This is a genomic window from Burkholderia sp. SR8, from assembly GCF_052851275.1.
The window spans coordinates 1-97,392 of the sequence record NZ_JAULUC010000026.1 but is presented as its reverse complement, the minus strand read 5'-3'; the positions used below and the strand labels follow the sequence as shown (position 1 = coordinate 97,392).

82 protein-coding genes are annotated in these 97,392 nt (G+C 67.1%); 47 read left to right on the top strand and 35 right to left on the bottom strand.

What is annotated here, in order from left to right; all coding sequences use genetic code 11:
• Positions 1–286: 286 nt before the first annotated feature.
• Complete coding sequence (locus tag Q3A80_RS26565) at positions 287–1,246, bottom strand: LysR family transcriptional regulator (protein ID WP_446331790.1); 960 nt, start codon at positions 1,244–1,246, stop codon at positions 287–289.
• Between the two features lie 156 nt (positions 1,247–1,402).
• Here Q3A80_RS26565 and Q3A80_RS26560 point away from each other — a divergent pair, with 156 nt between their 5' ends.
• The 3 genes from Q3A80_RS26560 to mmsB all read left to right on the top strand — a co-directional run bounded on the left by Q3A80_RS26560 (position 1,403) and on the right by mmsB (position 5,300).
• Positions 1,403–2,722, top strand: coding sequence for an MFS transporter (locus Q3A80_RS26560; RefSeq protein ID WP_446331789.1), 1,320 nt, complete (start codon positions 1,403–1,405; stop codon positions 2,720–2,722).
• Positions 2,723–2,862: 140 nt separating this feature from the next.
• On the top strand, positions 2,863–4,389 hold the full coding sequence (locus Q3A80_RS26555) for a CoA-acylating methylmalonate-semialdehyde dehydrogenase (RefSeq protein ID WP_446331788.1): 1,527 nt from the start codon (positions 2,863–2,865) through the stop codon (positions 4,387–4,389).
• A gap of 17 nt (positions 4,390–4,406) precedes the next feature.
• The gene (gene mmsB / locus Q3A80_RS26550; protein ID WP_446331787.1) at positions 4,407–5,300 is read left to right on the top strand and encodes a 3-hydroxyisobutyrate dehydrogenase; all 894 of its coding nucleotides are present in this window, start codon (positions 4,407–4,409) and stop codon (positions 5,298–5,300) included.
• A gap of 120 nt (positions 5,301–5,420) precedes the next feature.
• Here mmsB and Q3A80_RS26545 read toward each other — a convergent pair whose 3' ends face one another.
• The 4 genes from Q3A80_RS26545 to Q3A80_RS26530 all read right to left on the bottom strand — a co-directional run bounded on the left by Q3A80_RS26545 (position 5,421) and on the right by Q3A80_RS26530 (position 10,306).
• The gene (locus Q3A80_RS26545; protein ID WP_446331786.1) at positions 5,421–5,753 is read right to left on the bottom strand and encodes a hypothetical protein; all 333 of its coding nucleotides are present in this window, start codon (positions 5,751–5,753) and stop codon (positions 5,421–5,423) included.
• 239 nt (positions 5,754–5,992) lie between these two features.
• Complete coding sequence (locus tag Q3A80_RS26540; RefSeq protein ID WP_446331785.1) at positions 5,993–8,449, bottom strand: c-type cytochrome; 2,457 nt, start codon at positions 8,447–8,449, stop codon at positions 5,993–5,995.
• Complete coding sequence (locus Q3A80_RS26535; protein ID WP_446331784.1) at positions 8,439–8,945, bottom strand: (2Fe-2S)-binding protein; 507 nt, start codon at positions 8,943–8,945, stop codon at positions 8,439–8,441. Before Q3A80_RS26535 ends, Q3A80_RS26540 begins: the two co-directional genes overlap by 11 nt.
• 194 nt (positions 8,946–9,139) lie before the next feature.
• On the bottom strand, positions 9,140–10,306 hold the full coding sequence (locus Q3A80_RS26530; protein WP_446331783.1) for an FAD-dependent monooxygenase: 1,167 nt from the start codon (positions 10,304–10,306) through the stop codon (positions 9,140–9,142).
• Between the two features lie 298 nt (positions 10,307–10,604).
• Here Q3A80_RS26530 and Q3A80_RS26525 point away from each other — a divergent pair, with 298 nt between their 5' ends.
• The 5 genes from Q3A80_RS26525 to Q3A80_RS26505 all read left to right on the top strand — a co-directional run bounded on the left by Q3A80_RS26525 (position 10,605) and on the right by Q3A80_RS26505 (position 16,550).
• The gene (locus Q3A80_RS26525) at positions 10,605–11,357 is read left to right on the top strand and encodes a maleate cis-trans isomerase family protein (protein WP_446331782.1); all 753 of its coding nucleotides are present in this window, start codon (positions 10,605–10,607) and stop codon (positions 11,355–11,357) included.
• A 27-nt stretch (positions 11,358–11,384) separates the two neighbouring features.
• Complete coding sequence (locus Q3A80_RS26520) at positions 11,385–12,215, top strand: alpha/beta fold hydrolase (RefSeq protein ID WP_446331781.1); 831 nt, start codon at positions 11,385–11,387, stop codon at positions 12,213–12,215.
• A 44-nt stretch (positions 12,216–12,259) separates the two neighbouring features.
• Positions 12,260–13,309, top strand: coding sequence for a 2,5-dihydroxypyridine 5,6-dioxygenase (locus tag Q3A80_RS26515; protein ID WP_446331780.1), 1,050 nt, complete (start codon positions 12,260–12,262; stop codon positions 13,307–13,309).
• A 19-nt stretch (positions 13,310–13,328) separates the two neighbouring features.
• Positions 13,329–13,976 (top strand): isochorismatase family protein, encoded by a 648-nt coding sequence (locus Q3A80_RS26510; RefSeq protein ID WP_446331779.1) that lies wholly within the window; start codon positions 13,329–13,331, stop codon positions 13,974–13,976.
• Positions 13,977–14,270: 294 nt separating this feature from the next.
• The gene (locus tag Q3A80_RS26505) at positions 14,271–16,550 is read left to right on the top strand and encodes a molybdopterin cofactor-binding domain-containing protein (protein ID WP_446331778.1); all 2,280 of its coding nucleotides are present in this window, start codon (positions 14,271–14,273) and stop codon (positions 16,548–16,550) included.
• Positions 16,551–16,587: 37 nt separating this feature from the next.
• Here the strand turns inward: Q3A80_RS26505 and Q3A80_RS26500 are convergent, their stop codons facing one another.
• Positions 16,588–17,034, bottom strand: a complete 447-nt coding sequence (locus tag Q3A80_RS26500; RefSeq protein ID WP_124488416.1) for a MarR family winged helix-turn-helix transcriptional regulator — start codon at positions 17,032–17,034, stop codon at positions 16,588–16,590.
• 532 nt (positions 17,035–17,566) lie between these two features.
• On the opposite strand from Q3A80_RS26500, the gene Q3A80_RS26495 reads away from it, so the two are divergent.
• Positions 17,567–18,874 (top strand): MFS transporter, encoded by a 1,308-nt coding sequence (locus Q3A80_RS26495; protein WP_446331777.1) that lies wholly within the window; start codon positions 17,567–17,569, stop codon positions 18,872–18,874.
• 456 nt (positions 18,875–19,330) lie between these two features.
• Positions 19,331–20,095 (top strand): DUF4397 domain-containing protein, encoded by a 765-nt coding sequence (locus tag Q3A80_RS26490; RefSeq protein WP_446331776.1) that lies wholly within the window; start codon positions 19,331–19,333, stop codon positions 20,093–20,095.
• A 65-nt stretch (positions 20,096–20,160) separates the two neighbouring features.
• On the opposite strand, the gene Q3A80_RS26485 is transcribed toward Q3A80_RS26490, so the two are convergent.
• Together Q3A80_RS26485 and Q3A80_RS26480 are read right to left on the bottom strand one after the other, a co-directional pair.
• Positions 20,161–20,709, bottom strand: a complete 549-nt coding sequence (locus tag Q3A80_RS26485) for a DUF3005 domain-containing protein (protein WP_446331775.1) — start codon at positions 20,707–20,709, stop codon at positions 20,161–20,163.
• A gap of 197 nt (positions 20,710–20,906) precedes the next feature.
• The gene (locus Q3A80_RS26480; RefSeq protein WP_446331774.1) at positions 20,907–21,389 is read right to left on the bottom strand and encodes a hypothetical protein; all 483 of its coding nucleotides are present in this window, start codon (positions 21,387–21,389) and stop codon (positions 20,907–20,909) included.
• A 41-nt stretch (positions 21,390–21,430) separates the two neighbouring features.
• On the opposite strand from Q3A80_RS26480, the gene Q3A80_RS26475 reads away from it, so the two are divergent.
• The 3 genes from Q3A80_RS26475 to Q3A80_RS26465 are packed head-to-tail and all read left to right on the top strand — an operon-like array spanning position 21,431 to position 24,926.
• Positions 21,431–22,963, top strand: a complete 1,533-nt coding sequence (locus Q3A80_RS26475) for an NCS1 family nucleobase:cation symporter-1 (protein WP_446331773.1) — start codon at positions 21,431–21,433, stop codon at positions 22,961–22,963.
• 22 nt (positions 22,964–22,985) lie between these two features.
• A complete protein-coding gene (locus tag Q3A80_RS26470; RefSeq protein ID WP_446331772.1) occupies positions 22,986–23,714 on the top strand; it encodes an aspartate/glutamate racemase family protein in 729 nt (242 codons plus the stop codon).
• A 24-nt stretch (positions 23,715–23,738) separates the two neighbouring features.
• On the top strand, positions 23,739–24,926 hold the full coding sequence (locus Q3A80_RS26465; RefSeq protein WP_446331771.1) for a LysR family transcriptional regulator: 1,188 nt from the start codon (positions 23,739–23,741) through the stop codon (positions 24,924–24,926).
• 69 nt (positions 24,927–24,995) lie between these two features.
• On the opposite strand, the gene Q3A80_RS26460 is transcribed toward Q3A80_RS26465, so the two are convergent.
• A complete protein-coding gene (locus Q3A80_RS26460; RefSeq protein ID WP_446331770.1) occupies positions 24,996–25,937 on the bottom strand; it encodes an AEC family transporter in 942 nt (313 codons plus the stop codon).
• Between the two features lie 330 nt (positions 25,938–26,267).
• Here Q3A80_RS26460 and Q3A80_RS26455 point away from each other — a divergent pair, with 330 nt between their 5' ends.
• Positions 26,268–27,263, top strand: a complete 996-nt coding sequence (locus Q3A80_RS26455) for an ABC transporter substrate-binding protein (protein WP_446331769.1) — start codon at positions 26,268–26,270, stop codon at positions 27,261–27,263.
• A gap of 17 nt (positions 27,264–27,280) precedes the next feature.
• Here the strand turns inward: Q3A80_RS26455 and Q3A80_RS26450 are convergent, their stop codons facing one another.
• Positions 27,281–27,655 (bottom strand): phage protein NinX family protein, encoded by a 375-nt coding sequence (locus Q3A80_RS26450; RefSeq protein ID WP_446331768.1) that lies wholly within the window; start codon positions 27,653–27,655, stop codon positions 27,281–27,283.
• A gap of 218 nt (positions 27,656–27,873) precedes the next feature.
• Here Q3A80_RS26450 and Q3A80_RS26445 point away from each other — a divergent pair, with 218 nt between their 5' ends.
• From Q3A80_RS26445 to Q3A80_RS26420, 6 genes are all read left to right on the top strand, one after another.
• Positions 27,874–28,941: an ABC transporter substrate-binding protein gene (locus Q3A80_RS26445; RefSeq protein ID WP_446331767.1), complete on the top strand. Its 1,068-nt coding sequence runs from the start codon at positions 27,874–27,876 to the stop codon at positions 28,939–28,941.
• Between the two features lie 14 nt (positions 28,942–28,955).
• Entirely contained in the window at positions 28,956–29,801 is an 846-nt protein-coding gene (locus Q3A80_RS26440; protein ID WP_446331766.1) for an ABC transporter permease, read from the top strand.
• Between the two features lie 22 nt (positions 29,802–29,823).
• A complete protein-coding gene (locus Q3A80_RS26435; protein ID WP_446331765.1) occupies positions 29,824–30,648 on the top strand; it encodes an ABC transporter permease in 825 nt (274 codons plus the stop codon).
• Positions 30,649–30,683: 35 nt separating this feature from the next.
• The gene (locus tag Q3A80_RS26430) at positions 30,684–31,520 is read left to right on the top strand and encodes an ABC transporter ATP-binding protein (protein WP_446331764.1); all 837 of its coding nucleotides are present in this window, start codon (positions 30,684–30,686) and stop codon (positions 31,518–31,520) included.
• 162 nt (positions 31,521–31,682) lie between these two features.
• A complete protein-coding gene (locus Q3A80_RS26425; protein ID WP_446331763.1) occupies positions 31,683–32,639 on the top strand; it encodes a TauD/TfdA dioxygenase family protein in 957 nt (318 codons plus the stop codon).
• A gap of 159 nt (positions 32,640–32,798) precedes the next feature.
• Positions 32,799–33,746, top strand: a complete 948-nt coding sequence (locus tag Q3A80_RS26420) for a TauD/TfdA dioxygenase family protein (RefSeq protein ID WP_446331762.1) — start codon at positions 32,799–32,801, stop codon at positions 33,744–33,746.
• A gap of 64 nt (positions 33,747–33,810) precedes the next feature.
• On the opposite strand, the gene Q3A80_RS26415 is transcribed toward Q3A80_RS26420, so the two are convergent.
• Positions 33,811–35,472, bottom strand: a complete 1,662-nt coding sequence (locus tag Q3A80_RS26415; protein WP_446331761.1) for an ABC transporter substrate-binding protein — start codon at positions 35,470–35,472, stop codon at positions 33,811–33,813.
• Between the two features lie 370 nt (positions 35,473–35,842).
• Between Q3A80_RS26415 and Q3A80_RS26410 the strand changes: the two genes are divergently transcribed.
• Together Q3A80_RS26410 and Q3A80_RS26405 are read left to right on the top strand one after the other, a co-directional pair.
• Positions 35,843–36,250: a DUF427 domain-containing protein gene (locus Q3A80_RS26410; protein WP_446331760.1), complete on the top strand. Its 408-nt coding sequence runs from the start codon at positions 35,843–35,845 to the stop codon at positions 36,248–36,250.
• Positions 36,251–36,464: 214 nt separating this feature from the next.
• Positions 36,465–37,457, top strand: a complete 993-nt coding sequence (locus Q3A80_RS26405; protein WP_446331759.1) for a sulfonate ABC transporter substrate-binding protein — start codon at positions 36,465–36,467, stop codon at positions 37,455–37,457.
• 30 nt (positions 37,458–37,487) lie between these two features.
• Here the strand turns inward: Q3A80_RS26405 and Q3A80_RS26400 are convergent, their stop codons facing one another.
• The 4 genes from Q3A80_RS26400 to Q3A80_RS26385 form a co-directional block, all read right to left on the bottom strand.
• Positions 37,488–38,072, bottom strand: a complete 585-nt coding sequence (locus tag Q3A80_RS26400; RefSeq protein ID WP_446331758.1) for a putative glycolipid-binding domain-containing protein — start codon at positions 38,070–38,072, stop codon at positions 37,488–37,490.
• Between the two features lie 10 nt (positions 38,073–38,082).
• A complete protein-coding gene (locus Q3A80_RS26395) occupies positions 38,083–39,240 on the bottom strand; it encodes an iron-containing alcohol dehydrogenase (RefSeq protein WP_446331757.1) in 1,158 nt (385 codons plus the stop codon).
• On the bottom strand, positions 39,237–39,572 hold the full coding sequence (locus Q3A80_RS26390; RefSeq protein ID WP_446331756.1) for a putative quinol monooxygenase: 336 nt from the start codon (positions 39,570–39,572) through the stop codon (positions 39,237–39,239). The genes Q3A80_RS26395 and Q3A80_RS26390 overlap by 4 nt, the downstream gene beginning before the upstream one ends.
• 285 nt (positions 39,573–39,857) lie before the next feature.
• A complete protein-coding gene (locus Q3A80_RS26385; protein WP_446331755.1) occupies positions 39,858–40,574 on the bottom strand; it encodes an SDR family oxidoreductase in 717 nt (238 codons plus the stop codon).
• Positions 40,575–40,707: 133 nt separating this feature from the next.
• On the opposite strand from Q3A80_RS26385, the gene Q3A80_RS26380 reads away from it, so the two are divergent.
• From Q3A80_RS26380 to Q3A80_RS26365, 4 genes are all read left to right on the top strand, one after another.
• Positions 40,708–41,670 carry a LysR family transcriptional regulator gene (locus Q3A80_RS26380; RefSeq protein WP_446331754.1) on the top strand — a complete coding sequence of 321 codons (963 nt, stop codon included), beginning with the start codon at positions 40,708–40,710 and terminating at the stop codon, positions 41,668–41,670.
• Positions 41,671–41,810: 140 nt separating this feature from the next.
• Positions 41,811–43,196, top strand: coding sequence for a nucleobase:cation symporter-2 family protein (locus Q3A80_RS26375; protein ID WP_446331753.1), 1,386 nt, complete (start codon positions 41,811–41,813; stop codon positions 43,194–43,196).
• A gap of 109 nt (positions 43,197–43,305) precedes the next feature.
• Positions 43,306–43,725, top strand: a complete 420-nt coding sequence (locus tag Q3A80_RS26370; protein ID WP_446331752.1) for an NUDIX hydrolase — start codon at positions 43,306–43,308, stop codon at positions 43,723–43,725.
• Positions 43,726–43,811: 86 nt separating this feature from the next.
• Entirely contained in the window at positions 43,812–44,114 is a 303-nt protein-coding gene (locus tag Q3A80_RS26365; RefSeq protein WP_446331751.1) for a hydrogenase maturation factor, read from the top strand.
• A 49-nt stretch (positions 44,115–44,163) separates the two neighbouring features.
• On the opposite strand, the gene Q3A80_RS26360 is transcribed toward Q3A80_RS26365, so the two are convergent.
• Positions 44,164–44,376, bottom strand: coding sequence for a hypothetical protein (locus Q3A80_RS26360; protein WP_446331750.1), 213 nt, complete (start codon positions 44,374–44,376; stop codon positions 44,164–44,166).
• A 351-nt stretch (positions 44,377–44,727) separates the two neighbouring features.
• On the opposite strand from Q3A80_RS26360, the gene Q3A80_RS26355 reads away from it, so the two are divergent.
• Together Q3A80_RS26355 and Q3A80_RS26350 are read left to right on the top strand one after the other, a co-directional pair.
• Positions 44,728–45,888, top strand: coding sequence for a DUF4382 domain-containing protein (locus tag Q3A80_RS26355; protein ID WP_446331749.1), 1,161 nt, complete (start codon positions 44,728–44,730; stop codon positions 45,886–45,888).
• A 688-nt stretch (positions 45,889–46,576) separates the two neighbouring features.
• Positions 46,577–48,385 carry a RecQ family ATP-dependent DNA helicase gene (locus Q3A80_RS26350; RefSeq protein ID WP_446331748.1) on the top strand — a complete coding sequence of 603 codons (1,809 nt, stop codon included), beginning with the start codon at positions 46,577–46,579 and terminating at the stop codon, positions 48,383–48,385.
• Positions 48,386–48,648: 263 nt separating this feature from the next.
• Here the strand turns inward: Q3A80_RS26350 and Q3A80_RS26345 are convergent, their stop codons facing one another.
• On the bottom strand, positions 48,649–53,202 hold the full coding sequence (locus tag Q3A80_RS26345; protein WP_446331747.1) for an autotransporter outer membrane beta-barrel domain-containing protein: 4,554 nt from the start codon (positions 53,200–53,202) through the stop codon (positions 48,649–48,651).
• A gap of 75 nt (positions 53,203–53,277) precedes the next feature.
• Here Q3A80_RS26345 and Q3A80_RS26340 point away from each other — a divergent pair, with 75 nt between their 5' ends.
• Positions 53,278–53,937: a hypothetical protein gene (locus Q3A80_RS26340; RefSeq protein WP_446331746.1), complete on the top strand. Its 660-nt coding sequence runs from the start codon at positions 53,278–53,280 to the stop codon at positions 53,935–53,937.
• Positions 53,938–54,405: 468 nt separating this feature from the next.
• Here the strand turns inward: Q3A80_RS26340 and Q3A80_RS26335 are convergent, their stop codons facing one another.
• Genes Q3A80_RS26335 through Q3A80_RS26300 form a run of 8 tightly spaced genes read right to left on the bottom strand, consistent with a single transcriptional unit; the run spans position 54,406 to position 63,641 of the window.
• Positions 54,406–55,929 carry a UxaA family hydrolase gene (locus tag Q3A80_RS26335; protein ID WP_446331745.1) on the bottom strand — a complete coding sequence of 508 codons (1,524 nt, stop codon included), beginning with the start codon at positions 55,927–55,929 and terminating at the stop codon, positions 54,406–54,408.
• Entirely contained in the window at positions 55,926–57,092 is a 1,167-nt protein-coding gene (locus Q3A80_RS26330) for a mannitol dehydrogenase family protein (RefSeq protein WP_446331744.1), read from the bottom strand. The genes Q3A80_RS26335 and Q3A80_RS26330 overlap by 4 nt, the downstream gene beginning before the upstream one ends.
• Positions 57,093–57,123: 31 nt before the next feature.
• The gene (locus Q3A80_RS26325; protein ID WP_446331743.1) at positions 57,124–58,134 is read right to left on the bottom strand and encodes a zinc-binding alcohol dehydrogenase family protein; all 1,011 of its coding nucleotides are present in this window, start codon (positions 58,132–58,134) and stop codon (positions 57,124–57,126) included.
• 23 nt (positions 58,135–58,157) lie between these two features.
• Positions 58,158–59,033 (bottom strand): amidohydrolase family protein, encoded by an 876-nt coding sequence (locus tag Q3A80_RS26320; RefSeq protein WP_446331742.1) that lies wholly within the window; start codon positions 59,031–59,033, stop codon positions 58,158–58,160.
• Positions 59,030–60,046: an aldo/keto reductase gene (locus tag Q3A80_RS26315; protein ID WP_446331741.1), complete on the bottom strand. Its 1,017-nt coding sequence runs from the start codon at positions 60,044–60,046 to the stop codon at positions 59,030–59,032. The genes Q3A80_RS26320 and Q3A80_RS26315 overlap by 4 nt, the downstream gene beginning before the upstream one ends.
• Positions 60,047–60,082: 36 nt before the next feature.
• Complete coding sequence (locus Q3A80_RS26310) at positions 60,083–61,030, bottom strand: substrate-binding domain-containing protein (protein WP_446331740.1); 948 nt, start codon at positions 61,028–61,030, stop codon at positions 60,083–60,085.
• 42 nt (positions 61,031–61,072) lie between these two features.
• The gene (locus tag Q3A80_RS26305) at positions 61,073–62,104 is read right to left on the bottom strand and encodes an ABC transporter permease (protein WP_446331739.1); all 1,032 of its coding nucleotides are present in this window, start codon (positions 62,102–62,104) and stop codon (positions 61,073–61,075) included.
• Entirely contained in the window at positions 62,097–63,641 is a 1,545-nt protein-coding gene (locus Q3A80_RS26300) for a sugar ABC transporter ATP-binding protein (RefSeq protein WP_446331738.1), read from the bottom strand. The genes Q3A80_RS26305 and Q3A80_RS26300 overlap by 8 nt, the downstream gene beginning before the upstream one ends.
• Before the next feature lie 233 nt (positions 63,642–63,874).
• Here Q3A80_RS26300 and Q3A80_RS26295 point away from each other — a divergent pair, with 233 nt between their 5' ends.
• A complete protein-coding gene (locus Q3A80_RS26295; protein WP_446331737.1) occupies positions 63,875–64,576 on the top strand; it encodes a FadR/GntR family transcriptional regulator in 702 nt (233 codons plus the stop codon).
• 460 nt (positions 64,577–65,036) lie between these two features.
• Here Q3A80_RS26295 and Q3A80_RS26290 read toward each other — a convergent pair whose 3' ends face one another.
• Positions 65,037–65,963 (bottom strand): LysR family transcriptional regulator, encoded by a 927-nt coding sequence (locus Q3A80_RS26290; RefSeq protein WP_446331736.1) that lies wholly within the window; start codon positions 65,961–65,963, stop codon positions 65,037–65,039.
• A gap of 121 nt (positions 65,964–66,084) precedes the next feature.
• On the opposite strand from Q3A80_RS26290, the gene Q3A80_RS26285 reads away from it, so the two are divergent.
• The 9 genes from Q3A80_RS26285 to Q3A80_RS26245 all read left to right on the top strand — a co-directional run bounded on the left by Q3A80_RS26285 (position 66,085) and on the right by Q3A80_RS26245 (position 77,944).
• Entirely contained in the window at positions 66,085–67,473 is a 1,389-nt protein-coding gene (locus tag Q3A80_RS26285) for a M20 family metallopeptidase (RefSeq protein WP_446331735.1), read from the top strand.
• 29 nt (positions 67,474–67,502) lie between these two features.
• Positions 67,503–68,795, top strand: a complete 1,293-nt coding sequence (locus Q3A80_RS26280) for an MFS transporter (RefSeq protein WP_446331734.1) — start codon at positions 67,503–67,505, stop codon at positions 68,793–68,795.
• A gap of 9 nt (positions 68,796–68,804) precedes the next feature.
• Entirely contained in the window at positions 68,805–69,950 is a 1,146-nt protein-coding gene (locus tag Q3A80_RS26275; protein ID WP_446331733.1) for an aminotransferase class V-fold PLP-dependent enzyme, read from the top strand.
• A 195-nt stretch (positions 69,951–70,145) separates the two neighbouring features.
• A complete protein-coding gene (locus Q3A80_RS26270; RefSeq protein WP_446331792.1) occupies positions 70,146–71,198 on the top strand; it encodes a cupin domain-containing protein in 1,053 nt (350 codons plus the stop codon).
• 16 nt (positions 71,199–71,214) lie between these two features.
• On the top strand, positions 71,215–71,934 hold the full coding sequence (locus Q3A80_RS26265; RefSeq protein WP_446331732.1) for an SDR family NAD(P)-dependent oxidoreductase: 720 nt from the start codon (positions 71,215–71,217) through the stop codon (positions 71,932–71,934).
• Positions 71,935–71,958: 24 nt separating this feature from the next.
• Positions 71,959–73,194 (top strand): dienelactone hydrolase family protein, encoded by a 1,236-nt coding sequence (locus Q3A80_RS26260; protein ID WP_446331731.1) that lies wholly within the window; start codon positions 71,959–71,961, stop codon positions 73,192–73,194.
• Between the two features lie 216 nt (positions 73,195–73,410).
• Positions 73,411–74,592 carry a porin gene (locus Q3A80_RS26255; protein WP_446331730.1) on the top strand — a complete coding sequence of 394 codons (1,182 nt, stop codon included), beginning with the start codon at positions 73,411–73,413 and terminating at the stop codon, positions 74,590–74,592.
• Between the two features lie 435 nt (positions 74,593–75,027).
• A complete protein-coding gene (locus Q3A80_RS26250; protein ID WP_446331729.1) occupies positions 75,028–76,236 on the top strand; it encodes an AAA family ATPase in 1,209 nt (402 codons plus the stop codon).
• 4 nt (positions 76,237–76,240) lie between these two features.
• Positions 76,241–77,944, top strand: coding sequence for a cobaltochelatase CobT-related protein (locus Q3A80_RS26245; protein ID WP_446331728.1), 1,704 nt, complete (start codon positions 76,241–76,243; stop codon positions 77,942–77,944).
• A gap of 459 nt (positions 77,945–78,403) precedes the next feature.
• On the opposite strand, the gene otnK is transcribed toward Q3A80_RS26245, so the two are convergent.
• From otnK to Q3A80_RS26215, 6 genes are all read right to left on the bottom strand, one after another.
• Positions 78,404–79,687 carry a 3-oxo-tetronate kinase gene (otnK, locus tag Q3A80_RS26240; protein ID WP_446331727.1) on the bottom strand — a complete coding sequence of 428 codons (1,284 nt, stop codon included), beginning with the start codon at positions 79,685–79,687 and terminating at the stop codon, positions 78,404–78,406.
• Positions 79,687–80,676 (bottom strand): amidohydrolase family protein, encoded by a 990-nt coding sequence (locus Q3A80_RS26235; protein WP_446331726.1) that lies wholly within the window; start codon positions 80,674–80,676, stop codon positions 79,687–79,689. Before Q3A80_RS26235 ends, otnK begins: the two co-directional genes overlap by 1 nt.
• Before the next feature lie 86 nt (positions 80,677–80,762).
• Positions 80,763–81,833, bottom strand: a complete 1,071-nt coding sequence (locus Q3A80_RS26230; protein WP_446331725.1) for an isocitrate/isopropylmalate dehydrogenase family protein — start codon at positions 81,831–81,833, stop codon at positions 80,763–80,765.
• Positions 81,834–81,950: 117 nt separating this feature from the next.
• Positions 81,951–83,282 carry an MFS transporter gene (locus Q3A80_RS26225; protein ID WP_446331724.1) on the bottom strand — a complete coding sequence of 444 codons (1,332 nt, stop codon included), beginning with the start codon at positions 83,280–83,282 and terminating at the stop codon, positions 81,951–81,953.
• A gap of 68 nt (positions 83,283–83,350) precedes the next feature.
• Complete coding sequence (locus tag Q3A80_RS26220) at positions 83,351–84,451, bottom strand: porin (protein WP_446331723.1); 1,101 nt, start codon at positions 84,449–84,451, stop codon at positions 83,351–83,353.
• A gap of 393 nt (positions 84,452–84,844) precedes the next feature.
• A complete protein-coding gene (locus Q3A80_RS26215; RefSeq protein ID WP_446331722.1) occupies positions 84,845–85,888 on the bottom strand; it encodes a GntR family transcriptional regulator in 1,044 nt (347 codons plus the stop codon).
• Positions 85,889–85,982: 94 nt separating this feature from the next.
• Between Q3A80_RS26215 and Q3A80_RS26210 the strand changes: the two genes are divergently transcribed.
• Together Q3A80_RS26210 and dctA are read left to right on the top strand one after the other, a co-directional pair.
• The gene (locus tag Q3A80_RS26210) at positions 85,983–86,645 is read left to right on the top strand and encodes an aspartate/glutamate racemase family protein (protein WP_446331721.1); all 663 of its coding nucleotides are present in this window, start codon (positions 85,983–85,985) and stop codon (positions 86,643–86,645) included.
• A 91-nt stretch (positions 86,646–86,736) separates the two neighbouring features.
• Positions 86,737–88,080 carry a C4-dicarboxylate transporter DctA gene (dctA, locus tag Q3A80_RS26205; protein ID WP_446331791.1) on the top strand — a complete coding sequence of 448 codons (1,344 nt, stop codon included), beginning with the start codon at positions 86,737–86,739 and terminating at the stop codon, positions 88,078–88,080.
• A gap of 41 nt (positions 88,081–88,121) precedes the next feature.
• On the opposite strand, the gene Q3A80_RS26200 is transcribed toward dctA, so the two are convergent.
• Entirely contained in the window at positions 88,122–89,000 is an 879-nt protein-coding gene (locus tag Q3A80_RS26200; RefSeq protein WP_446331720.1) for a GntR family transcriptional regulator, read from the bottom strand.
• A gap of 111 nt (positions 89,001–89,111) precedes the next feature.
• Between Q3A80_RS26200 and Q3A80_RS26195 the strand changes: the two genes are divergently transcribed.
• The 6 genes from Q3A80_RS26195 (at position 89,112) to Q3A80_RS26170 (ending at position 95,179) form a co-directional block, all read left to right on the top strand.
• Positions 89,112–90,317 (top strand): amidohydrolase family protein, encoded by a 1,206-nt coding sequence (locus Q3A80_RS26195; RefSeq protein ID WP_446331719.1) that lies wholly within the window; start codon positions 89,112–89,114, stop codon positions 90,315–90,317.
• A gap of 40 nt (positions 90,318–90,357) precedes the next feature.
• Positions 90,358–91,728, top strand: a complete 1,371-nt coding sequence (locus Q3A80_RS26190; protein WP_446331718.1) for an NAD-dependent succinate-semialdehyde dehydrogenase — start codon at positions 90,358–90,360, stop codon at positions 91,726–91,728.
• Positions 91,729–91,758: 30 nt separating this feature from the next.
• Complete coding sequence (locus tag Q3A80_RS26185; RefSeq protein WP_446331717.1) at positions 91,759–92,184, top strand: cupin domain-containing protein; 426 nt, start codon at positions 91,759–91,761, stop codon at positions 92,182–92,184.
• Positions 92,185–92,199: 15 nt separating this feature from the next.
• Positions 92,200–93,273, top strand: coding sequence for an isocitrate/isopropylmalate dehydrogenase family protein (locus Q3A80_RS26180; protein ID WP_446331716.1), 1,074 nt, complete (start codon positions 92,200–92,202; stop codon positions 93,271–93,273).
• 165 nt (positions 93,274–93,438) lie between these two features.
• Entirely contained in the window at positions 93,439–94,752 is a 1,314-nt protein-coding gene (locus Q3A80_RS26175) for an MFS transporter (RefSeq protein WP_446331715.1), read from the top strand.
• A gap of 133 nt (positions 94,753–94,885) precedes the next feature.
• Positions 94,886–95,179, top strand: a complete 294-nt coding sequence (locus Q3A80_RS26170; protein WP_446331714.1) for an antibiotic biosynthesis monooxygenase family protein — start codon at positions 94,886–94,888, stop codon at positions 95,177–95,179.
• A gap of 175 nt (positions 95,180–95,354) precedes the next feature.
• Here the strand turns inward: Q3A80_RS26170 and Q3A80_RS26165 are convergent, their stop codons facing one another.
• Positions 95,355–96,692 carry an MFS transporter gene (locus Q3A80_RS26165; protein WP_446331713.1) on the bottom strand — a complete coding sequence of 446 codons (1,338 nt, stop codon included), beginning with the start codon at positions 96,690–96,692 and terminating at the stop codon, positions 95,355–95,357.
• Positions 96,693–96,740: 48 nt separating this feature from the next.
• On the bottom strand, positions 96,741–97,392 hold a 652-nt coding region (locus tag Q3A80_RS26160), incomplete at its 5' end, for a lactonase family protein (RefSeq protein WP_446331712.1).

Here is a 97,392-nt window from a genome sequence, read left to right as displayed (position 1 = left end):
CGGCATCCAGTTCTCGTACGACAAGAGCTGAGCCGCGCCCGCCCGCTTGCGGCGGTTCCGGCGCGCATCCGGCGCACGTCGAAGCCGCTCGAGCGTACGGTCTGCCCGACATGAAGCGCCCCGTCCGAGCCGCCCGGCCCGGGCGGGGCGCTTGCGTTGCGGCGCTGCCCGTTGCGGGTCGCCGCGACGGTGAACTCAGCGGCGTTGACGCATCCGCGATTCAACGACGTTCGAACCGGCGTCATGCGTTCCCGCAACGCCACCATCCGCGTCACCCGCCGATCCGCTATTCCGGCTCCCCGACGAACCGCAGCCGCTCCGACTCCCCCATCAGCAACGCGCGATTCGCGTCCGCCGCGGCGCGCAGGTAATCCCACAGCGCCGTCACGCGCCGCAGCTTGCGCAGATCCTCGCGGCAGGTCAGCCAGAAGCAGCGCGTGACCACCACGTGATCCGGCAGCACCGGCACCAGCGCCGGCTGCGTGGCCGCCATGAAGCACGGCAGGATCGCGAGCGCGCCGCCCTGCAGCGCCGCGAACACCTGCGCGATCGCGCTGGTCGTGCGCAAGCCGGCCGTCGCGCCGGGCACGGCGCGCTCCAGGTACAGCAACTCGCTGCTGAACGCGAGATCGTCGACGTAGCTGATGAACGCATGGCGGGCGAGATCGCCGGTGCACGCGATCGGCGGATGATTCGCGAGATAGTCGCGCGTCGCGTAGAGCCGCAGCTGATAGTCGCACAGCTTCGTGACCACGTAAGGCCCGCGCTCCGGCCGCTCGAGCGTGATCGCGAGATCGGCCTCGCGCTTCGGCAGGTTGACGAAATGCGGAACCGGCAGCAGGTCGACCGTCACATGCGGATGCGCGACGCGAAAGCGCGCGAGCTGCGGCGCGAGGAAGAAGCAGCCGAACCCTTCGGTCGAGCCGATCCGCACGTGGCCCGACAACGCCTCGCCGGTGTTCGCGACCTGGTCGCACGCGGACTGCACGGTCGTCTCCATCGCGTCCGCATACGCGACGAGCCGCTGCCCTTCGGCCGTCAGCGTGAAGCCGCCGGAGCGCGACTTGTCGAACAGCAGCGTGCCCATCGCGGCCTCGAGCGCGCGAATGCGCCGCGCGACGGTCGTGTAGTCGACGCCGAGCCGCTTCGCCGCGCCGCTCGCGCGCTGCGTGCGGGCGACTTCGAGGAAAAAGCGCAGGTCGTCCCAGTTCAGGTTGCCGGAAACCGGCTCGGTGGCGTGTCGCATCGGCGGGAAAAAAGGCGGGTGTCTCCGGGCCGGCCGTCGATATGCATAAATGCACATCCAACCGGTTTTCTTGTCGGTACATCATGGATCTGCGCATAACTATACTCGACCGTGACCTGCGGACCATGAGCCGCGGGCAATAAAACCGGAGACACCATGCAGACCCGATCCACCCTCGACGAGCATGCGACCATCGCGACACCCGCGCCCGCGCGCACCGCGAAGCACTACCTGCTGGCCGGCTGGGCCAGCATGGCCGGCACCACGATCGAGTGGTACGACTTCTTCCTCTACGGCACCGCCGCCGCGCTGGTGTTCAACCGCATCTTCTTCCCGTCGCTGGACCCGGTCGTCGGCACGCTGGCCGCGTTCGGCACGTTCGCGGTCGGCTTCATCGGCCGGCCGATGGGCGGCATCGTGTTCGGCCACTTCGGCGACCGCATCGGCCGCAAGTCGATGCTGATGATCACGCTGCTGCTGATGGGCGTGCCGAGCATGATCATCGGGCTGATCCCGTCGTACGACCGGATCGGCTACTGGGCCGCCGCGCTATTGATCGCGATGCGCTTCCTGCAGGGGATGGCGGTCGGCGGCGAATGGGGCGGCGCGGTGCTGATGGCCGTCGAGCACGCGCCGACGGGCCGCAAGGGGCTGTTCGGCAGCCTGCCGCAGACGGGCGTCGGGCTCGGACTGATCCTGTCGTCGGTCGCGATGGCCGCGGTCGCCGCGCTGCCGGACGCCGACATGCTGTCGTGGGGCTGGCGCATGCCGTTCCTCGCGAGCATCGCACTGGTCGGCCTCGGCTGGTTCATCCGCGCGAAGGTGCCCGAGTCGCCGGACTTCGAAAAGATGCAGCGCCAGGGCAAGGCCGAGAAGTCGCCGGTGACGGCCGCGCTGCGCCGCCATCCGCGCGAGGTGCTGACGATCGTCGGCGCGCGCGCCGCCGAGAACACGTGGTTCTACATGGTCGTCACGTTCGCGCTCGCGTATGCGACGCAGCAGCTGCATCTGCCGAAGGCCGAGATGCTGCATGCGATCACGGCCGGCGCGGCGCTGTCGCTCGTCACGATGCCGCTGTGCGGGCATCTGAGCGACCGCATCGGCCAGCGGCGGATGTTCGCGATCGGCCTCGTGCTGATGTGCGCGTTCGCCGCGCCGTTCTTCATGATGCTCGGCACGCAGCAGACGTCGTTCGCATGGTGGGCGATCGTGCTCGGCCTCGGCGTCGTGTTCCCGATCCTGTATGCGCCGGAGTCGCTGCTGTTCGCGCAGCAGTTTCCCGCGGAAATCCGCTACAGCGGCATCTCGCTGTCGGTACAGCTCGCCGGCGTGATCGGCGGCGGCTTCGCGCCGATGATCGCGACGTCGCTGCTGAAGGCCGGCGGCGGGCAGCCGCACTACGTGATCGCGTACCTCGTCGGCTTCGGCGTGTTCGCGCTGGCGTGTACCGCGCTGATGCGGCCGGCCCGGACTTGATTGGGCGCACCGGCTCGCACCCGCCCGCCTTCATCCGATTTCACTTTTCACCTCGACCTGCCGTTCGCCGTGCCCACGCGCGCGGCGCATGCAGGCCACCCTTTTTCCTTTGCATCACCACCGTTGACCCGGAGAGTTCCATGAACGCCGCAGTTCCCCAGACCACCCTCGCCCTGCCCACCGCCAAGCTGCTGATCGACGGCGCGTTCGTCGAATCGCAAAGCGCCGAATGGGGCGACATCGTCAACCCCGCGACGCAGGAAGTGATCGGCCGCGTGCCGTATGCGACGCTCGACGAGGTCGATGCCGCGATCGCATCCGCGCAGCGCGCGTTCCAGACCTGGAAGACGACGCCGATCGGCGCGCGGCTGCGCATCATGCTGAAGTTCCAGGATCTCGTGCGCCGCAATCTCGAACGGATCGCGCACACGCTGACGGCCGAGCAAGGCAAGACGCTGCCCGACGCGCAGGGCGACATCTTCCGCGGCCTCGAAGTGGTCGAGCATGCGTGCTCGATCGGCACGCTGCAGCAAGGCGAGTTCGCGGAGAACGTCGCGGGCGGCGTCGACACCTACACGCTGCGCCAGCCGATCGGCGTGTGCGCGGGCATTACACCGTTCAACTTCCCCGGCATGATCCCGCTGTGGATGTTCCCGATGGCGATCGTGTGCGGCAACACGTTCGTGCTGAAGCCGTCGGAGCAGGACCCGCTGTCGACGATGCAGCTCGTCGAGCTCGCGATCGAGGCCGGCGTGCCGAAGGGCGTGCTGAACGTCGTGCACGGCGGCAAGACGGCGGTCGACCGGCTGTGCACGCATCCGGACATCAAGGCGATCTCGTTCGTCGGCTCGACGCGCGTCGGCACGCACGTGTACAACCTCGGCAGCCAGCACGGCAAGCGCGTGCAGTCGATGATGGGCGCGAAGAACCACGCGGTGGTGCTGCCCGACGCGCATCGCGAGCAGTCGATCAACGCGCTCGTCGGCGCGGGCTTCGGCGCGGCCGGCCAGCGCTGCATGGCGACGTCGGTCGTCGTGCTGGTCGGCAGCGCGCGCGACTGGCTGCCCGATCTGGTCGAGAAGGCGAAGGCGCTGAAGGTCAATGCGGGCGCCGAAGCCGGCACCGACGTCGGGCCGGTCGTGTCGAAGGCGGCGAAGGCGCGCATCCTGTCGCTGATCGACGCCGGCGTGAAGGAAGGCGCGACGCTGCTGCTCGACGGCCGCGACGTACAGGTGCCCGGCTACGAGCACGGCAACTTCGTCGGCCCGACGATCTTCTCCGGCGTGACGACCGACATGTCGATCTACCGGGAGGAAATCTTCGGGCCGGTGGTAGTCGTGATGGAAGCCGACACGCTCGACGATGCGATCGCGCTCGTCAACCGCAACCCGATGGGCAACGGCGTCGGCCTCTTCACGCAGAGCGGCGCGGCCGCGCGCAAGTTCCAGAGCGAGATCGACGTCGGCCAGGTCGGCATCAACATTCCGATCCCGGTGCCGGTCCCGTACTTCAGCTTCACCGGCTCGCGCGGCTCGAAGCTCGGCGACCTCGGCCCGTACGGCAAGCAGGTCGTGCAGTTCTACACGCAGACGAAGACGGTCACCGCGCGCTGGTTCGACGACGACGCGACGGCCGGCGGCGTGAACACGACGATCGCGTTGCGCTGAGCCGACGGAGCCCGACCATGGAAATCGCATTCATCGGACTCGGCAACATGGGCGGCCCGATGGCCGCCAACCTGCTCAAGGCCGGCCACGCGCTGACGGTGTTCGATCTCGACGCGAACGCGGTCGACGCCGCGGTGCGCGCGGGCGCGACGGCGGCTGCGTCGCCGCGTGACGCGGCCGCCCGTGCGTCGCTCGCGATCACGATGCTGCCGGCCGCGCAGCACGTGCGCGCCGTCTATCTCGGCGACGACGGCGTGCTGGCCGGCGCGCGCGCCGGCGCGACCTTCGTCGACTGCAGCACGATCGATCCGGGCACCGTGCGCGCGGTGGCCGACGCCGCCGCGCAGCGCGACTGCCCGCTCGCCGACGCGCCGGTGTCGGGCGGCACCGGCGGCGCGCAAGCCGGCACGCTGACCTTCATGGTCGGTGCGCCGGACGCGCTGTTCGAGCGCATCCGCCCGGTGCTGCTCGACATGGGCAAGAACGTCGTCCACTGCGGCGGCACGGGCACCGGACAGATCGCGAAGATCTGCAACAACCTGCTGCTCGGGATCTCGATGATGGGCGTGTCGGAGGCGATGGCGCTCGGCGCCGCGCTCGGCATCGATCCGGCCGTGCTGGCCGGGATCATCAACACGTCGACCGGCCGCTGCTGGAGCTCGGACACGTACAACCCGTACCCGGGCGTCAACGAGGCGGCGCCGGCCGCACGCGGCTACTCGGGCGGCTTCGCCGCGAACCTGATGCTGAAGGATCTCGGGCTCGCGACCGAAGCCGCGCGCAGCGCACGGCAGCCGGTGTGGATGGGCGCGCTCGCGCAGCAGCTCTATCAGTCGATGAGCCAGCAAGGGCTCGGCACGCTCGACTTCTCCGCGTGCGTGAAGCTGTACGAAGCGCAGCCGCGCGCGTAACGCAACGCACGGACGCGCACCGGCCCGCGATGCCTGTCTCGGCATCGCGGGCCGTTCTGCATTTCAGAGCCATACGGGCACGGGCGTCGCGACCGCTCGCGGCGCAGCGCCGCACGACGCTTACCCGCGCGGGTTCGACGCGGTCTCGAAGGTCGGGTGGCACTCGAACGCAAGCTCGGAGCGCGCGTCGACGCGGCGGCCGCCGGTCACCGACTCCTGCTTCAGGCTCGCGCGCATTCCGCGCTGCGTGCAGTAGTTGGTGGCTTCGCTGACAGCTTTTTCATGGGCGTCGGCCCACGTCGTCGACACGCCGAGCGTGCGCGTCGTCACGGTGAAGACGTTCGGGTTCGACGTCGTGGTGACGTCGGAAGCGGTCGAACACGCGGCGAGAAAACATACGGCAGCCGCGACGGTCAACCATCGCAGGGATCGGAAAGGCACGGAAATGGACATGGGAGGCAAGCGCGCGTCGCTTCGACGGCATTGGGCAACATAGGCGACAGTATGCCCGCCCGATCGCCGGAGATCATGCCCTTTTCCGTGAACACATTGTTTCGAATGGTTAAACGATGGGCCGCCGCCGGCAAGAATTACGGTCCGCGACGCGTTCGGGGTGTGGCCCGTGTGTCGCTTTTCCCGGCTGTCGCGCGATTGCGGCCGGTCCTCCGCGATCGCGCTCGCGCTCGCGCCGATCAGTGCGCGCGCGCCTGCCGGATTCGCGCCGATGCTTGCTGCAGGCCTCGCCACGCCGGCTGGCCCGGTGCATAGCGCGCCCGGATGTACGCGGCGAGTTCGGCCATCTGCCGGTCGTCGAACGCGTCGCGAAAGCCCGGCATGTAGCCGAGCCCGTCGGTGGCCGGATGGTCGATCCCGTCGTGCAGTACGCGCAGCAGGTTGTCGGGCGCGGCCTGGCTGACGCTCGTGTTGAGCCCCATCAGCGGACGCACGCCGAAATGCCCGACGCCGCCCGATTCCGCATGACAGACCGCGCACGCCGCGTCGAACGCGCGCCGGCCGCTGTCGAGGCCGAGCGTCGCGACCGCTTCCGCGCCGTGCGCGCGGCGGGCCGCCGCATCGGCGGCGACGGACGCATCGACCGGCGGCGACAGCGCGGCCAGATAGTGGGCAATCGCGCGGACGTCCGACTCGGGCAGCGCCGCCAAGCCCGCGACGACCGGCGCCATCGGCCCGGCGGCGACGCCGTGCTGCGCGGAAAAGCCGGTGCGCAGATAGTCGAACAGCGCGCCTTCGGTCCACGGCACCGGCGACGCCGGCGACGCGACGAGCGGCGGCGCGATCCATCCCTCGGCCTCGCCGCCGGCCAGGTACGCGCGCGCGCCCTTCTCCGCGCCGAGCGCGTTGCGCGGCGTGTGACATGCGCCGCAGTGACCGGCGCCGTCGACCAGGTACTTGCCGCGATTCCACATCGCCGAGCGCGCCGGATCGGGCGCGAACGGCCGCGCGTCGTGAAACAGCCAGTTCCATCCGGCGACGAGGCGCCGCCGGTCGAGCGGGAACGGCAGCTTCGTCTGCGGCGGCGCATGCTTCACCGGCGGCTGCGACATCAGATAGGCATACAGCGCGAGCAGGTCGGGCTCGCTCAGCTTCGCGAATGCCGTGTACGGGAACGCCGGATACAGATGCGTGCCGTCGCGGCCGATGCCTTCGCGCATCGCACGCGCGAACGCCGGATACGACCACGTGCCGATGCCGGTGTCCGGATCCGGCGTGATGTTGGTCGTGTAGATCGTGCCGAACGGCGTGTCGAGCGCAAGGCCGCCCGCGTTGGTCGCGCCGCCGGGCGCGGTGTGGCAGACCGCGCAATCGCCGGCGAGCGCGATCAGCCGGCCGCGCTCGAGCGTCGCCGCGCTCCACATCGCGCTGTCCGCGCCACCCGGCGCGATCGGCGCGATCGGCGCCGGGCCCGGCAGGATCGCGCACGCGAGCCCGATCAGCCCGCCGATCGCCCCGCCCGCGCCGCCGCCGGCCAGCCAGCGGCGCCAGCGCGACGACGTGCGGCGCGGCGCGCCGGACCGGCTTGCGCGGACATCGGCCGGCCCGGACCGGGCCAGCGCGTCGCGAATACGCGCCGCGTCGAACGGCGGCGCGCGGAACCGCACGCCCGTCGCGTCGTACAGCGCGTTCGCGATCGCGGCCGCGGCCGGAGCGGCCGCCTGTTCGACCCGTTGCGCGTCAGATGCCGAGAGCGGCTGCACGCGATGCGCGCCGGGCGCCGCGTCGTCGAACGCGACGAGTTCGTGCGCGATCGCGTCCGGCCGCGCGTCGCCGCCGGTTTCGTCATGCGCGGGCCGCGCGGACAGCCGCGCACCCATTACGCGCGAAATCGCCGCCTCGATCTGCCATGCGGGCAGGCCCGTCATCGGAACCTGCCCCGGCTCGCCCGCGCCCTGCCCGGCGACGACGCGCCGCACCGCGACGTGGCCCGTCGCGCGATCGACGTCGAGGTCGACGACCCACGCGGACCAGTGCGGCTCGCCGGCACGGTCGGCGCCGGATGGCGGGTGTTCGTCCGCAGACGACTCGGCGCGTGCGCGCGCACCGTCGAACGCGAAGCCGCGCCCCGCGACGCGCTCATGTGCCGATGCCGGCCCGCGCGCGGCGGCCGGCTCGCCCCACGCGGCACGCTCGCTGACCATCCGGATGATCTCGCGCGGCCCCGCGTCGCGCGCCGCATCGAGATGCTGCAGACGCAATGCGACCGGATCGCGCTTCAACGCACCGGCCAGTTCGTCGACGAATGATTCGCGCGCGAACGCATGCGCGTGGCCGGGAATCGTATGGCCGGCGTCGGCCATCTCGATCGACGTCCGTGCGTGTCGATACACGAACGGCGACGACGGAGCGGATGCGTCGCCGTCCGACGCCGGCCCGGGCGCGCGCCGCACATCCGGCCTCGCGCCGGCCTGGGCGCGATAACGCCACGTCGTCATCCGCCCGTCGGCAGCAGTCCGGGTTTCGACATCGAACGATGCGTGCGCACGCGCGCCGCCGATCGGCCATTCGTAACGCGCGCGATGCATGCGCGTCGCGTCGTCGGCACGCTGCATCCGATCGACGGTGAATTCGCCGCGCTGCACGTCGCCCGCATCGGCGTCGGGCGGCACGGGTAGGCCCGGGTCATGCTTCATCGCCGTCGCCCCGCAGATAGCGCGCGGCCCGATGCACCGCGCGAATGATCTCCAGATGCGTGCCGCAGCGGCACAGATTGAAGCGCAGCGCGTCGCGGATCGCCGCATCGTCGGGTGCCGGATTGCGGTCGAGCAGCGCCTTCGTGCTCATGATCATCCCGTTCAGGCAATAACCGCACTGCGCGGCCTGCTCGTCGATGAACGCGCGCTGGACCGGATGCGGTGCGTCGCGCGAGCCGAGCCCTTCGAGCGTCGTCACGTCGCGCCCGTTCGCGGCAGCGGCCGGCACGACGCACGAACGCGTCGGCTGCCCGTCGACGAGCACCGTGCACGCGCCGCACTGTCCGAACCCGCAGCCGTACTTCGGGCCGTTGAGCGCGCAGTCGTTGCGCAGGACCAGCAGCAGCGGCGCGTCGGGCGCCGCAGCGTCGAACGTGTGCGGCGTGCCGTTCACGCGAAACGCGAGCGGCCGCGACGAGGAAGCGGGATGTGACATGAATGGATCCGGAATACAGGGCGCGGGCCGGAAGGCGGCAGCCGGAAGTCCGGCAGACCGCGGCCCGCGGCGGGCACGGCCCCCGGCTCGCGCCGACCGGCGCCGCACACCGCTCACGTATAACACGCCGAAATGCACGCGTAGCGCCGCGGCGGCGACGCGGCATCCGACGCGGACACCGCGCGGCCGCCGCGTCAGGCCACCGCCGCCACGTTGCCGCGCGACGACGAGGACGGCGACACCAGCGGCACGTCGAACACGTCGTAGCCGAACACCCACGACGGATCCTCGTTGGTGCGCAGCCACGTGTTGTTGTGCGACACGAGCTGCACTTTCGATGCGCGCGCCGCACGGTTCGCTTCGTACAGCGCGAACGCGCCCGCGTAATCGCCGATGCCGACTTCGTCGAGACAGCGTGCGAGCATCGCCGCGTCCTCGATCGCCATCGCCGCGCCCTGCGCCATGTGCGGCTTCATCGGATGGCACGCATCGCCGAGCAGCACGAGCCGCCCGCGGCTCCACAGCGGCAGCGGATCGCGTTCGAGCAGCGGCCACTTGGTGATCGACGGCGACACGTCGATCAGATGCTGGATGTCCGGATGGAAGCCGGCGAACGCATCGCGCATTTCATCGCGGCTGCTGTCGACCATCGACACGCCTTCCGGCCACTCGGCCTGCGGCACGCCCGTCACGTAGTAGTACTCGTCGCGCTTTTCGGTCACGTAATAGACCATCATGTGGCGATCTTCCGACCACCACTTCACGCACATGTCGTACGGCTTGTTGTCGAGCAGCGACGCCGGAAACACCGCGCGATGCGCGACGTAGCCCGTATAGCGCGGCGGTTCCGCGCCGAGCAGGTGCTCGCGGATCCGCGAATTCACGCCATCCGCGCCGATCGCGATGTCGGCCGTCTCGACGCTGCCGTCGGTGAACGCGAGGCGCACCGCGTCGCCGGTGTCCTCCACCGACGCGAGGCGCTTGCCGAAGCGGATCGTGCCGGGTGTCACCGCCTGCGTCATCAATGCATGGAAATCGCCGCGATGCACGGTCAGGTAGCTCGCGCCGTAGGTGTTGCGCGCGTAGTCGCCGAGCGGGATCCGCGACAGCACGTCGGCCGTCTGCCAGTCGCGGCTGTACCAGCAATCGGGATGCGAACCCATCGTCTCCAGCGCGTCCTCGCAGCCGATGCGCCGCATGATCTTCATCACGTTCGGGCCGAGATGGATGCCCGCGCCGAGGCGCGAGAACGCCGGCGCCTGCTCGTACAGCGCGACGTCGTGGCCGCCGCGCTGCAGCAGCGCAGCCGCCGCCGTGCCGCCGAGACCGGCGCCGATGATTGCGATACGGGGTTTGCTCATGCGGATCTCCTGATCGTGGGCCCGTCGCCGGATGCGGCACGAGAACGGGCGGATTGAATGGCGTTTATGTAGCGTACACACTCAATTTATTCCGGACAAGCGGATTATGGCCGCGAGTCTCGACACTCGGGAAAACACCGATTATTTCCGGCAAAGCCGCACACTCAAAAGGATATCGCCTTGCAAAAGAGTTTTTGACCCATTGTCATTTTCAAATGTACACACTAGACTTTGCTCGAAACCGGGCGATCCCGCGCCAGCGCGCCGCCCCACCCTTACCGACACGGAGCCTCCCGTCATGAGCAAGACCTACCGCATCGGCCAGATCGTGCCGAGTTCCAACACGACGATGGAAACCGAGATCCCGGCCATGCTGCGGCTGCGCGAAGCAATCCGGCCCGAGCGCTTCACGTACCACTCCAGCCGGATGCGGATGAAGAAGGTCGTCAAGGAAGAACTGGCGGCGATGGACGCCGAATCCGACCGCTGCGCGGTGGAACTGAGCGACGCGCGCGTCGACGTGCTCGGCTATGCGTGCCTCGTCGCGATCATGGCGATGGGCCACGGCTATCACCGCGTGTCGCAGGCGCGCCTGACGAAGCACACCGCCGACAACGGCGCGCAGGCGCCGGTGCTGACGAGCGCGGGCGCGCTCGTCGACGCGCTGAAGGTGATCGGCGCGAAGCGCATCGTGGTGGTCGCGCCGTACATGCTGCCGCTGACCGAGCTGGTGGTCGACTACATCCGCAACGAAGGCTACGACGTGATCGCATACCGTGCGCTCGAGATTCCCGACAACCTCGACGTCGGCCGCCACGATCCGGCGCGCCTGCCCGACATCGTGAAGACGCTGCCGTACCAGGATGCCGACGCGATCGTGCTGTCCGCGTGCGTGCAGATGCCGTCGCTGCCGGCGGTCGCGAAGGTCGAGGCGATGACGGGCAAGCCCGTGATCACGGCCGCGATCGCGACGACCTACGCGATGCTGCGCGAACTCGATCTCGAGCCGGTCGTGCCCGGCGCCGGCGCGCTGCTGTCCGGCGCGTACTGAGCACCGCCGCCACTTCGGAGCCTGCCCATGTCCTCGACTTTCCTGTACGGCGCGAACGTTCGCGCCAACGGCATCCGCCAGCACTATCTGCGCTACGGCGGCGCAACGCACGCGCGCGCGGCGCGCCCCGCGATCGTGCTGATCCCCGGCATCACGAGCCCTGCGATCACGTGGGGCTTCGTCGGCGAAGTGTTCGGCGCGGCGTTCGACACCTATGTGCTCGACGTGCGCGGCCGCGGGCTGTCCGACGCGTCGCCGTCGCTCGACTACGGCCTCGACGCGCAGGCCGACGACATCGCGGCGTTCGTCGCCGTGCTCGGCCTGCCGCGCACGAGCGTCGTCGGCCATTCGATGGGCGCGCGGATCGCCGCACGCGCGGCGCGGCGCGGCATCCGCGGGCTCGAGTCCGTCGTGCTCGTCGATCCGCCCGTGTCGGGCCCGAACCGCCGCGACTATCCGGGCAAGCTGCCGTGGTACATCGATTCGATGGCGCTCGCGCGCGCCGGCACCGATGCCGCAGGGATGCGCGCGTTCTGCCCGACCTGGACCGAGGTCGAACTGCAGCTGCGCGCCGAATGGCTGCACACCTGCGACGAGCGTGCGGTCCGCACGTCGTACGAAGGCTTCCACACCGACGATTTCCATGCGGATGCCGCGCAACTGACCGTGCCGTCGCTGCTGATCACGGCCGAACGCGGCGACGTGGTGCGCGACGACGACGTCGCCGAACTGCAGCGCGCGACACCGTCGATGCGCCACGTGCGCGTGCCCGATGCCGGCCACATGATCCCGTGGGACAACGCCGCCGGCTTCTACGCGGCGTTCGGCGACTTCCTCGGCGCGCCGCTCGCAGCCTGATTCCGCGCCGCCTTGTTTCCTTCACGCCTTTACCGGAGCCGACGATGCCAGTCAGCGACTATCAACTGATCGACGCGTGGAAGCAGGTACTCACGCTGTCGCGCCTCGAACCGGGCCAGACCGTCACGATCCTGACGAGCGCGGCCACCCACCCGCAGACGCTGTCGTGCGCGCTGATCGCGACGCAATCGATGGGCGCGGTCGTCAACCGGCTCGACCTGCCGCCGGTGAACGGCGACAAGGCATTCAGCCGCGACCCGCTCGCGTATCTCGGCACGACGCCGCTGACCGGCAACCGCGCCGCGATCGCCGCGCTGCGCGAGAGCGATCTGGTGCTCGATCTGATGACGCTGCTGTTCTCGCCCGAGCAGCACGACATCCTGACGTCCGGCACGAAAATCCTGCTCGCGGTCGAGCCGCCCGAAGTGCTGGTGCGGATGGTACCGACGCTGGCCGATCGCACGCGCGTGCTCGGCGCCGCGAAGCAGATCGCCGCGGCCCGCGAGATGCGCGTGACTTCGGCGGCCGGCACCGCGCTCGTGTGCCCGCTCGGCGAGTTCCCGCCGACGGCCGAATACGGCTTCGTCGACGCGCCCGGCCGCTGGGACCACTGGCCGAGCGGGTTCGCGCTGACCTACCCGAACGACCGCACCGCGCGCGGCACGATCGTGATCGATCGCGGCGACATCCTGCTGCCGCAGAAGCACTACGTGAGCGAGCCGATCGCGCTGAGCGTCGAAGGCGGCTACGCGACGCGCATCGAAGGCGGCGTCGATGCCGACCTGCTGCGCGACTACATGGAAACCTTCGCCGACCCGGAAGGCTATGCGATCTCGCACATCGGCTGGGGGCTGCAGCCGCGCGCACGCTGGTCGACGCTCGGCCTGTACGACCGCGAGGCGACGATCGGGATGGATGCGCGCGCGTTCGAAGGCAACTTCCTGTTCTCGCTCGGCCCGAACAACGAAGGCGGCGGCAAGCGCACGACCACCTGCCATATCGACATCCCGCTGCGCCGCTGCACGGTCGAACTCGACGGCGAGACCGTCGTGCGCGACGGCCGCGTGACCGGCCAATCCGACCAACCCGCGTGACCGACGAGCGCCCGACACCATGAACGACCTTTCCCGCCACGCCGAAGCGCACGTCTACCGTCAGCAGGGCTTCGGCACGCCGCTACCGCCGCACGGCAACCTCGCGCTGCTGATCGTCGACTTCGTGGTCGGCTTCGCCGATCCCGCGACGTTCGGCGGCGGCAACATCGCGCCGGCGATCGCGCGCACGACACGGGCGCTCGCGCTCGCGCGCGAACGCGGCTGGCCGGTCGCGCACAGCCGCATCGTGTACGCGGACGACGGCAGCGACGACAACGTGTTCTCGCTGAAGGTGCCCGGCATGGCGACGCTGACCGAGCACCATCCGAACAGCGCGATCGTGCCCGAACTCGCGCCGGCCGCCGGCGAGCTCGTCGTGCGCAAGACCGTGCCGTCCGCGTTCTTCGGCACGCAGCTCGCGCCCTGGCTCGCACAGCGCGCGGTACAGACGCTGCTCGTTGCGGGCGCGGTGACGAGCGGTTGCGTGCGTGCGAGCGTCGTCGATGCGATGTCGCACGGGTTCCGTCCGCTCGTGCTCGCCGATTGCGTCGGCGATCGCGCGATCGCGCCGCACGAAGCGAACCTGTTCGACATGCAGCAGAAGTACGCGGCCGTGATGCCGCTCGACGATGCGGTCGCGGCGATCGATGCGGTGCACGCGCGCTGAACCGCATCGCCGTGCGGGCGGCTCGGGCGGCTTCGGCGGCTTGAGCGGTTCGGGCAGTTTGGGCAGTTTGGGCAGTTTGGGCGGTTCGGGCGGTTCGGGCTGCTCCGGCGGCTTGAGCGGCTCGCGCGGTAGCGACGCCGGCGCCCACGCGCGATTGACGCTGCGGTTTTGGCGACCTAGATTGACCGGACGCGCCGTCGCACCACCGCGACCCGCCGCCTCGGGTGCGCCACGCACCGCACGCACGTCGCAACCGGTCGCCGGCCGCACCTTCCCCGACAGGACATCTCGATCGTGAACCGCTCCGAACTGCTTGCGCGCGACGGCTGCCTGAGCGTGATCCGGCAGCCGGCGCCACCCGTCAAGCCGGCGCCCGGCCAGCCGGGCAGCCTGTCGTCGTACGTGCCGGCACTCCCCGACGTGTTCGTCGCGATTCTCGACGACGGACGCATTCTCGCGTTCAACGGCCACGTCGACCTCGGCACCGGCATTCGCACGTCGCTCGCGCAGATCGTCGCGGAGGAACTCGACGTGCCGGCCGCCCGCGTGACGATGGTGCTCGGCGACACGGCCGCGACACCGAACCAGGGTCCGACCATCGCGAGCGCCACGATCCAGATTTCCGCGACCCCGCTGCGCTGCGCGGCCGCGCAGGCGCGCCACGCGCTGCTCGCACTGGCGGCCGAACGGTTCGGCGTCGACGTTGCGGAGCTGACCGCCGACGACGGAACGATCGCCGCGCCATCGCACGGCCGCAGCGCGACGTTCGCGTCGCTCGTCGCGACGCGCCGCATCGCGCTGACGCTCGACCCGAATACCCGCACGAAGGATCCCGCGCACTACCGGATCGTCGGCCGATCGTCGCCGCGCGTCGATCTGCCCGCGAAAGCCACCGGGCAACTCACGTTCGTGCACGACATGCGCGTGCCGGGCATGCTGCACGGCCGCGTCGTGCGGCCGCCGTATGCGGGCCACGACAGCGGCGCGTTCGTCGGCACGTCGCTCATCGACGTCGATCGCGCGTCGGTGGCCGACGTGCCGGGGCTGGTGGCGGTCGTCGCGATCGGCGATTTCGTCGGCGTCGTCGCCGAGCGCGAGGAGCACGCGATCCGCGCGGCGCGCCAGTTGCGCGTGACGTGGCGGCCGCATCCCGCGCTGCCGCCGCTCGACGCACCTGCCGCCGCGATCGCGTCCGCGCCCGCGCGGCGTCGGCTGCTGCTCGACGAAGGCGACGTCGACGCGGCGCGCGCGCAACCCGACACGATCACGCTGTCGCGCACCTATGCGTGGCCGTTCCAGATGCACGGCTCGATCGGTCCGTCGTGCGCGCTCGCCGACTATCGCGCGGCGGGCGACGGCCGGATCACCGTGTGGTCGGGCACGCAGAACCCCGTGTCGTTGCGCTACGACCTCGCGACGCTCGTCGCGCGCGACGAAGCCGACTTCGACATCGTGCGGATGGAGGCGGCCGGCTGCTACGGGCGCAACGGCGCGGACGACGTGTGCGGCGACGCGCTGCTGCTGTCGCGCGCGGTCGGCCGGCCGGTGCGCGTGCAACTGTCGCGCGCGGACGAACATCTGTGGGAACCGAAAGGCGCCGCGCAGCTGATGCAGGTGACGGGCACCGTCACGCGCGACGGCCGCCTGCTCGGCTACGACTTCACGACGCGCTATCCGTCGAACGACGCGCCGCTGCTCGCCGCGCTGCTGACCGGCGCGATCGCGCCCGAGCCGCGCGTGTTCGAGATGGGCGACCGGACGGCCGTCTCGCCGTACGAAAGCCCGCATCGCCGCTTCGTCTGCGAGGATCTCGCGCCCCTCGTGCGCGCGTCGTGGCTGCGCGGCGTGTCGGCACTGCCGAACTCGTTCGCGCACGACGCGTTCGCCGACGAATGTGCTGCGCTTGCCGGCATCGATCCGCTCGCGTTCCGGCTTCGGCATCTCGCCGACACGCGCGCGACCGAGCTGCTGCAGGCCGTCGCCGATCGCGCGGGCTGGACGCCGCGCGCCGGTCGCCGGAACAACGATGACGCATCGCGCATCGTACGCGGACGCGGCATCGCCTATGCACGTTACGTGCACAGCCGTTTCCCCGGCTTCGGCGCGGCCTGGTCCGCGTGGATCGTCGACCTGAGCGTCGATCGCGTGTCGGGGGAGATCCGCATCGAGCGCGTGACGGTCGGCCAGGATACCGGCACGATGATCAACCCGGACGGCGTGCGCCATCAGATTCACGGCAACGTGATCCAGGTATTGAGCCGCACGCTGAAGGAGCGCGTACGGTTTGCGGACGGCAAGGTCGCCTCGCGCGAATGGGCGAGCTATCCGATCCTGACGTTCGACGAGGTGCCGGACGTCGACGTGGTGCTGATGCCGCGGCAAGGCGAGCCGCCGCTGGGGGCGGGCGAATCGGCGTCGGTGCCGGGGCCGGCCGCGATCGCGAATGCGCTGTTCGATGCGACCGGCGTGCGTTTCTACGCGCCGCCGTTCACGCCCGAAACCGTGCGGGCCGTGCTACACGAAGCCGGCCGGCGGCCGGGCGCGGCGGCGCCGGCCGCCGCCGGCGTCGCGTAACACGCGGCGACGCAGACAAGCGGGACGGCGACGCGCGTCACGCGTCGCCGTCGGCCTCCATCATCTTGCGCAGCAGGTACTGCAACGCGACGCGCTCGCCCGGATTGAGCGGCCCGTACGTGCGCTCGGTCACCTGGCGCGCGAACGGCACCGTGCGGTCGATCAGCGCGAGCCCGGCCGCAGTCGCGCGCACGATCAGCTTGCGGCCGTCGTTCGGATCCGGCAGGACCTCGATCAGCGCGCGCGTCTTCAACCGCTCGACGACGCCGCGGATCGTCGCCTGATCGATGGCGGTCGCCTTTACGATGTCGTTCAGCGAACATGCCTGTTTTTCCTTGACCGCGCACAGCGCGACGAACTGCGCCGCCGTCAGGTCCGAATCGGGAATCGCTTCCTGGAAGATCGCGACGTGCCGCTGATAGGCCCGGCGCAGCAGGTGCCCCACCTGGTCGTGAAAGTCGTAGGAATCCTTGGAAGACGCCATGAAAATGAAGGCCCGCGTGGCATGTATGGGAAAGGCAAGCAGTGTACACCCTCGAATCGGCACGAATCGATCGCGACGCGCCGCTTCGTTGCGGTGCATCAGCGTGCGGCGCGCCGACGTCGCGTCACCTCGGACGATTGGCGGACGGCGCCGGCCGGTGCGCGAAACGCGGCGCGCGGGCGGCCGCGAATCCACCGTCCGGCGCGGTGCCGCCCCGCGCGTTCGGGTACGCGTGGCGCACACGCATGCGTACACTCCACTTTTGAGTGCATACGCACGAATTTCGTGCATTCTCGCCGGCTCGATCAGGCCGCTGGAAGGTTGGCATCTTGCGATAGAAATTGTCGAAAAAGCCGCGCTTTATCGCGCTTTTCCGTCGCACCCGGCGCGGCCGCTTCCATGCCTGTGCGACTCCGTATTTTCTAGTGTGTACGCTATGTAATTGACGTGCTATACAGACTCCAGCGCGCGGATCTTCGCTCGCGTCGAACGGCCACCCACTCATCCGTCACATTCGAACAGGGGCAATCCCATGTCTACCGCACACCCGAGCGCCGCCGTCTCCGCCGACGACACGCTCCACGGCGCGCTCTACCGCAAGGTCACGCTGCGCCTGATCACGCTGTTCTGCCTGTGCTATTTCGCGGCCTATCTCGACCGCATCAACATCGGGCTCGCGAAACTGCAGATGCTCGATGCGCTGAAATTCAGCGACACCGTGTACGGGCTCGGCGCCGGCCTGTTCTTCGGCGGCTACATCCTGTTCGAAGTCCCGAGCAATCTGGTGCTGCAACGCGTCGGCGCGAAGCTGTGGATCGCGCGGATCATGATCACGTGGGGGCTGCTGTCGGGCGCGACGATGTTCGTGCAGACGCCGATGCAGTTCTACATCGTGCGCTTCCTGCTCGGCGCCGCCGAGGCCGGCTTCCTGCCCGGCGTGCTGCTGTACCTGACGCAGTGGTATCCCGATGCGCGCCGCGCGCGGATCGTCGCGCTGTTCATGGTCGGCCTGCCGCTGTCGAGCATGATCGGCAGCCCGATCTCCGGCTGGATCATGCGCGCGTTCGACGGCACGCACGGGCTCGGCGGCTGGCAGTGGCTGTTCCTGCTCGAGGCGTTGCCGTCGGTGTTGCTCGGCTTCGCGGTGCTGCGCTGGCTGCCGAACAGCATCGAGACTGCGCGCTGGCTGAACGATGACGAGAAGCGCACGCTGCGTGCGAACCTCGACGCCGATCCGTCCGGCAACAAGAGCCATGCGCTCGGCCGCGCGTTCTCCGACCCGAAGGTGTGGGCGCTCGGGCTGATCGACCTGTGCGTGCTGCTGGGGCTATATGCGGTGAGCTTCTGGCTGCCGACGATCCTGCGCGACACCGGCGTGAAGGACGCGTATCACATCGGCTGGCTGATGGTGATCCCGAATGCCGCGGCCGTGCTCGCGACGCTGTATTGCGGCGCGAGTTCCGACCGCGCCCGCGAACGCCGCTGGCATATCGTCGTACCGTTCGTGGTGGCGGCCGTCGCGCTCGCGCTCGCGGCCGGCGGGTCGCACGGCACGCTCACGACCGTGCTGCTGTTCTCGCTGATCAATGCGGGCGCAGCCGCCGCGATGCCGGTCGTCTGGGCGTTGCCGTCCACGTTCCTGAAGGGCTCGGCCGCGGCCGGCGGGATCGCGTTCGCGTGCTCGATCGCGAACCTCGGCGGGTTCGGCAGCACCTACTTCATCGGCTGGCTGCGCGACACGTTCCATTCGCAGAGCGCGGGCCTGTATGGCTTCGCCGCATGCATGCTGGTCGGTTGCGCACTCGCGCTCGCGTACCCGGCGAAACTCGTGAACCGCTGAGACGGACGCTGCGCGCGGCGACGGCACGTCGTCGCGCGCGTTCGCATCGATCGCGCATATCGATGCGTGCGCAACGATATCGGTGAAAGACCCTCGCTCGCCCGCTCGCATCGGTCGCTTCGCACGGTGGCCTGCGTTTGAAACGCTCTTCCGGCGTACGTGGCCGCGCCGCGTGACTCGTTCACGCCCCGCGCCACGCCCCACTGCGCTGCTTTTTTACAAATGCCTGACCGGCTGCGCGCCGTTGCGCCGTGCCCGCAACCGCCGCGGTGCGCCGCATCCCCACAGCACGGGCGCCCGCGCCGCTATCGCCACGCAGGCACATCGCTTGCGACATCCAGGCGCCCGCCGCCCCGGCGGACGGCAATCCTTCCCTCAACCGGCGTTGCGCTCCGCGCGAGCCCTCGCGCGGCGATACCGCATCGCAAGCAGGTTCCCCTGAACGAGAGGACGACAATGAAATCCATTCGAACGATAGTGGCCCTGTGCTCGGTCATTTCCGTGCTCACGGCATGCGGCGGAGACGGCAACGACGTCGGAACCGAGCTCGGCATCTCGAAGCCGCAGGCGCGCTTCATCAACGCGGTGCCGGCCGGCCCGAATCTCGACTACTACCTGAATGCGAAGGTCGACGCATCGGGTATCGCGTACAAGGGCGTGACCCGCTATCACGACGTCGACTCGGGCACGCAGACCGCCAGCTACGACGTATCGGGAACGACGACGACGGTGGCATCGCAGTCGTTCAGCGCGGCGAACGGTCACCACTACACGACCATCGCATTGCCGAGCACGTCGTCGGCGATTTCGGTGATCGACGATCCGTTCGACAAGAAACTGCTGTCCGACAAGGCGCGCGTGCGCAGCTTCAACGCGTCGCCGAACGCGCAGAACGTCGACGTCTACGTGGTCCCTCCGGGCACCGACATCACCGCGCAAAGCCCGACGCTGGCCGGGGCGGCCTACCAGAATGCGGTGCCGGCGTCCGGCCAGGATTCCGTCTATCTGAACGGCGGGACTTATCAGGTGATCGTCACGACGGCCGGCAGCAAGACGCCGATCCTGAAGACCGCGCCCGTCGCCCTCAACAACAACGCCGACTGGCTGCTGCTGACGATTCCGTCCGGCGGTATCGGTGACGTGACACCCAACGACGTGCACGTACTCGTTGCGCAAGGCAACGATGCGGACACGTCCGCGCAGGAACTCGGCCCGCAGTAACGGCCGCGGGCGGACCGCCGGCCGGCGGTCCGCCCATCGAGCCACGTTTGCCAGCCGCCGTGGCGTCACTCGCTCCGCTCGAAGCGGATCACATGCTCGGCCCGCTTGCCGTCGCCGTGCTCGACATCGACGTCGCCGACATGCTGCACGCGCCAGCCCGGCCGCGTCGCGATCTGCGGAACATTGCCGCCCGGCCGGCTCTCGATGCCGCCGAGTCCTTCATCGGGTGTGCCTACCGCATCGTCGAGCGACGCGTTCGAATAAATGACGTTGTCGTGCCACTCGGTGGCGCCGGTGCGCGCTTCCATGCCCTTGCCGTCGACGTCGACCGTGTTGTCGGTCATCGCCATGTTGGCGTTGTCCAGCGTGACGATACGGCCGGCGGCACGACGCACCGGGTCGCCGCTGTCGACCGCATGCGCGTCGACGTCGATCGGCGGCAGGCCGGTCGCCATTTTGCCCGCGACGGCCTCGGGCGTCAGCGGCCGCTTCGCGACCTCCGCGGCCTGGGTCGCCGCATCGGGCATGTCGCCCGCGGCCGGCGTCTTCACCGGGCTCTTCTCGATCTGTTTGCGCTGCTGTTCCGGGGTTGGATTCGATTCCGCGTTCTGCATCGCACCTCCTGTTTCCGGACGGCGCGCCGGCGTGATGCAGCGGGCGCCGGTCCGGGAATCGCTACAACGGTCCTTGCAAATCTTTCACGCGCACGGCACCGCACGCGCGCCTCGCGACGCACGTGCCGCACCGGCACGCCGCGACGACGCTGCGGGCCGACACGTGCACGTGCGCACGCGCCGCCCGCCGCCGTCGGTCAGCCTCCGCCGCTCGCGCCGGCCGGCGTGGATGCCGTGCCCGGCATGCTCGCGGCGCCCGTGTCGGCGCCCGTGCCGGCCGCGCTGCTGCCTGGCATGCCCGACGGCGCGGTGGACGGCGCCGGCGACATGCCGCCCGTGGCGCTCGGGCTCGAACTCGCACCGGTGCCGGTATCGTTATCGCTCTTCTTGCAGCCCGCACCCGCCGCCAGACCGGCAATGAGGATGCCGGCGAAGACGGCTCGCGATACGTGACGAATGGAATATCGCTGCATGACACCTCCGCTGATGTCGATGTGGATGGAACCCGTCGTCGCGCAATTCACGTGCCGCGCAGCCGCGTCGCAGCCGGTCGTACCCCATTCACTTTTCGAATGACGCCCAGCCGAATATTTAATTTCCCATCGCTGCGGCCGCCGCCCATACTCGCGAACAAATCCGACACATAACGTCAACGGCGGCAGGACCTGCGCTGCGTGCACACGCGGCCGGTCCGCACGCCGTACATGGAAGGAGACAACGCGTGCAACTGGAAGCCACCCACCGCGCGGGCATCGTGCTCGGCGCGGACGACGCATCGCATCGCACCGACACGGCCGCGCGCGATCCCGCGCTGAGCCCGCGGCTGCACAACCCCGACCTCGCGCCGACCAAGGCCGAGGGCCGCACCTGGGGCCGCTACAGCATCTTTGCGTTGTGGACCAACGACGTGCACAACATCGCGAACTACTCGTTCGCAATCGGCCTGTTCGCGCTCGGCCTGTCGGGCTGGCAGATGCTCGCGTCGCTCGCGATCGGCGCGGTGCTCGTCTACTGCTTCATGAACCTCACCGGCTACATGGGCCAGAAGACCGGCGTGCCGTTCCCGGTGATCAGCCGGATGAGCTTCGGCATCTACGGCGCGCTGTTGCCCGCGCTGATCCGGGCGGTGATCGCGATCGCATGGTTCGGCATCCAGACCTATCTCGCGTCGGTCGTGCTGCGCGTGCTGCTCACCGCGATCTGGCCGGCCCTCGCCGCGTTCGACCGGAACGCGATCTTCGGGCTGTCGACGCTCGGCTGGATCACGTTCGTCGCGATCTGGCTCGTGCAGATCGGCATCCTGACGTACGGGATGGAGATGGTCCGCAAATACGAAGGGCTCGCCGGCCCGATCATCCTCGTCACGACGCTGTCGCTCGCCGCATGGATGTTCAGCCGCACCGGCGGCCAGCTCGCGATGTCGATCGGCAAGCCGATGACCGGCGTGAAGATGTGGACCGAGGTATTCGCGGGCGGCTCGCTGTGGCTCGCGATCTACGGCACGCTGGTGCTCAACTTCTGCGACTTCGCACGTTCGTCGCCGAGCGCGAAGACGGTGCGGGTCGGCAACTTCTGGGGCCTGCCGGTCAACATCCTGGTGTTCGCGACGATCAGCTTCGTGCTCGCCGGCGCGCAGTTCAAGCTGAACGGCCACATCATCCACAGCCCGACGGAAATCATCGCGACGGTGCCGAACAAGCTGTTCCTCGTGCTCGGCTGCCTCGCGTTCCTGATCGTGACGGTCGCGGTGAACATCATGGCGAACTTCGTCGCGCCGGCGTTCGTGCTGACGAGCCTCGCGCCGCACAAGCTGACGTTCCGCCGCGCGGGCCTGATCAGCGCGACGGTCGCGGTGCTGATCCTGCCGTGGAACCTGTACAACAGCCCGATCGTGATCGTCTACTTCCTGTCCGGCCTCGGCGCGCTGCTCGGCCCGCTGTACGGGATCATCACGGTCGACTACTGGCTCGTGCGCAAGCAGCGCGTGAACGTGCCGGACCTCTACACCGAAGCGCCGGGCGGCGCCTACTTCTATACGCGCGGCGTGAACCGCAAGGCGCTCGCGGCCCTCGTGCCGTCCGCGCTGATCTCGATCACGCTCGCCGTCGTGCCGGCCTTCGGCGCGCTGACGCCGTTCTCGTGGCTGCTCGGCGCGGCCATCGCGGGCAGCGTGTACTGGCTGACGGCCGATCGCAAGCGGCAATACGACGAGCGCTCGGGCGAACACATCGCGGTCGCCTGCGCCGAACACTGAACGCAGCATACGGAGTGCACCGATGAGAATCCTGGTAGTCAACGTCAACACGACCGAGTCGATCACCGACGCGATCGCCGCGCAGGCGCAGGCCGCCGCGTCGCCCGGCACGGAAATCGTCGGGCTCACGCCGCGCTTCGGCGCGGAATCGGTCGAAGGCAACTTCGAGAGCTATCTCGCGGCGATCGCGGTGATGGACCGCGTGCTGAGCTACGACGAGCCGTACGATGCGGTGATCCAGGCCGGTTACGGCGAACACGGCCGCGAAGGGCTGCAGGAACTGCTGACGGTGCCGGTCATCGACATCACCGAAGCGGCCGCGAGCGTCGCGATGCTGCTCGGCCACCGCTACTCGGTCGTCACCACCCTCGACCGCACGGTGCCGCTGATCGAGGACCGGCTGAAGCTCGCGGGGCTCGACGCGCGCTGCGCGTCGGTACGCGCGAGCGGTCTCGCGGTGCTCGAGCTCGACGAAGATCCGGCGCGCGCGATCGAGTCGATCGTCGGGCAGGCCCGGCGCGCGGTGCAGGACGATCATGCGGAAGTGATCTGCCTCGGCTGCGGCGGGATGGCCGGCCTCGACCGGCAGATCGAGGAATGCACGGGCGTGCCCGTCGTCGACGGCGTGTCGGCCGCCGTTGCGCTCGCGGAATCGCTGGTGCGCCTGAAGCTGAAGACGTCGAAGGTGCGCACCTATGCGCCGCCGCGGCCGAAGCGGATCGTCGGCTGGCCGGGCACCTTCGTCAAATGACGGGCCGCGGGAACGCGTAGCGACATGCGCGACGCACGGGAGCCGCACGGCCGTTGCCGCGACGCGTCCGACGCGACGGGCGCGCTCGACGTGCTGGACGCGCGGCTGATGCGCATCCTGCTCGTGCTGCTGACCGAGCGCACCGTGTCGCGCGCGGCCGTGCGGCTGAACATGTCGCAGCCGGCGACGAGCGCCGCGCTCAAGCGCCTGCGCACGCTGCTCGGCGATCCGCTGCTGGTGCGCAGCCGCTACGGGATGGTGCCGACCGAGTTCGGCGCGCGGCTGATCGAGCCGCTGCGCAATGCGCTGCGCGTGATCGATTTCATCCGGATCCAGCAGCCGACGTTCGACGCGCGCACGTCGGTGCGCACATACCGGATCGGCTGCCCCGACTATCTGAACGTGCTGTTCGTGCCGAAGCTCGTCGCGCTGTTCCGCGAGTGCGCGCCGAACGCGCAGCTCGTGTTTCACCCGCTCGGCGACGGCTTCGACGACGAACGCGCACTCGCCGACGGCGAGCTCGACGTCGTGATCGACAACCGCCCCGCCCGCACGTCGCGCTTCCGGCAGGACGACCTGTTCGACGATCGCATCGTGTGCCTGATGCGCGCGTCGCATCCGCTCGCGCGGTGCGGCGCGATGACGGCCGACGCGTTCGCGCACGCCGCGCAGCTCTGCCCGACGCCGTCGTGGCTCGAAGCGTCCGGCGCGATCGACCGGCAGCTCGAACGCGTCGGCCTGCAGCGCCGGATCGTCGTCACGCTGCCGCATTTCGAACTTGCCGCGCATGCGCTCGTGCGCTCCGACCTGATCCTGACCACCACGTACCGGCTCGCGCGTCATTACGCGAAGCTGCTGCCGCTCGGCGCGGTCGCGCTGCCGGCCGTGCCGCCCGACATCGTGTACCGGATGACGTGGAACGAAGCGGGAGCGTGCGTCGACGGCGTGCGCTGGCTGCGCGGGCTGATCGCCGAAGCGACGCGCGGCTGGCTCGATGCGGAAGCCGCACAACCGGCGATCGCGGCGGTCGCGGCGGCGGCCGCGCTCGCGGATGCGGAGACCGATGCACGTGCGACTCGGCCGGCTGCGGCCGACGCCCCCGAACCGACGCATCGCACCCGCCGGCGGCCGGCGACGCAGTGCGGCACCTCGCGGCGGCCGCGTGCCGCGCATGCGGCGCGCATTCACCGGATCGCGACGAAGCCGCACTGAACGGCATCGCGGCGGCACCGCACGCCGCACGCCCGGCCCGGCGCGATACGCGCCGCACCATCGGTCCGCCTACACGTGCCGCGCGATCGCGAGCAACACCGACAGCGACACGATCGACCCGAGCGTCGACAGCAGGATCGTGCGCGACGTCACCTGCGCTTCGCGCCCGTAGAACTCGGCCAGCATGTACGGCCCCGTGCCGGTCGGCAGCGCCGCGAGCACGACCGCGATCTGCGCGAGCACCGGCGGCATCGCGAACACGCGCACGCCGAGCCACCACGCGAGCGCCGGCTGCACGAACAGCTTGACCGCCGTCAGCGCGATGCTGCCGCGCGGCGCCGCAGCGGATGCGTCGCGCTTCTCCGCGAGAAAGAGCCCGAGGCTCACCAGTGCGCACGGGCTCGCGGCCGCGCCGAGCAGCTTCAGGAACGTGTCGACCGGCGCGCCGAGCGGCACCTGCACGGCCGACACGCATACGCCGGCCAGCGGTGCGACGATCAACGGATTGCGCAGCAGCGCGCCGACCACCTTCCAGGCCAGCCTGAGCGGCGCGCGGTCGCGCTGCAACCCGGTCTCGATCAGCACGATCGCGCCGGCGAACAGCACGCAGGCGACGAGGATCGTCGCAATCGTGGTCGGCGTGAGGCTGTCGGTGCCGAACGCGAGCAGGCACAGCGGAAAGCCGAGATACCCGGTGTTCGGATACGACGCGGCGATCGCGTCGATGCTCGCATCGGCGAGCCCGCGGCCCGCGGCGAGCCGCCACGCGAGCACGCCGGCGAACACGAGCGCGCAGGCGAGCGCGAAGGTCGCGACGAACGCAGGCTGATAAAGCTGGTGCCACGACGCGTGCGCCATGATCTGGAACAACAGCGCGGGCAGCGCGAGCCATACGACGAAGCGGTTCAGTTCGGACGCGGCCGCGGGCCCGAGCACGCGGCGCCGGCGGCACAGGAACCCTGCCGCGATCAGCCCGAACACGGGCAACAGAATCTCGATCGTCGATGACATCTTCAACACGCTGCGTGAAACCGGAACGCGCAAGCTTAACGGCTCCGCGTCGTCGCAGGCAATGGCAACGCACGCGCCGCGGCACGCCTCGCGCATCGGTTGTGTAAGCAACTTGTATGAAACGGCGGCGGGCGCGAGCGCAAGCGCGCCGCTTGCCGTCAGCACGGCGACGAAGCCGCTCCAAAAGGCCGCGGGTGCTTTCCGCGCTACGGCTCGCTCGCGCAGATCGGCGCATAAGCATTTCGCGATTCGATGTTTGCCGCCGCCAGACCGATTCCGTAATCTGCCCGACAGCCGCGCGGCCCGCGCGGATCACCGAGGACCCCGTCGATGACTTCGCCCGCCGCCCCGGCCCGCCGCCGTGCACTGCTGCGTGTGGCCGCGCTGGCCGCCGCACCGCTCGCCGGCACCGCCGCCGTCCCCACCGCTGCCCGCGCTGCCGGTGCCGACCTGTCGAACGTCACGCTGGTGCTCGGCGACCAGGCCGGCGGCCTGCGCGCGCTGGCCGAAGCGGCGCACGTGCTCGACCGCGTGCCGTACCGCTTTCGCTGGGCCAACTTCCAGGGCGCCGCGCCGCTGTTCGAAGCGCAGCGTGCGGGCGCGATCGATCTCGCGCCGGCCGGCGACCTGCCCGTGCTGACGGCCGCGCTCGGCGACCCGGCGCTGCGGATCGTCGCGACGCGTGTCGGTTCGAGCGCGTCGCTTGGCATCGTCGTGCAGCCCGATTCGCCCGTGCGCACCGTCGCCGACCTGAAGGGGCGCACCGTCGTCGTGTCGTCGGCGCGCGGCAGCATCTCGCAGTACCAGCTGTACGGCGCGCTGCGCGAGCACGGCCTCGCGCCCGGCGACGTCGACGTGCGCTTCGTGCTGCCGGTCGACGCATTCGCCGCGTTCGAAGCGAAGCAGATCGGCATCTGGGCGACCTTCGATCCGTATTACGGCAACGTGGTGCGGCGCGGCGCCCGCATCGTGCGCGACGGCAGCGGCATCAATTCGGGGCTCGCATTCCTCACGTCGCCGGTCGATACGCTCGACGACCGCTCGAAGCGCGCCGCGCTGGCGGACGTGCTCGCGCGGCTCGCCCGCGCCGGTCAATGGGCGCTCGCGAATCCGGCCGAATACGCGACGGTCTATGCGTCGCTCACGCGCCTGCCGCGCGATGCGGCCGCCGATATCGCGCGCCGCGCGGCGCTCGCGCAGCGCGCGGTCAGCGCAGCGGACATCGCCGTGCTGCAGCGCGTCGCCGATCGCGCGGCCGCGGACGCGATCCTGCCGAAACGCGTCGACGTCGCGTCGATCGCGGTGCGCGACCTGTCGGCCGCTTGACCGGCGCCACCGGCGTTTCAGCGCGGCTTCGACATGTCGAGATCCGGCACGTCGTCGCCGAACGTCGACGCAACGAGCGTGCGCATCGCGGCGATCAGCAACGTCGGCCCCGACTGATTGAACGTGCAGCGCTCGCCGGCCGCCGGCACCGCCCGATGCAGCAGCGCGCGCCATGCGCCGTGGCCGCCGTCGCGCTCGAACGCGCCGAACGGCAAACGCTCGACGAGCGGCCCGCCGTCCGCCCACGCCGACGACGGCGCGTACGGCACCGGCGCATCGCCTGGTTCGCGAATCACCGTGCATCCCGCCGCGCCGACCCGCGGCGCGCCGAGGTCTACCGCCATCGCCACCCAGAAATCGAGTGGCGCGCCGGTCAGGTCCTGAACTTGCATGGCCGTCTCCATGTCCGTCGCCGCAGACGCCGGACTCGCTGTTCGTTATGCGCGCAGCCGCGTCGGCTGCATTCGATCGCAGCGGGTATCGTCACCCGCCGCCACGCGATAAGCATAGTTCAAATCGTTGCTTGTCCACGGCCGAGCGCGTCATCGAGAATGATTTCACGCAGCGGGCTTCGGCCCGCCTTTCCAACGTTCTCCTGACCGATCGATTCATGCTCCCACTGCGCCTGCTGCGATCGCTGCTGATCGCGTCCGTCGTCGCGTTGCCCGCTGCCGCCGCGCACGCCGACAAGCCCGCCACCATCCGCATCGGCGTCGCCCAGCAGGGCGCGGGCGACCCGCCGACCTTCGGCGGCTCGAGCGCGGCCACCGTGCGCGTGCAGCAGCTCGTCGAAAAGGAATTCGCGGCCGACGGCATCAAGGTGCAATGGCTGTTCTTCAAGGGCGCGGGCCCGGCCGTCAACGAAGCGATCGCCGACAAGGCGCTCGACTTCGCATACCAGGGCGACCTGCCGTCGGTGCTCGCGCGCGCGAACGGGATCAAGACGCGCCTGCTGCTCGCGGCGAGCGTGCGCTCCGGCGTGAAGATCGCGGTGCCGCCCGACTCCGACATCCGCTCGATCGCGGACCTGAAAGGCCGCCGCGTGTCGATCTTTCGCGGCACCAACCTGCAGCTCGTCGCCGACAACGCGCTCGCGAAGAACAGCCTGACCGAACGCGACCTGCGCGTGATCAACCTCGACTCGGCGAGCGCGCTCGCCGCCCTCGCGTCGAAGGGCATCGACGCATCGGTCGGCGACTATCAGCTGTACAAGCTGCGCGACGCGGGCCTCGCCAAGATCATCTACGAATCGCAGAACGACGGCCCGCAACTCACGCGGCAAACCCACCTGCTCGTGCTCGACGATTTCGAGCGCGCGCATCCGGACATCGTGCAGCGCGTCGTCAACGTGTTCGTGAAGGGCGCGCAATGGTCGTCCGACGAAGCGAACCGCGACGCGCTGTTCAAGCTGTGGGCGAAAAGCGGCGTGCCGTATGCGTCGTGGCAGGCCGACTATGCGAACCAGCGCCTGAAGGATCGCCTGTCGCCGCTGATCGACCCGTTCGTGATCGCGCGCTACAAGGCCGTCGCGCAGGATGCGCTGAAACTGAAACTGATCCGGCAGCCGGTCGACGTCGACGGCTGGTTCGAGCCGAAGTATCTCGACAACGCGCTGCGCGCGCAGCACCTCGAGCACTACTGGCCGCGCTACGACGCGGCCGGCAAGCCGCTCTCCTGACCCGGAGCCGCCCGATGAGCGACACCGCGATCCCGATTCCGTCGTCGTCCGACGCCCGTGCACTGGCCGCACGGCCGTCCCGCTCTGCGGTCGCGCGGCGCGTCGCGTGGCGGCTCGCGCCGTGGGCGCTGCCCGCGCTGCTGTTCGCGTGGTGGAGCATCGGCAGCGCGCGCGGCTGGATCGCGCCGCAGATCCTGCCGCCGCCCGCCCAGGTCGCCGACTCGCTCGCGGAACTCGCGGCAAGCGGCGATCTCGCGCGCCATACGCTGATCAGCCTGCAACGCGTGCTCGTCGGTTTCGCGGCCGGCACGCTGCTGGGCTTCGCGACCGGCGCCGCGCTCGGCCTGTCGCGCACGCTGGAAGCGTACGTGCTGCCGAGCTTCAACGCGCTCGTGCAGATTCCGGTGCTCGGCTGGCTGCCGTTCCTGCTGTTGCTGGTCGGCGTCGGCGAGCCGCTGAAGTACCTGCTGATCGCGCACGCGGCGCTCGTGCCCGTGACGATGAGCACGCTGCAGGGGTTCCGCCAGACGCCGCCCGCGCTCGACGAAGTTGCGCGCGTGTTCGGCTATACGCGTGGCCAGCGCATCGTTCGCGTCGTGCTGCCGGCCGCGATCCCGACGCTCGCGACCGGCGTGCGGCTCGCGTTCACGAAATCGTGGCTCGCGCTCGTCGTCGTCGAACTCGTCGCGTCGTCGGAAGGGCTCGGCTACCTGATCGTGTACGGGCGCCAGCTGTTCCAGCTCGATCTCGTGATGGCCGCGGTGATCGTGGTCGGTGCGGTCGGCCTCGCGATCAACCGGCTGCTCGACGCGCTCGAGGCACGGCTGCGCCGCGGCGTGCCGTCCGCGTTCCGCGGCTGAACCCGATTCAAGGAGCGCTCTCGTGCCCTCTTCCACTCCGTCGACACCGGTGCCCGCCGCGCCGGCCGCCGCGCGTGCCCGGCGCGTGCCCGCGCCCGACTGGCGCGGCTTCGTGCTGCCGCTCGCCGCGTTCGCGCTGTGGTGGGCCGTGTCGTCCGCGCAGCTCGTCAAGAGCGGGCTGCTGGTCGGTCCGGCCGACGTGCTGCACACGGCCTGGGCCCAGGCGACCAGCGGCGCGCTCGCTCGCGCATTGTCGGCATCGCTCGCACGCGAAGCGTGCGGCTTCGCGATCGGCGCAACCGGCGGCCTGCTGCTGGGTGCGGTGCTCGGGCTGTCGCGCATCGCCGCGCGCGTGATCGGGCCGAGCTTCGACACGTTCAAGCAGATCTCGCTGTTCGCGTGGATTCCGCTGATTTCCGTGTGGTTCGGCCTCGGCGACGTCGCGAAGGTCGTGTTCCTGTCGCTCGCCGCGCTGCTGCCGGTTGCCGCGCACACGTGCGACGGCATTCACGCGGTACCGCGCACGTACGTCGACGTCGCCCGCGCGCTGCGCTATTCGCGGCTTCAGCTCGTGCGCTACGTGATCCTGCCCGCCGCGCTGCCGTCGATCTTCACCGGGCTGTATCTCGGCCTCGTCTACTCGTGGCTCGCGACGCTCGGCGCCGAATACCTGCTCGTCGCCGGCAGCGGGATCGGCAACACGCTGATCGACGGCAGCGAACAGTTCCGGATGGACCTCGTGCTGTTCGGAATCGTCGTCGTCGGCGTGACCGGCTGGGCGCTGAACGCGATCGCGCGCGCGCTCGAACGCAAGGCGGTGGCCCGCCGCGGCGACCTCGGCCGCTGATCGCCCTTTTCTTTCGTGTTGCTTCGTTCTCCGTCATGACGACCCTCGCTTCCGATTCGCTCGATATCCTCCATGTGAGCAAGCGCTATGCGCAACGCGGCGCGTCGCTCGCCGTGCTCGACGACGTGTCGCTGCACGTGCGTGCCGGCGAGTTCGTCACGATCGTCGGCGCGAGCGGCTGCGGCAAGTCGACGTTGCTGCGGCTGATCGCCGGGCTCGACACCGACTACGCGGGCGAGATCCGCGCCGGCGACACGCTCGTGCGCGATACGTCGCTGCAGCGCGGGATCGTGTTCCAGGATCACCGGTTGTTTCCGTGGCTGACGGTCGAGCAGAACGTCGCGGCCGCGCTGCGCAACGCGCCGCTCGACGCGGCAGCGAAGCGCCGTGCCGTGGCCGAGCACATCGCGCTCGTCGGCCTGAACGGCTTCGAGCATGCGTACCCGAACCAGTTGTCGGGCGGGATGGCGCAGCGCGTCGCGATCGCACGCGGCCTCGTGAACCGGCCGCGCGTGCTGCTGCTCGACGAGCCGTTCGGCGCACTCGATGCGCAAACGCGCGCGCGGATGCAGAACGAACTGCTGCACATCTGGGCGCAGGAGCGCATCACGATGGTGCTCGTCACGCACGACGTCGACGAGGCCGTGTATCTCGGCGATCGCGTGGTCACGATGGCGCCGCGGCCGGGGCGCATCGAGCGGATCGTCGACGTCACGCTGCCGCGGCCGCGCCGCCGCGATTCGCCCGAGTTCGCGCGGCTGCGCGATACGGTGCTCGCCGATTTCGACGATCGCGAACCGGGCGGCGATGGCGATGGCGGGCGCATCCGCGTCGATGCGCACCGGATCGGCGCATGGCGGCTCGCGTGGTAGCGCGCAGGCGCTGCCGTCCTGACGCAACGCACGCGTCGCTCAGCAGAACGATGCATATCGATCGTCGCGCCGCACGCTAAGGTTGTGACGATTCATCGGTTCCGGTTCCGCGCGGTCCCTGCTTGAATGGAGACTCGACCTTCCCGATCCAGGAGACTCCCGATGTCCGAAGTCCAGCACGCCGCTCATCCGTCATCGCACGCTTCGCACGCCGCCGCACCGCACACGGCCACGGCGCCGCTTCAGCTTCGCCAGGTCGCCGGCCGGATCGGCGCCGAGATCGCCGGCGTCCGGCTGTCGGCCGCGCTCGACGATGCGACGTTCGACGCGATCCAGGCCGCCCTGCTGCGCCACAAGGTGCTGTTCTTCCGCAATCAGGGACATCTCGACGACACCGCGCAGGAAGCGTTCGCACGCCGCTTCGGCGACACCGTCGCGCACCCGACCGTGCCGTCCGTCGACGGCAGCGCGGCGCTGCTCGAACTGGATTCCGCGCACGGCGCGCGCGCGAATTCGTGGCACACCGACGTGACGTTCGTCGATGCGTACCCGAAGGTGTCGATCCTGCGCGCGGTCGTGATTCCGCCGTTCGGCGGCGACACGGTATGGGCGAACACGGCGGCCGCCTATACGCATCTGCCCGACTCGCTGCGCGCGCTCGCCGACACGCTGTGGGCCGTGCACACGAACGCATACGACTACGCATCGACGCACGTGCATGCCGACGACACGCAGCTGAAGCGCTATCGCGAAGTGTTCACGTCGACCGTCTACGAAACCGAGCATCCGGTCGTGCGCGTGCATCCGGAGACCGGCGAGCGCACGCTCGTGCTCGGCCACTTCGTGCAGAAGATCAAGGGGCTGTCGTCGCAGGATTCCGCGCATCTGCTGCAGGTGCTGCACGAACACGTGACGCGTCTCGAGAACACCGTGCGCTGGAGCTGGCAGCAAGGCGACGTCGCGATCTGGGACAACCGCGCGACGCAGCACTACGCGATCAACGACTACGGCGATGCGCGCCGCGTCGTGCGCCGCGCGACCGTTCACGGCGACGTGCCGGTCGGCATCGACGGCCGCCGCAGCGTCGTGCTGAAGGGGCCGGGCGCGACACTGCAGTGATCCGCGCGGGGCGGAGGCGGTGTCGACCGCCGCCGCTCCGCCACGCTTTCAGCCCCCGCCTTCCCACCTGGAGGAACCGACGATGACCTGCTCGCCACCGGCCCGACGCATGCATGCGCCACGATGTCGCCGCCCGTCCACTTCCATCAGGAGCGTCGCATGAGCGCCCTACCCGAACCCGCCGCGCAACCGGTCGACGCGATCCCGCTGTCCGCCCACATCGGCGCGGAAATCCGCGGCGTCGACCTGACCCAGCCGTTGACCGCGTCGCAGATCGCCGCGATTCGCGCCGCGCTGCTGAAATGGCGCGTGATCTTCTTTCGCGAGCAGTTCCTCACGCACGACCAGCATGTCGCGTTTTCCGCGCAATTCGGCGAGCCAACCGTCGGCCACCCGGTGTTCGGCCACGTCGACGGCCATCCGGCCGTCTATTCGATCGCGAAGCACCGCAAGGCGACGCGTTTCGAAGGCGAACCGGTACGCCGGCCGTGGACGGGCTGGCACACCGACGTGACGGCCGCCGTCAATCCGCCGTGGGCATCGATCCTGCGCGGCGTGACGATCCCGCCGTACGGCGGCGACACGCAGTGGACCAACCTCGTGCGTGCGTACGAGACGCTGTCGGCGCCGCTGCGCGGCTTCGTCGACGGCCTGCGCGGTATCCATCGCTTCACGCCGCCGGCCGGCGCGCGCGCGACCGGCGCGTTCGACGAAGCCGTCGAACGCCGCCCGCTCGTAACCGAGCATCCGCTGGTGCGCGTGCATCCGGAGACGGGCGAACGCGCACTGTACGTGAGCCCGAGTTTCCTGAAGTCGATCGTCGGGCTGACGCCGCGCGAGAGCCAGGCGCTGCTCGAACTGCTGTGGGAACACGTGACGCGTCCGGAATTCACGATCCGCTTCAAGTGGGAGCCGCGCAGCATCGCGTTCTGGGACAACCGCGCGACCGCGCATCTCGCGCCGGTCGATATCTTCGATGTCGATTTCGATCGCCAGCTGTACCGTACGACGCTCGCCGGCGACGTGCCGGTCGGCCCCGACGGCCGCGCGTCCGTCGCGCTCGAAGGCTCGCCGGTCGAAGCGGCGGCCGCGGTCGCGCTGAACTGACCGGCGCTACGCCGCCGCTTCATGTCGCCGCGGCAGCCGGCGCCCGCGCGCCGGCTGTCCTGCTTCAATCGAGCCACACGCCGTCGAACCGGTGGCCGCCGAGCGGCGAGAACGTCATCCCGTGCACGCGCTTCGAGATCGGCAGCGACACGATCGACGTCGCGATCGGCGTGAACGGCACCTGATCCTTGAACACAACCTGCGCCTGCTCGTAGAGCGACGTGCGTTTCGCGACGTCCGCGCTGGTGCGCGCCGCGCCGACGAGCCGCTCGAAATCCGCGTTGCACCACTTCGCGAGGTTGCTGCCGTGCACGGCCTCGCAGCCGAGCAGCGTGCCGAGCCAGTTGTCGGGGTCGCCGTTGTCGCCCGACCAGCCGTACAGGATCGCGTCGTGCTGCCCGTCGCGTTTCGCGCGGCGGTTGTATTCGCCCCACTCGTAGCTGACGATCTTCGCGCGCACGCCGATCTTCGCCCAGTCCTGCTGGATCAGCTGGGCCATCAGCTGCGCGTTCGGGTTGTACGGACGCTGCACCGGCATCGCCCACAGCGTCAGGTCGAAGCCGTTCGGGAATCCCGCCCGCGCGAGCAGCGCCTTTGCTGCGGCCGGATCGCGCGGCGCATCCTTCAGCCGCGGGTTGTACGACCATTGCGCGGGCGGCATCGGATTCGTCGCGATCGTCGCGTCGCCGTTGAACACGGTCCTGATGATCGCGGCCTTGTCGATCGCGATGTCGAGCGCGCGCCGCACGTCGACGCGATCGAGCGGCGGATGCTGCGTGTTGTAAGCGACGAAGCCGACGTTGAAGCCCGTCCCCGTAAACAGCGTCAGCTTCGGATCGCGCCGCACCGTCTCGAGATCGGCCGGCCGCGGGAACACCGACACCTGGCACTCGCCGGCCGTGAGCTTCTGCAGGCGCGCGGCCGGGTCGGGCGTGATCGCGAACACGAGATGCGCGAGCTTCACGTCGTCCGGGTTCCAGTAGTCGGGGTTCGCGTCGTAGCGGATCAGCGCGTCCTTCTGGTATGCGCGCAGCTGGAACGGGCCCGTGCCGACCGGGAACTGGTTGATGTCGGCCTCGCGATGGCGCGCCGCCAGTTGCGACGCGTATTCCGCCGACAGGATCGACGCGAACGCCATCGCGAGATTGCGCACGAACACGACGTCGGGCGACTTCAGCACGAAGCGCACGGTGTCGTCGTCGACCTTCTCGATGCGCTCGATGTTGCGGTCGAAACCGAGATCGCTGAAGTACGGGAAGCTGACCGGATACGCGCTGCGGAACGGATCGGCGGGATCGAGCATCCGGCGGAACGTGAACACGACGTCGTCGGCCCGGAACGGCCGCGTCGGCTTGAACCACGCGGTCGTCTGGAACTTCACGCCGCGCCGCAGGTGGAACGTGTAGACGCGCTGGTCAGGCGACACGTCCCAGCTCGTCGCGAGCGACGGAACGAGATCCAGCGTGCCGCGCTTGAACTGCACGAGCCCGTTGTAGACCGTGTACGTGCTCGCGTCGAAATCGGTGCTGGTCGTGTGCTGTCCCGGATCGAAACCGGCCGGGCTGCCTTCGCTGCAGTACACGAGCGTCTTGCCCGCCGGCGCGGCGAACGCATGCGTGAGCATACCGGCGAACAGGAGCGACGCAGCCACGCCGCGCAGCGCCGCGACGGCAACGGAGGTGCGCCGCGCACGGCGCGCGGCGGTCGATGTGAACGGAAGTTTCATGGCGGAAGTGGACGAAGGGTTGTCACGCGAATGACGACCGTCGATCTTCGCGCGCCGTGCGCCGATCGCTTACCAATAAATTCCGCGTTGCTTATCGCGCCGGATGCATCCCGCTGCCGCTGCATGAAAATGTCCATGCGAGCGCCGGGGACATGCGCGGTGGCACCGCTGCGCCGCCCCGCCCCTGCGTCATGCAGCGGCACCATTCGCTGACGGCTGCGTGCACCTTTCCGGCCCCCTGCAGCTTCCGCGGAATTGGCGCATCGTATCGGTTGGCCAACGCCGGCACCGGCGCGCGGGAATCCGCCCGGCGCACGCGTGCCGGTATGGCGCGCCCGCGGGTGCGCCGCCCGTTCCTGGAGAACCCACGATGTCGCTCAACCCCGATACGCCCTCTCGTCCGGTGAAGTCGCCGGGCCCCGATCATCCGATCCTGATCGAGCCGCACTCGTCGCGCGTGGTCGTGACGGTGGCCGGCAAGGTCGTCGCCGATACGCGCCATGCACTGGTGCTGCGCGAGGCCAGCTATCCGGCCGTGCTGTACCTGCCGCGCGAGGACGTCGACATGTCGCTGCTCGAACGCACCGACCATGTCACATACTGCCCGTACAAGGGCGACTGCGCGTACTACTCGATTCCGGCCGGCGGCGAACGCGCGACCAATGCGGTGTGGACGTACGAGCATCCGCATCCGGCCGTCGAATCGATTCGCGGGCACCTCGCGTTCTATCCGGACCGCGTCGATTCGATCGAGGAAAGCCTGCTCGTCACCGAGTGAGCGCCGCGGCGCGAGGTCGCCGCACCGTTCGCGGATCGTCCGCCCGCTGATTTGCATATGCGGATTCATTGGTTGGCGGCCGTCCCGCGCGGCCGTATCGTCCTGAATCCGGCGCGGGGCGGCCGGCCGCATGCGTCGTCCGCATCCGGCTGCGTCCCGCGCCGGCCGCGCGGCATGCCCGCGCGGCCCGTGAACCCGCCAGCAGGACGCCTCGATGAACGACACACCGCACGCAGACCTTGAAACGACCGCGGCGAACCCGCGCCGCCGCCGCTGGCTGCATCGCGCGGCCGCCGGCCTGGCCGGGCTCGCGCTCGGCCCGCTCGCGGGCGTGCCCGCACTGGCGCAGGGCAGCGACAAGCGGCTGCGCATCGGCTTCCAGAAATACGGCAACTTCGTCGTGCTCAAGGCGCGCGGCACGCTCGAGAAGCGGCTCGCGAGCCAGGGCGTGACGGTTCAATGGCTCGAGTTCCCGGCCGGCCCGCAGTTGCTCGAGGGGCTGAACGCCGGCGCGATCGACGTCGGCACAGTCGGCGAGACGCCGCCGATCTTCGCGCAGGCGGCCGGCGTCGATTTCGTCTATATCGGCAACGAGCCGCCCGCGCCGCACGGCGAGGCGATCGTCGTGCTGCCCGATTCGCCGATCCGCACCGTCGCGCAGCTGCGCGGCAAGAAGGTCGCGTTCAACAAGGGTTCGAACGTCCACTACCTGCTCGTGAAGGCGCTCGAACATGCGGGCCTCACGTATGCCGACATCCAGCCGATCTACCTGACGCCCGCCGACGCGCGCGCCGCGTTCGTGCAGCGCAGCGTCGACGCGTGGGTGATCTGGGATCCGTATCTGGCAGCGGCCGAACGGCAGCTCGGCGCACGCACGGTCGCGAACGGCGAAGGGCTCGTGCGCAACACGCAGTACTATCTCGCCGCGCGCAAATATGCGGCCGCGCAGCCGCAGGTGCTGCGCGCGCTACTCGATGAAGTCGACGCGGTCGACCGCTGGGGCCGCGACCATATTCCTGAAGTCGCCGCGCAGCTGTCGCCGCTCGTCGGCCTCGACACGCCGACGCTCGAAATCGCGCTCAAGCGCACCGGTTACGGCGTGCAGCCGATCACCGAGGCGACGCTCGCGTATCAGCAGAACATCGCCGATGCGTTCAGTACGCTGAAGCTGATTCCCGGCAAGGTGACGGTCGCCAACGCGCGCTGACGCAGCGTCGCCGCTGCGCACTGCCGCAGGTCACGACGTGCGCGTCGCGCCGATCCGCCGCCATTCGTCGTAATCGGTGACGAGGCCCGCATCGTCGACCGCGATATCGGCTGCGTACGTGCCGCTTGCGTAGCGATACACGTGCTCCGCCGTGCGCGCATAGCGCTGCTCGCCGCGCGCGAGCTCGAATGCCGGAAAGCGCAGCCACGCGGTATGGATGACGGCCGACGCACCGACCGCGAGCCCGAGACGCCGGATCGGCAGCGTGTTCGTCGACGGGCTGAAGCCGAGATCGATGTCGGTCGCGCCCGCGAGTGCCGGCGCGTGGACGCCGTCGACCATCCAGCGCCCCGCTGCGCATTCGAGTTCGAGCTGCCGCGGCGGCGACGCGCCGCGCCAGTGCGCGACGCGCACCGAGCGCGTGAGCCAGTCGGCATCGCACGCGATCGCATAGTCGATGCGAAACGGCGTGCCGTCGATCGCGCCCGCGACCGAGCCCGACAGGTCGACGCCGGCCCGGCGCTCGACGAGCCGGCACCACTCGGCGGCCTGCCACGTCTGCACGATCTGCCATGCGACGCATCGCGTGCGCGCGGCTTCGTTCGGTTGCGTCATGTCGTTTGCGTCACCACGCTTCGCGATAGATCGCCAGCGCGTCGGCTTCCGTGACCTCGCGCGGATTGTTCACGAGCAGGCGCGTCTGCAGCATCGCATCAGACGCCATCCTCGGCAGGTCGCCTTCGCCGATGCCGACTTCGCGCAGCGTGCGCGGAATGCCCGTCGCGACGATCAGCCGATCGATCTCGTCGATCAGCGCCTGCGTCCGCGCTTCGTCGCTGCCCGTCGCCGCCGGCGCGACGATCGCCGCGAGCTGCGCATACAGCGGTGCGGCAGCCGGTGCGTTGAAGCGCAGCACATGCGGCAGCACGAGCGCGTTCGACAACCCGTGCGGCACGTGGAAGATGCCGCCGACCGGATAGGCCAGCGCGTGCACGGCCGCGACCGGCGCGTTCGCGAACGCCTGCCCCGCGAACATCGCGCCGACCAGCATCGCCTCGCGTGCGTGGCGATCGCTGCCGTCGTCGCAGGCCTTCAGCAGGTTGCGCGACAGCAGCGTCAATGCCTGCACGGCCAGCATGTCGGATACCGGGTTCTTCAGCCGCGACGACGTGTAGGCCTCGATCGCGTGCACCATCGCGTCGATGCCCGTCGCGGCCGTTGCCGCGCGCGGCAGCCCGAGCGTCAGCCCGGCGTCGAGGATCGCGACGTCGGCGAACAGGTGCGGCGACACGACGCCCATCTTGCGCGCCTCGCCGACCGTGACGATCGACACGGCCGTCACTTCGGAGCCGGTGCCGGCCGTGGTCGGCATCTGCACGAGCGGCAGCCGCGCCGTCGTCACCTTGTCGACGCCGTACATGTCCGCGAGCGGCTGCCGGCCCGGCGCGAGCACCGCGATCAGCTTCGCGACGTCCATCGACGAACCGCCGCCGAGGCCGAGCACGATCTCCGCATCGGCCGCCACCGCTCGCGCGGTCGCGTCGAGCACGACGTGCTCCGGCGGATCGGCGATCACGTCGTCGATCACCGTCACCTGCCAGCCGTGTTCGGCGAGGCTTGCCAGCGCGGGCGCGAGCACGCCGCTGCGATGCAGAAACGCATCGGTGACGACGCACAGCCGCGCGAGCGCCGGAAAGCGTTCGCGCAACAGCGCGCCGAGCCGGCGCGCGGCGCCGAACTCGACGATCTGCGTCGGAACGGTACGGAATTGAAACGGGTTCATCGGGTGCCTCCCGGTGGCATCGTCGTGCCGGTGTCCGGCTGCACCATGTAGCGGGTCACGTCGCGGCGATCGAGCAACGGAATGATCGCGCCGACACCGATGCGCTGGAAATGCGGCGTTTCCCGATGCACGTCGAGGCCGTCGGCGTCGCGGTAGCGCTCGAGGATCACGATGTGATCCGGGTCGACCGGCGACCGGAAGTAGGCGTAATCGAGGTTTTTCGGCTCGGCGCGCGTGGCCGGCGCGAGCTCCGCGAGCAGTTCGATCACGCGATCGCCGTTGCCGGGCTTCGCGAAGAAATGCGCGATGACCTGCAGATAAGGTTCGTTCATGCTGCGCTCCGTATTCGCCGGCGGCCCGCCGCGGCGGACCGTCCATTCACGATGCGCGGCAGCTCGTCGATTCCGCGCATCGAACCTGGCGGCCGGCGCACGACCCGGCGCCGACGCCTCGACGTCGCATTGTATTGAATCGGCGCAGCGTCCGCAGCGCGCCGTCATGGATGCAAACGGCAACGCTTGGTGCGAACGGTGCGCCTCAAAGCCCATCGAATGCCCGTGCGGCGCCCTCGCCGGCTCAGGCCGCAACTCTCGTGTCGCGCGGCCCCGCCGCTGCGCTTACCACGGCACCGTACGCCCCAGGTAATCGAGGTATTCGAGGCCGGGGCGCCGCTGCTTGTCGATCAGCACGTTTACGAGGCTCGGCACGCTCTCGTCGATCGTCAAACGCGCATCGGGCCCGCCGAGTTCCGTGCGGACCCAGCCCGGCGCCATCAGCACCATCGCGCGCGGCGTCGCGGCCTGCCGCGCCGCGAAGCTGCGCATGAACTGGTTCAGCGCGGCCTTGCTGCCGCGGTAGACTTCGCGCATCCCGCTCACGTTGTTCGCGACGCTCCCTTGCCCCGACGACATCGCGCCGATCAGGCCGTCCGCGCGCACGAGATCGTGCAGCACCTCGATCGTGCGCATCGGCGCCAGCGCATTCGTGATCATCACGCGCACGAATTCGTCGGTCGCGACTTCGCCGATCGTTTCGTTCGGATCGTTCGTCGTGCCCGCATTCACGAACAGCATGTCGAAGCGCCGCCCCGCCAGACGCTCGCGCAACGCCGCCAGTTGCGCCGGCTCACAGATGTCGAGCGTGTCGATGTCGAGCCGGCCGTCGAAGCGTTCGGCCAGTTCGTGCAGCTTCGTGCGGCCCGATCCGGCGCGCACCGTGCCGGTCACGTGCCAGCCCTTGTTCAGGAATTGCTCGGCCATCGCGAGGCCGAGCCCGCGCGACGCCGCGACGAGGAGGATCGATGGCGTGCTGGTGCTCGATACGGTCGATTGCATGGTGTCCGCCTTTGCCGAAGTCCGTGATCCAGCCACTATAGGTGCGCGCCATGAAGTGCACCAGACGCACTGGACTCAACCGATCGTTGCATCGAACGCCCTGTCACATCGTGCGATGCCGTATGCTGTCCGGATGGAAGACATCGACCTGAACCTGGTCGCCGCGCTCGACGTGCTGCTGACCGAAGCCAGCGTGACCGCCGCCGCGCGCCGGCTCGGGCTGAGCACGTCCGCGATGAGCCGCACGCTCGCGCGGCTGCGCGCCGCCACCGGCGATCCACTGCTCGTGCGGGCCGGGCGCAGGCTCGTGCCGACGCCGCATGCGGCGGCGTTGCGCGATCGCGTGCATGCGGTCGCGATCGACGCACGCGCCGTGCTTCGGCCGGCAACGGCCGACATCGACATGGCGACGCTGTCGTCGACGTTCACGATCCGCGCGGCGGCATCGTTCATGGACATGCTGGCCGGCCCGGTGGTCGCCGCGATCGGCGCGATCGCCCCGGGCGTGCGCGTGCGCTTCGTCGCCAAGCCCGACCGCGATCCGGGGCCGCTGCGCGACGGCACGGTCGACCTGGAAATCGGCAAGCGCGGCGACGACGCGCCGGAACTGCACACGCGCGCGCTGTTTCACGACCGGCACGTCGCGGTGGCGCGCGCGTCGCATCCGCTGTTCGCGTCGGGTCACGGCGCCGGCAAGGTCACGCCCGCGCGCTATGCGGCCTGCCGTCACGTGATCGCGTCGCAGCTCGGCGATTTCGGCGGGCCGGCGGGCGATGCGGCGGGCCCGTTCGCCCCCGCCCATACGGTGCACGTCGTCGTACCGGGCTATCCCGATGCGATGCGCGTCGCGGCCGGCACCGACCTCATTGCGCTCGTGCCGCACTCGAGCCTCGGCAACGCGTTCACGCCTGGGCTCGCGGATGCACTCGGCCTGCGCAGCTTCGAGATACCGGTCCGGCTGCCGGAGATCCTGATCTCCGCGCTATGGCATCCGCGCATGCACGGCGACCCGGTGCATCGCCGGCTGCGCGATGCCGTTTTCGACGTGTGCAGGCGCGCGTATCCGGACGCCGGCGCACCGCGCCGCGGGGGCTGACGAACCGGCACCGCGGTGCCCGGCCCGGCCGGCCGGATCCGGCACCGTTTTCCCGAATTCCGACTATTGCATCCGGCGCGGGCGGCGGCGGCCCCTTCGGCTAAAATGCCGCACTTTCCATCCTGTCCGGCCCGCTCGCCATGCAACCCGCTTCCCCCGCCCGATCCGCGTCCCACGGCGCCGACACCGATCCGTCGCACGACCTCGTCTACGGCCCGAACGACCGGCCCGCGCCGATGGTGGCCTTCGTCGCCGCGCTGCAGCACCTGCTCGCGATCATCGTGCCGATCGTCACGCCCGGCCTGCTGATCTGCCAGGCGCTCGGCGTATCGAGCCGCGATACGACCCTCATCGTGTCGATGTCGCTGGTGATTTCCGGCATCGCGACGTTCGTGCAATGCAAGCGCTTCGGCCCGCTCGGCGCCGGCCTGCTGATCGTGCAGGGCACCAGCTTCAACTTCGTCGGCCCGCTGATCGCCGGCGGCAGCGTGATGGTCAAGCAGGGCACGCCGGTCGAAACCGTGATGGCGGCGATCTTCGGCGTCGTGATCGCCGGTTCGTTCGTCGAGATGGGCGTATCGCGCATCCTGCCGTTCGTGAAACGCCTGATCACGCCGCTCGTCACCGGCATCGTCGTGCTGCTGATCGGCCTCACGCTGATCAAGGTCGGCCTCGTCAGCATGGGCGGCGGCTTCGGCGCGATGGCCAACGGCACGTTCGCGAGCGCGCAGAACCTGACGCTGTCGTGCCTCGTGCTCGGCACCATCATCCTGCTGAACCGCGTACCGATCGTGTGGGTGCGCAGCACCGCGCTCGTGATCGCGCTGATCGTCGGCTATGGCGCGGCCGCGATGCTCGGCCGCCTCGACTTCACCGGCATGCACCAGGCCGCGCTGTTCCAGATCCCGACGCCGCTGCACTTCGGCATCGGCTTCTCGTGGTCGCTGTTCGTGCCGATGCTGATCATCTATCTCGTCACGTCGCTCGAGGCGATCGGCGACGTCACCGCCACCAGCAAGATCTCGAAGGAGCCCGTCGAAGGGCCGGTATGGATGCGCCGGATCAAGGGCGGCGTGCTCGTCAACGGCGCGAACTCGCTGCTGGCCGGCGTGTTCAACACGTTCCCGAGCTCCGTGTTCGCGCAGAACAACGGCGTGATCCAGATCACCGGCGTCGCGAGCCGCTACGTCGGCATCTGGATCGCCGGCATGCTCGTCGTGCTCGGCCTGTTCCCGGTCGTCGCGGGCGCGCTGCAGGCCGTGCCGGAGCCCGTGCTCGGCGGCGCGGCGATGGTGATGTTCGGTGCGGTGGCCGCCTCGGGCATCAACATCCTGTCCGGCATCCACCTCGACCGCCGCGCGCTGCTGATCATCGCGGTGTCGCTCGCGCTCGGCCTCGGCGTGTCGCAGGTGCCGGACATTCTGAACAGCCTGCCGCATGCGCTGAAGAACGTGCTGGAATCGGGCGTCGCGACGGGCGGCATCTGCGCGCTCGTGATGAACTGGTTCCTGCCGGAACAGAAGTAACCACGGGCGCTCCGTGACGACGCGGCGCGATCGGTGCGCCGCGTCACCGTCCGCTCACGTTCGACGGGATCGGCTTGGCCCGGCGCCCGACACTCGCTAGAATCGGCGCATGCCTCAAGTCCTCTCGCCCGCGACGCCGGAAACCAGCGCCGTTCCGATCAAGGAACGGGCGACCGTCGTCTGCTTTCGCGACGAACAGGTATTGCTCGTCGCACGCGCGTCGTCGCGCTGGGCGCTGCCCGGCGGCACGATCAAGCGCGGCGAAACGCCGCTCGACGCCGCGCACCGCGAACTGCAGGAAGAAACCGGCATCACCGGCCAGACACTCGTCTACTCGATGCAGTTCACCGGGCTCGCGAAAATTCATCACGTTTTCTTCGCCGAAGTCGGCGCCGACCAGACGCCGCAGGCAAGCAACGAGATCGAGAAGTGCAAGTGGTTTCGCATCGACAGCGTCGACAGCCTGCGCGCGAGCATTCCGACGAAGCGCATCGTCGAGCTCGTGTACGAGCATGAAATCCTGAAGTAGGTAGACGCCCCACCCCCAGCGGCCCGCATGAGCCGATATCATGCGCCCACGGTCCGTCGTCGCGTTCCCTTTCGAGCGAGCTGCAGATGAACAGTGCGTACACCTACCGCGGATACACCATCGATGTCCGCTGCGAATTCCGGCTCGACCCGCCGCGCGACCACGCGCCGCCGCCCGACGCGCTGTGCTTCGGGTTCGTCGCGATCGTGCAGGTCCGCACGGCCGGCAGTGCGCCGCGTCTGCTCGCGCCGGTCCGCCTCGCGGACGACGGCGGCCGCCTGTTCGACGACACCCTGCACGCGTTGCGTGCCGGCCGGGCAGCCGGCGAAATCATCGTCGACGATCTGTTGATCGACGCGGGGCCGCCCGACGGACGAGCGCAATCGTAAGCCGTCCGGCGGACGGCGGTGCGTTGCGGATCGGCAGCGGTGCGCGCGCTCAGTGCACGCGTTTTCGTCGCAGCTCGTGCGTGGAATAGACGACGAGGAAGATGCCCAGCATCGCGATGCCGGATGCCATGAAGTCGTTTGCGGTTCCCGCGCTGTGCAGCGCCTTCGGGAACATGCCGAGACTCAGTCCCGCGGCCGCCAGCAGCACGCCAGCCGCCACACCCCATACCGGTCCGGTGGTCTTTTCGATTGTGTTTTTCATACAGCACCCGTCTACAGTCATTGCCTGAACGGTATCGGCGCATCGCCCCGTCACTATCGTTCACGCATCGACTATAGCGAGGAAACAATCGGTGCGAATTCGGTGCTTTTACCGATCAAGTTTTGCCGGTACCGGTCGAATCATTCGGCGCTTCATCGACCGTTCGCCGAACGGATATTCGATCGCTGCGCGTCGCAATGCTCGCCATCGCGACGCGAATGCCGAGCGACCCGCGGCAGTTCTTACGCCCCGACGCACAATTTACGGTTCGTTTCAAAACTGACCACACTGTGAACACGGCGCGAAGCTATCCTTCGTTGCACCCACAATCATGTCGGAGGGGGCAAAACAATGAACAGCACATTCTGGAAGGCCGCACTGTGTGCGGCCATGGTGCCGTTCGCGCTCGCGGGCTGCGGCGGCGGCGACGATGGCGGCAGCGTGCAGACCGGCACGCTGCACGTCGCGATGACGGACGCGCCTTCGTGCGGCTTCGATCACGTGTACGTGACCGTCTCGCAGGTTCGCGTCAACGCGAATGCGAATGCTTCCGATAACGATGCCGGCTGGTCGACGATCACGCTGGCGACGCCGCAGAAGATCGACCTGCTGTCGCTCACCAACGGCGTGCTCGCCGATATCGGCCAGACCGCTCTGCCGGCCGGCCAGTATCAGCAGGTCCGTCTCGTTCTCGCGCAGAACCAGGGCAACACGCTCGCGAACTCGGTCGTTCCGACCGGCGGCACCGAGCAGGCGCTGGCGACGCCGAGCGCGACGCAAAGCGGCTACAAGATCATCCAGCCGTTCACCGTGCAACCGAACACGCTCGTCGATCTCGTGCTCGACTTCAACGCGTGCAAGTCGATCGTCCAGCGCGGCAACGGCACGTATGCGCTGAAGCCGGTCGTCACCGCGATCCCGACCGTCGTGAGCGGCGCGATCTCCGGCTATGTCGCGTCGGCCGAAGCCGGTGCGACCGTGTACGCGGAACAAGGCGGCAAGGTCGTCCGCGGCACGGTGGCCGACAACACCGGCAAGTTCGTGCTGTCGCCGCTGATCCAGAGCTCGACGCAAGGCAACTACGACGTCGTGATCGTGCAGAACAACTTCGCGTCGGGTATCGTGCGCTCGGTTCCGGTCGTCGTGAACACGACCACGGCGGTATCGGCGTCGACCGCGCCGATCGCGCTGCCGGCGTCGACGATGAGCACGGTCAGCGGCACCGTGACCGCAAGCGCCGATGCGTTCGTGCGTGCGCTGCAGACCGTCGATGCAAACGCGTACGAGATCACGTCGATCAACGCGAACATGGACACCGGCGCGTATGCGCTCAACGTGCCCACCGCCGCGCCGATCGTCGGCACGTACTCGGGCTCGCTGCCGGTCGCGCTCGCCGCATCGCCGGCCGCCGCCGCACAATATACGATCGAAGCGGACGCAGCGTCGGGTGCAACGCAATCGACGAACGTCAACGCAACGACCAGCCAGTCGAACGTCAATTTCAGCTTCTGACGCGTCGGCAGCATCACCGAAAGGGCCGCGAGGCCCTTTCCTCAATAACGGGAGAACGAAGTGAAGAAAGGGGTTGTCGCATGGCTCGCCGCGGCGAGCGTGGTCGGAGCGCTCGGCGGGTGTGTCGCATACGTGCCGGGCCCACCGGTCGTCGTCGCGCCGCAAGGCGGGCCGGGGAACGGGTTCTGTCCGCCCGGACAGGCAAAGAAAGGCAATTGCTGATTGATCGAAGGCCCGCGTGAAGCGGGCCTTGTGTCGTCGGCCACGAAATGACGGATCGTAGAGAAACATGGTTCGCTAGCAGGCAAATAGCCGTATCGCTTCCCGGTTTGGCAAAAAGACCGCAACGAAATCCCTTCCCTAAGCGGCTCGCGCAGCTTCACGCGCTCGACGGCACGCAGCCGATGGACGGCCTGAGACCCTGACGCGCCGAGACCCGACTCATCGACCGAACACCGGAATTCGGTCGGTTTTGAACCGCCGCCGACGTCGCCGGGTATCCGGGGCCAGCCTTCACTCAGGCAGTTCGGGGAACATGCACCGTCGACGGACGGCGCTTTGCGTTCCCTTCTTCCCCGCACGCGTTCCGGCAATACGCCGACGCGGCCGTGCGCCGCGCGTTGCCGTCGGCCCGTCATCGCCGCCCGGCACACGCCTTGCTCGCCAATCCCCGCCATCACGACCGGGGATGCAGATGACGGTGAACGTGCAACTGCGCGACCTGCGCAGGACGATGCGCGAGCGATTCGGGATCGCACGCCTGCGCGGCGGACAAGCGGAGATCATCCGCAGCGTACTGGCACGGCGCGACACGCTCGCGACGATGCCGTCCGGTGCGGGCAAGTCGCTGTGCTATCAGTTGCCGGCATTGCATCTGAACGGCATGACGCTCGTCGTGTCGCCGCTAATCTCGCTGATGAAGGATCAAGCCGACAAGCTGCAGGCGCTCGGCATCGACTGCGTGCTCCTGAACAGCACGCTCGGGCGCCGGGACGAGCGATCGGCATTGCAGGCGTTGCGCGACGGCCGTCCGCGCATCGTGTTCGTGACACCGGAGCGCCTCGCGCAGCCGGCGTTCGTCGACGTCCTCGCCGGTCGCACGCAGGCGCCCGTCGCGCTCGTCGTCGTGGACGAAGCGCACTGCGTGTCCAAGTGGGGCCACGATTTCAGGCCCGCATTTCTGGATATCGCGCATGCGGTGCAGACGCTGGGCGGCCCACCGGTCCTTGCGCTCACCGCCACCGCGACGCCGGAAGTCGTCGAAGACATCGTGCACGCGTTGCGGCTGCGCGACCCCGCGATCGTGCGCACGGGTACGTACCGGCCCAACCTGCACTACCGCGTGATTCATACGGGCGCGGGGCACGGGCGCCGCGAAGCCGCACGCGCACTCGAGCTCAAGCAACGGCGATTGCTCGACCTGACCGGCGAACTGCAAGGCTCGGGCATCGTCTATGTCGCTACCGTGCGCGAGGTTCAACGCGTATGGGCGTGGCTGGCGGCGAGCGGAGAAAGCGTGGCGCGCTACCACGGGCGGCTCCCGGCCCGGCAGCGCCGCGACGAGCAGGACCGCTTCATGAATGGAGACACGCGCGTCATCGTCGCGACGAACGCGTTCGGCATGGGCATCGACAAGCCGGACGTGCGCTTCGTCATTCACTACCAGATCCCCGGCAATCTGGACGCGTATTACCAGGAAACGGGGCGCGCCGGGCGCGACGGCGACACTGCCGATTGCGTGCTGCTGTTCGATCTCAACGATCGCCGCATTCAGCAGTTCTTCCTCGCGGGCAAGTATCCCGACGCCGAGCTGGTGTTGCAGGTGTTCGACGCCATCGCCGGCCCGTCAGGCGACGGGCAGTGTGAACCGGCGCCGCCGGCCGCGGCACCCGGCGGCACTGCCGTGTCCGCGACGGCGCTCGCGGCAAGCCTGACGGACGTTCCGTCCGGCAAGCTCGACGTGGCGCTCGCCATGTTGATCGACGCACGCATCGTTCAGCGCGATCGTCGGCATTGCTACCGGTTACGCAAGGGCGCCGAGCCGGCGCAACTGCGCGAAGCCGTTCCGGCTGCCGCGCAGCGGTTCGTGCAGATGCGCGAGCGGGATCGCGAGGCGTTGCAGCAGATGATCGATTACGCGCAAAGCGCGCGCTGCCGCTGGCGGCTGATGCTCGAGTATTACGACGAAGACACGGCGATCGAGCGCTGCGGCACGTGCGACAACTGCCTCCATCCGCCGCATGTCGAGCCGCTGCCCGCCGTGCATTCGCCCGCGGCGATCGCGCGTCGCCGTACCGAGCAGCTTGCCGAGCAAAAGCGCGGGTGGGTCCGTGGAGAAAAGGCGCGTGTCGCGCGCTTCGGTGTGGGCGAAGTCGTCATGTCGACCGACGAGCAGGTCGCGATCCTGTTTCCCGACGGAAACGTGCGCACCTTCGTCGCGGATCGCGTGCGACACGTGCGGGATGCGGGACCGCGGAACGGCGATGCGAGGCCGTGATAGCCTCCAAACCCGAAAAACCCCGATCACAGGGGATCGTGATCGGGGCAAGAAACCGTCCGTACTCGGGCACGAGGAGGACGTATCGTCAGTCTGGAATTCGCTTTCCATTGTCCGAATAGTGGAAAACGAGCATTCGAAACGACGATTGAATATCGACGAGAATGAATCGCATCTCTTCGATTCACTCGAACGCCATCGATCGACCGCCGCATCGGCGGGACCTCGGACTCGCCGAATGCCACGGCCGCTTCGATCGCGTGCTACCAGCCGTAGCGCAGTCCTCCCTGGACCGCCAGGTTGCGCCGCTCGTCGCCGCCAATGCGGCTCGCGTATTTCACCTGGGCGGTGACCTGCATCGCCCTGCCCAATTGCGCCGATATGCCCGCGCCCAGTTCGTACCATGTCCGTCCGAACTCGGCCGGTACGGCACTCCCCGCGATGACGGTCGTTCCCATCGGCGTGAAGTCATGCAGTACATCGGCCGTCAGATAGGGCGTCGCCGCGGTCGATCCCGAGGCATCGGCCATGTTTGCCTTGAACAGTCGGATACCGGCCCGGCCGCGCAGCGCGTGAGTCGTATTGCCCGATACCGACGAAACGGAATCGTCGAAGTGATTCAGGTGCGTGTACTGGTACATCAGCTGCATCTGCGGCTCGACAGCGAACCGACCCGCAACGGCAAACGGTTGGCCCGCCTCCAGCGACATGCCGGCGCCATAGCCGTTCTGCACGCCTTCGCCGCGGTACACGTCGCCATACTTGTTCCGATAGTGGGTGATGTGTGCCACCGCGTCGACGTAGCCGCTGCCGGCAAAATATCGCGTCAGGTACGCGCCCAGCGATTGCGCCTGCATTTCGGCGGTCCCCGTCTGCATCGACAATCCGGCGATCGAGCGAAGGCGATCGTCGAAGCTGACCGACATCGAGCCGATCGTGGCCGTCACGCCGGCGTGCGTGCTGCCGCTCGATGCGTTCGAGCGCAGCGTCCAGTCCTTGCCGAACTGCGCAAGGTACGTCCGCGAGTCCGCGGAGAAGCGCCCCGCACTCGCGTCGAGCCCGTTGCCGCCCACGCGCCCCCATACGGCATCGCCATGCGTGCCTTGCGCCGCTTCCAGCGCGGCGACATCGCCGACGCGCTCGTGCAGACGTCCGAGCACCGAGAAACCGTAGTCGACGTTCAGCGCCGGCATCAGCGCATAGCCGGCGACGGCCGGTCGATAAAGCGGCGCCGGCTGCTCGCCCTGAACGGGTGCGCTGGATCCCGGCGCGCTTGAACCCGGCGTACCCGCGCCCGGGATACCGGAATCGACGATCGTCGAGCGGAGATACCAGTCTTGCGCCGACTGAGCACCGCCTTGGTAAAGCAGGTATTGGTATGCGCCGGCCTGGACCGGGCCGGCGAGCTGGAAGCTGCCGGACGCGGATTGCACGCCTTGATAGACGTTCCGCTGAAGCACGCGGCCTGCCGCGGAAGCCGCCTGTTGAACGCTGGTCGCGCTCGACTGCGGGCCGACCTGGACGACGAGGATCCCGTCTCCCACCGTCTTCGCACCGGCCCCGCTCGCGCTGATTGCGATAGCGGTTTGACCGCTTGCGTGGCCCTGGACGACGAGCCGGTCGGTTTGCGATGCCGCGCCGCCCTCGTTGAGCAACGTGTTCAGGAGCAGCCGGCCGCCACCGGCGTAGTTGCCTCCGACTTGCAGCACGTTACCCGGCCGGCCGCTCGCGGCAGCGAGTTGCAGCGTACCGGTGTTGATCAGCGAGCCGCCGATCTGCAGCGTGCCGGTCGGACCTGCGGAAAAGACCGGCAACGCATTGGCGGGTGCAAGCGTGCCGACGTTATGCACCGAGCCCGCGATCTGTCCGTACCCGCCAAGCGAAGCGCCCGAAGCAACGGCGACGTCTCCCGAACCGCTCGTCGCCAGCGGATGCGACGCGTCGCCGACCGCCAGCGCGCCGCCGGCGATCGCCGTGCCGCCGGTGTAGCGGTTGTCGCCGACGAGAATCGTCGTGCCGGTACCGCTTTGACGCAGCGCGCCGCTGCCGGAAATCGTGCCAGCATAAGAGACCGTATCGGAACGGTTGAACGTCAGCGTGCCGTTGTTCACCACATCGCCGACGATACTGCCCGATGTACCGCCGTTGCCCAGTTGCAGCGTACCGCCCGAAATGGTCGTGCCGCCCGTATAAGTGTTGTTGCCGGTCAGTACGGTCGTGCCGGTACCAAGCTGCGTGACCGCGCCGTTGCCGGAAACCTGGCCGCCATAGATCGCGGTATCGGAACGGTCGAAGGCCAGCGTGCCATCGTTCGTCACGTTGCCCGTGATCGAACCGGACGAGCCGCCGTTGCCCAGTTGCAGCACCCCCGCCGAAATCGTCGTACCGCCGGTGTAGCTGTTGTTGCCGGTCAGCACGGTCGTGCCGGTACCGATCTGCGTGACCGCGCCGTTGCCGGAAATTCGACCTCCATAGCCGGAGGTATCGGATCGGTTGAACGTGAGCATCCCGTCGTTCGTTACGTCGCCCGTAATCGAACCCGACGTCCCGCCATTGCCGAGCTGCAGCTCGCCCGCAACGATCGTCGTACCGCCGGCATAGGTGTTGTTGCCCGTCAGCACCGTCGTGCCCGTGCCGATCTGGTTGACCGCGCCGCTGCCGGAAATCGTGCCGCCATACGTACTGGTATCGGAACGATCGAAGGCCAGCGTGCCGTTGTTCGTCACGTCACCCACGATGCTGCCCGATGTACCGCCGCTGCCCAGCTGCAGCGTGCCGGCCGAGATCGTCGTGCCGCCCGTGTACGTGTTGTTGGCGCCGAGTAGCAACGTACCGCTATCCGTCTTGGTCAGTGCACCGGCACCCCCGATCGTGCCCGTCAGTGTCAGCTTGCCAGTCGTCTGAAATGTCCCGCCCCCTGCGTTGAGCGTGATTGCCCGCGCGGATGCGAAGCTCGCCGCATTCTGCAGCGTGCCGCCGTTGAACGACAGCGTGCCGCTTGCGTCGCCCAGGCTGGTATCGGCGGCTACCTGAAGCGTACCGCCATTGATTGCCGTGCCGCCCGTGTAGGTGTTGTTGCCGGTCAGCACCGTCGTGCCGGTGCCGACCTGGTTCACCGTGCCACTGCCCGAGATCGTGCCGCCGAAGGCGCTCGTATCAGAGCGATCGAACGCCAGCGTGCCGTTGTTCGTCACATCACCCGTGACCGACCCCGACGTCCCGCCATTGCCCAGTTGAAGAGTCCCCGCCGAAATCGTCGTGCCGCCAGCATAGGTGTTGTTGCCGGCCAAGATCGTTGTGCCCGTGCCGATCTGGTTCACTGCACCGCTGCCTGAAATCGCACCACCGTAGGTACTCGTATCGGAGCGATCGAAGGCCAGCGCGCCGTTGTTCGTCACATCTCCGACGATGCTGCCCGACGTACCGCCATTGCCGAGTTGCAGCGTCCCGGCGGAAATCGTCGTGACGCCCGTGTACGCGTTGGCTCCGGTCAGCGTTGCCGTGCCGGCCCCGACCTTCGTCAACCCGCCTACACCGCTGAACGGTGCGGCTGCCGTGACATTGAAACTCCCGGTGTCGACCGTCAACCCGCCGGCGGCAATGTTGAGTTCGGTGCCGGTAAAGCCGCTGACAAAGGCCGTATTGCTGGCGGTCGCACGCAAGGTGCCGCCGTCGAAGTTCGCCTGCGCCTGACCGGCTCCGGCGGTCAGCGCCTGCGTCGCCAGCGTGCCGCCGCTCGTGAGGTTGAGCGTGGCGTTCGAGTTCGTGTTGGCGGAGGTCATCGTCACCGTGTTGGCGGTTGCCAGCGCACCGTCGGAAACCGTCAGCGCGCCTTTCATGTAAAGGCCGATGTTGAGCGCACCACTGGTGCTCAACTGCGAACCTGCACCGGCCACCGTGACAATCCCGATTCCTGCGGTGCTGAGCGTGGTTCCCCCCACATTGATATCGCCCGTGGCGACCACGGCGCCACCGTTTGCCACGTTCAGCATGCTGGCGTTGGCAATGTTGGTGCCACGGGTGCCGACCAGCAGAGTTCCAGCCACCGTCCATTTCGACCCGGCTCCAGAAATGTTGGCAATGTTGGCGGCAGTGCTGGCGGCTGGTTCTTGATTCGACATCGTTGCGTTGCCCGTGGCGAGCGTACCGCCGCTTGTTATGTTCAGCGTCCCGTTACCGCCGCTCTGCCCAAAGCTCATGATGCCCGCCACCTTGACCGTGGCGCCATTGGTTATGTTTAGCGTACCCGGAGCGGAGGTGCCCGTGATGCCGTTGGTGCCGCCAGTGCCAAGCGCCATGGTGGTGGCGGACCAGGATGATCCCGGGCCCGTCACCGTGGCAGTGGCAGATCCCGTGACGGACGAACCAGCGTCCCAATAACCAATGTTCGCTGCGCCAGACGACAACGTGCTGCCGTTCTGAATGGTCAGCGCGCTGGTGAAAGTGTTAGGCGTCCCGGCTGCGACGCCGCTCATATACAGCGTACCTATCGTGGCGGTCGCGGGGCCGGTGACGCCGAGCACCGTCGGACTGGGCGAGTTCGTGTTGATCGTCACCGTCCCGGCGCCGGCCGGTGCCGTCCCCGTTGACCAGTTGCTTCCAGCCGTCCAGTCGCCGCTGGTGGTGCCTTTCCATACCTGCGCATCGGCTGGCGAGGACCCGCAGCAGAGAGCGAGCAGACTCAGGCCGGCGCCCGCCACCAGCGCGTGACATCGACCGCAGTCGCCGCCGCTCTTGCCTCCCTGCGCGGTCAGCTCCGAGGCGACCACCCACGTGCCCAGCGCCTTGGACCAGATAATGCGGAACATGCGGTTCATTGTTGTTTTCCTGTCGGTATGTGAGCGGTTCAAGGGCGTTCTACGTGGCGCCTCGCTGCGCCACCGGGATCGGACATGCAATACGTCCATCGATGTGTCGCGGCGATGTTCGCGGCTACGCGACGCGCATCGAATAAACGCATTTTTCGAGTATTTTCAAAAACGATTGCGAATGCCGCTTTTCGGATTCCGTGGGGGCCTGCAAAGACGATTCACGCGAATTCCATGCCGAAAAGCCTCTTTGCCCATTGCTTGTCGTCGCGCTTCTGGTCTTTCCAAGGCAGCGACAGGCGGCACGCCGACGACCGTTTCGCTGAAAGGACATTGCGTGGCCGCAAACCAGCTGCGGCGAAGAATGCGCCATCGCAAGTATTCGGACGCGAGCGACTGCTGGCCGCGACACTCGTCAAGCGCGGCAAAACGGCCTGTCGTTCCCGCGTACGGGGCTCGTCTGCGGCAACTGAGTCGAAAGTCGTCGAGCAGACCTCCGCGGCGAATCGGAGGGCGCTGACGAGTGTGTGGAACAAGCCTGACGTGGCCATTCGCCGGCCCATCGCGCTCGCAGGAGCAGTACCCTTGTATTGGCCTTTTGCGCACCGTGCGTCATACCCCCACCCCACCAGACGAATTTCTTGTCGTGAATATGCACGGCCACCGCGGGCGGTGCCAGTGTTTCCTCACATTACCGGCATCCATATATCGATGCCAATTCATTTTTTATTCGATTTTGCTTGAGAATTCCGTCATGTTCGATTGCACATGCGGCCCCGACGAATCGGCCAAGAAACACCGCGTCAACCACCCTGGAACGGCGGCATGGATCAGGTTTTGTGGCGCGGTCGCGGCACTCGACACGCAATCCTGACGATCGACTACCCGGCAATCATGCTAATGGGGAGAGATCAAACCAATGTTTGATGGATCGTCCGTTTTGTTTGATGGGTCGCACGAAGCCGGACGCATCACGCGCGGTTGCCAACGCTTCGTGCGGAGCGGCACGACGAGCGGCGGCGTGCTGATTGCGGGCAGGACGGCCGGCGCTGCTGCCTGCATCGCGAAGCACGGACGTCGCGATTCGTCTGCAAGCCCACGGAAACCGTTTCAATGATGCGCGCACCGCGGGATTCGATGCGGTAAGGCCGTCCGTACATCTGTAAGCCGCGCCTCGTTTCGGCACCGCCTTCCAGCGGGTCGGCCCTGACATCACATGATCGCACCGCGCAGCCACGGTACGAACTCGCGTTCGCCGATACCGTTGTCCTCGCTTCGGGACCTTCGTCCAGATGCGACGTCGAGCATCAGCCGAAACAGCCGCGCGCCCGCTTCGTCGACCGAGAGCGAACCGGCGACGATCCCGCCGCTGTCGAAATCCATGTCCGACCGCATCCGCTCGAACAGGCCGGTCGTCGTCGCGATCTTGATCGTCGGCACCGGCTTCGAGCCGAACACCGACCCGCGGCCCGTGGTGAAGCACACGAGATTCGCACCGCCGGCGACTTGCCCCGTCGCCGACACCGGGTCGTAACCGGGCGTATCCATGAACACGAGCCCGGCTTGCCGCACCGGCTCCGCATAGTCGTAGACCGCGCGAAGCGGCGAGCGGCCGCCCTTCGACACCGCGCCGAGCGACTTCTCGAGAATCGTGGTGATGCCGCCGGCGATGTTGCCGGGCGACGGGTTGTTGTTCATCTCGCCGCCGTTGTCGGCGACGTAGCGCTCCCACCACTGCAACTTGCCGAGCAGTCGCTCAGCGACGTCGCGCGACGCCGCCCGTGCGATCAGCAGATGCTCCGCGCCGTAGATCTCGGGCGTCTCGGACAGGATCGCCGTGCCGCCGTTACGGACCAGCAGGTCGACGGCCGCGCCAAGCGCCGGATTTGCGGTGATCCCCGAGTAACCGTCAGACCCGCCGCATTGCAGGCCGACCGTCAGCCGCGATGCCGGCACGGTGCTGCGACGTGCTCGATCGGCCACCTCCAGCAATTCGCGCACGATCGACACGCCTCGCGCAACGGTTTCGCGCACCCCGCCCTCGTCCTGGATGACCAGCGTGCGGACGGTGCCGGGCGCTGCCACATCGAGCCGTTCCGCAAGCGCGCCGACCTGATTGACCTCGCAGCCGAGGCCGACGAGCAGCACGCCGGCGAAATTCGGGTTGCGCGCGTAGCCGACGAGCGTGCGCCGCAGCAGTTCGACGCCGTCCCCGGTTGCCGACATCCCGCAGCCGCTCTGATGGGTGATCGCGACGACGCCGTCGACGTGACCGAATGCATCGAGCGCGCCGTGCCGGTATGCGTCGGCGATCGCATGACAGACACTCGCCGAACAGTTGACGCTCGCGATCACGCCAACGTAGTTGCGGGTGCCCACGCTGCCGTCCGGCCGCACGAATCCGTCGAAGGTATCGCCCAGGTCCGCCGCAACGTCGCACGCGTCGCCGTCAGCCTCGTCGTCGTGCGCATGCCGCTCGGGCATTCCGACGTTGTGCACGTGCACGTGCTCGCCTGCGGCGATGTCGCGCAGTGCGATGCCGATCGGCTGGCCGCATTTGACGATCGCGGCGCCGCGCGCGATCGGTGCGGCGGCCACCTTGTGGCCGGCCGGCACCGCGGCCGCCGGACGCAACGGCGCGCCGTGCACGTCGACCGGCCCGTCCGGCGCCAGTGCGTCGAGTGCGACCGCAACGTTGTCGTTGCCGTGAAGGATTACGATTGCCGGTTGCTTCACTCTGTATATTCCCCTGTCGTTGCTGCCTCGCCTGCCGCTTCGTAGCGGGCGACGAGTTGCCGCAACCGCGGTTGTTCGGCCGGCACCGCCAGCGAATCCGCGAGCGCGAGCAACGGCTCGATGCGCCGCGCCACCTTCTCGCGATGGTTGACCGCGATATCGGCCACGCGATGCGCGAGAAATGGATTGAGAAAGCGTTCGCGCACGCTGTCGACGTAGCGCTCGGCCGTTTCGCGCAGGCCGAGCGCCACGAACACCGGCGCCACTTCATCGCGCCACACGGCCTCGAGACCGTCGCGCAGCCGCGCGTCGTTCATCGCGTCGAGCACCGTTTCCGATGCGTCGCGCCCCGCCGCGAGCCACTGCTCCGCGAGCCAGCTGTGGCCGAGATTGAGGAAGAACAGCTTCAGCCGTTCGTGGCTGCGCAAATCGTCGGTGACGACGATCTGCGCGTGCCGGCACGGCAATGCCATGCCCGCACGTCGTTCGATCGCCCATAGCGCGTAGGGCTCCGCGATCGCACCGACCGGATGAAGCGGCTCGGACACGATGCGGTCGACGAGCGAGTTGACCCACACGCACCGGTTGCACAGATAGTCGACGAACGCGTCGGGCAACCGCCATTCGCGCGCGAGGCCCAGCACGATGTCGTGCAGCGTGTCGCCGTTGTTCGTGACCAGTTCGCAAGGCAGGATGGAGACGCCATCGTCGGGCCGCACCTGCCAGCGCGCATGAAGCAGCACGAGCAGCTTCGCCGGAAAGCCGCGCGGCACCTGCGCCGGCTGGCCCAGCAGGTCCGCGGCGTCGCGCGGATCGGCACGATAGCCTGCGTCGCCGGTGTTCGACACGATCACGCGCACCGCATCGATCGCGGCACGGCGTATCTCCGGCCAGTCGCGCTCGGCGTCCCACGCGCGATGCACGGCGCGACACTCGACGACTTCGTCCACGACGCCGCCGCGATCGCGCCCGCGAATCCGCACCGGATAGCGACCGGTTGTGCGCAACGCGTCGATTCGCGCGCGGCTGGCCGCATTGCCGGTGGTCTGGACGATACCGATGCCGCCTATCGCGTCGCCGTCGTCCAGTGCCTGAGACACGAACAGGTCGACGTGCGCCAACAGGAAGCGGCTCGTGCCGAACTGCAGGATCGGCGGCGTCATCGCGGGCGCTCCGCGTCCAGGATTCGATCGCTCAGCATTCGACGAGCGCCTTCACGACGGTCTGCCCCGCTTCCAGCAGACGCGGAAGCGCATCCGGTACGTCCTCGAGCCGCATCCGGTGCGTGTTCAGCGCGCGGTCCGGAATGCGCCCGGCGCGCATCGCGTCGAGCACCGTCGCGAAGTCCTCGGCGGTCGCGTTGCGGCTCGCGAGCAACGTGGTTTCCCGCTTGTGGAATTCCGGATCCGAAAACGCGACGTGCCCGCGCACGATCGAGATCAACGTGTATTTGCCGCCGTGCGCGACGAACTCGAAGCCGCGGTTCATCGCATCGAGGTTGCCCGTCGCGTCGAACACCGCATCGAAATACTCGCCGTTCGTCAACGACGCGAGACGCGCCGCGTCGTCCGCACCGGCCTCGACCGTCGCATCGACCGCCAGGTGCCGGCGGCAAAACGCCAGACGATCCGCCCGCGTGTCGAGGCACGTGACGTCCGCACCGCGCAGCTTCGCGAAGATCATCGCGGCCATGCCGATCGGCCCGGCGCCGACGACCAGCGTCCGCTGCCCGGCGCGGACGTCCGCGCGCCGCACCGCATGCGCGCCGATCGCAAGGAATTCCAGCATCGCCGCCTGGTCGAGCGAAATGCCGTCGGCCTTGTGCACGAACTGCGCGGGCACACTCAGGTATTCGGCGAGCGCGCCGTCGCGATGCACGCCGAGCACCTTGATGTTGACGCAGCAGTTCGTGTTGCCGCGACGGCATGCGACGCAGTGTCCGCACGACAGATACGGCATCACGTAGACCACGTCGCCGGCGCCGAGCCCCGACTCGGGCTCGGCCTCGACGACGACCGCGGAAAGCTCATGACCCATCACGCGCGGATATTCGAGGTACGGCTGGTTGCCGGTGAAGATGTGCAGGTCGGTGCCGCAGATACCGACGCGTTGGACGCGCAACAGCACTTCGCCGCTGCCGCGCACGGGCAGGTCGCGCTGCTGCACGCGCAGCACGCCGGGGGATTCGCAAATCACGCTGAGCATGTCGGGTTTCCTTTCGATCGGGTTCATTCGTCGTGGCGTGCGGTGTCGATCCGATAGAAGCGGCGCGCATTGCCGCCGAAGAGGCCGGGCAGCGCCGCGGAGCCGAGCAACTGCGCGCAGTCTTCCTCACACGCGGCCAGCCATTCGGCGTAGCCGCCGCATGCCGACGCCAACCGCAGCACCGGCCAGTCGCTGCCCCACATCATTCGCGCCGGCCCGAACAGGTCGGCCAGCGCGTGAACATACGGTCGCGTGCGCGCTCGCACCGCGGCCGGGCCGGCCGACGGTCCGGCCTCCGTCCAGAGACCGGACAGCTTGCAATGAACGTTCGGCAGGCTCGCCAGCCTGCTCATCGACGATATCCACGGCTGCAGCTCGCCGCGTTCGACGAACGGCTTCGCAGCGTGATCGATCACGATCGGCAGATCCGGATGGCGTCGCGCGAACGCGTGCAACGCATCGAGATGACGCGGCATCACCAGTGCATCGAAACCCAGCGCATGCTCGCGCATCGCCGCGACCGCGCAATCCAGCCGTGGATCGTCGATCCACGCGTCGTCGGGCAAGTCCTGCAGCATCGGTCGCAAGCCGCGCGCCTTCGGCGCGGACGCGAACGCCGCGATCCGCGCCGGTGCGTCGTCGACCTTCATGTCGACCCATCCGACCACCGCGCCGACCGTCGGCGTTTCGGCCGCGAGATCCAGCAGAAAGCGCGTGTCGGCTTCGCTCGGCAGCGACTGCACGAGTACGGTGGTATCGATGCGCGCGGCGTCGAGCAGCGGCGCCAGATCGGTGGGTCCAAAATCGCGGTGAATCGCGTCGAGCTCTGCCGGCGGCCAGCATCCGACCCGTGCGCCGATTCTCCAGTAGTGTTGATGAGCGTCGATGCGCGCGGTCATGCGCGTGCTCCCGGAACCGGCGCGCGCGCATCGATCAGGCCTTCGTCGCGCAGCGCATCCCACAGTCCGGCCGGCAACGGACGCCCGAACCAGTCGATGTTCTGCTTCAGCTGGGCCACGCTGCGCGCGCCGATCACACACGACACGACCGCCGGATGGCCGGACGGAAACTGCAATGCGGCGGCGGGAAGCGGCACGTCGAAGCGGTTGCACAGCGCGCCGAGCCGCGTCGCCTTGTCGATCACGTCGGCACTCGCTTCCGAATAGTTGAATTTGCCGTTGCCGGCGAGCACGCCGGAATTGAACACGCCGCCGATCACGACCCCCGTCCCGACACGGGCGCACGCGTCGAGCAGCGGTTCGAGCGCCGTCTGCTCGAGCAGGGTGTAGCGGCCGGCCAGCAGCACGGCGTCGAGTGCCGCTTCGTTCAGCGCATCGACCGCGACTTCCCACTCGTTTACGCCGAGACCGAACGCGCCGATCTCGCCGCCCGCGCGCAGCGCCTCCAGCGCACGGAACCCGCCGCCACGGGTCAGCTGCTCCCAGTGATGCGCGTGACGATCGCCATGGGTCATCGCGCCGATGTCGTGCACGTACAGCATGTCGATCCGCGCGAGTCCGAGCCGTTGCCGGCTGTCGTCGTGCGAGCGCATGATGCCGTCGTAGCTGTAGTCGTAGACCGGCCGGAACGGCAGCGGCTCGGCCCAGCCGTCGTCGCCCGGCCGCACGCTCGCGTCGGCGCGCATCAGCCGTCCGACCTTCGTGCTGAGCGTGAATGTGTCGCGTGCGCGCGGGCCGAGCCCCGCACCCACGCGCCGCTCGGACAGCGTGTACCCGTAATAGGGCGCGGTGTCGAAATAGCGCAGGCCCGCCGACCACGCAGCGTCGACGAGAGAGGCTGCGTCGGCGGCCGACATCGGCCGATAAAGGCCGCCGAGCTGCGAGCAGCCAAGACCGAGCGCGGACACCGTCAGCCCGCTGCGCGGCAATGTGCGTGTATCGGTTGCGTTCATGAGGCGCGACTGGATGCGGGAAAGTGGCACGGGCAATCAGTACAGGACATTCTTCGCCGCCTGCGAATCGAGGTTCTGCTTATCGACCATCACGACGCCGGTATCGATCAGCTTCGGCGCAGGCTTACGCTCGATGACGTCGAGCGCCGTGCGCACGCCCTGGTTGCCCATCTGCCACGAGCCCTGCACGGCGATCGCCTGCACGGTGCCGTCGCGCACGAAGCCCTGCAGATCCTCGTTGCCGTCGAATCCGATCGCCACCACCTTGCCCGCCTTGCCCGACTGCTTCAGTGCACGACCCATCCCGACCGCGGTCGGCTCGTTCGCACCGAAGATGCCCTTCAGGTCGGGGTTGGACGACAGCACGTCGGTCGTCTGGTTCAGCGCGGTCGCCATTTGCGATTGCGAGTAGTACGGGCCGACGATCTGCAGTTTCGAATGGCTCTCGATGTACTTGCGGAATCCGCCGACGCGGCTCACCTCGGACCCGGCGCCCGGCACGTACGACATGATCGCGATCTTGCCGGACTGTCCGACGCGATCGATCAGCGCCTTCGCGCACAACGCGCCCGCCTTCTCGTTGTCGGTCGACAGGAACGCCTGGTAGTACGGCTTGCCGCCATCCGCGATCGCCGAGTCGATCAACACGACGGGAATATGCGCTTCCCACGCCTTCTTGATCGCGGGTACGAGCGCATCGGGATCGGACGGCGCGAGTACGATGCCCGCCACATGACGCGTGACCGCGTTGTCGACCATGTTGACCTGCCCGCTGATGTCCGACTCGGCCGCCGGCCCCTGGAACGTCATCGTGTAGCCCTTGGCGCCGTCGAGCGCCGCCTTCGCGCCCTTCTGCACGTTCTGCCAGTAATTCGAATTGACCGTCTTGACGATCACGGCGATTTCGCCGCCCGCCGCATACGCGCCGCTGCTGCATACCGAGAACACGCACGCCGATGCCGCCAGCAGGATGGATTTGTTCATGTCTCGCTCCGCTTCTCGTTGGTAGGGACTGCTTGCTGCCGGTCAGGTCCGGCGATTGCGCAACTGGTCGATCCAGACCGTGCCCAGGATCACGATGCCGATGATGATCTGCTGGATGAAACTCGACACGCCGTTCATGTTCAGGCCGTTGCGCAGCACGCCGATCACGAACGCGCCGATCACCGTGCCCGAAATCGTGCCGACGCCGCCCATCAGCGACGTGCCGCCGATGACCGAACTCGCGATGGCGTCGAGCTCGTACATCACGCCTTCGTTCGGCTGCCCGGTGACAAGCCTCGACATCAGCACGCAGCCGGTCACGCCCGCGAGCGCGCCGGACAGCACGTAGGTGAACAGCTTCACGTCCTGCACGTTCACGCCCGACAGCCGGGCCGCCTCCGCGTTCGATCCGACTGCGTAGATGTGGCGGCCGAGCGACGTTCTCGACAGCAGTATGGACACCACGACGAACAGCACGACCATGATCACGACCGGATACGGAATGCCGGGAAACGTCGTGTCGGGGAACCCGTCCGCACCGATGTGCGAGATCCGCAGCAACGCGCCGTTGCCGAGCGCGCCAAACGCGTCGCCGAGATCCGATACCGGCCGGGCGCCCGTGATCTGGAGCGCGAGGCCTCGCGCGACGAGCATCATGCCAAGCGTCGCGATGAACGGCGGCAAGCCCATGCGTGTCACGCAGATGCCGTTGACGAACCCGCACAACGCGCCGACCAGGATGCCGGCCAGCATGGCCGCGGGCACCGGCACGCCCGTCTTGGCCAGCAGCGCGGCACAGACGCCGGCCAGCGCGAGCACCGAGCCGACCGACAGGTCGATGCCGCCCGTGATGATCACGCAGGTCTCGGCCACGCCCAGATAGGCAATGGACGTCACCTGCAGGCCGACGGTCATCAGGTTGTCGACCGAAAAGAACGCCGCGCTCGATATCGAGAACGCGAATATCAGCACGACGAGACTGCCCAGCGCCGCGAACTTCTGGATCAGGTCGCGCCGCCGCTGTCGCGCCGCCCGTTCATCTGCCTGGCTTCGATCGGATGTCATTTCAAGCATGGGAACGCCCCGACGCGTAGTGCATGATCTCCTCCTGACTGGTGTGTTTCGTGTCGACAACCGCGGTCAATCGACCTTCGTGAAATACGGCGATCCGGTCGGTCATGCCAAGCAGTTCCGGCAATTCCGAACTGATCAGCACCACGCCGACGCCGTCGGCGGCGAGCCTGTCCATCAGCCCGTAGATCGCGAATTTCGCGCCGACGTCGATCCCGCGCGTCGGTTCGTCGAAGAACAGGATCTTCGAGCCGCGATAGAGCCATTTGCCGATGACGACCTTCTGCTGATTGCCGCCGGACAGGTTGCGCACGCGCTGGTGCACGGACGGCGTGCGAATCGCGAGGTCCTGCACGTAGCGGCGCGCCACGTCGAGCTCGTCGTCGAAGCGAAGGAATCCGAATCGTGATGCGATGCCGCGCACGTTCGCCAGCGTGAGGTTCGCCGCGACCGGCATCGGCAGCGCGAGCCCCTCCTTCTTGCGGTCCTCCGACAGGTACGCGATGCCGTGCCGGATCGCCTCGCGCGGTGAGCGGATCGTCACGGGCTGGCCGTGCAGCGCGATCGTGCCGCCGTCCGGACGATCCGCGCCGAAGATCGCGCGTGCGATCTCGGTGCGCCCGGCGCCCATCAATCCCGCAAAGCCGAGGATCTCGCCGCGCCGCAACGCGAACGACACCGGCCCGAACACGCCGTCCCGCCGCAGGTCACGAACGTCGAGCAGCACTTCGTCCGTCGGCACCGATTGGCGTGACGGATATGCGTCGTCGAGCGTGCGTCCGACCATGCGCGCGACGATGTCGTCGATGCTGACGTCGGCGAAAACGTCCGTCGAGATATGACGTCCGTCGCGCAGCACGGTCACGCGATCGACGATCTGCGCCATTTCGTCGAGCCGGTGCGAGATATACAGAATCGCGACGCCGTCGGCACGCAGTTCCTCGATGATGCGAAAGAGCTGCACCGTTTCCGCTTCCGTCAGCGACGACGTGGGCTCGTCCATGATCAGCACGCGCGCATCGTGCGACAGCGCCTTCGCGATCTCGACCATTTGCTGCTGCGCGATGGACAGCACGCCAACCTTCGTGGTCGGTGCGACGTTCAGGCCGATTCGCGCAATGCAGCGCGCCGCATCCGCGTTCATGCGTTTCGTATCGACGAACGGCCCGCGCCGCGGCTCGCGCGCGAGAAACAGGTTCTCCGCCACGCTCAGGTGCGGGACGAGATTGAGCTCCTGATGAATGATCGAGATGCCCGCCGCCTGCGCTTCGGAGGCCGAACCGAATCTAACCGGCGCGCCGCGATAGTGAACGACGCCCTCGTCCGGCAGGTACTGGCCGCTGATGATCTTCATCAGCGTGGATTTCCCCGCGCCGTTTTCGCCACACACCGCATGCACTTCGCCACAGCGCAGGTCGAGTCGAATACCGTCCAGCGCCAGGACGCCCGGGAAGCGCTTGCGGATCCCTTCGAGGCGCAGGATCTCCCCGTCCGCTTCGTGCTGCGGGGCGTGACCAGGCAGAGTGCGGGGCATTGCCATTCCGTCTCCTTGGGGCGGATCGACCTCGGCTTCATGCGGTCAGTCCAATTTCGATGAATTACACCAATCAAGCCGAATTTGGTCAAGCCAATTTATATATTCACATCCTATCTTACCAATGGTGAAAACCCGGACATCGGGATGGACCCGCCGCCACAAAGGGCGATGCGATGGGCGTGATAGACTCCGCGACACGCGCTTGCGGCGAAAGCGCACTGACCTCAATTCCTCGGATGAAATCGACAGAACCCAAGCGGCTTTACCAATCCGTCGCGGCCCAGATCGTCGCGTTGATTCGTCAGGGCGAATTCGCGATCGGCGAGCGGTTGCCACCGGAGCGCGAGCTGGCACTGACGCTCGGCGTATCGCGTCCGTCGCTGCGCGAGGCATTGATCGCATTGGAAATCGGCGGGCAGATCGAAATCCGGATGGGCTCCGGTGTCTATGTCCGCGACGCGGCCGCCGACGAAGTCGGCACGATGGCCACGCTCGGCGACAGTCCGTCGGAGTTGATGCAGGCCCGCGCGGCCATCGAAGGCTGCGTCGCCGCGCTGGCCGCCGCGCGAATGACGGCCGCGATGCTCGAGCGCCTGCGTCGCACGGTTCAGCGCATGAAGCGGCTCGCGGACGCAGGCAAATCACCCGTCGAAGCCGACCGGCAATTCCACATGCTGATCGCGGAAGCCGCCGGCAATTCGGTGCTCACCCGCTTCGTCGGCGAGCTGTTCGACAGCCGCCACGATCCGATCGCGACCGCCATGCGCGGTCACGCGGAAAATCCCCAGACCTGGACCGCCGCCGTGTGCGAGCACGAGGACGTGCTGCTCGCACTGCAGGCCGGCGACCCGATTGCGGCGCAGACGGCCATGCGCGCGCATCTTCGCGCGTCGGAAGCGCGCTGGATCGAAGGCGGGCTGAAAGCCGACCCAGACTGAGCGGACGCACGTCGCAATGCCGATAGCCATGGATCGCGTCAAACCCGGCGCACTACAGGACGTCAGCGGAAGATAGCGGAATGCCCGGGAAGCCTTGACTGGCGGAAGGCAGCCGACTCCAACCACTGCTCGCACAGACCCGCCAGGTAAGACTCCCGCAGTTGCAGATAGCCTCCTACCCACAATCCTACCCATATTGGGCTCAGCGGCAATCCGACACCGGCCGCAATGCCCTGAAGGCAAAGGGACGCCGAACAGCTTCCCGCCAAAATGCACCCCAAAGTTGCCCTCACGGGCTCGGTTACGTTCGGGGCGCTCTCGACAAGCCGCCACGACGCTGGCATGCGATCCGACGAGAGTGTGTTAATTATGTCAAGTTGGATCCGCTCGTTAAATGGGTTGGTCACTGCATCGTCCAGCGCCTCGCCGCGCGACACGTGTGCGTGAAGCGACGTGTAGCTCAGCGGCCCTGCAGTTCCGAGGAAGTCCGCTCCAAATCGGCAATGATCCAACGCAGACATTCTTCGGCAAGCGGAGCGAGTTGTCTTCCGGCAAGCGACATTACCTGCAACCGTCGCTGCGTGAGTAAGGGATTGTCGAATGGAATAGCGGTCAATTCGTCGCCGGCGAGTCGCTTGGCAACGGACACATATCCCGACGGCATGATTGCATCCGGGATCGCCTGCGCGAAGCGGTATAGCGCCGCCACGTAGCGACTCGTCATCATCGGCAGTATCTCGATGCCTTCGACATCGCACGCGATGTCGAACAACTGACGATTGGTTGTCCCCTTGTCCTGCAGCAGTACGGGAAAGGCAGTCAGATTCCTGAGAGCGATCTTCGAGCGCCGCGCGAGTGGATGCGCGCGATGCATCAGCGCCATAACCGGCGCGAGCTGCGTGAACTCCACGACGACACCGGCTTCCGGTTTGAAGCTGAACGCGAGCGCAATCGACGCCTCGCCCGACAACAGCATCTGGCTCGCGCGATCTGATTGCACCACTTCTAATTGAATCGCAACATCCGCATGTTTCGCGCAGAACGCAGCTAGCGACACCGGCAAGAAATCGAACGCGAAGCCTTCGGTGCAGGCAATGGTCAACGTTTGTGCACGCCGCCGCTCCTCGCCCCGAATCTCTTCGAATACCGCTTCCGCATCGGCTAACGTCCGCTGCGCATGGCGCAGCAAAAGCCTTCCCGCATGCGATAACACCATGCCGCGCGCATGACGCTCAAATAACGGCACGCCGAGATCGCCCTCCAGTTTGGCGATATGACGGCTCAAAGCCGATACGGTCAGGCCGAGCTTGTCTGTTGCCGAACTCAGTGACCCGGCCTGCGCCACCACCGAAAAATAGTAAAGAGACGGTTCGAGCAGCTTGCGCATGGCAGAGTACCGGTAAAGCCAGACGTTTGACTAAAACGCAAATGTACCTTGTTTGATTGCGAATACAAAAATACTTCGACAGGGCTAACCTGAATCCCGGCTGACCCAAACACCACACGACATGTCCCGACAACGCGCTCTTGCCCTCGCCCGTTCACACTTCGACAGCGGCGATTTCCTTGCTACGCTGAGCCACCGCGTGGCGCTCGCAACAGAAAGCCAGCGCGCCGACGCAGCGCCGCTTCTGCGCCGTTACCTCACTGAAGAAATCGAAGATTCGCTCGTGAAGCTCGGCTTCACTTGCGAGATCATCGATAATCCCGTGGCGGGCATGCCCCCGTTTCTCGTCGGCGAACGCGTCGAGACGCCCGACCGGCCGACCGTGCTGCTCTATGGACACGGTGACGTGATCGGTGGCGATGCATCGAATTGGACGAACGATCGTTCGCCATGGCAGGTGCGTGCGGAAGGCGATCGCTGGTATGGACGCGGCATCGCGGATAACAAGGCCCAACACTCGATCAATCTCGCCGCGCTCGCGGCTGTCTTTGCCGAGCGCGGCGAACTCGGCTTCAACGCGAAGATCATTTTCGAAATGGGCGAGGAAGTCGGCTCGCCCGGCCTCAATGCAATGTGCGAAAACATGCGCGATCGGCTCTCGGCTGATCTTTTGATCGCATCCGATGGTCCGCGCCAGCGCGCTTCATCGCCGACGATCTTCCTCGGCTCGCGCGGCGCACTGCATTTTCGCTTGCGCGTGAACAACCCCGCCGGCGCGCGTCACTCGGGCAACTGGGGCGGCGTGCTCGCAAATCCCGCGACGGTCCTTGCCAACGCGCTCGCAAGTCTCGTCGATGGCAACGGCCGCATCCGCATCAACGGGCTCTTGCCGCCGCCGATTCCGCCGCAAGTGCGCGCACGCGTCGCACAACTCGAAGTGGGCGCGGACGAAGGCGATCCGGCGTTGTCATCGAACTGGGGTGAACCCGGACTCACGCCCGCCGAGCGCGTGTTTGCATGGAACACGCTCGAAGTGCTTGCGATGAACGCGGGCAATGTGACGAACCCCGTCAGCGCGATTCCGCGTTCGGCTGAAGCGGCATGCCAGTTGCGCTTCGTCGTCGGCACCGAATGGCTGCGCGCTAAAGAACTCATCGAGCAACATTTGGCGCGCGAAGGTTTCGACGGCATCGAAGTGTCGATCGAAGCATCGGGCGCCGCGACGCGCCTCGATCCGACCGATCCGTGGGTCGCATTCACCGAGCGATCCATTGAGGCGTCGACGGGCAAGCCCGTGACGCTTCTGCCTAACCTCGGCGGCACCATTCCCAACGAATGCTTCGCCGATACGCTGAATCTCGCGACCATCTGGATTCCGCACTCGTACCCCGGCTGCCGTCAGCATGCGCCGGACGAACACGTGCTCGCACCCGTAATCCGAGAAGCGCTGCAATTGATGACGGGCGTGTTCTGGGACCTCGGCGAGTCCGACGTCCCTGTCACGCGCTAACTCCACAACGAAACTTCGGAACGCACACCATGAATTCCACTGTGATCGAAGATCGCTCGCGGCCGCAAAGCGCCAAGCCGTTGCGCCGGCTCATCGTGGCGACGAGTATCGGCAATGCGCTGGAATGGTTCGATTTTGCCGCATATGGCTTTTTCGCGGTCACGCTTTCAAAGCTCTTTTTTCCCGCGCACGACGAGACCGTGTCGCTATTGATGACCTTCGGCACCTTCGGCCTCTCGTATGTCTTTCGCCCGCTGGGCGCGCTGGTTCTCGGACGTTATGGCGACCGGCGCGGGCGCAAGGCCGCGTTGCTGGTCTCGCTCGCCCTCACCACGGTCGGCACGCTCATCTGCGCATTGATCCCGACGTATGCGGCAATCGGCGTTGCCGCGCCCATCGGCCTGATGACCGCGCGCATTCTGATCTCGTTTTCGACGGGCGGCGAGTTCGGCAGCGGCACCGCGTTGATGATCGAGCAGAAGAGCAAGCGCAAGGCGTTTCTCGCGAGCTGGCAGTTCTCGAGTCAGGGCATGAGCACCGTGCTTGCGTCATTCGCCGGGCTTGCATTGAGCACGATGCTTTCGCCGGATCAGATCGAATCGTGGGGATGGCGCACGCCGTTCGTTTTCGGTCTGCTCGTCGCGCCCGTGGGGCTTTATATCCGCAAGCATATCGACGACACGCTGCCCGCTTCGACGCAACACACGCAGAACGCCGCGCCCATTCGCGACCTGCTCGCGCATCACAAGGGTCGCATCTTTCTGGCGGCGGGCATCATGGCTGTGTCGACGGCGGCAAGCTATCTGATGATCCTCTATATGCCGACGTATGCGGTGAAGCAACTGCACTTGCCGGCATCGACGGGCTTCGCGGCGACGGTCGTCACCGGGACCATCCTCATGCTGTTCACGCCGCTGATGGGCCATCTCGCGGATCGTTATGGCCGCAGCCGGATGATGGTGGTCTCCGCGATCGTGACGTTCGTGACGATCTATCCGTGCTTCGCGTGGCTGCTGTCGAGTCCGTCGTTTGCCGTGCTCATGGCGATCATGGTGATCGCCGGCGCACTGAAAGCGATCTACTTCGGCCCGCTTGCCGCTGTGCTCTCATCGCTGTTCCCCACTTCGGTTCGCAGCACCGGCCTCGGCTTCAGCTACAACATCGGCGTGATGCTTTTCGGCGGCTTCACGCCCTGGCTCGTCACCGCGATGATCGGCGCGACGCACAATCCCCTCTCCCCGGCGTTCTATCTGATGGCGTGCGCCGTGTTGAGCCTTGCTTGCATAGCGGTCTATCACTTCAAACTCGTGAAGCATATTTAAACGATGACCATGAATCAGGATCCTCGCAATCAGACCGGCGACTTCAGCGGCTGGCTCATGTATCACTCGGTCGGCGTCTATCCGGGCCATCGTGAGGCCATGCGCGATGCTCTCGCTTCTTTCGCCGACACATGGTGCGCCGCCGACGATACGCGCTGGGACGCCGCCCTCGCCGCGCGCGCCCGCCTGCTCGGCGACTGGGCCTCGCTCATCGGCGCCAATGATGCCGACGTGTTCGGCGCGCAGAACGTCACCGATGCCTTCGCGCGCTATCTCGACGGCCTCGCCGATGCGACGCTGAAGAATCGCACCGTGCTCGTCGCCGCCGATTGTTTCCCGAGCCTGCACTTCCTGCTGTCGGGTCTCGCGCAGCGACGCGGCTTCGACCTACGCACGGTGCGCGTACGCGAGGGCGAAACCTACGTGCGCGACGAAGACTTCATTGAAGCATGGACCGACGACGTCGCGCTGGGTTTGGTCACGTGGGTATCGTCGCTGACGTCGAAGCGTATGAATCTCACTGCGATATGCGAGCACGCACGACGCCGTGGCAGTCTCGTTGCGCTCGACGTGACGCAAGGCATCGGCATCCTGCCGCTCGATCTGAACGATACGCCCTTCGACTTCGTATGCGGTTCGACGCTGAAATGGCTATGCGGCGCGCCGGGCACCGGCCTCGGCTATATCGCGCCGAAAGCGTTGCAAGGGAACGCAAGCCCGGCCGTGCGCGGATGGTTCAGTCAAGAAGACCCGTTCAACTGGGACATCGATTCGTTTTCGTACGCAAGCGACGCGCGCCGGTTCCATACGGGAACGCCCTCCGTGCTGCCCTTCGTCGCATCGCAGCCCGGCATGACGTGGCTGCGCGCGCAGCCTGCGGGAAGCGTTCGTGCGCACAATCTGTCGCTCGCGCATGAACTCATCGCGATGGTCGACGACAAAGGCTATCGCCTGCTCTCTCCGCGCAACGACGACGAGCGCGGTGGCAGCATCATGGCCGAAGCGCCCGCGCATCTCGACGCCGCAAAGCTCGTCGTGCAACTGAAGGAAGCAGGCGTGTTCGTCGATTCACGAGGCCGCACGCTGCGCTTCTCGCCCGGCGTCTGCACGACGCGCGACGGTATCGACCGGCTCGCCCAATGCCTTCCGGCATGAAGACCACGATGGTCCGTTCGCGTTCACCGCGACGAATCGGAATCGCTTGTGTGCTGACAGGTCCGCCGGCTGGCGCCGTGTATCACGCGCCGCTGTCCAACCTTATCATTCAAGTGACTCCTTATGAACCCGACCGTATCCGCATCCATTCTCGCTGACGCCGCGATCGAAGGCGTGCAAGGCTTCATCGTTCCGATGAGCTGCACGGACCTTCCCGCGACGATGCAGTTCTTCATCGCGCGCCTCGGCTTTCGTCTCGACGCGATCTTCCCCGCCGACGGTCCGCGCACCGCGATCCTTTCGCGCGGCACCTTCAAAATACGCCTCGGCCTCGACGTAAAAGACGGCCTGCAAACGCTGCAGGTGCTCTGCGACGATCCCTCTCAAACGCCCGGCGAAACGCGCGAACTCGTCGCGCCCAACGGCGTGACCGTGCGGCTCGTGCACGCCAATCCGCCGATGCATCTGCCGGAGACGCGCCAGCAACTCGTGCTTTCCCATGCGGGCGATGCCGCGCACTGGAGCATTGGCCGCGCGGGCATGCGTTATCGCGATCTGCTGCCCGAGCGTCATGGCGGTGCGTTCATTGCATCGCATATCCGTATTCTCGATGGCGGCCCGGTGCCCGATTATGTGCACTTTCACAAGATCCGCTTTCAGGCCATCTTCTGCCGCAAAGGCTGGGTGCGTCTTGCATACGAAGGACAGGGCGAGCCCTTTCTGCTGGAAGCGGGCGATTGCGTGTTGCAGCCGCCGGAGATTCGTCATCGCGTGCTGGAAAGCTCAGCGGGCGCCGAAGTGATCGAACTCGGCAGCCCCGCCGAGCACATCACGATGGCCGATCACGACATGCGCCTGCCGAACACGCTTTACGATGCAGATCACGATTTCAACGGTCAAAGCTTCGTGCGCCATGTCGCGAAGCAGGCGACGTGGACGCCGTGGAAATCGCCAGGCTTCATCGCGACCGATACGGGCATCGGCCACGCGACGAAGGGTCTTGCAGGCGTGCGTGTGGTGCGTCCGGCGAGCGCCGGCCAGCAAGTCGCGCGCATGCACGACACTGAGTTCTGCTTCTTCTTCGTGCTCGCGGGTAGCGTGGACGTGAGCGCAAACGATCGGCAATGGCATCTGGAAGCAGACGACAGCATCGCGATTCCTGGCCAGCTCCGCTACGCGTTCGGCAACTGCAGCGCCGACCTCGAACTGCTGGAAGTGACCTTGCCTGCGGACTTCTCGCTAGCCTGAGCTTATCGAAATGACAATGTCCATGATCGATCACACGACCGTCGCTTTCGTATCGGGCGCCAATCGCGGACTCGGCGCGCAATTCGTTGCGCGCCTGCTCGCACGCGGCGCGGGCAAGGTGTACGCCGCGTCGCGTACGGGCGATACTGCGATTCACGATACCCGCGTTATTCCCATCGCACTCGATGTGACTGACGACGCCAGCGTCGCGCGCGCCGCGAGCCTCGCCGCGGATACGACTCTGCTCATCAACAACGCGGGCGTCAATCGGCAAGCGGGGTTCTTCGCCGACGATGCAATCGGCCATGCACGCGCCGAACTCGAAGTCAATTACTTCGGCATACTTCGCATGGCCCGCTCGTTTGCGTCTGCCCTGAAGACAAACGAAGGCGCGATCATCAACGTGCTCTCGATCCTCGCGCGGACGGCGCTTCCCGCAATGGGCTCGCTGTGCGCATCGAAGGCAGCGGCGCTGCGCCTGAGCGAATCGCTGCGCGCCGAACTCGCGCCTCATCGCGTGCGCGTCATCGCGGCGCTTCCCGGCGCGATCGATACGGACATGAGCCGCGATTTCGCTGGCCCCAAACTCTCCCCTGCCGAAGTCGCCGATGCCGCGCTCGACGCGCTATCGGGCAACGCCAGCGAAATCCCTATCGGCTCCATGGCGCAGGAGCTTGCTGCGGGTCTCGCCACGGACCGCGCCGCGACACAGGCCCAGCTTCATTCGACTTTTTAGCCGCGTTCATCGACGGAGACGACATTGGGTTCCTACATCGACATCGACAGTCATGATGGCCAGCGCTTTCGCGCGTATCAGGCCGTGCCTGCGCAGGGCTCGGGGCCGGGCCTCGTGCTGCTGCAGGAGATTTTCGGCATCAACGGCTATATGCGCACCATGGCCGACCGCTTCGCTGAAGAGGGGTACGTCGTGCTCGTTCCCGACCTTTTCTGGCGGATGAAGCCGGGCGTCGAACTCGGCTACGGCGAAGCGGATTTCAACGAGGCACTAGGCTATAACGAGCGGCTCGACATCGATCTCGCCATCGCAGATATCGGCTCGACCATCGCCGCATTGCGCGCATTGCCGATGCAGGCGGGCAAGGTCGGCGCGATCGGCTATTGCCTCGGCGGCAAGCTCGCGATGCTTGCGGCCGCACGTCTGGAGTTAGATTGCGCGACGAGCTATTACGGCGTCGGACTCGATGCGTATATCGACGAGATACCGAATATTCGCTATCCGATGCTTTTTCACTTCGCGGGCAACGACGCATTCTGCCCGCCGGAAACACGCGAGCGTCTGCAGGAAGCGTTTGCAGCCAATCCGCGCATCGCGGCCCACGTGTATCCGGACTGCGATCATGCGTTCGCCACGCCCGAGCGGCCCCATTACGACAAGCCTGCCGCGACCATGGCGTACTCGCGCACGGTCGCGCTGCTGCGCAACGTGCTCGGTCCGATTCACGATCTGAACGCGCTGTGGGAACGCCACTGCTATTACGAGTTCGCCACGCGAGACGTCGATGCGATCATGCCGACGATGGTCGCTGAGCCCTACGTCAACCACGTCCCGACGATGACCGGCGGCGTCGGTCACGATCAGTTGAAGCGGTTCTACAAGCATCACTTCGTGAATGCGAATCCCGAGGACACGAAGCTCATTCCGGTCTCGCGCACGATCGGCGCGGACCGCATCGTCGATGAATTCGTGTTCTGCGCCACGCATGATCGCGAGATCGACTGGCTCTTGCCGGGACTCGAACCTACGGGCAAGTACTTCGAAGTGCCGATGCTCGCGGTTGTCTGCTTTCGCGGCGACAAGCTCTACAACGAGCACATCTACTGGGATCAGGCTTCCGTGCTCGTGCAGATCGGCGTGCTGAATCCAACCGGTCTACCCGTCGCCGGCATTCAGACAGCCAAGAAGATGATCGATGAAACGTTGCCGACCAATACGCTGATGCGCAATTGGGAATCGAGCGAAGGCAAGGCCGTCTGAAGCATCATCGAACTTGATCGTAGAAAGCGCGCTGTCCATCGGGCAGCGCGCTTTCTACATGGGCGCATGAACGCTGCACGAGCCTTGCGGTTCCTGCAAACCCGCATTGATAAATTGCGAATACACGAGTGAATATGGCTCGGTAAGGTTACGTGACGGAACCGACACTGCATTCCGTTTGAGCTTGCGAATACCGAAAATCACTCATCATTCGTTATGCAAATGAACAGAAAATCGCTCTCCTTCGCTGCGTTTCTCGCTGCATGTAATATCGGGCAAGCTCATGCCGCGTCCGTCACGTTGTACGGTCTCATCGACTACGGTGTGAACTATCAGAGTAACAGTGGCGGCGGCCGCTTGATCGGAGGATCGAGCGGCATCATGCAGGGCTCGCGCTGGGGCTTCAAGGGCAATGAGGACTTGGGCGGCGGTCTCGCGGCCATCTTCCAGCTCGAGAACGGCTTCGATGTCGGCAACGGGAGATCACTGCAGGGCGGCGCGCAGTTCGGACGGCAAGCGTGGCTCGGCCTCTCCAGCAACGCGTACGGTACGCTCACGCTCGGACGTCAATACGATTCACTCGTCACATTCGTCGAAACGCGCATAAATTCTTCGAATTACGGCGGCGGCACCACCGCGCATCCGGGCGATCTCGACAATCTGAACAACAGCAAGCGCGTCAACAACTCGATCAAATACATGAGCCCGAGTCTGGGCGGATTCACGTTCGGTGGCGTCTATGGATTCGGTGGACAGGCGGGCGATTTTTCGCGCAACCGGATATGGTCCACCGGTATCGGTTACGACTATGGCAACTTCTCGGCGGGCGTCGCGTACATGAACGTGCGCAATCCGAACCAGTCGTTCTTCACCGCCACGCCGACAAACGTATCGGGCACGAATCTGAACAACATGACCGCAAGCCCTGTCTATAGCGGCTATGCATCTGCGCGCACGTATCAGGCCATCGCTGCGGCCGGACGCTATACGATCGGGCCGGCGACCGTCGGGTTCGTCTATAGCAACGTGCAGTTCAAGAACCTCGGCGATACTTCGTCCGGTTCGAATCCTCTCCGGCTAACGGGAACGGCGAGATTCAATACGGGCGAGTTCAATCTCACGTACTTCTGGACTTCTGCCCTAGCGAGCGAGCTCGTCTATAGTTATACGCACGGCTCGGGCGTGGGCACGATAGGTTCGTCGAGCTACAACACCGTGTCTTTGTCGCTCGATTATTACCTTTCGAAGCGCACGGACGTCTATGTGATCAGCAGCATGCAACTCGCAAGCGGGACCGATTCCACCGGACACGCCACGCGCGCGACGCTCAACGCGCTGACGGCGTCAGCGACGAATCGCCAGACATTTGTTCAGCTGGGCATGCGTCACAAGTTCTGACGTGCCGAGGCGCCCGCCAGTCTTGTGAATCTTTCTTTCGGTCCCGCCTTTGAAGGCCTCCCTCATGGCGGGGATTTTGTCAAACCGCCTGCCTACCGCCATCGACCGGCAAGAAGATGCCGGTGATGAACGAGGACACCGGCCCTGCCTCGGCGGCATCCGCCCCGTTCTTCCCCGCGCGTTCCGCGCTCCGATCATTCAACCGCCAGGAGCCATTTCAATCTGCGCTTCTCGGCCGTCGCCGCGCATCACCGATCATCTTCGCGCCCCGCACTGCGCACCCGCACGATGCGATAAAGTACAGATGATGAGCCGGAGCCCGAGCGCCGCGCGCATGCCAACCGCCGTGGCAGTTCCGGCCGCGTCGATGCCCCGGTCACGTCGAGCATCCGACTTCCCGTCGTCGATCCCGACGGCCCATTTCGTTTTTTGACCATGAACGCACCCACTGACAACGCATCTTCGGCTCCGTCGGTCCTCGGCGTCTATCGGCAACTGGCGGATCCGTCCGCCGGACAATGGATCGTCAGCCGCTCCGAGCGCGCGCACATGTACCGGATCCAGCACCACCGACCGGACGGCAGCACATCCGTCGATACGGTCGTCGATGCGGACAACCTCGATGCGAAGCTGCGCAAGTGGCATCAGGAGGGTTTCGCGCGGCGCGACGACGCAGCCGGAAATCGCCCGTCGCCCGCGCGCCGTGAAAGGTTCATGCAGGACCTGCGGCGTGCACTCGCGCCCCAGCCGGCCGCCCGGGGCGACGCGGCCGACGCCGTGCCTGTGGGCGGCGTGCCGATGCCGCGCGGCGCCGGCGGCCCGCTCGTGCCGCCGCACAACCCCGCATACCTGTTCACCGCACGCGCGGCCAACGTGCTGGAAGACATCGTCGAGAACCGCCGCATCCTACTGATCGGTCACACGGGCACCGGCAAGACGAGCCTGATCGAACAGGCCGCCGCGCGCACGGACCACGGCGTGCTGCGCTCGAACATGAACGGCCAGACCACGGTCGGCGATTTCGTCGGCTTCTGGACCGTCAAGGGCGGCGAGACGATCTGGGTCGACGGCGTATTGCCGACCGCCATGCGCGCAGGACTGTGGCTGATCGTCGACGAGATCGACTTCGCGGAACCAGCGATCCTCGCGGTGCTGACCGCCGTGCTCGAACCGGCCGGACGGCTGCTGCTCAAGGAGAAAGGTAACGAGATCGTCGTGCCGCACTCGTCGTTCCGGCTGTTCGCGACCGCAAACGCCGTCGGCGCGATGGGCCAGTTCCGCCACCTTTACCAGGGCGCGAACCTGATGAACGAGGCGTTCCTCGACCGCTGGCGCGTGTACCACCTCGACTATCTGCCGCCGCACGACGAGGCGCAGGTACTGCAACGCACCTTCGGCCCGCGCATGTCGGCTGCGATGGCCGACACGTTCGCGGCAATCGCCGCCGACTGCCGCGTCGCGTTCGTCCGCGAGGATCTGGCGAGCGCGTTCTCGACGCGACGTCTGCTCGACTGGGCCGAACTGACGCTGCGAACCGGCGATCCCGAATCGGCCGCAGGCCCGACGATCTATGCAAAGGTCGGCCCGGAAGACGCGGCGTTGATCCGCAGCATCGTGCACCATTACATCGCTCTGGAGGTGTAGCGCGATGGATCGGGACGACGACGCGCGCTCGGCTCACCTGACGCGCCTGGCTCGCACGCTCGCGCGGCGGCACGGGATCGACGTGCGCTTCGCGCGTTACGGCCCGGTCGTGCAGCGCGATCGGCTGGTCCTGCCAGAGACACGGCTCGCCGGCGACATCGACGACGAAGCGATCACCGGCTTCGTCGATCTCCATGCGGCACGCATGCGCTTCAGCGCGATCGACACCCTGACCGCACTGAAGTCACCGGTCGTACGCGCCGTCGGGCAGGCGATCGAGGACCGACGCGCGGCCGCGCAGCTCGTCGCGCTTTATCCGGGCGCGCAGCGCTTCCTCGCACGGATGCGTGCAACGCTGGCCACCGACACGTTGCGAGGCTGGCCGCAACGCACGTGGCGCGACAAACTGCTGTGGCGCATCGAACGCGCGCTGTGGCGCGAACCGCCGACGACCATCGAGCATCTGCCGTCGCTCGACGCGACCGTCGAGGCAGCCGCCGACCTCATCGATGAAGCACTCGCGGCGGCGTCGACCTCCGACAGCATCCACACCGCGCAGCGGATCGTAGCACGCGTTCGCGCGCTGGCCTCGGCCGGTGCGAACAACATGATGTTCACCGCCGATCCTGGCAGCACGCTCGACCGCGACACGATCGCCATGGAATTCGACGCAGACGAGCCCGGCACCTCGGACGACACGCGTGCGGCAGCAGCAGCCGAGTCCAGCGCTGCCGCGATCGCCGAAACGGCATCGTCACCGGAAGTACCGTCGCACGGCGACGCGACGCGCGGCACGGTCCGCCTGTCCGAGGAGAACCGGCCGCTGTGCTCCATCCCGCTGACCACGGCATTCGACACGGTGACCGACTTCACGGGCAAAGGCGAACCGGCACGCTGGCATCGTCTGCGCAGCGCCGCACGCGCACAGACGGAACCGTTGCGGATGCGTCTCGAGCGCGCGTTGAAGGTCGAGGAGCAGACGCACTGGAACCGTGAACGGGAGCGCGGACAGCTCGATCGCGCGTCGCTCGCACGCGTCGCGACCACGCCCGGCTATCGGACGCCGTTTCGCGTCACGCGCGCGGCACCGGGACGCGACGCGGCGGTGACCCTGCTGCTCGACTGCAGCGGCTCGATGGCGGGCCGGAAGATCGAACTCGCCGCGCTTTGCGCGGCCGCGTTGTGCGACGCGCTGATGCAGCTCGGCTTCGCATGCGAAGTGCTCGGCTACAGTTCGGTCGAAGATGCCGCGATGCGCGCACACTACCAGCGCTGGATCGACGGCGGCAACGGCGCATTCGGCTACAACCGTTTCGTCGAACGGCTCGACCTGCGTGTGTACAAGCGCTTCGATTCGGACAACCCGATCGGCCTCGCCTGCATCGAATGCGGGCACGAGAACCCGGACGGCGAAGCGCTGAGCTGGGCCGCCGACCGGCTGCTCGCAAAGCGCGCGCGCCGACGGATCCTGATGGTGCTGTCCGACGGGTATCCGGCCACCGGCGACGGCAACCCCGCGATCCTGCGCACCGATTTGCGGGCACGCGTCGATGCGCTTAGTGAACAGCGCGTCGAATTGATCGGCGTCGGGATTCTCGACGATTCGGTTGAGTCGTTTTATCCGATCAGCGTCGTGGTCGAGCAGCTAAACGAGCTGCCAGGCGCGGCGTTCAGCGTGCTGAGCGAGGCATTGCTGGATCGCCGCTGAGCGTGCGCGCGACCGGGCCGTGCCCGCTTCATCGCGAAGCCGGTCGCCGAATGCACGGCGAAGATGCGCCGGCATCGCGGCCCGCAATGCGCCCGCGGCACGGTCGAAATGTTCATCGATCCGTCACGGAACAATCGCGCCCGATATCGATGCCGCCTGCCCGGATGCCGCGCAGCGATGTCCGAATCGTGGCGCGGCTGTGATGGCGTCGCGTTGAACGGAACCCGGTCAGCGTTCGTTCGCCGTGTCGGCCACTTCGGTGCGTGTCGGCGCAGCATTCGGGTGCTCGCACGAATCGTGCCCCCGAAGCCGTCCACGCCGGCACGCGACGCCAGAACGTCGCCACGCCGGGTCGCGCGACGGTGGCTCGGCGCGCGTCCACATCGGAGAAAAAAAGGACTGATCCGGCCTTTGGCGCGTCCCGTGCATCGGCGGCCGCGCCACCTGACACCCGCCACGCTACGGCGCCAACGCCAGTGCCTGCTCGAAGAAATCGATCGTCCCGAAATTACCAGATTTCAGCGCGAGCGCCAGTTGGATACCGTTTCTTCCGATGCCGACGGCCCACGGCACGCCCGGTGCGATCGGGGCGCCGATGTGCAAGATCGACAGGTCCAGTGCTTGGACGATAGCGCCCGACGTTTCCCCGCCCGCGACCACGAGTTTCCTGACACCGGCATGCGCGACAAGGCAAGCCGCGATCGTCGCGAGCGCGCGTTCCATCAAGCTGCTGGCCATGTCGGCGCCGAGCGCCTCCTGGGCCTTCCTGACCGCATCGGGTGATGCGCTGCCGTAGATCAGCACGGGGCCGTCGGACACGCGCGCCGACGCCCACTCGATCGCATCTTCGATCAGCCGGTCGCTGTCGGCGAGCTCCAGCACATCGAGCCGGAACGCGAGACGCGCGGCCTGCCACCGCTCGACCTGCGCCTGGGTAGCCGACGAGCAACTCCCGGAAAGCACGACGGCGTTACCCGCGATCGCCGGCAACGCCGACGTCTGTGCAACCGTGTTGCCAAGCTTGCCTGCTGCGCGGAAATTCGCGGGAAGGCCCGCAGCAACGCCGGACCCGCCGGTGACGAGACGGTGGCCGGCGACAGCCGCGCCGATCGTCGATAAGTTCCGGTCGGTCACAGCGTCGACGATCGCATACCGGATGCCTTCGCGCCCGAGTCGGTCACAAGCAGACCGGATCGCTACTGCGCCTTGCTCGACCGTCGCGAGCCCGATCGCACCAACCGGCCGCCGCGTCTGCGCCTGCAGCACGCGAACGAGGTTCGAATCGGTCATCGGCGTAAGCGGATGATCGCGCATCCCCGATTCGTGCAGCAGCCCGTCGCCGACGAACAGGCAGCCGCGGTACAGCGTACGGCCGTTTTCCGGAAACGCCGGGCATGCGACCGCGAAACCGATGCCCAGCGAATCGCACAACGCGTCCGCCACCGGGCCGATATTGCCGGCCGGCGTCGAATCGAAAGTCGAGCAGTACTTGAAAAAGAACTGCTCGCAGCCGGCACGCTGCAGCCAGTCGAGCGCCGCGCGCGACTGACGCACGGCGTCGCGCGGCTCGGCGGTACGCGTCTTCAGCGCGATCACAATCGCGTCCGCGTCCGGCACCTCGCCGTGCGATGGCACACCTATCGTCTGTACCGTGCGCATCCCGCCGCGCACGAGCGTGCTGGCGAGATCGGTCCCGCCGGTGAAATCGTCGGCGATGCAGCCGAGCAGTGGCCGGCTCCGCATCACGCAACCTGCCGCTGAAAACCGAACAGCCGTGCCGGATTGTCGACGAGCATCTCGTGCCGCCGCGTCGGTTCCGGCACCCAGCGCTTCACGAGCGAGAAATTCCGCCCTTCGTCCTCGTCGCGGAACGGCTCGATATCTGTCGGAAGCGCATCCGCGGGGCGCTCGGCGCCGCCCGTATGCGGCCAGTCGCTTCCCCAGATCACCTGCGCCGGCGCCGCGTCGGCAAGCGTCCTGCCGATCGCGACGGTGTCGGCGTACGCCGGCTTCTGCAACGAAATCTGGTATGGCCCGGACAGCTTCACGAACACCTTGCCGGACTGCATCATCCCAACGAGCGCCGACATGCCCGGCTGCTCCGGCCCGTATGCAGCCTTCGCGAGCCCGAAATGGTCGATCACGACCCGATGAGGCTGAACCTGGATGCGGCGTGCCAGCTCGTTGAGGATCGGCAGCGCCGCGAAGATCTGGATGATCAACGGCTTGCCGCGCAACGTGTCGACCGTCTGCTCGAGCCGCGTGATCGCGCTGTTGAAGTTGCGGTCCTTGCCGACCTCGAGGTTGATGCGCACGCCGACGACGCCCGCACCCGCCAGGTCGTCGAGCTGTTGGGCCGAAAAAGTGTGGTCGATCACGGCGATGCCACGCGCGTTCGCGCCCAGCTGCCGCAGCGCATCGACGAGACACGCGTTGTCGGTGCCGTAGACGCTCGGCTGCACGAGCACCGCTTGTTCGACGTGGATCGCCTCGTGAAAGCGCCGCAGGTCCTGCACCGTGGCCGGCGGCGGCGTGTACTTCCGTTTCGGCGCATACGGAAAGCGCTCCGGGTCGAATATATGGCAATGCGAATCGATTACCCCGGAAGGCACCGCGAATTCAATCGCGGACATCTGTCCCAGTTCCTTGCCCATGACCTTGTCGATCCCGATGAATGACGACGCGCCGATTGCGGCGCCCGTCGCGACGAGCATTTGACGGCGATTGACCACAGCATGTCTCCAGGTTCTTGTATGTCTTGAATGAAATGCGTGAAGCCGGACCGCGCGGGCGCCACCGGCACCCGTGCCGGACCCACTCAGCCCGCAACGACGCGCGCGACTTCGTCGCCGAACGCCTTGCAGCCGAACCGACCGCCGAGATCCGGCGTGCGCGTCTCGGGGTTTGCGAGCACAGTGTCGACGGCCGCCTCAATCGCATCGCCGGCCGCGACGAACGACGGGTTTCCGTGGTGTTCCCCCATCCACCGGATCAGCATCGCGACCGAGAGGATCATCGATACCGGATTCGCCTTGTCCTGACCGGCGATGTCGGGGGCCGACCCATGCTGCGCCTGCGCACAGCAATGCGTGTCGCTCGCCATCATGGAGCCGGCAAGCCCGAGGCTACCGGACAGCTCGCTCGCGAGGTCACTGATGATGTCGCCGTAGAAGTTCGTCGCGACGAGCACGTCGAAACGTTCTGGCGAACGCACGAGATGCGCGGTCGACGCATCGACGAGCAGGTCGTCGAGCTGCACGTCGGGGAATTCCTTCGCGACTTGCCGCACGCATTCGAGAAACAGGCCGTCGGTCATGTGAAAGCTGTTCGCCTTGTGGATCGCCGTGACCTTCCTCTGGCGCTTCATCGCGAGTTCGAACGCGCGGCGCGCGATCCGCTCGCTGCAATGGCGCGTGATCTTGCGCATCGAAATCGCCATGTCGGGGCTCGGCATCAGTTCCGCCCAGCCCTTCGTCATGTTGCGATCGGGATAGAAGCCTTCAGTCGCCTCGCGCATGATTACGAGATCCATCGTGCGTCCCTCGCGCATGTTCGACGTCAGGAACGGCCGCGTGCGGGCCGGACGGACGTTCGCATACAGGTCGAGGCCGATTCGGAATCCGGCAGACACGTTGCGGCCGCCCTTCTCCGGCGCCGGATAGTCGGCATGAGACTGCGTGCCGAGAATGATGCCGTCGTAGGTCTTCGCCTTCTCCAACACTTCGTCGCGCAATGTTGTGCCGTATTTCTCGAGGCTCACGAAGCCGACGTCGTCGTAGTCGAACGACAGGTTAAGGCCGAACTTGCGGTCGGCGGCCGTCAGGGCGGCCATCGCGGCCGAGGTGATTTCAGGACCGATGCCGTCGCACGGCAAAACCAGGATACGCATTCTTACTCTCCGTAAAGGATATGGTCTTCACGTCCGCAGACGTCCACGACAAAATTGTACTATATAGCATAGAAATACAATTATAGGGTTTGTTCTGAATCCACCGGGGCGTTGATCTCAGGGCTTCGTCAACGCGGCGCCCTGCGTGCGACGACTGTCGCGCCCGCCGCCTGCGGCCGAGCGGGCGACGATCAGCACGACGACGCCGCTAAGCGCGAGGAACGCGCCGAGCATGGTCAACGCCCAGAAGTACGAGTGCGTCGTTTGCCGAATCCAGCCGGTCAGGTACGGGCCGGCGAACCCGCCGAGGTTGCCAAACGCGTTGATGAACGCAATGCCCGCGGCCGCCGTCGTGCCCGACAGGAGGCTGGCCGGCAGCGTCCAGAACACCGTGTTGGCCACCCACAGTCCGGTAGCCGCCACGCACAATGCGGCCATTGCGAGCCACGGGTTCGCCGACACACTGGCCGCGACGAATCCCAGCGCCCCAACGAAGGCCGGCACCGCGATATGCCACTTGCGTTCGCCGGTACGGTCCGAATGCCGGCCGATCACGATGCTCGCGAGCGCGGCGAATACATACGGCACCGCAGATGCCGCGCCAACCTCGAACGTGCTCAGATGCCCGAGACTCTTGATGATCTGCGGCAGCCACAGCGTGATGCCGAAGAACGCGAGCAGCACGCAGAACTTCGAGAATGCGAACGCGAGCGTCGGCCCGTGCACGAACACGTCGCGCACGCGCACCGGGCTGCGGCCGCTCGCCTGCTTGGCGCGCGTCTCGTCCTCGATCTTCGCGACCAGCCATGCGCGTTCGTCGGGCTCGAGCCACGCGGCTTCCTCGGGCCGTTCGGTCAGCCAGTAGAGCGTCACGATGCCGATCGCGATGGCGGGCACCCCCTCGATGATGAACAGCCATTGCCAGCCGGCGAGCCCGCCCACGTGATTGCCGAAGTGCAGGATCGCGGTCGACAACGGGCCGCCGATGATCACGGAGATCGGATTGCCGAGCATGAACACCGTAATCGCCTTCGCGCGCTCCTCGGCCGGAAACCAGCGCATCATGTAGAACACGAGCCCGGGAAAGAAGCCCGCTTCCGCGACGCCGATCAGCGCTCGCAGCGTAAACAGCGACGTGGTATTGAATACGAACGCCATCATCGCGGCCAGGATGCCCCACGTGATCATGATGCGTGCAAGCCACACGCGCGCTCCGACCCGCTGCAGGATCAGGTTGCTCGGCACCTCGAAGGCGACGTAGCCGACGAACAGGATCCCCGCCGCAAAACCGTAGACGCTCGGCGACAGGCCCAGATCCTTGTTCATATCGAGCGCGGCAAAGCCGATGTTCACGCGATCCAGGAAATTGATGAGGAACATTAGGATCATGAACGGTATGAGCCGCGCCGATACCTTGCGCATCGTCCGCTGATGGATTTTGGGTTTCATCGATGTCTGCCTCCCAGGATGATTTGTGTCGGCCGGCGCGGCCGGCCGTATGTCGTGCGCCGTGTGTCTCAGAAGAAGTGCTGCAGGCCGATGCCGACCATCGTCTGGTGGTTCGTCCCGGCGTCCGTCGCCGACAGGTTGTAGATCTGCGCCGCGTGGCCGTACTTCGCGCGCTGATACACGCACATCGCGTAGAGATCGGTGGATTTGGAGAACAGATAGTCGGCGCTCACGCCGACCTGGTTGCGCGTGCCCTGCATGATCACGTTCTTCTTCTCATCGTTCGGCTTCGCGTAGAAATACGCGGCCGATACCGCGAACGCCGGCGTCAGCCGGTACTGCGCGCCGGCCTCGAGCGAGTCGACGCGATCGCCGGTGAGCGTCCAAGTCGAACGCGTATAGAGCCCGGAAAGCCGCAATGCGCCGAACTGGTAACGCGCGCCGATGCCATAGGTGCGAAAGCTGCTCGCGGCATTGGCTTCCTTCAGATTGGTCCACGCCGCGTTCGCGAGCAGTCCGCCGTTCGCGAATTTCACCCCGACGCTCTGCGTGCTGCCGTTCGAGAAGGCGCCGGCCTGTCCGCCGAAACCGTAGAGCCCGCCGAACGTGAAACCGCCGATCGAAGCACTGGTGACCTTCGCCGAGTTGTCGACGCGTGCACCGCCGATCCGGTCGAAATCGGTCGTGCTCCCGTTGTTGCCCAGCAGCACATTCGCGGTCCCGGGCCGATGCATGTACGAGCCGATGTAGTTCGATGCCGCGATCGGCGCGAAGTCGTACATGAAGTCATACTGGCGACCGAGGCTGACGGTCGCCCACGGCGATTTCAGTCCGACCCATGCCATACGTCCGAACAGCCGCGTCACCGCGGCCGTGGAGCCCGACGCACTCGTGCCCTGCGCGAACGTACCGTTGTTGCCGTTGAAGCCGTTTTCGAGCTGGAACAGTGCGTGCCAGTTGCCGCCGAGATCCTCGTCACCCTTCAGCCCGAACCGGTTGCCGTTGGCCATCCCGCTCTGCTCCTGCGTCTGCACGTGCCCGCCGACATTGCTCGTATACATCACGCCGATGTCGATGATCCCGTACAGCGTCACGCTGCTCTGCGCGTGCACCGCGCCCGCTGCCAGACAGCCCGCGGCCACACCGGCCGCCACTACCAATTGCCGCATCTCCGTCCTCCACACCCTCTTTTTGTACAATATGTCGATTAAATACAATCAATCGCATGCTGGGTTCGCCATGCACGGCGTCGCGTCGGTCGAATGCGATCACGCCGGCGGCGTGTCGACTACCGTGGCGCGCCTAATGTTTTTTATTGCGAACAAATACAATTTAAGCGACGTGATGGCGATTGGACACCCCTGTAAACCCGGCAAGCTGAGACGGTCGAACGGAATCGACGAGTGAGCGCCACCGAGACGCCACGCGGTGCGACGGATCGGGGAGCAGAGCCGAAATCGGCCGGACATACACCTAAGGAACGGGCGCCGGAGCAGCGCGGCAGAGCGTTCCTCTGCGCCGGCGCCACGCCGTACGACGAGGAACGCGGGCAAGCGCCGGGATCAGAGGTGGGCTTCGGGCACGGGCAGCACCTGCTGCGGATCGTTTGCCGGCAGGCCGCCCGTCTTGAGCCGGCTCACCACGTCGAGGTGACGCCGCATGAACGCGGCCGCGTGCTCGCGCTCGCCGCTTTCGATCATGTCGAGCAGTTCGAGGTGTTCCTTGCACTGGCGGATCAGGCGCGTGCGGTCCGTCGCCGCTCGATATTCCATGAAACGCCGCAACTGATTCTGCCGCTCGAGCGCCTCGATGAAGAACCGGTTGCCGGAGCAGCGCGCGAGCATTTCGTGGAACTGCGAACCATTCTTGAACAGCACCGAGCGCGGCAGCCGGAAGATGTCGCCTTCGAGCATTTCGTTCTGGATCCGCCGCGCCTGCGCGAACGCGGCCTTGTCGATCCGGAATCCCGGTTCGAGCAACGCGGCGGGCTCGATGGCCATCCGGAAGCGATAGCTCTGGATATGGGCTTCGCGATCATGCAGGAACGGGTTGAAACGCCAGCCCTGACCGGGCTTGCGCGCAATCATCCCTTCGGCCGCTAGCCGATTCAGTACCTTGATCAACTGTCCGCGCGGGATGTCGAACCGGCGCAGCAATTCCGCCTCGTAGAATTCTTCCGGGATCTCGCCGCTCAGGCAGTCGTCCGCGACGCGCAGGTAAAGCTCCTCGAGCGGATCGTCGCCGAACGGCAGCGCGCCGGGATCGATGCCGCGCGCCTCGACGGCAAGAAAGATTCCCCGGTTCGGTTCCTTGATCGCCATCCCGTGCTGCTGCAGCAGCGCCAGGCCGCGGCGCACCGGCGATCGCGACAGACCGAGCTCGGCCGCCAGCGCCTCCTCGCGCAGGTGCTCGCCGGCCGGCCAGGCGCGCGCGCGGGCGATATCGATGATCTTGGCGGCCACCTGCTCGGCCAGCACGCCGCTCGATTCGTTTTTCATACTGTTGCCGTATCGCGGTGAAGGGAAACCAGCGGATTGTCGTTCATTACGACATTGCACACCAGAGGCCCTCGGGTATGTGGAAAAATCGGCATGCACGTCTCGCATTGAGATGCTCGTCCGATACGGGTCATCCCTGACGATCGGCTCATCACAAATGTACTATATTGCATTATAGTACAAATCAAGGATGCCATTCGTGATGCCCTCGGTCACCAGGATCGGTCTCGTTCATGCGACGCCGCTTGCCGTAACGCCCATCGCAGAAAGCTTCGCGACGCATTGGCCTGACGCGCAGATTCACAATCTGCTCGACGATGCGCTGACCGCCGATCTGGCGGCGGCAGGCGGACGAATCGAAGCGATGGCACCGCGCCTGATGTCGCTCGCACGCTACGCAGTGGATGCCGGCGCGGCGGCGGTGCTGTTCACGTGCTCGGCATTCGGACCCGCGATCGACGCGATCCGCCCGGACCTCGCCGTACCGGTTCTCAAGCCGAACGAAGCGATGATCGACGACGCGCTCGGGCACGGACGCAGGATCTGCCTCGTCGCAACCTTCGAGCCGGCGCTCGCGCCGATATCGACGGAGTTCCACGCGCGCGCCTCGGAGCTCGGACGTGAGATCGAGCTCGAGTCGTGCGCGGTGCCGCTCGCGATGGACGCTCTGCGCCACGGCGACACCGCGCGACACGACCAGCTCATTGCTCAGACTTGCGCCGAGCACGCGGACGCGGACGTGTTCTGCTTTGCGCAGTTTTCGATGACGAGCGCTCGCCGCGACACGGCCAGCCGCGTCGGCGCGCCCGTGCTGACGACGCCGGACAGCGCAGTCCGATTGCTCAAGTCGCAGCTTTCCCGCTGACGACCGGTGCGGCGGCCAGCGAGCCGTCCGCGCGAGTCGAGCGGCCAGACCCGCCCCGTCGCAGACCAAGGAGACAGTCGTGCGAATTTCAATGCGCAAGGCCATCAGGCCGCTCTACGTGCAGGTGCTGATCGGCGTGCTGCTGGGCATCGCGTTCGGCGCGATCGAGCCTTCGCTCGGCACCGACATGAAGGTGCTCGGCGATGCGTTCATCAAGCTCGTGAAGATGCTCGTCGCGCCGATCGTGTTCGCGACTGTTGTCACCGGCATCGCGAAGATGGGCAACGTGAAGGCCGTCGGCCGCGTGGGGCTGAAGGCCCTCGCATACTTCGAGGTTGTGACGAGCGCCGCGCTGGCGATCGGCCTCGTCGTCGCCCACGTGGTCAATCCGGGCGGCGGCATGAACGTCGACCCGCATTCGCTGAGCCTCGCGTCGGTGGCGGGCTATGCCAAGGTGGCACAGGAGCAGTCGCTGCGCGATTTCTTCATGCACATCATTCCGGAGAGCTTCGTCGGCGCGTTCGTCCACGGCGACATCCTGCCGGTCGTCTTCATCGCGGTGCTGTTCGGCCTCGCGCTCGCGCATGCCGGCTCACGCGCGGCAATCCTCGTAGGTGCCGTCGATCAGTTCCTGCACGTGATGTTCGACGTGATCGGCTACGTGATGAAATTCGCGCCGGTCGGCGCGTTCGGCGCGATCGCCTATACGGTCGGCAAGTACGGGCCCGGCAGCCTGCTCGCGCTCGGCCACCTGATGTTCGCGTTTTACGCTACTTGCCTGTTGTTCGTGTTCGTCGTGCTCGGGGCGATCCTGAAGCTGTGCGGAATCAACATATTCCGCTTCCTCGGCTACCTGAAGACCGAAATCCTGATCACGCTCGGCACCGCGAGCGCCGAACCCGCGCTACCGCGCCTGCTCGACAAGCTGGAGCGCATGGGTTGCGAGAAATCGGTCGTCGGGCTCGTCGTACCGACCGGCTACGCATTCAATCTCGACGGTGTATGCATCTACCTGACGATGGCCGTGCTGTTCATCGCGCAGGCGACGAACACGCCGCTCACCACCGGCCAGGAACTGACGATTCTCGCGATGGGGCTCGTCACGTCGAAAGGGATGAGCGGCGTGCCGGGCGGAGGCTTCGTCGCGCTGGCCGCGACGCTGTCCAGCGTGCACGTGCTGCCGCTCAGCGCGATCGCGCTGCTGGTCGGCATCGACCGGTTCATGGGCGAAGCTCGGGCCGTCACGTCGATCATCGGCAATGCGGTGGCCGCGGTGATCGTCGCGAAATGGGAACATGCGTTCGATCCGGAAAGGATGCGTGCGGCGCTTCATCGCGGCAGCGATTGTACGGAAACGGCGGACGAGAATGAGCAGGCGGCGTCCGACACGAAGGCGAGCGCCCAGTTCGTCGCGACGCCGCGGGTCGAACGGTAGGTGGCATAGCGGCGCAACGTCGCGCCGTCGATGCGCTCAACTCAGTCGCTCGTCTTCTCCCGCACCGCGTTGTGCAGATGAAGCTTCATGAAATCGGCTGCCGCTTCGCGCTGCTCGGCGAGCAGCAGATCGATCAGCGTCACGTGCTCGCGGCAACGCCGTTCGGCCTGGTCGCGATCGACCGCCTTGCGGTACTCCATCAGCCGGCGCAACCGGTCGAGACGGCGCAGGCCGTCAAGAATGAAAACGTTGCCCGAACACGCGGCGATCGTTTCGTGCAGCCGGCTGTTCGCGTCGAACAGCGCGGCCGGCGACGCGGTACGCGCGCCGCCGTTCGCGAGCGCCTCCTGTTCGGCACGGCAGCGCATCAGCGCATCGCGGTCGAGCCGGAACGTCGGTTCCAGTATCCCGGACGCCTCGATTAGCAACCGGTACCGGTAACCCTGGCGGTACGTCTCCGCGGACGTCAGCACCGACTGGAACATCCAGCCATGCCCCGGCCGTCGTTCGATCCACCCCTCCTGCACCATCCGCCGCAAGATCGCATTCAGCTGCGCACGCGTCACGCCGTAGCGGCGCATCAACTCGTTCTCCGTTACGCGGTCGGGCAACTTTCCGGCGAGGCGGTCCTCGGCGATCGACAGGTACGTGTCTTCATCGGCAACGGTGTCCGCCAGCTCAGGTGAATCGGCCGGGTCCAGCGATGTCGCTTGGTCGGCAACCGCGTAGCCGCCGTCTGGATGCGGCGCCACGACCGCGCGCGCGGCCAGCCGCTTCAGCGCCTCGCGCACCGGCGAACGCGACACGTTGAATTGCTCCGCCAGCGCACGCTCCGGCAGACGCGTGCCGGGCGCCATGCCGGACGTGGAAATGTGCTGATGAATGTTCGACGCGAGCACGTCGGCGAGGGCGCGGGTCATGGAAAGGCAGATTGGATCACGAAGGACGAGCGCATCGTACCACATCCATCTTTTGGTTCTATAAAGCCATACAGAACCACTACATCAGGCATATCCGAAGCATCAAAGCGAGTGATCAACCTGCTGAATACTCGCCGCTCGCGAGAAATCCTCTTTTTTACTTCGAACATCCATGAGAATCGTCGTTTACCCTGGCTGGTACTTTGGAACATCAAAAAACACTTTACATGGTCTTTTGAGTTCGTAAAATACCAAACTTCAACCAGCACCTCGATCAAGGAGACTCATGTGCAGCGCAGGCATCTACTCGGCGCAAGTCTCGCGGCCATCGGCGGCCTTGCGCTGCCACGCGCAGGTACGGCCGCTTCTTCACTCGACGCCGCGGGAGCAGCGATGAACGTCGATCCGCAGGACTACCCGACCCGCCCGCTCGCCGCACTTCCGCCGGGCAGTTGTGACTGTCACGTGCACCTGTTCGATGCCGCGCGCTTCCCGTTTGCACCGAACCGCTCGTATACGCCGGGGCGCGCACGCGTCGCCGATCTGCTCGCGTTCGAGGCGCGGCTCGGCATCGAGCGAATCGTGTTGGTCCAGCCGAGCGTGTACGGCACCGACAACGCGGCGCTGCTCGCGGGTCTGCGCGAACTCGGACTTGACCGCGCCCGCGGTGTCGCGGTCATCGATCCGCGCACCGCGACGCACGCGGAGCTGCAGGCGCTGCACGACGAGGGGGTGCGTGGGATCCGGCTGAATCTGCAGGTACGCGGCGAGCGCAACCTGTCGGTGGCCACGGCCCAGCTGCAGCGCGCGTCCGACGCGATCGCGCCGTTCGGATGGGCCGTCCAGATTTATGCAGACCTGGACGTCGTCGCGGGCCTCGCGCCGGACATCGCCCGGCTCCAGGCTCCGGTCGTGCTCGATCACTTCGCGGGTGCGCGCGCCGACACGCTGACAGACCAGGCGGCCCCGTTCGCGACCGTCGTCGATCTCGTGAAGCACGGCAACGCGTACGTGAAGCTGTCGGCGCCGTACCGCGCGTCGCGCCAGGCGCCGCGGTTCGACGACCTCTCGCCCATCGCACGCGCGCTGATCGATGCCCGCCCCGACCGCATGCTGTGGGCGTCGGACTGGCCGCACACAGGCAGCGCGGGGAACCGCGACGGCGATCTATCCCGCATCGAGCCGTTCCGCCGCGAAGACGCCGGCGCTGCGCTGAACCAGCTGCTGGAATGGACAAACGACGCGGCGCTGCGTCGGCGGATCCTCGTCGACAACCCAGCGCGGCTCTATCGATTCGCCGGACAACCGGCTACCTGAAACCCCGTTCACCACGAACACGAACCCGGACACGACCACCATGTTTCGCACCTTGAATCCCGCCACGGAAACCATCGTGGCCACCTTCGACGCCGACTCGCCCACGCGGGTCGAGCAGGCGCTGGCCGACGCGAGCGCTGCGCAGCGCCGCTGGGCGCGCGAACCGCTTGCCGTGCGCACGGCCGCCGTCGCGCGCATCGGCGACGTGCTGCTGCGTCGCAAGGCCGAACTGGCCGAGCTGATTACGCTGGAAATGGGCAAGCCGATTGCCGAAGCGGAAGCCGAAGTCGACAAGTCCGCGTGGACGTGCCGCTTCTACGCCGAACATGCGGCGCAGTATCTCTGCGACGAAGCCATCGCGAGCAACGCAAGCGAAAGCTTTGTCGTGTACGACCCGCTCGGCGTCGTGCTCGCGATCATGCCGTGGAACTACCCGCTGTGGCAGTTCATCCGCTTCGCGGCGCCGGCGCTGTGCGCAGGCAACGGCGCGATCCTGAAGCATGCGGGCAACGTGCCGCAATGCGCACGGGCGATTAATTCGGTGTTCGCCGACGCCGACGTGCCGTCCGGACTGGTCGCGTCACTGCTGATCGAGCCGGACCATGTCGCACAACTGATCGACGATCCGCGCATCGCGGCGGTCACGCTGACGGGTTCGACTGCGGTCGGCAAGCTGGTCGCCGCGCAGGCCGGGCGTGCGATGAAAAAGCAGGTGCTCGAACTCGGCGGCTCCGATCCGTTCATCGTGCTCGCCGATGCAGACGTCGAAGCGGCAGCGGCGGCTGCGGTGAAGGCCCGTTTCTCGAACACCGGCCAAAGCTGCATCTCGTCGAAGCGTTTCATCGTCGACGAGAAGATCGCCGATCGCTTCGTCGAACTGTTCTGCGCGGGCGTCGCGCAACTGAAGGTCGGCGATCCGATGCAGCGCGACACGACGGTCGGCCCGATGGCACGCGCGAACCTGCGCGACGAGCTGCACCGGCAGGTGGAGCGAACCGTCGAGGCCGGCGCGGTGCTGAAGGCAGGCGGGAAGCCGCTGCCGGGCCCCGGTTTCTTCTATGCACCAACGGTGCTCGACCACGTCGCGCCGGACATGGCCGCCGCGTGCGAGGAGACATTCGGCCCGGTGGCCGCGATCCTGCGCGTCGACGGCATCGAGCACGCTGTCTCGCTTGCGAACGCGACGGAATTCGGGCTCGGCGCCGCGCTGTGGACCACCAATCTCGACGGCGCGAAGCAGCTGGTGCGCCGGATCGAAGCGGGCGCGGTGTTCGTCAACGGCCTGGTCGCGTCCGATGCACGGCTGCCGTTCGGCGGGATCAAGCAGTCGGGCTACGGCCGCGAGCTCGGCGCGGCCGGCATTCGCGAATTCACCAACATCAAGACGGTCTGGTTCGGTCCGGCCCGCTGATTTCACGACTTCACGATCAAGGAGCATTTCATGACGATCACGACCCCTTCGGGCGCGGCGCTGCTGCAGCCTGACAACCTGCCGACCTACGACCGAGGCGGCGGCGCGAGCACGATGCCGCTGGTCGGCAAGTCCGTCGGTTCGGACAGTTTCATCACCGGCTATACGTCGTTCGCGCCCGGCGTCGAGATTCCGTTCCACAGCCACAACTGCCAGGAAAGCGTCGTGCTCGTCGAAGGCGACGCGATCCTCGACATCGACGGGCTCGAATATCGACTCAAGCCGCTCGACGCGACGTTCATCCCGCCGAACGTGCCACATCGCTTTCGCAACGTGTCGAAGATGGCGCCAATGAAGATCCTATGGATCTACGCACGCCCCGACGCCACGCGCACGCTCGCCGACAGCGGCGAGACGCGGGCCGTATCGGCCGAACACCAGACTTCCCCGAAATAACCCGAGCACATCATCATGCGCATTCTCGTTCTCCCCGGCGACGGCATCGGCCCCGAAATCATCGCGGCGTCGATCGGCGTCCTCGAACAGGCCGACCGCCTGTTCGATCTCGGCTTGCAATACGACTATGAAGACGTCGGCTTCGCCAGCCTCGACAAGCACGGCACGACGCTGCGCCCCGACGTGCTGGACAAGGCGCGCGACTACGACGGCCTGATCCTCGGCACGATCTCGCACGCCGACTATCCGCCGCCCGCGCAGGGCGGCCGCAACGTGTCCGCCGCGTTCCGCTGCGATCTCGACCTGTACGCGAACGTGCGTCCATCGCGCACGCGGCCGTTCCTCACGTCGAACATGCGTGAAGGCAAGCAGATGGACCTCGTGATCATGCGCGAGGCGACCGAAGGGTTCTATCCGGACCGCAACATGCACCTCGGCTGGGGCGAGATGATGCCATCGCCGGACATGGCGCTGTCGGTACGCAAGATCACGCGCCACTGCAGCGAGCGGATCGCGCGCCGCGCGTTCGAGCTCGCGATGAAGCGCAAGAGAAAGGTCACGGCGATCCATAAGGCGAACAGCTTCCACATGACTGACGGCCTGTTCCTCGAATGCGTGCGACAGGTAGCGAAGGACTTCCCCGAAGTCGAACTCAATGACCTGCTGGTGGATGCATCTACCGCCCACCTGGTGCGTGCACCCGAGCGCTTCGACGTGCTCGTCGCGACGAACTTCTACGGCGACATCATCAGCGATCTAGCAGCGGAACTGTCTGGCAGCCTCGGCCTCGGTGGCTCGATCATGGCCGGCGACACGCTGTGCTGCGCGCAGTCGCAACACGGCTCGGCACCGGACATTCAGAACCAGGACAAGGCGAACCCGACGTCGATGATCCTGTCAGTCGGCATGCTGATGCGGTGGATCGGCGAGCATCGCAGCAAGCCGGCCTTCATCGCCGCCGCCGACGCGATCGACGCGGCCGTCGACACGGTGCTCGCGAATCCCGCCACGCGTACCGCCGACCTCGGCGGCACGATGGGCTGCATCGCGTTCGGCAAGCAGGTGGCCGACGCCCTGCGCGCCGCCTGAGCCGACCGCACGCCGAGCCGGCGGCGCGCTGCCGCCGCCCTGTCAGGACAACAAACCGGAGACACATTCGACGATCGCCGCGGCCGGGCCAACGCGCATGCCGTGCCGCACCTCGCCCCGGCAGCGCGGTGGCCCGCGCACGCGGGGATCATCGAAGAATCGATCATGCATTCCGAATCAATGACGATGGATACGGCGCCCGTTCCGGACGCGAATCGGCAAGCCATCCGCCAGCGCGCGCTGCGCAAGAACGCGTGGCGCCTGCTGCCGCTGCTGACGCTCGCGTTCGTTTTCAACTACATCGACCGGACCAGCGTCGGCTTCGCCGCGCTCACGATGAACCACGACCTCGGGCTCACCCCGGCGCAGTTCGGCTGGGGCGCGGGCATCCTGTTTTCCAGCTACTGTCTGTTCGAGATTCCGAGCAACCTCGCGCTGTACCGGTACGGCGCACGGCGCTGGCTCGCACGGATCATGATCACGTGGGGCTTCGCGGCGACCGCGACGGCGCTTGCGCAAGGGCCGGCCAGCTTCTACGTGCTGCGCCTGCTGCTCGGTATCGCTGAGGCTGGCTTCTTCCCCGGCGTCACGTTCTTCCTCGCATGTTGGTTCCCGGCGCAGTACCGCGTGCGCGTGCTGGCGATGTTCATGCTCGGCGTGCCGCTATCGTCGGTCGTCGGTGGGCCGATGTCGGCAGCGCTGCTGAGCCTCAACGGCCTCGCCGGGCTGCACGGCTGGCAGTGGATGTTCATCGTGCAGGGCCTGCCGGCGGTACTCATCGGCGTCGCGGTGCTCGTCTGGCTTCGCGACGATCCGAAAGACGCGTACTGGCTCACGCCCGAAGAACGCAGCGAACTCGTAGCGATGCTTGCCGAGGAGCCGCGCGAGAAACCGAAGAAGGCGCTGTTCGCCGCGCTGAAGGACGCCCGCGTGCTGCTGCTCGCCGCGATCCAGTTCGGCTTCGTGCTCGGCTCGTACGGCGTCGGCATCTGGCTGCCAATCATCCTGAAGAGCCACGGACTCGGTCTTGGATCGATCGGCTTGCTGTCCACCGTGCCGTATCTCGCCGCGGTGGCCGGGATGATGCTCTGGGCCCGCGCGGTGGACCGCAGCGGCCGCAAGATCTTCCATCTGTGCAGCGCATGTCTGCTGGGCGGGCTGGGCCTCGCCGTGTCCGCCATCGCGCATGGCGTGGTGCTCGAGATGATCGGGCTCAGTCTCGCGGTCGTCGCGGTCAGCTCGGCACGCGCGATCTTCTGGACGATTCCGACACGCTTCCTGACCGGCGTCGCGGCTGCCGGCGGCCTCGCGTTCATCAACTCGATCGGGACACTCGGCGGTTTCGCCGGCCCCTACCTCGTCGGTTTCCTGAAGCAGTCGACGGGATCGTTTTCAGCCGGAATCTGGGCGATGGCGGCGATTCTCGCGGTGTCCGCCACGCTGTCCGTGTCGCTGAAGCTGCTGATCAGGAAAGCGTGACGCCCTCACCGGCGTCGCGGGAGCCACATGCGGCCACCGCGACACCGACTTCCGGTATCGTTGTCGGATGCACCACCGCCGGCGTGCGCCACCTCACGATCCGTTCGCATCAATCACCCCACATGGAGCATTCATGATTTTTGAAGTGGCATCGCTCGAAATCGATCCGTCGCAGGCCGAGCAGTTCGAGGCCGCGGTTCGTCAGGCACTTCCGCTGTTCCCCCGTGCGCGCGGCTGCGGCGGCGCCGAGCTGCACCGCGTGATTGAGCGAAGCGGCGGCTACCTGCTCGTCGTCAAATGGGACACCGTCGACGATCACATGGTGCATTTCCGGCAGTCGGAAGACTTCCAGGCATGGCGGCAACTCGCCGGGCCGTTCTTCAAGAGCCCACCTCAGGTCGTACATACGGAAGTCGCGGTGAAGTAATCCGCGTCAGTAAAAACGGGTCGGGCAAATAGCCCGACCCGTTTCACGTGCGGCCCGCCGAAAATAGACCGACACGCGTCGCTCTAGTCGTCTCTCCCGTCGGCGCCGGTGCGCGAGTCCCGCCCCGCCCTGCGATCCCCCGGTCGCGCACCCTGCCGACTGCCGGGCATTCCCGTCAATGTCCCTGCTTCACGACATGCGGCGGCGTATCATCCACCGACCGTTCGTGAGCGCGAATGAAAAATGTCATCAGGAACGACACGACGAGCAATGCCGCGAGAAACAGCAGCCCCGGCGTCGCGCTCTGCCCCGCAGCCTTCACGAAGCCGATCATGAACGGTCCGACGAAGCCGCCGAGGTTGCCGATCGAGTTGATCACCGCGATCGATACGGCCGCGGTCGAGCGGCTGAGGAACAGTGTCGGCAGCGCCCAGAACGGCGATTTGAACGCATAGAGGCCCACGAGGCTCACGCTGATCATCGCAATCGACACACACGAATTCGTCGCAAGCCCCGCGCCGAGCAACGCCGCGGCGACCACCGCCAGCGGGATCGCAGAATGCAGGCGCCGCTCGCTGCGCCGGTCCGAGCGGCGCGACCACATCACCATCGCGACCGTCGCGACCACGTAAGGCACCGTCGCGATGAGCCCGATCTCGGTGTGCGTGAGCTTCGTCGAAAAGCCCCTGATGATCTGCGGCATCCAGTAGCCGACGCCGAGACTGCCGCACTGGTACACGAAGTAGATGAACGACAGGTACAGCACCTTCGGGTTCGTCATCGTCTTCAGCGAGCTCAGGTGCTGCGCACGCGGCCGCGCCTTGCGGTCGCTGTCGAGTTCGTTCAGCAGCCACGTGCGCTCGGCGGGCGTCAGCCACTTCGCATCGGCCGGCCGATCCGTCAGGAACAGGAAGCACAGGACGCCGCCGATCAGCGCGGGCGCGCCTTCGAGCACGAGCATCCAGCGCCAGCCGCTCCATTGGAGCCAGTGGACGTGATCCATGATCCACGTCGACAGCGGTGCGCCGATGATGTACGACACCGGAATCGCCGCAGTAAACAGCGCGACGGTCGTCGCGAGTTCCTTCGCGCGGAACCAGTAGGTCAGGTACACGATGATGCCGGGGAAGAAGCCCGCCTCCGCCACGCCTAGCAGGAAGCGCAGCACGTAGAGCTGCGTCGCGTCGTGCACGAATGCGGAGATCACCGACACGATGCCCCACGTCACGAGGATCCGCGCGATCCACACGCGTGCGCCGAACTTGTTGAGCATCACGTTGCTGGGCACTTCGAACAGGAAGTAACCGATGAAGAAGATGCCCGACGCGAAGCCGAACGCCTCGCTCGACAGTGCGAGATCCTTGTTCATCTGCAACGCCGCGTAGCCGATGTTCGCGCGGTCGAGATACGACACGATGTAGAGAACGAACACGAACGGGATGATACGCCACGCGATCTTGCGCACCAGCGCGCGTTCGTCCGCGTGGTCGTCGATGGGAACTGCTGAATTCATAGATGTGTTCCGGTGGGCCGGCCGCCGGATCTCTCCTGATGGGTAGGATTACGCGCGGCGTTCGGAGAACACCATGCAGACCGGGCTGCCCGACGCGACCGAGAAGCCGGTCGGCTTGAGGCGGCCCGACGCGGCATCGATCGCGAACGCGACGATGCTGTCGCTGTCTTCGTTCAGCGCATACATGAAGCGGCCGTCCGGCGTGCCGGTCATGAAGCGCGGCGTGCGGCCGCCGCTCGGCTCGGCCGCGACGAACGCGAGATGGCCGCTCGCCGGATCGATGCGGAACACGGCGATGCTGTCGTCGCCGCGGTTCGATGCGTACACGAAGCGCCCTGCCGGATCGACCTCGATCTCCGATGCACGGCTGTTGCCGGTATACGTGTCGGGCAGCGAAGACACAATCTGCACCGGCGTCAGCGCGCCGCTCGACGACGTGTACCGATAGGTCGTGACGGTCGAGTCGAGCTCGTTGACGACGTACGCATGCGCGCCGTCAGGATGGAACGCGACGTGACGCGGGCCGGCCGTCTCGCGCGTGACGACGAATGACGGATCGGCCGGCGTGAGCCGACCATCGGCGAAGCGGAACGAGAACACGCGGTCGAGCCCCTTGTCCGGCACGATCACGAATCGCCCGGTCGGATCGAACGGATTGAAGTGTGGCTTCGCCTGCTTCTGCTCGACGCGGTGCGGGCCG

Coding starts and splice junctions, on each gene's coding strand:
- Q3A80_RS26410 (WP_446331760.1), top strand. CDS start 35,843: ATGTCGCTCAACCCCGATACGCCCTCTCGTCCGGTGAAGTCGCCGGGC.
- Q3A80_RS26430 (WP_446331764.1), top strand. CDS start 30,684: ATGACGACCCTCGCTTCCGATTCGCTCGATATCCTCCATGTGAGCAAG.
- Q3A80_RS26290 (WP_446331736.1), bottom strand. CDS start 65,963: ATGCGCAAGCTGCTCGAACCGTCTCTTTACTATTTTTCGGTGGTGGCG.
- Q3A80_RS26385 (WP_446331755.1), bottom strand. CDS start 40,574: ATGCAATCGACCGTATCGAGCACCAGCACGCCATCGATCCTCCTCGTC.
- Q3A80_RS26305 (WP_446331739.1), bottom strand. CDS start 62,104: ATGCTTGAAATGACATCCGATCGAAGCCAGGCAGATGAACGGGCGGCG.
- Q3A80_RS26415 (WP_446331761.1), bottom strand. CDS start 35,472: ATGAAACTTCCGTTCACATCGACCGCCGCGCGCCGTGCGCGGCGCACC.
- Q3A80_RS26315 (WP_446331741.1), bottom strand. CDS start 60,046: ATGAACGCAACCGATACACGCACATTGCCGCGCAGCGGGCTGACGGTG.
- Q3A80_RS26465 (WP_446331771.1), top strand. CDS start 23,739: ATGCGCGACGCACGGGAGCCGCACGGCCGTTGCCGCGACGCGTCCGAC.
- mmsB (WP_446331787.1), top strand. CDS start 4,407: ATGGAAATCGCATTCATCGGACTCGGCAACATGGGCGGCCCGATGGCC.
- Q3A80_RS26565 (WP_446331790.1), bottom strand. CDS start 1,246: ATGCGACACGCCACCGAGCCGGTTTCCGGCAACCTGAACTGGGACGAC.
- Q3A80_RS26250 (WP_446331729.1), top strand. CDS start 75,028: ATGAACGCACCCACTGACAACGCATCTTCGGCTCCGTCGGTCCTCGGC.
- Q3A80_RS26185 (WP_446331717.1), top strand. CDS start 91,759: ATGACGATCACGACCCCTTCGGGCGCGGCGCTGCTGCAGCCTGACAAC.
- Q3A80_RS26200 (WP_446331720.1), bottom strand. CDS start 89,000: ATGACCCGCGCCCTCGCCGACGTGCTCGCGTCGAACATTCATCAGCAC.
- Q3A80_RS26540 (WP_446331785.1), bottom strand. CDS start 8,449: ATGAAGCATGACCCGGGCCTACCCGTGCCGCCCGACGCCGATGCGGGC.
- Q3A80_RS26360 (WP_446331750.1), bottom strand. CDS start 44,376: ATGAAAAACACAATCGAAAAGACCACCGGACCGGTATGGGGTGTGGCG.
- Q3A80_RS26455 (WP_446331769.1), top strand. CDS start 26,268: ATGACTTCGCCCGCCGCCCCGGCCCGCCGCCGTGCACTGCTGCGTGTG.
- Q3A80_RS26285 (WP_446331735.1), top strand. CDS start 66,085: ATGTCCCGACAACGCGCTCTTGCCCTCGCCCGTTCACACTTCGACAGC.
- Q3A80_RS26520 (WP_446331781.1), top strand. CDS start 11,385: ATGTCCTCGACTTTCCTGTACGGCGCGAACGTTCGCGCCAACGGCATC.
- Q3A80_RS26535 (WP_446331784.1), bottom strand. CDS start 8,945: ATGTCACATCCCGCTTCCTCGTCGCGGCCGCTCGCGTTTCGCGTGAAC.
- Q3A80_RS26245 (WP_446331728.1), top strand. CDS start 76,241: ATGGATCGGGACGACGACGCGCGCTCGGCTCACCTGACGCGCCTGGCT.
- Q3A80_RS26525 (WP_446331782.1), top strand. CDS start 10,605: ATGAGCAAGACCTACCGCATCGGCCAGATCGTGCCGAGTTCCAACACG.
- Q3A80_RS26265 (WP_446331732.1), top strand. CDS start 71,215: ATGTCCATGATCGATCACACGACCGTCGCTTTCGTATCGGGCGCCAAT.
- Q3A80_RS26295 (WP_446331737.1), top strand. CDS start 63,875: ATGAAATCGACAGAACCCAAGCGGCTTTACCAATCCGTCGCGGCCCAG.
- Q3A80_RS26445 (WP_446331767.1), top strand. CDS start 27,874: ATGCTCCCACTGCGCCTGCTGCGATCGCTGCTGATCGCGTCCGTCGTC.
- Q3A80_RS26310 (WP_446331740.1), bottom strand. CDS start 61,030: ATGAACAAATCCATCCTGCTGGCGGCATCGGCGTGCGTGTTCTCGGTA.
- Q3A80_RS26355 (WP_446331749.1), top strand. CDS start 44,728: ATGAACAGCACATTCTGGAAGGCCGCACTGTGTGCGGCCATGGTGCCG.
- Q3A80_RS26380 (WP_446331754.1), top strand. CDS start 40,708: ATGGAAGACATCGACCTGAACCTGGTCGCCGCGCTCGACGTGCTGCTG.
- Q3A80_RS26325 (WP_446331743.1), bottom strand. CDS start 58,134: ATGCTCAGCGTGATTTGCGAATCCCCCGGCGTGCTGCGCGTGCAGCAG.
- Q3A80_RS26320 (WP_446331742.1), bottom strand. CDS start 59,033: ATGACCGCGCGCATCGACGCTCATCAACACTACTGGAGAATCGGCGCA.
- Q3A80_RS26405 (WP_446331759.1), top strand. CDS start 36,465: ATGAACGACACACCGCACGCAGACCTTGAAACGACCGCGGCGAACCCG.
- Q3A80_RS26425 (WP_446331763.1), top strand. CDS start 31,683: ATGTCCGAAGTCCAGCACGCCGCTCATCCGTCATCGCACGCTTCGCAC.
- Q3A80_RS26345 (WP_446331747.1), bottom strand. CDS start 53,202: ATGAACCGCATGTTCCGCATTATCTGGTCCAAGGCGCTGGGCACGTGG.
- Q3A80_RS26180 (WP_446331716.1), top strand. CDS start 92,200: ATGCGCATTCTCGTTCTCCCCGGCGACGGCATCGGCCCCGAAATCATC.
- Q3A80_RS26470 (WP_446331772.1), top strand. CDS start 22,986: ATGAGAATCCTGGTAGTCAACGTCAACACGACCGAGTCGATCACCGAC.
- Q3A80_RS26515 (WP_446331780.1), top strand. CDS start 12,260: ATGCCAGTCAGCGACTATCAACTGATCGACGCGTGGAAGCAGGTACTC.
- Q3A80_RS26210 (WP_446331721.1), top strand. CDS start 85,983: ATGCCCTCGGTCACCAGGATCGGTCTCGTTCATGCGACGCCGCTTGCC.
- Q3A80_RS26165 (WP_446331713.1), bottom strand. CDS start 96,692: ATGAATTCAGCAGTTCCCATCGACGACCACGCGGACGAACGCGCGCTG.
- Q3A80_RS26510 (WP_446331779.1), top strand. CDS start 13,329: ATGAACGACCTTTCCCGCCACGCCGAAGCGCACGTCTACCGTCAGCAG.
- Q3A80_RS26495 (WP_446331777.1), top strand. CDS start 17,567: ATGTCTACCGCACACCCGAGCGCCGCCGTCTCCGCCGACGACACGCTC.
- Q3A80_RS26490 (WP_446331776.1), top strand. CDS start 19,331: ATGAAATCCATTCGAACGATAGTGGCCCTGTGCTCGGTCATTTCCGTG.
- Q3A80_RS26170 (WP_446331714.1), top strand. CDS start 94,886: ATGATTTTTGAAGTGGCATCGCTCGAAATCGATCCGTCGCAGGCCGAG.
- Q3A80_RS26555 (WP_446331788.1), top strand. CDS start 2,863: ATGAACGCCGCAGTTCCCCAGACCACCCTCGCCCTGCCCACCGCCAAG.
- Q3A80_RS26375 (WP_446331753.1), top strand. CDS start 41,811: ATGCAACCCGCTTCCCCCGCCCGATCCGCGTCCCACGGCGCCGACACC.
- Q3A80_RS26545 (WP_446331786.1), bottom strand. CDS start 5,753: ATGTCCATTTCCGTGCCTTTCCGATCCCTGCGATGGTTGACCGTCGCG.
- Q3A80_RS26440 (WP_446331766.1), top strand. CDS start 28,956: ATGAGCGACACCGCGATCCCGATTCCGTCGTCGTCCGACGCCCGTGCA.
- Q3A80_RS26270 (WP_446331792.1), top strand. CDS start 70,146: ATGAGCTGCACGGACCTTCCCGCGACGATGCAGTTCTTCATCGCGCGC.
- Q3A80_RS26275 (WP_446331733.1), top strand. CDS start 68,805: ATGAATCAGGATCCTCGCAATCAGACCGGCGACTTCAGCGGCTGGCTC.
- Q3A80_RS26350 (WP_446331748.1), top strand. CDS start 46,577: ATGCAGATGACGGTGAACGTGCAACTGCGCGACCTGCGCAGGACGATG.
- Q3A80_RS26255 (WP_446331730.1), top strand. CDS start 73,411: ATGCAAATGAACAGAAAATCGCTCTCCTTCGCTGCGTTTCTCGCTGCA.
- Q3A80_RS26450 (WP_446331768.1), bottom strand. CDS start 27,655: ATGCAAGTTCAGGACCTGACCGGCGCGCCACTCGATTTCTGGGTGGCG.
- Q3A80_RS26220 (WP_446331723.1), bottom strand. CDS start 84,451: ATGCGGCAATTGGTAGTGGCGGCCGGTGTGGCCGCGGGCTGTCTGGCA.
- Q3A80_RS26300 (WP_446331738.1), bottom strand. CDS start 63,641: ATGGCAATGCCCCGCACTCTGCCTGGTCACGCCCCGCAGCACGAAGCG.
- otnK (WP_446331727.1), bottom strand. CDS start 79,687: ATGCGGAGCCGGCCACTGCTCGGCTGCATCGCCGACGATTTCACCGGC.
- Q3A80_RS26175 (WP_446331715.1), top strand. CDS start 93,439: ATGCATTCCGAATCAATGACGATGGATACGGCGCCCGTTCCGGACGCG.
- Q3A80_RS26215 (WP_446331722.1), bottom strand. CDS start 85,888: ATGCGAGACGTGCATGCCGATTTTTCCACATACCCGAGGGCCTCTGGT.
- dctA (WP_446331791.1), top strand. CDS start 86,737: ATGCGCAAGGCCATCAGGCCGCTCTACGTGCAGGTGCTGATCGGCGTG.
- Q3A80_RS26370 (WP_446331752.1), top strand. CDS start 43,306: ATGCCTCAAGTCCTCTCGCCCGCGACGCCGGAAACCAGCGCCGTTCCG.
- Q3A80_RS26560 (WP_446331789.1), top strand. CDS start 1,403: ATGCAGACCCGATCCACCCTCGACGAGCATGCGACCATCGCGACACCC.
- Q3A80_RS26190 (WP_446331718.1), top strand. CDS start 90,358: ATGTTTCGCACCTTGAATCCCGCCACGGAAACCATCGTGGCCACCTTC.
- Q3A80_RS26340 (WP_446331746.1), top strand. CDS start 53,278: ATGCAATACGTCCATCGATGTGTCGCGGCGATGTTCGCGGCTACGCGA.
- Q3A80_RS26420 (WP_446331762.1), top strand. CDS start 32,799: ATGAGCGCCCTACCCGAACCCGCCGCGCAACCGGTCGACGCGATCCCG.
- Q3A80_RS26530 (WP_446331783.1), bottom strand. CDS start 10,306: ATGAGCAAACCCCGTATCGCAATCATCGGCGCCGGTCTCGGCGGCACG.
- Q3A80_RS26230 (WP_446331725.1), bottom strand. CDS start 81,833: ATGCGTATCCTGGTTTTGCCGTGCGACGGCATCGGTCCTGAAATCACC.
- Q3A80_RS26500 (WP_124488416.1), bottom strand. CDS start 17,034: ATGGCGTCTTCCAAGGATTCCTACGACTTTCACGACCAGGTGGGGCAC.
- Q3A80_RS26365 (WP_446331751.1), top strand. CDS start 43,812: ATGAACAGTGCGTACACCTACCGCGGATACACCATCGATGTCCGCTGC.
- Q3A80_RS26485 (WP_446331775.1), bottom strand. CDS start 20,709: ATGCAGAACGCGGAATCGAATCCAACCCCGGAACAGCAGCGCAAACAG.
- Q3A80_RS26330 (WP_446331744.1), bottom strand. CDS start 57,092: ATGACGCCGCCGATCCTGCAGTTCGGCACGAGCCGCTTCCTGTTGGCG.
- Q3A80_RS26460 (WP_446331770.1), bottom strand. CDS start 25,937: ATGTCATCGACGATCGAGATTCTGTTGCCCGTGTTCGGGCTGATCGCG.
- Q3A80_RS26225 (WP_446331724.1), bottom strand. CDS start 83,282: ATGAAACCCAAAATCCATCAGCGGACGATGCGCAAGGTATCGGCGCGG.
- Q3A80_RS26390 (WP_446331756.1), bottom strand. CDS start 39,572: ATGAACGAACCTTATCTGCAGGTCATCGCGCATTTCTTCGCGAAGCCC.
- Q3A80_RS26280 (WP_446331734.1), top strand. CDS start 67,503: ATGAATTCCACTGTGATCGAAGATCGCTCGCGGCCGCAAAGCGCCAAG.
- Q3A80_RS26395 (WP_446331757.1), bottom strand. CDS start 39,240: ATGAACCCGTTTCAATTCCGTACCGTTCCGACGCAGATCGTCGAGTTC.
- Q3A80_RS26400 (WP_446331758.1), bottom strand. CDS start 38,072: ATGACGCAACCGAACGAAGCCGCGCGCACGCGATGCGTCGCATGGCAG.